The organism is Pseudomonas sp. GNP012 (genome assembly GCF_054343835.1).
The window spans coordinates 4,038,892-4,151,555 of sequence record NZ_JBTGUU010000001.1 but is presented as its reverse complement, the minus strand read 5'-3'; the positions used below and the strand labels follow the sequence as shown (position 1 = coordinate 4,151,555).

Genomic DNA, 112,664 nt, shown 5'->3' with positions numbered 1-112,664 from the left:
ATGGAGATGCAACGATGTCGCAATCACCGAACAAGCTTCGCCTGAGCGCATTGATCGCCTTGGTGGTGGGTTCGATGATCGGCGGCGGGATCTTTTCCCTGCCGCAAAACATGGCAGCCAGAGCCGATGCCGGGGCGATCCTGATCGGTTGGGCGATTACCGCCGTCGGCATGCTGACCCTGGCGTTCGTGTTCCAGACCCTGGCCAATCGCAAGCCGGAACTGGAGTCCGGCGTGTATGCCTATGCCAAGGCCGGGTTCGGCGACTACATGGGCTTCTCGTCCGCCTGGGGGTACTGGATCAGCGCCTGGCTGGGCAACGTCGGCTATTTCGTGCTGCTGTTCAGCACCCTTGGTTATTTCGTTCCGGTCTTTGGCGAAGGCAACACGCCGATCGCCATTGCCTGCGCTTCGGTGCTGCTCTGGACTGTGCATTTTGTGGTGATGCGCGGGATCAAGGAGGCGGCGTTCATCAACCAGGTGACCACCATAGCCAAGATCGTGCCGTTGATCATGTTCATCGTGATTGCCGCCGTGGCGTTCCAGGCGGACATCTTTACCCTCGATATCTGGGGGCGTAACAACCCGGAATTCGGCAGTGTGATGGATCAGGTTCGGCACATGATGCTGGTCACCGTGTTCGTGTTCATCGGTATCGAGGGGGCCAGTGTCTATTCGGCTCGGGCGGAGAAACGTTCCGACGTGGGCCGGGCGACGGTGATCGGGTTCATTGGGGTATTGGCACTGCTGGTGCTGGTGAACGTGCTGTCGCTGGGGATCATGACCCAGCCGGAACTGGCGAAACTGCAGAACCCCTCGTTGGCGGCGGTGCTTGAGCATATCGTCGGCCCCTGGGGGGCACTGCTGATCAGCATCGGCCTGGCGATCTCGTTGTTGGGGGCGTTGCTGTCCTGGGCGCTGCTGTGCGCCGAAATCCTGTTCGCCACGGCGAAAGACAAGACCATGCCGGCATTCCTGACCAGGGAAAACGCCAACCGTGTGCCGGTCAATGCAATGTGGCTGACCAACTCGATGATCCAGTTGTTCCTGCTGATCACGCTGTTTTCCGCCGGCACCTACACCAGTCTGATTTACCTGGCGTCATCGATGATTCTGGTGCCGTACCTGTGGTCGGCGGCCTATGCGGTGTTGTTGTGCGTGCGCGGGGAAACCTACCAGCAGGCAAGCGCCGAGCGCAGCAAGGATTTGCTGGTTGGCGTCATCGCCTTGAGTTACGCGGTGTGGTTGCTGTACGCCGGCGGCCTGAAGTATTTGCTGCTGTCGGCGTTGCTGTATGCGCCGGGTGTGATCCTGTTTGCCAAGGCCCGCCATGAACAGGGCATGCCATTGTTCACGACGCTCGAGAAAGGCATTTTCACTGCGGTCATCGGCGGCGCCGGGCTGGCGGCTTATGGGTTGTATAGCGGGTTGCTGAGTCTGTGAAGCTGTTGCTGGCGTATCAGCCACCCTATGACTGGCCGGCCATGCTGGGATTTTTGTCGGCACGGGCGATTGCAGGACTGGAAACGGTTGCCGACGGCGTCTACTCGCGCAGCATCGATCTGAAGGGGATGCACGGCAGCTTTTCTATCCGGCCTGCCAAGTCTGACGCCCTTGAGCTGACGCTGGACTTTCCCGAGCCGAGCGCCGTGCCCGACATCGTCGCAAGCGTGCGGCGGATGTTCGATCTCGATGCCGACCTCGCCACGATCCATCGGCATTTAACGGGTGATCCGCTGATGGCCCGGTTGATTGCCGAGCGTCCCGGGCTGCGTGTACCGGGGGCGTGGGACGGGCTGGAACTGGCGATCCGCGCGGTGCTGGGGCAGCAGATTACGGTGGCGGCGGCGATCCGCCTGGCGGGGAAACTGGTGGCGCAGTATGGCGTGCCACTGGGTAAGCCGTTAGCGGGTTTGAGTCATGTGTTCCCCTCGGCGCAGGTGTTGGCGCAGGCCGATCTGGCTGCGTTGGGCATGCCGAAAAGCCGAGGCCGGACCTTGTCGGGTGTGGCTCAGGCATTGCTCGATGACCCGCGATTGTTCGAGCCCGGTCGGGAGGGGGGCGTAGCGCGGTTGCTGGCGTTGCACGGGATTGGTGAATGGACGGCGCAATACATTGCGTTGCGCCAGTTGCGGGAGATGGATGGATTTCCCAATGGCGATGTAGGGCTGGTCAATGCGTTGGCGGCACTGGAGGGTGGGCCGGTGACGGCCAGGCAGTTGCTGTTGCGGGCTGAAGGGTGGCGACCTTATCGCGGGTATGCGGCGCAGGTGCTGTGGACTTCATTGAGTCGGGTGGACTGAGCTGATCCGGGTTTTTTGTTGCCTCTTCTGGCGTCATCGCGAGCAAGCTCGCTCCCACAGGTGACCGCGATCACATGTGGGAGCGAGCCTGCTCGCGAAGGCGATCTGACAGTCACCACTGCGCGGGATGTGAACCCAGTTCCGTTGCCGGCAGCGCCCATTGCAACGGCGTCGCCGTGATCTTCAGCGGCACCTGCAACCGATGCGCCGGCCCCCAGGACGTTTGCTCCACCAGCGTCCCCAGATCCTGTTGATCTTCGCCACGCAACGACTCGTCCGGGCCGGGCCCATGCTCGATCAACAACTTCGCCGTGCGCGCCAACGACAATCGCGCCGAGCCACCTGTACCGTCGCTCAACCGTTGCGCCAACAACCTGATCGCACTGGCCGCCATCAAATACCCGGTGGCGTGATCGAGGGCTTGCACGGGGAGCGGTGTCGGCTTGTCGCTACTTTTCCAACGCATGCCCGCTTCGGCAATGCCACTGCTCATCTGTACCAGGCTGTCGAAGCCCCGGCGATTTTGCCAGGGGCCACTCCAGCCATAGGCGTTGAGGCAAACATCAATCAAGTCCGGGTTCAGTGATCGGCGTTGATTCGTGCCCAAGCCAAGTCGCTCCAGCGCATCGGCACGATAGCCGTGGAGCAGAATGTCGGTGTCCTTGAGCAGGGATTCGAATACGTCGCGGCCGGACTTGTCGCTCAGATCAAGACGCGCACAACGTTTTCCCAACGTGACTTCCGGCACCACCCCCGGCTCGTTCCAGGTCGGCGGATCGATGCGCAGGACATCGGCGCCCAGGCCTGCCAGAAAGCGGCTGGCGATGGGGCCTGCCAGGACCCGGGTCAAGTCCAGCACCTTGATGCCGGCCAGTGGGCGAGCCACTGAACCTGTCCACGGTTTGCTGCCCTGGCCGGGGTGGCTGGTGAGTTGAATCAAGGGCTCGGCATTGACCGCCTGGCCTTGAGGATGGACCTGCCATTGATCCCAGGTGCGCATTTCGGCGGCACAACCACCGGCATCGACCACCGCCCGTTCCAGCTCGCTTTTCGCCCATTGCGCCACTTTGCCGGCCATCGCCGGGCGGTCGGCACAGGCACCGAGCACGCGTTCGGCAGCGGCGCGGTGATGGGGGGCGTTGGTGTGCAGGCGAATCCAGCCGTCGCGGGTGGCGTAGTCACCGGCCACCGCGTCCCACAGCGGCGGAACGGTCCAGCCTATGGGGCGAATCGAGGTCGCGAACCAGAAGGACGCCAGACGTCGGTCAACTTCAAGGTTTGGCAGGCGTCCGGTCTGTTGGTGCAGCAGTTCGCTGGCGGCCTGGCCGGCGGCGGCGATGCTCGCGCAAGCCAGTTCGGTGACGGCAAATGCCGAGGGCAGGGCGCCCGTGGCGGTGAACGAGATCGGGGTGTTGGGCAAGCCGAGCGCGGCTTGAATGGACGTGAGCAGACCAGTCATCGAAGGCCCTCCGGAGCGAGAGCCAGATCTTAGTCCAGATTGGCTGACAAGCCAGATGAAACCTGTGGGAGCGGGCTTGCTCGCGAATACGATCCATCATTCAACGATGAAGGTGACTGATACACCGCATTCGCGAGCAAGCCCGCTCCCACAGTTTCCGGTGGCGCTGCTTATACGCGGAACTGATCCATCAACTTCATCTGGTGGGTGGTCAGGGTGTTGAGCTGGCTGCTGATCTGCGCCGACTCGGTGGCCTGGCCGGTCAGGGTTTCGGTGACGGTCCGGATCGCCGAGACATTGCGGTTGACCTCTTCGGCGACGGCGCTTTGCTGCTCGGCGGCGCTGGCGATTTGCAGGTTCATGTCGCTGATCACGGTGACCGCGTCGCTGATTTTGCTCAGGGCCTGGACCGCCTGCTGGATCTGCCCGGCGTTGCTGTGGGCCTGGGTCTGGCTCGAGTGCATGGTGGCGACCACGCCACGGGTACCGGACTGGATGCGTTCGATCACCAGGCGAATTTCCTCCACCGAATCCTGGGTGCGTTTGGCCAGGTTGCGCACTTCATCGGCGACCACCGCAAAGCCGCGACCGCTTTCGCCGGCACGGGCCGCTTCAATCGCCGCGTTGAGGGCTAGCAGGTTGGTTTGCTCGGCGATGCTGCGGATCACTTCCAGCACCGAGCCGATCTGTTCGCTGTTCACCGCCAGGGCTTCGACTTCGGTCACGGCCTTGCTGACTTCGTCGGCCAGTTGATTGATGTCGCGGGTGCTGCGCTCGATGATGGACATGCCGTCGCGGGCCGACTGGTCGGCACCCTTGGCGGCGTTGGCCGCGTTCGAGGCGCTGTTGGCGACATCGTGGGCAGTGGCGCTCATTTCGTTGGACGCGGTGGCGACCTGGTCGATTTCGCGGAACTGCACCTGCATGCCTTCACTGGTCTGGCGGGCGATTTCCGAAGACTGATCGGCCGTGCCACGGGCATCGGTGATGCTTTGCTTGATCTGCGCAATGGTCGGTTGCAGCTTGTCGAGGAAGCGGTTGAACCAGCTCACCAGTTCGCCCAGTTCGTCCTGCTTGCTGTAGTGCAGGCGCTGGGTCAGGTCACCGTCGCCACTGGCAATCGCCTTGAGCATTTGCGCCACGCTGTTGATCGGTCGGGTCACGCCGGACGCGGTGAGCCACATCAGCAGCAGGCCGATCACACCGGCAATCACCGCCACCGACAAGGCCTTGATCGTGCCGCTTTGCTGGGCATCGTCGAGTACCGCTTGCAGCTTCACCGAGTCGGCCAGCAGCACTTGTTTGGGCAAGTCGATCACCACGGCCCAGGCCTTGGCATCGGCAATCGGGCTGACCGGGTACACCGCACGGATCAGGTCGCCTTGCTGGAGAATCTTCGGTGCACCGCTGCCAAGCAGTTGCAGGATGTCCTTGCCGTCGGCACCCAGGGTGTCGCCGATGCTCTTGCCGACTTTACCGGCGTCGACACTGTAGGCGGCCAGCACGCCAGTACCGGAGACGATCAGCATGTGCCCGGCGCTGTTGAACAGTTCACGCTGAGAGTCGACCGCCGCCGCTTGCAGGGCGTCGAGGGCGATGTCGACACCGACTACGCCGATGGACTTGCCGTCCACCAGCAGCGGTACGGAAATGGTGGTCATCAACACTTCCTTGCCGCCGACAGTATCGGCGTAGGGGTCGAGCAGGCAGATGCGCTTGCTGTCCCGAGGGCAGGTGTACCAGACGTTGTACGGCGTGCCGCTGAGGTTCAGGGTGGTTTTGGTCATGTCCTCTTCGACCATGATCGTGTTCAGCGACTCACCCCCGGCACGGCTCCAGTAGGTGGCGAAACGCCCGATCTCGTTGGATTGACGGGCGGCGTCGTTGGCGAATTCGCTGTCCTTGCCGTCCAGGCCGTTGGGTTCGAATGCCAGCCAGATGCCTAGCACTTTGCCGTTGCGTTCGAAGGCGGTTTTCAGGCTCTGGTTCAACTCTTCACGCAAGGCGCCGGGCTCGAGCGAACGCTTGGCGGCCAGGTTGCGCAAGTCCTGGATCTGGTCCGCCAGGGCGGTCACCACCGTCAGGGTTTCACCGAACGTCTTCTGCACCCGCACCGCCTGCTCGGCGGCCTTGGCCTGCAGCAGGTCCTGCACACTGGCGGTGAGCATTCTGCTGCTGGAATCGCTGACCAGATCATCGTTCTGATTGGTCTGGTAGATGTTCATGCCCACTATCAGGGCGACTACCCCCAGCAGGCACAGACCGGACAGCAGGACGATTTTCAGGCGGATGGACAGTGAGTCGAACATAGGGCGAACTCGCGAATGGATGAAGTGTTGGCTGTGAGCCGTTGCGGCTCACTCGCTAAATCCATTTAGCGCCGATCAATGCACATCGGCGTGAAGGCCAGGTTACATGAATGGGCTGCCGACGAACGGTAGTGGTTGAACGTTTGCGCAGAAAAATGTGCCGAAAACGGGGGTAAAAAGAGGAAAAAACGCGGGGTGAATTCAGGAGGGTTGCGGCAGCGATTCCGGCCGTGACCAGATCCACAGGTTGCCCAGCCCCATCCCGGCAATCGCCAGGTAGATCGGCCAGCCGTGTTCGAGCATCACCAACATGAGACTGGCGCATAACAGCATGCTGACGGTGGCGCTGACCTTGGCGCGGCGTGCGATGACTTTGCCGTTGCGCCAGTTATGGAGGATGGGGCCGAACAGCCGGTGGTTTTCCAGCCAGGCACTCAGGCGCGGCGAACTGCGGGTCGCGGCCCAGGCGGCCAGCAGGATGAACTCAGTGGTCGGCAGGCCGGGAATGACGATCGCGATCAGGCCGATGCCCAGGCTGGCATAGGCCAGCAGGCCGAAGAGGAGGCGGGAGAGTTTTGAAGAGGTGGGCATGGGCTCAAGGCAGCATGTGAGGCGAATCGAAATCTTGCAGACTTGCTTCGTCCAATGTGGGAGCGAGCCTGCTCGCGAAAGCTGAGTATCAGTCGACATAAATGTTGAATGTCAGACCGCTTTCGCGAGCAGGCTCGCTCCCACAGGGGGTATCAGGCGACTTCTGGGGCGGTGGCGTAAGCCTGCTCCAGCAACACAGTGAAGCGATTGAACGCATCAATGGCGCCTTTTTCTACTTCGGCTTCTTCCTGGGCGCTGAACTCAAGGCCGTCCAGGGTTTTGACGAAGCGCTTCCAGCCTTCCGCGCGGCCGCCGGCCGGTTCGCCGAGGTGACGGGCACCGAAGGTTTCGCTCAGGCCAAGGCCCACGGCACGCTTGATCAGGAACGCTGCGCCGAGCTTCGAACCTTCGGAGACGAAGATCCAGCCCAGGGCCTCGGCCTTGGTCGGGTTCTTCAGGGCACCGGCGACAGGTGCCGGTACGTCGGTGTCCAGGTCCGCCAGATCCGCCTTGGCCGCATCGGCGCGGCAGCGGGCCGGCAGGTCCGGGACGATGGCGGTCAGTTCGGCATCGTTGTACAGCGACACCAGTTCTGACTGGAACAGGTACTGCGCCACCACGAAGCGGGCGAAGCTGGTCTGGGTTTCAAACGGGGAGTGGGCCTTGACCAGGGCATCGAGCTTGCTGTGCGGCTCGTGGGTGATCTGGTTCAAACGCTGCGAACGCAGGTTGGGGCGTTGTTCGGTGGCCTGGGGAGTCATGGCAATTCCTTGAAAAAGAAGAGGCGCTTGGTAACGAGACGAACAGGAGGGCGCCTGACAGTAAAAAATCCTCGCCGGGCGGCTTGTTGAAAGCGCCCGGCGGGATGAGCGGATCAGATATCCCAGATCAGGTTGACCGCGAAGTTGCGACCCGGCTGGGTCAGGCGGTCGAGGTTGGCCGGTTGGGTCACCGAGGCTTCGCCGACACTGTCGTAACCGCGCACGTCATCCCACAGCCAGTACTTCTTGTCGGTCAGGTTGTAGACGCCGCCGCTGACGGTCACGTCGTCGGTCACCTTGTAGAACGCGCTCAGGTCCAGAATGCCGAAGCCCGGGGTCTTGAACTGGGAGCTGGTGCCGTCCGGGGTCTTGAAGGTGCTGCTGTCGACGCGGTCCTTCTTCTTCACCAGTGTCCAGTTGAGCACACCGCCGTAGGTGTCCTGGTCGTAGCCGAGGCCGAACACGCCGGTCAGCGGGTTGACGCTGTTGAGCGGCTCGCCGCTGTCGTCGTTGCGACCGTAGGCATAGGCCACCGAGCCCTGGGTGTACAGGCCTTGCGGCGCGCCGAAGGCGTCGAGGTTCAGGCGTCCCTTGACCTCGGCACCCTTGATGGTGGCGTGCTTGATGTTGTTACTCTGGAACGTGGTCTCGGTGTAGCCGGGAGTGATGGCGTTCTCGTCGATGAAGTCGCGGTATTTGTTGTAGAACACGGCTACGTCAAACGAACCCTGTTCGAAGTTGCCGCGCAAACCCGTCTCGTAGCTTTTGCTCTTTTCCGGTTCGAGGTCCGGATTAGGCGCGACCCGATAGCCGCCGGCGAGGTTTTCGAAACGGCCATACAATGCCTTGGCGGTCGGGGTGCGGAAGCCTTCGGCGTATTGGCCGTACCAGGTGTAGTTATCGTTGAAGCTGTAGGTGGTGCCGAACTTCGGCGACAGGCGATGCCAGGTCTTGGTCTCGTCGCTCACCGTGCCGTTGCCGCTCTGGTCGGCGGTGGCCAGGAACGCTTCGGTGATGTGCGGCTTGAGCTGGGTGTAGTCGTAGCGTGCACCGGGCAGGAAGGTCCAGTTGCCCCAACCGATCTGATCCTGGGCGAACAGGCTGTAGCTGTTGACGGTCGGGTCCGGGAAGTCACTGGCCGGTGTCAGCGTGTCGGTGGCGCTGGGGGCGCCGATGACCCGGCAGGCGCCGGCCACGGTCAGGCAAGTGCCGGTACCGGTACGCAGGCCGGTGATTTTGTCCTGCTTGATGGTGGTGCCATAGGTGACGAAGTGTTCGGTGTCGGCAATGGCAAACGACTTGTCGACCTGGGCATCGAATACCCATTGGCGATCCTTGTAAGTGGTATCGCGGTTACGCAGTACGGTCCGCGACGGCGCATAGATTTCTTCGGTGCTCTGGTCAGTCTTGGCGATCTGGTAGTTCAGCGTCCACTTGATGTTGTCAGCCAGTGCACTGTCCAGGCCGAAGCTGTGTTCCAGGCCAAAGCGTTCACGGGTGATCGTGTCGTTGCCGGTGCGGGACTTGTAGAAGCCGAAGCCGCGTCCGGCATTGAACGGGCCGCCCACCGCGCTCAATTGATTGGTGTCGCGGTCATCCTTGTAGTGCTCGTAGGTCAGGCCCAGGCGCGCGTCGTCGGCGTAATCCCAGCCCAGTTTTGCCAGCACGCTGGTGGTGCGAGCGTCCTGGGGGTTGGCTTCAGTACGGTTCAGGCCAGTGCCGCCGGTTTCGCCATAGGACTCTGTTTCATGACCGTTGCGTTGACTGAAGTGCAACAGGCCATCGAACTCGCCGCTGCGGCCGGCGACGGTGCCGGACGTCAGCCAGCTTTCATCGGCGGAGCTGTAGCCGGTTTTCAGGCGTGCACCGACATCCTTGCCCGGTTTGATGATGTCGTCCGGGTCCAGCGTGTAGTAGCTCACCGCACCGCCAATGGCGTTGCTGCCATACAGCACCGACGCCGGGCCCCGGAGGATTTCCACGCGCTTGACGATTTCCGGGTCGACATAGTTGCGGTTGGTCTGGGCATACGGGCCGTTGAAAAAACCGTCGGGTACCTGCACCCCGTCGACCTGGGTCAGCACGCGGTCGCCATCGATGCCGCGAATGTTGTAGCCGGTGATGCCGGCGCGCTGGCCTGCGCCGCCTACCGAAACACCGGGTTCGTAGCGCACCAGTTCCTTGATGGTATTGACGTTGTTGCGGTCCAGATCCTCGCGCGTGTAGACAGAGACCGTGCTCGGTACGCTGTTCACATCCTGCTCGTTACGGGTGGCGCTGATGGTGACCTGATCCAGATTGAGGGCACTGCTGCCACTGCGCTTTTCCAGCACGATGCTGTTATTGCCCAGTTTGCGATAGCTCAGGTTGGTCCCCACCAACAGGCGATCCAGGGCTTTCTCCGGCGACAGCGAACCACGGACGCCCGGCGAAGCCACACCTTGCGCCAGCTCCGACGACACGCCGACCTGCCAGCCGGTCACTGCGGTAAAGGCATTGAGTGCCGATACCAGAGACTGTTGGGGAATGGCGAAGGCGTAGTCGCCCATTTTGCGAGTCGACGGCTCGGTGGCGGTGGCGGCCATGAGCGGTGCGGCACCGGCCATCAGGATGGCAGCGGTCAGCAGCGACAGCATGCGCGAAGGTGAGGTGTCTGGGCGGGTGAGGCGAGAGGACATCGATAGCGCTCCGTGTCGCACGAATCTTTATAGGTGCTGATTGGCATGGTTAGATGCGAATCAATTGCATTGGCTATAACGAGACGTACAGGGTTTGGCTATCGAGTAAAAATAATTCTCATTCAGTTCAAGATGACCAGCGCCGGGAATTCCTGGAGCCGTGCCGAGGTGATGTGGGCCAGGGAGCGAACCACATCCAGTGGCTGATCGAGGCGGTAGTTGCCGGTCACGGCGACATCGGCCAACTGTTCGTTGTTGTTGATGATCCAGCCCGGGTAGTAGCGACGAAGCTCCGCCAGCACCTGGTTCAACGGGCAGTTTTCAAACACCAGTCGCCCCTGGACCCACGCCAGGTCGGTGGCGGCATCCAGTTTGGCCGGGCGGTCGAAGCCGTTGGGGCCGATGCGAATGCTTTCCCCGGCGGACAAGCGCACCCGCGCATCGTCACGGGTGGCGCGCAAGTCGACATCCCCGCGCTGCACCCGCACCTGTGCCACGCCGTCGAGGTAGCGCACGGCAAACGCGGTATCGCGAACGCTGGCGGTGACCGGGCCGGCGTCGATTTCCAGTGGCTGGTTGCGGTTGGCCTGCACTTCGAAAAACGCTTCACCCTGATACAGGCGGGCAACGCGTCGTTGGTCGTTGATGGTGCTTGAGAACGCCGAATTGGTATTGAGCAGGACTTTGGAGCCGTCCTCCAGTTGCAGACGCTGGCGCTCGCCGACCACGGTCAGGTGATCGGCCTGCAGGCGCATCGGCAAATTGCTGAAATTGAACAGGCCGAGCAGCAGCACGGCGGCGGTGGCCAACGGTTTCCAGTGCGGACGCAGGCGCGCGAGGACCGTGACTTTCGCGGGACGGGCAGCCAGGTTTTGCGCGCATTGCGCCACGTGCGGGCCGTCCCAGATCGCCTGGGCCTTGGCGAACGCCTGGGCATTCAAAGGATCGGCGTCAAGCCACGCCTGGAATTGGCGGGTCTGCTCCGCGTCGGGACTGCCGAGCACGATCAGCCAGTCCAGGGCCTGGTCCATCGCACTTGCGGGATCCTGCGCCAGAGAAGGCTCAGGGGAGCGGTGGTTGTCCGTCACGGTGTTTCCTCGGCAGTGTCTGTGCACGGCTGTTTTTTTTAGTGAAGCGTTAAAAGTGGACCAAGGGTAGCAAAGCCCGATGGTCAGCGCAGTCGGCCCAGGTAAGCGGGAGGTCCTGTTGGTCAGTTGGCGCCCATGCGATCGGCGACACCGATGCAGATCGACATGATCAATTTGAGTTCTTTCTGCACGGTACTGAGGGATACGTTCAGCTCGTCGGCGATCTCCTGGTAGCTATGCCCGTGCAGGCGGCTGAGGATGAAAATCCGCTGTTGGCGGGCGCTGAGTTCACTGAGGCTCACGTTCAGGCGCTCCAGCAATTGTTCGGCGTGGGCGGCGTCTTCGGCACTGCTGGTGGGGGCGGCGACGCTCTGCACCACCTCCTGCGGTACGTCGTCGACCATGGTGCGCGAATGGATGCGCCGTGCGCGCAAATGGTCCAGCGCCAGGTTGCGTGCCGTCTGGAAGACAAAGGGCTCAAGATGATCGATGGCCCGTTCGCTCAATGCACGGGTCACCCGCAGGTAGGTTTCCTGCAAGAGGTCTTCAGCGGTGCTGTGATTGTTGACCATCCGCTCCAGCGTGCGCAGCAGGGAGGTGCGCTGGGCGAGGAAAACGTGGTTGAAGCGCGACTGACTCACGGGAGAACCTGATCCATTTCGAGCTAATGATAATGCTTATCATTAGCTCGAGTGGTCAAGTACTGATTTGTGAAGCTTTACGCGCGCCCCTGCAAATAGCTCGCGTAATCGGGAATCCGATGGGTATGTGCCTGATCCATCAACGGGCTGCCGAGCAGGTAGTCGGCGCTGCATTCGTTGCACGCCACCGGGATGTTCCACACGGCTGCGACCCGCAGCAATGCCTTGATATCCGGGTCGTGGGGTTGTGGCTCGAACGGGTCCCAGAAGAACACCAGCATGTCGACCCGCTGCTCGGCGATTTGCGCACCGAGCTGTTGATCGCCACCCAGCGGACCACTGATCATGCTCTCCACGGGCAGGTCGAGGCGTTGTTGCAACAACAGCCCCGTGGTGCCGGTTGCAACCAGATCATGCCGGGCCAGCTTGGCTTTCTGCCGTTCGGCCCAGTCCAGCAAGAACGCCTTGCAGTGGTCATGGGCAACCAGGGCGATACGCTTGCGCGCCGCCAGGGTCTTTTGCGTAAAACTGATGCCGATCATGGATTGTTGCTCCAGACATGACACGCACCTTGTAGGAGCGAGCCTGCTCGCGATGGACTGTAGAGCACCGCGGGGCATCAGGTTCCCCGCGTTATCGTTAACGACCATCGCGAGCAGGCTCGCTCCTACAAGACCGGGGGGGGGGGCTGCTTATTCTGCGTTGCACAGCGCCAGGCAGTTATCGAGCATGCGGTTGGAGAAGCCCCATTCGTTGTCGTACCAGGCCAACACCTTGAGCAGCTTGCCGCTGGACTTGGTGTGGTTGGCGTCGAAGATCGACGACAGGGGATTGTGGTTGAAGTCGCTGGAGACCAGCGGCAGGGTGTTGTACCCAAGGATTTTCGAGTGCTGGCTGGCCTCTTTCATCAACGCATTGACCTCATCGGCCGACGCTTCACGCTTGAGCTGCACGGTCAGGTCCACCAGCGACACATTGATCACCGGGACGCGCACCGACATGCCGGTCAATTTGCCCGCCAGTTCCGGCAGCACCAGGCCCACCGCTTCAGCAGCACCGGTCTTGCTCGGGATCATGTTCTGGGTGGCCGAACGGGCGCGGTACGGATCGACGTGATAGACGTCGGTCAGGTGCTGGTCGTTGGTATAGGCGTGGATGGTGGTCATCAGACCGCTTTCGATGCCCAGCTCGCGGTGCAGTACCTGGGCCACCGGGGCCAGGCAGTTGGTGGTGCACGATGCATTGGAGATGATCTGGTGCGATTGGCGCAGAATGTCGTGGTTGACCCCGTAAACGACGGTGGCATCGGCGCCTTTGGCCGGGGCCGAGATAATCACTTTGCGCGCGCCGGCCGTAATATGCGCGGCGGCTTTGGCCCGGTCGGTGAACAGGCCGGTGCATTCGAACACCACATCAATCTTTTCCGCAGCCCAGGGCAGATCGGCCGGGTTGCGGATGGCACTGACCGAAATGCGGTCGCCATTGACCGTCAGGCTCTCCTGGTCGTGCTGGATATCGGCATCGAACGTGCCGTGAACGGTGTCGTACTTGAGCAGATGAGCATTGATCGCGCTGTCGCCCAGATCGTTGATGGCGACGATCTGCAGATCCTGACGGTAGCCCTGGGTATAGAGTGCGCGCAGGACATTACGGCCGATGCGGCCAAAACCATTGATTGCGATTCGAAGAGTCATAGTGCGGCGCTACCGTCGTTTTGTTGTTGGAATTACAAGATTATTCGCAAAAAAATAGAAAACAAGCCTTTTTGATGGCAATATTTTGTTCAATCTACAACGAGTGACCTGAATCAACTGGTCCAACCGATCAAGAAAACCGTCTGTCATCCCATCGACACCGGCCTTTGATCAGCATAGACAATCAGGTCGCCACATCCGTTAGCCTGGAGTTCTACACATGCATCCCCGCGTCCTTGAGGTCACCGAACGGCTTATCGCCCGCAGTCGCGCCACGCGTGAGGCTTACCTTGCATTGATTCGCGGTGCGGCCAGCGACGGGCCGATGCGCGGCAAGCTGCAATGCGCCAACTTCGCCCATGGCGTGGCCGGTTGCGGCAGCGACGACAAGAACAGCCTGCGGATGATGAACGCCGCGAACATTGCGATTGTTTCGTCATATAACGACATGCTCTCGGCGCACCAGCCTTACGAAGTCTTTCCCGAACTGATCAAAAAGGCCCTGCGCGAAATCGGCTCCGTCGGCCAGTTCGCCGGTGGCACACCGGCCATGTGCGATGGCGTGACCCAGGGCGAGCCGGGCATGGAGCTGAGCCTGCCGAGCCGCGAAGTGATCGCGTTGTCTACCGCCGTGGCGCTGTCCCACAACATGTTCGACGGCGCGCTGCTGCTCGGCATCTGCGACAAGATCGTGCCGGGCCTGATGATGGGCGCGCTGCGCTTCGGCCATCTGCCAATGATCTTCGTGCCGGGCGGACCGATGGTCTCGGGCATTTCCAACAAGCAGAAAGCCGACGTGCGCCAGAAATACGCCGAAGGCAAGGCGACCCGCGAGGAGCTGCTGGAATCGGAGATGAAGTCCTACCACAGCCCTGGCACCTGCACCTTCTACGGCACCGCCAACACCAACCAGTTGCTGATGGAAGTCATGGGTCTGCACTTGCCGGGCGCATCCTTCGTCAACCCGAACACGCCGCTGCGTGACGCCCTGACCCGCGAAGCCGCGCATCAGGTCACGCGCCTGACCAAGCAGAACGGCGACTTCATGCCGATTGGCGAAATCGTCGACGAGCGTTCGCTGGTCAACTCGATTGTCGCGCTGCACGCCACGGGCGGCTCGACCAACCACACCCTGCACATGCCGGCCATCGCCATGGCGGCGGGCATTCAACTGACTTGGCAGGACATGGCCGACCTCTCCGAAGTCGTGCCGACCCTGAGCCACGTCTACCCGAACGGCAAAGCCGACATCAACCACTTCCAGGCCGCGGGCGGCATGTCGTTCCTGATCCGCGAACTGCTGGAAGCCGGGCTGCTCCACGAAAACGTCAACACAGTGATGGGCCACGGCCTGAGCCGCTATACCCAGGAGCCGTTCCTCGACAACGGCGAGCTGGTGTGGCGCGAAGGCGTGACCGACAGCCTCGACGAAAGCATCCTGCGGCCGGTGGCCCGCGCGTTCTCGGCCGAAGGTGGCCTGCGGGTGATGGAAGGCAACCTCGGTCGCGGGGTGATGAAAGTCTCCGCCGTCGCCGTGGAAAACCAGATCGTCGAAGCGCCGGCCATGGTGTTCCAGGATCAGCAGGACCTGGCCGATGCGTTCAAGGCCGGCTTGCTGGAGAAGGATTTTGTCGCGGTGATGCGCTTCCAGGGGCCGCGCTCCAACGGCATGCCCGAGCTGCACAAGATGACGCCGTTCCTCGGCGTGTTGCAGGATCGCGGCTTCAAGGTGGCGCTGGTGACTGACGGACGCATGTCCGGCGCGTCGGGGAAAATTCCGGCGGCCATTCACGTCAGCCCCGAAGCTTATGTCGGCGGTGCTTTGGCGCGGGTGCAAGAGGGCGATATCATCCGCGTCGATGGCGTCAAAGGCACCCTGGAGCTTAAGGTGGACGCCGAAGAATTCGCAGCGCGCACGCCGGCCAAGGGCCTGTTGGGCAACAACATCGGCACCGGTCGCGAACTGTTTGGTTTCATGCGCATGGCCTTCAGCTCGGCGGAGCAGGGCGCCAGCGCCTTTACTTCTGCCCTGGAGACGCTTAATTGAAACTGGCTTTGGTCGGTGACATCGGTGGGACCAACGCACGTTTCGCGTTGTGGAAAAACCAGCAGCTGGAATCGGTCCAGGTGCTGGCAACGGCGGATTTCCCCAGCCCGGAAGAGGCGATCAGCCTCTACCTCAACGGTCTGGGGCTGGCGCGGGGTTCGATCGGTTCGGTGTGCCTGTCGGTGGCCGGTCCCGTCAGCGGCGATGAGTTCAAGTTCACCAACAATCACTGGCGTCTGAGCCGCAAGGGTTTCTGCCAGACCTTGCAGGTGGATCAACTTTTGCTGGTCAACGACTTCTCGGCCATGGCCCTGGGCATGACCCGTTTGCAGCCCGGCGAATTCCGCGTGGTCTGCGAAGGCACGCCGGAGCCATTGCGCCCGGCCGTGGTGATCGGCCCGGGCACCGGCCTGGGTGTCGGCACCTTGCTCGATCTGGGCGAGGGCCGGTTTGCTGCGTTGCCAGGTGAGGGCGGTCACGTCGACCTGCCGTTGAGTAGCCCGCGTGAAACCCAACTATGGCAGCACATCTTCAACGAGATCGGCCACGTCAGCGCTGAAACCGCGTTGAGCGGCGGCGGCTTGCCCCGCGTCTACCGTGCGATCTGTGCAGTGGATGGGCACACGCCGGTGCTCGACACGCCGGAAGCCATCACCGCCGCCGGGCTGGCGGGCGACCCGATTGCCGTGGAAGTGCTTGAGCAGTTCTGCTGCTGGCTCGGTCGCGTGGCGGGCAACAACGTGCTGACCACCGGTGGACGCGGTGGCGTGTACATCGTTGGCGGAGTGATTCCACGGTTTGCCGATTTCTTCCTCGAAAGCGGTTTCGCCCGCTGCTTCGCCGACAAGGGTTGCATGAGCGATTACTTCAAGGGGATTCCGGTGTGGCTGGTGACGGCGCCGTATTCGGGCCTCGTCGGTGCCGGTGTAGCGCTGGAGCAATCAACCCCCGCTTGAAATGCGATCAAAATGTGGGAGCGGGCTTGCTCGCGAATGCGGACTGACATTCAACATTGATGTCGACTGATATGCCGCCTTCGCGAGCAAGCCCGCTCCCACATTGTTTCTGTGGTGTTTGCAGTTTCGGTGCTTAAGGCATAATCCGCCCAATTCAAACAACAAGGACGCCGCCCCGTGAGCTCAGTCAACAAGTCGATTTTGTTGGTCGATGACGATCAAGAGATACGCGAGTTGCTGGACACCTACCTGACTCGCGCCGGGTTCCAGGTGCGTGCCACTGCCGATGGCGCCGGTTTTCGCCAGGCGCTGAACGAGGCGCCGGCCGACCTGGTGATCCTTGACGTGATGCTGCCCGACGAAGACGGTTTCAGCCTGTGTCGCTGGATTCGCCAGCATCCGCGCCAGGCGCAGGTGCCGATCATCATGCTCACCGCCAGTTCCGACGAAGCCGACCGTGTCATCGGCCTGGAACTGGGCGCCGACGATTACCTCGGCAAGCCGTTCAGCCCGCGGGAATTGCAGGCACGGATCAAGGCGTTGCTGCGCCGCGCGCAATTCGGTCAGGAACGGAGCGGCGGTGAGGTACTGGCCTTCGATGACTGGCGCCTGGACATGGTCAGCCATCGGTTGTTTCACATCGATGGCGAAGAGGTAATTCTCTCGGGTGCCGACTTCGCGCTGCTGAAACTGTTCCTCGACCATCCGCAGGAAATCCTCGACCGCGACACCATCGGCAACGCGACCCGTGGCCGTGAACTGATGCCGCTGGATCGCATCGTCGACATGGCGGTCAGCCGGTTGCGCCAGCGCCTGCGCGACACGGAAAAGCCGCCACGGTTGATCCGCACCGTGCGCGGCAGCGGCTATCAACTGGCGGCCAATGTGGTTGCCGGCAATGGCCACTGAGATGTTGCGCAAGCTCGCCGCCAGGGTGCCGATGCCGCGTTCGCTGCTCGGGCGGATGTTGCTGTTGACCTTGTTGGCCGTGCTGTTCGCCCAGGCGCTGTCGAGCGTGATCTGGGTGTCGCAACTGCGCGCCACGCAGCTCGAGGGCCTGGTCACCAGCGCCCGCAGCCTGGCCCATTCGATGACGGCCAGTGTCAGTTATTTCCGTTCGTTGCCGGTGGCGTTTCGGCCTCTGGTGCTCGATCAGTTGCGCAGCATGGGCGGCACCCGGTTCGTGGTCACGCTCAACGACAAGCCCCTGGGCATGGAAGTGCTGCCCATCACCCCGCGCAAAGAGGCGGTGCTCAAGGCGGTGGACGAGGTGCTGCGCCAGTCCCTCGGCCAGGACACGGACATCTCGGTGACCTTCGTCAGTCCGGAAGACCTGCGCATCTTCAATGGCGGCCTGAAACTCGATGAGTTGCCACGCTCCTGGGCGCACTACGCGTTGACCCTGGAACCGGTGAACCCGCCGGTGCTGGTCACGCAGATCCAGATGGCGCCGGGCGAATGGCTGTACATTGCCTCGCTGTTGCCCGAGCCCTACACCAGTCTTGAAGAGCAGGGCCTGCCGGCGCAGCAGGTGTGGTTCATCGTCCTGACCAGCGGCTTTCTGCTGTTGTTCATCGGTCTGCTGGTGCACTGGCAGAGTCGTCCGCTCAAGCGCCTGGCGCGGGCCGCGCGCGATCTGTCGCTGGGTGCCGACGTGGAACCGGTGGCCGAGGGCGGTGGCAGTGAAGTGGTCGAGGTCGGGCGCGCCTTCAACACCATGCGCGAGCGCATCAGCCGTTACCTGACCGAGCGCAGCCAGTTGTTCAGCGCGATTTCCCACGACCTGCGCACACCGATCACCCGTTTGCGCCTGCGCGTTGAATTGCTTGAAGACGAAACGCTGCAAGCCAAGTTCGGGCGCGATCTGGACGAGCTCGAATTGCTGGTCAAGGGCGCGCTGCAATGCGTGAAGGACACCGACATCCACGAGAACATCGAGCCGGTGGACCTCAACCATGTGCTCGACTGTCTGGTGGAACCGTACCTGGCGCCCAACGGCAATGGTCGCGTGACCCAGCAGGGGCGGGCGCTGGCAGCGTATCCGGGCAAACCGCTGGCGCTCAAGCGCTGCATCGGCAACCTGATCGACAATGCGTTGAAGTACGGGCAGAACGCGCACCTGCACATCGATGACGATGACCGCGCGTTCATCCTGCATGTCGATGATGAAGGGCCCGGCGTGCCGGAGCAGCGGCTGGAGCAGGTGTTCGAACCGCATTTCCGTCTGGCCGGGCAGCAGCAGGGGTATGGGTTGGGGCTGGGGATTGCCCGCAACATTGCCCATAGCCATGGCGGCGAGGTCAGCTTGCAGAACCTGCGTGAGGGCGGGTTGCGGGTGACACTGCAATTGCCACGCAGCGTTGACTAGTCAGACCGCGTTATCGTTCTTCGCGAGCAAGCCCGCTCCCACATTTGACCGAGTTCATCCAGATGGAATGCGATCAAGTGTGGGAGCGGGCTTGCTCGCGAAGGCGTTAGAAGATTCAACACATCCCTCAAGATAAATGTCACGGTCTGGTGACATAACCCACCCCCTTCGTTACAAGCCCGCCGCCTTCCGTTGTTTATGCTGCCCCACAGTCATAACAACAAAAAAGGTACGCCATGGACACCCTCCAACCCGCCTTCAGCAGTTGGCTGAACGCTCCTGCCCACCAGCAATGGCTCGCCGCCGAAGGCCTGCGCCTGTTGAGCTTTGCCAAGGCTTCCAGGCTCCCTGAAGGCTTCGGCAACCTCGATGAAAAGGGCCGCCTCCCGGCCGATGCGCAAGCCCAGACCATGAATACCGCTCGCATGACCCACAGCTTCGCCATGGCCCATATCCAGGGCTTGCCGGGTTTTGCCGAGCTGGTCGATCACGGCGTCGCAGCACTGCGCGGGCCACTGCGCGATGCGGTTCACGGCGGCTGGTTCGCCACTGCCGAACATCGCGACGGCAACACCGGCAAGAACGCCTACCTGCATGCCTTCGTCGCGCTGGCCGCCAGCTCTGCAGTGGTCGCACAGCGTCCCGGTGCGCAAGCCTTGCTCGATGATGCCATCGACATCATCGACACCTGGTTCTGGAGTGAAGAAGAAGGCGCGATGCGCGAATCCTTCAATCGCGACTGGAGTGAAGAGGAGGCGTACCGGGGCGCCAACAGCAACATGCACGCCACCGAAGCCTTTCTCGCCCTGGCCGATGTCACCGAAGAAAAGCGTTGGCTTTGCCGCGCACAGCGCATCGTCGAGCGGGTGATTCATGGTCACGCCGCCGCTAATGACTACCTGGTGATCGAGCATTTCGACCGCCACTGGCAGCCATTGCGGGACTACAACCGTGACAATCCGGCGGACGGTTTTCGCCCCTACGGCACCACCCCGGGCCACGGTTTCGAGTGGGCACGGCTGTTGCTGCACCTCGAAGCTGCGCGGGTGAGCGCCGGGATGCTCACGCCGGGCTGGCTGGTCACCGACGCGCAAAAACTCTTCGAGCACAACTGTCGTCACGGCTGGAACATCGATGGCGCGCCGGGGATTGTCTACACCCTGGACTGGGGCAACAAAGCGGTGGTCCGCCATCGCCTGCACTGGACCCATTGCGAAGCCAGTGCCGCCGCCAGTGCATTGATCAAACGCACGGGTGACGTGCAGTACGAGCAGTGGTACCGCCTGTTCTGGGAATTCTGTGACAGTCATTTCATCGACCGCTGTGATGGCAGCTGGTATCACGAACTCGATCCGCAAAACCGCCCGAGTGCCGACATCTGGCCCGGCAAGCCTGACCTTTACCATGCCTGGCAAACCGTGCTGATTCCGCGCCTGCCGCTGTCACCGAGCATGGCCACGGCGCTGGCGCAGTTGTCCCAGAGCGGTTCTATGTAACCATGCGGTGACATTCGCGCATCCCTTCGTTACCTGCGAGGGGATATCCCCTGTTTAGAATCTTATGCAGCGCAAGCAACAGACTTGCATGCATAACAACAAGAAAGGTGCTCCTAGATGAATGCGATTTCTCGCCTCGCTACTGTCATTTCTCTCGCTTCCCTGTCTGCGCTCCCCCTCAGTGTCCTGGCCGCCGAATCCAAAGGTTCCGTTGAAGTCGTTCACTGGTGGACCTCCGGTGGTGAAAAAGCAGCGGTCGATGTCCTGAAGGCTCAAGTCGAAAAAGACGGCTTCACCTGGAAGGACGGCGCAGTCGCCGGTGGCGGCGGTTCCACGGCCATGACCGTACTCAAGAGTCGCGCCGTAGCCGGCAACCCGCCAGGCGTGGCGCAGATCAAGGGTCCGGACATCCAGGAGTGGGGCAGCACCGGCCTGCTCAGCACCGATGCGTTGAAAGACGTTTCCAAAGCGGAAAACTGGGACGGCCTGCTGTCGAAGAAAGTCTCCGACACCGTGAAGTACGAAGGTGATTACGTTGCCGTGCCGGTGAACATCCACCGCGTCAACTGGCTGTGGATCAACCCGCAAGTGTTCAAGAAAGCCGGGATCGAAAAAGCCCCGACCACCCTCGAAGAATTCTATGCCGCCGGTGACAAGCTCAAGGCCGCAGGCTTCATCGCGCTAGCCCACGGCGGTCAGCCTTGGCAGGACAGCACCGTGTTTGAAGACGTGGTGCTCTCGGTCATGGGCGTCGACGGCTACAAGAAAGCACTGGTCGACCTGGACCAGAAAACCCTGTCCGGCCCGGAAATGACCCAGTCGTTCGCCGAGCTGAAAAAGATCACCACCTACATGGACCCGAACCGCGCCGGTCGTGACTGGAACATCGCCGCCGCTGAAGTCATCAACGGCAAGGCCGGCATGCAGATGATGGGCGACTGGGCGAAAAGCGAGTGGACGGCAGCCGGGAAAGTCGCGGGCAAGGACTACCTGTGCGTAGCGTTCCCGGGCACTGAAAAAGCCTTCACCTACAACATCGACTCCCTGGCGGTGTTCAAGCTCAAGGCCGATCGCAAGGGCGACATCGCCGCCCAGCAAGACCTGGCCAAAGTGGCGTTGGGCACCGACTTCCAGAAAGTCTTCAGCATGAACAAGGGGTCGATCCCGGTGCGTAACGACATGCTGGGCGAAATGGACAAACTCGGTTTCGACGAGTGCGCCCAGAAGTCGGCGAAGGACTTCATCGCGGACGACAAGACCGGCGGCCTGCAACCGAGCATGGCGCACAACATGGCCACCTCCCTGGCCGTGCAGGGCGCGATCTTCGACGTGGTCACCAACTTCATGAACGACAAGGACGCTGACCCGGCCAAGGCCAGCGCCCAACTGGCTTCGGCTGTCAAAGCTGCCCAGTAATCCCTGACACAGCCTGACCCAATGTGGGAGCGGGCTTGCTCGCGAATGCCGTCTGACATTCAACATTAATGTCGACTGACACATCGCTTTCGCGAGCAAGCCCGCTCCCACAAGGGGCCACCGTGTCGATTCATTTCTCTAAACCTGGATTATCCCGATGAGCTCTGTGGCGGTTTTCAGCAAAGCCTCACCGTTCGATGCGCTGCAACGCTGGCTACCCAAACTGGTACTCGCGCCGAGCATGCTGATCGTGTTGGTTGGCTTCTACGGTTACATCATCTGGACGTTCATTCTGTCCTTCACCAATTCCAGCTTCATGCCGAGCTACAAGTGGGTCGGTCTGCAGCAATACATGCGCCTGATGGACAACGACCGCTGGTGGGTCGCGAGCAAGAACCTCGCGGTGTTCGGCGGTATGTTCATCGGCATCAGCCTGGTGCTGGGCGTGTTCCTCGCCGTGCTGCTGGACCAGCGCATTCGCAAGGAAGGCTTCATCCGCACCGTCTACCTGTACCCGATGGCGCTGTCGATGATCGTCACCGGTACCGCCTGGAAATGGCTGCTCAACCCTGGACTGGGCCTGGACAAGATGCTGCGTGACTGGGGTTGGGAAGGCTTCCGTCTCGACTGGCTGGTGGATCAGGATCGCGTCGTCTACTGCCTGGTGATCGCCGCTGTATGGCAAGCCTCCGGGTTTGTCATGGCGATGTTCCTGGCCGGCCTGCGCGGTGTCGATCAATCGATCATCCGCGCCGCGCAAGTCGATGGTGCTAGCCTGCCGACCATCTACCTGAAGATCGTCCTGCCGAGCCTGCGTCCGGTGTTCTTCAGTGCCTTCATGATCCTGGCGCACATCGCGATCAAGAGCTTCGACCTGGTCGCAGCGATGACCGCGGGCGGCCCGGGCTACTCCTCCGACCTGCCAGCGATGTTCATGTATTCCTTCACCTTCAGCCGTGGCCAGATGGGCATCGGTTCGGCCAGCGCCATGCTGATGCTCGGCGCCGTACTGACCATCCTTGTGCCGTACCTGTACTCCGAGCTGCGAGGCAAACGCCATGACTAATCAACTCGGAAAATCGGGCATCAGTTTCAGCCGTATCGCGATCTACGCCACCCTGCTTTTGGCAGCGGCGGTGTACCTGATCCCGCTGGTGGTGATGCTGCTGACCAGCTTCAAATCCCCGGAAGACATCCGCACCGGCAACCTGCTGAGCTGGCCGACCGTGATCGACGGCATCGGCTGGATCAAGGCCTGGGACGTGGTCGGCGGCTACTTCTGGAACTCGGTGAAAATCACCGTGCCGGCGGTGCTGATCTCGACCTTCATCGGCGCGATGAACGGCTACGTGCTGTCGATGTGGCGCTTCCGTGGCTCGCAGTTGTTCTTTGGCCTGTTGCTGTTCGGCTGCTTCCTGCCGTTCCAGACCGTGCTGCTGCCGGCCTCGTTCACCCTCGGCAAATTCGGCCTGGCCAACACCACCACCGGCCTGGTGCTGGTGCACGTGGTCTACGGCCTGGCGTTCACCACGCTGTTCTTCCGCAACTACTACGTGAGCATTCCGGATGCGCTGGTCAAGGCCGCAAGGCTCGATGGCGCGGGCTTCTTCACGATCTTCCTGAAAATCCTGCTGCCGATGTCGATCCCGATCGTGATGGTCTGCCTGATCTGGCAGTTCACCCAGATCTGGAACGACTTCCTGTTCGGCGTGGTCTTCGCCAGCGGCGATGCCCAGCCAATTACCGTGGCCCTGAACAACCTGGTCAACACCAGCACCGGGGCCAAGGAATACAACGTTGATATGGCCGCCGCGATGATCGCCGGGCTGCCGACACTGCTGGTCTACATATTCGCTGGCAAGTATTTCCTGCGTGGGCTGACGTCCGGCGCGGTCAAGGGGTAGAAAGATGGCAACTCTCGAATTACGCAACGTCAACAAGACCTACGGCCCCGGCTTGCCGGACACCCTGAAAAACATCGAACTGAAAATCGATGACGGTGAGTTCCTGATCCTGGTCGGCCCGTCGGGCTGCGGCAAGTCGACCTTGATGAACTGCATCGCCGGCCTGGAAACCATCAGCGGCGGCGCGATCCTGGTGGACGACGCCGACATCAGCGGCATGAGCCCCAAGGATCGTGACATCGCCATGGTGTTCCAGTCCTACGCGCTGTACCCGACCATGAGCGTGCGCGACAACATCGCCTTCGGCCTGAAGATCCGCAAAATGCCGACCGCGGAAATCGACGAGGAGGTCGCTCGCGTATCCAAGCTGTTGCAGATCGAACACCTCCTCAGCCGCAAGCCCGGCCAGCTCTCCGGTGGTCAGCAACAGCGCGTGGCGATGGGCCGAGCATTGGCGCGGCGGCCGAAGATTTATCTGTTCGACGAGCCGCTGTCCAACCTCGACGCCAAGCTGCGGGTCGAGATGCGCACCGAAATGAAACTGATGCACCAGCGCCTGAAAACCACCACGGTCTACGTGACCCACGACCAGATCGAAGCCATGACCCTGGGCGACAAAGTGGCGGTGATGAAGGACGGGATCATCCAGCAGTTCGGTACGCCGAAGGACATCTACAACAACCCGGCCAACCTCTTTGTGGCGAGCTTCATCGGTTCGCCGCCGATGAACTTCATCCCGCTGCGCCTGCAGCGCAAGGACGGTCGCCTGCTGGCGCTGCTCGACAGCGGCCAGGCCCGTTGCGAGCTGCCGCTGGGCATGCAGGATGCAGGTCTCGAAGATCGCGAAGTGATCCTCGGCATGCGCCCTGAACAGATCATCCTGGCCAACGGTGAAGCGAACGGTTTGCCGACCATTCGTGCCGAAGTCCAGGTCGCCGAACCGACCGGGCCGGACACCCTGGTCTTCGTCAACCTCAATGACACCAAGGTCTGCTGCCGTCTGGCGCCAGATGTGGCGCCTGCGGTGGGCGAGACCCTGACCCTGCAATTCGATCCGGCGAAAGTGCTGCTGTTCGATGCCAAGACAGGGGAGCGCCTGGGGGTGGCCGGCGTGCCGAAAACCGAAGCGCACAGCGCCAACGTCGCCCAATTCAAAGGCCGCTGAAGAACAAACCTGTAGGAGCGAGCCAGCTCGCGATGGACGTCAACGATGACACTGGAAACCTGATACCCCACGGCGTTCTCAGGTTTCTCGCGAGCAAGCTCGCTCCTACAGGGGGGGATTCGCAATGCACGGCCTGTCGCGCATTGCACCGGATGTAACCGCGTTAAAAAAGAAAAGTTAATAACAATAAAACGAGGATGTAGGGATGAAGATGAAGAACAAGGCCCGGTTGATCTGCCAGGTTTCAGCAGCGGCAGCACTGGTTCTGGCCGGCAATGCGATGGCCGATGAGGCGTTCAGCTCCGACTCCAGGTGGATGACGGGCGATTGGGGTGGCGAGCGTACCAGGCTGATCGAGCAAGGCATCGACATCAAGATGGACTACGTCGGTGAAGTCGGCGGCAATCTGCATGGCGGCTTCAACGATGACAAGACCGCGCGCTACGCCGACCAGTTTGGCCTGGGCGCGGCGCTGGACCTGGAAAAACTGTTCGGCTGGGACAATACCCAGGCCAAGATCCAGCTTACCAACCGTAACGGCGAGAACATCTCCAACGACCGTATCGGTGACCCGCGTGCCGGCACCTTGAGCTCCTCCCAGGAAGTCTACGGTCGTGGCCACATGGTGCGTCTGACCCAGTTGTGGATTCAGCATCAGTTCTTCGACAACAAACTGGACGTCAAGGCCGGTTACTTCGGTGAAGGTGAAGACTTCAACACCTTCCCGTGCGAATTCCAGAACCTGGCGTTCTGCGGATCCCAGGTCGGTAACTGGGCCACCAACATCTGGTACAACTGGCCGGTCAGCCAGGCGGCGATCCGCGTGAAGTACCACATCAATGACGAGCTCTACGCCCAGATCGGTGCGTACAACCAGAACCCGACGCAACTGGAACACGGTAACGGCTTCAAACTCAGCGGCAGTGGTACTGAAGGCACCGTGTTGCCGGTCGAACTGGTCTGGTCGCCGAAGGTCAACAACCTGCCGGGCGAATACCGTGTCGGTTACTACAAAAGCACCGCCAATGCCGACGACGTTCTCAAGGACGACAATGGCCAGGACGCAGCGACCACCGGCAACCCTTATCGCGTCCACGATAGCAAGCACGGCTACTGGTTCGTCGCGCAGCAGCAACTCACCAGCCACAATGGCGATGCATCCCGTGGTCTGAACATCGCGGCCAACGCCACTTTCCACGACAAGGACACCAACTTCATCGACAACTACCAGTCGCTGATGTTCGTGTACAAGGGCCCGTTCGACGCACGTCCCAAGGATGACGTGGGCATCGGTTTCGCCCGTATCCATGTCAACGATGACGTGAAGAAAAACGCTGAACTGACCAACGTGGCCAACGGTGTTTCGGAATACGACAATCCGCTGTTCTCGCCCATTCGTGAAACCGAATACAACTACGAGATCAACTACGGCTTCCACGTGACCAACTGGCTGACCGTACGTCCCAACCTGCAATACGTCACTCACCCCGGTGGTGTGGATGAAGTGGACAACGCGCTGGTGGCCGGCCTGAAAATTCAGTCGGTGTTCTAACGCGTCTGCGATAAGCTTCTCTCCATGTGCGCATATTTGCGGACAGCCATGGCTGTCCGCTTTTTTTTGCGGGCCGCGCACCCCGGTGACAGATGATTTTCAGGACCGTGGCACATGCTTGAGCATCCGCTACAACGCTTCTTCAAATCCTTGCGCGAACGTCCGGTGTTCGCGTGGGAGCGCTATCAGATGCGCGACGTGCTGGTGATCGATCATCCGCTGTGTCAGGCGGTGTTCAGTCGCCAGGGCGCGCAGTTGCTGCACTTCCAGCCCAAGGGGCAAAAGCCCTGGCTGTGGTGCGCGGCAAAGTGGCCGCAGGTCGGCGCCATTCGCGGTGGTGTGCCGGTGTGTTGGCCCTGGTATGGCCGGCATCCGAGCGAAAACGCCTGGCCGTCCCATGGCTGGGCGCGGCTGCTCGACTGGAAGCTGCTCGACAGCAACAGTGACGACGAAGGCGTGCGGTTGCACTGGCAGCTGAAGTTGTGCGACTGGCAGGTGGACCTGCACGCGCACCTGGGTGAGCGCATGGACTTGCGCCTGAGCACCGAGCATCAGGACGACATGCCGTGCCAGATGAGCCAGGCTTTGCATGCTTACTGGCGTATTGGCGATGTCAGTGAGATAGCGCTGTCTGGGCTCGAAGGAGCGCAGGGTTATGACCAGTTGAGCCGACAGGTGTGTCAGCAGGAAGGCGAGTTGCGCGTGGACGGCGGATGCCAGCGGGTGTTCCAGCATGACGGCGAATTGCAGCTCAACGACCACGCCTGGCAGCGGGCGTTGTGCATCGACACTGGCGAAACGGCCGACACGGTGGTGTGGCATCCCGGTTCGCGGCCGTTGCTTGGCGTGACCTGGAACGAGATATCCGAATTCGTTTGCGTAGAGGCAGCAAGCGGTGGCACCGACAGCCTGTGCCTGAAGCCTGGGGAGCGGGCGCATCTGAGTTTGCAGGCGCGGGTGGGGGGTTAGATTTGTGCTGTTGCTGCTGGCCTCATCGCTGGCAAGCCAGCTCCCACAGGTTTCATTGGCGTTCGCGAATTTTAGGTTCGGCGCGGACACTGTGGGAGCGGGCTTGCCCGCGAAGAGGCCAGAGCCGGCAATAGAGATCTAGTTGAACTCATCACCCACCGGATACCGACTGGCATTCAGGCTCTCTTTGATCTTGCGCAAATGCGGCTGGAAATCCACGCCCCGGCGCAAGGTCATGCCGGTGGCGAGCACGTCCAGCACGGTCAGCTGGATGATCCGCGACGTCATCGGCATGTAGATGTCGGTGTCTTCCGGCAGCGGAATGTTCAGGCTCAGGGTGCTGGCCTTGGCCAGCGGCGAGTTCTCGGCGGTCAGGCCCAGCACCGAGGCGCCGTTTTCCCGGGCAATCCGCGCCACTTCCACCAGTTCGCGGGTGCGACCGGTGTAGGAAATGATCACGAACAGCTCGCCGGTATGGGCCACCGAGGCAATCATGCGCTGCATCAACACATCCGCGTGGGCCGTGACGGCGAGGTTGAAGCGGAAGAACTTGTGCTGCGCATCCAGTGCCACCGGGGCCGAGGCGCCGAGGCCGAAGAAGTGGATCTGTCGGGCCTGGATCAGCAGGTCGACGGCGCGGCTGATCAGGTTCGGGTCCAGTGCCTGACAGGCGCTGTCCAGCGAGGCGATGGCGCTGCCGAAGATCTTCTGGGTATAGGCCTCCGGATTGTCATCGGCCTCCACCGCGCGGCTGACGTACGCGGCGCCACTGGCCAGGCTTTGGGCCAGTTGCAGCTTGAGTTCGGGGTAGCCGCTGACGCCGAACGAACGGCAGAAACGGTTGACCGTCGGTTCGCTGACCGAGGCGGCCTGGGCGAGGGCGGCGATGCTGAAGCGGGTAGCCTGCTGCGGGTTGAGCAGGATCACCTCGGCGACTTTGCGTTCGGCCTTGTTCAGCTCTTCAAGGCGATTCTGGATCTGCTCCAGTAAATTTCGCACGCGGTCCATATAAGTATCCTTTACAGCTGCGCCAACAAGCGCGCGGCTAATGCAAAAAGGGCCTTTGGTGAGGCCCATAACGGTGGCCTATCCTACTGATGGCTCAGACCGACCACCACTCGGAATCTGTATTTTGCGAAAATGTTGTGGTTATTACTACATTTTCCCTTGAGTGATGCCTTGAAAAAAGGTATTTGTAGCTTAACTTGATAAAAGAACAAACATCATGCTCTCGATTACGGTTGAACCGTGCACCTTTGCCTTGTTCGGCGCCCTTGGCGATCTGGCCTTGCGCAAGCTGTTTCCTGCCCTTTATCAACTCGACGGCGCTGGCCTGTTGCACGAGGACACGCGGATCATCGCGCTGGCCCGTGAGCCGGGCAGCGAGCAGGAACACCTGACGTTCATTGCCTCCGAGCTGCGCCGCTATGTCGGTGCCAAAGAGCTGGACGAAGCCGTGGTCGAGCGTTTTCTGGCGCGCCTGAGCTACCTGCACGTCGACTTCCTCAAGTCCGAAGATTATGTGGCCCTGGCCGAAGTGGCCGGCACCACGCAACGGGTCATTGCCTACTTCGCCACGCCGGCTGCCGTCTACGGCGCGATCTGCGAGAACCTGGCCAAGGTCGGCCTGGTGCAAAACACCCGTGTGGTGCTGGAAAAGCCCATCGGTTCGGACCTGGAATCCTCGCGCAAGGTCAACGACGCCGTGGCGCAGTTCTTCCCGGAGAACCGCACCTACCGCATCGACCACTACCTGGGCAAAGAGACCGTCCAGAACCTGATCGCCCTGCGTTTCGCCAACAGCCTGTTCGAAACCCAGTGGAACCAGAACTACATCTCCCACGTGGAAATCACCGTGGCCGAGAAGGTCGGTATCGAAGGCCGCTGGGGTTACTTCGACAAGGCCGGCCAGCTGCGCGACATGATCCAGAACCACCTGCTGCAACTGCTCTGCCTGATCGCCATGGACCCGCCGGCCGACCTGTCCGCCGACAGCATCCGTGACGAGAAGGTCAAGGTGCTCAAGGCCCTGGCGCCGATCAGCCCGGAAGGCCTGACCACCCAGGTGGTGCGCGGCCAGTACATCGCCGGCTACAGCGAAGGCAAAGCGGTGCCGGGGTACCTGGAAGAACCCAATTCCAACACCCAGAGCGATACTGAAACCTTTGTCGCCCTGCGTGCCGACATCCGCAACTGGCGCTGGGCCGGCGTGCCGTTTTACCTGCGTACCGGCAAGCGCATGCCGCAGAAGCTGTCGCAGATCGTCATCCATTTCAAGGAACCGTCGCACTACATCTTCGCTCCCGAGCAGCGCCTGCAAATCAGCAACAAGCTGATTATCCGCCTGCAACCGGACGAAGGCATTTCCTTGCGTGTGATGACCAAGGACCAAGGCCTGGACAAAGGCATGCAGCTGCGCAGCGGTCCGTTGCAGCTGAATTTTTCCGACACCTGGAGCAGCGCACGGATTCCCGATGCCTACGAGCGGTTGTTGCTGGAAGTGATGCGCGGCAATCAGAACCTGTTTGTCCGTAAAGATGAAATCGAAGCCGCGTGGAAGTGGTGTGACCAGTTGATCGCCGGGTGGAAAAAATCCGGTGATGCGCCCAAGCCGTACGCGGCCGGGTCCTGGGGGCCGATGAGCTCCATTGCTCTGATCACGCGGGACGGGAGGTCGTGGTATGGCGATATCTGATTTGAAACTGCCGCAAGGCGTCAGCGCCCATGGGTTCAAGAGCCCGGTGCTGCTGGCTGAAAGCCTGGCACTGAGTGTGGCGAAAAAGCTGAGCGACGCGATCGACGCCCAGGGCACTGCGACCCTGGTGGTCTCCGGTGGCCGTAGTCCGGTGGCGTTTTTCCAGCACCTGGCCAGGCAGTCGCTGGACTGGTCGAACGTGGTGGTCAGCCTGGCCGACGAGCGCTGGGTGCCGGTGGAGCACGCCGACAGTAACGCGGGCCTGATCAAGCGTTATCTGTTGCAAGGTCCTGCGGCCAAGGCGCAGTTCCTGAGCCTGTACAGCGCCAGCGCCAACCTTGAACAGGCGGCGGAACAGGCCGACCGCTTGTTGTCCGAACTGCCGGCGATCGACGTGCTGATCCTCGGCATGGGTGATGACGGCCACACCGCGTCGCTGTTCCCCAACAGCCCGAATCTTGCCGAGGCATTGCAGGCCGATGGCGTCCGTCGTTGCTGGCCGATGCTGGCGCCGACTGTGCCGCATCAGCGCCTGACCATGAGTCGCGCGCTGCTGGCCTCGGCCAAACACAAGGTTCTATCGATTTCCGGTCAGTCCAAGCTGACAACCCTGAGTACCGCACTGGCCGGCGACGATGTCGCCGCAATGCCGGTGCGCGCATTTCTGCAACCCACGTTAGAGATTTTCTGGTGCCCATGAGCCAAGGAACAGCCGCTATGACAAACCCATCCCCGACCGTTTCCATGGCGGACAAAGTTGCCCTGATCGACAGCCTCTGCGCGAAAGCACGGATCCTGCCGGTGATCACCATCGCCCGCGAGCAGGACGTCCTGCCGCTGGCCGACGCGCTCGCGGCCGGTGGCCTGACAGCCCTGGAAGTGACCCTGCGTTCGCAATTCGGCCTCAAGGCCATCCAGATTCTGCGCGAGCAGCGTCCGGAGCTGGTGACCGGTGCCGGCACCGTACTGGATCGCCAGATGCTGGCGGCGGCGGAAGCGGCAGGCTCGCAGTTCATCGTCACGCCGGGCATCACCCGCGACTTGCTGGAAGCCAGCGTCGCCAGCCCGATTCCACTGTTGCCAGGCATCAGCAATGCCTCGGGCATCATGGAAGGCTACGGTCTGGGTTACCGCCGCTTCAAGCTGTTCCCGGCCGAAGTCAGCGGTGGCGTTGCGGCCATCAAGGCGTTGGGCGGCCCGTTCGGCGAAGTGAAATTCTGCCCGACCGGCGGCGTGGGACCTGCCAACATCAAGAGCTACATGGCGCTGAAAAACGTCATGTGCGTGGGCGGTAGCTGGATGCTTGATCCGGAGTGGATCAGGAACGGCGACTGGTCCCGCATTCAGGAATGCACCGCCGAGGCCCTGGCGCTGCTGGACTGATCGCTTCACCCTACACTTCGTTGTGTGTTCTACGGCTTTACGGTGCGCTTGGTCGGTGCACCGTTTTTTTTTGCCTGAAAAAAATGGCCTGGATCGGCTCATACCCCCTGTGGGAGCGAGCTTGCTCGCGATGACGGTGACGAGTGGCGGGGGGAAGACAGTTGCTCCCACAGGTTCGGCGCTAACCCTTGTAGGAGCGAGCCTGCTCGCGAAAAACCCGAGGGCGACACTGGGCATCAGGTTTCACCCGCTATCGTTCACGACCATCGCGAGCAAGCTCGCTCCCACAATGGTGAGTGTTCAGCGCAGTTCTTTCAGCGCGATGATCAACTGCTGCATATCGTCGGCAGTGCTGGTCAATCCCGGTGTCACGCGGATGCACGGCCCGCAAGCCGCGCCACTGCGCACCACGGTGAACAGGTTGTAGTCGTTGAGCAGCCTTTCGACCATCACCTGTTGATCGGCCTGTTGGGTAAAGCGCATTGAGGTGATACCGCAATACAGCCGTGGATCATCCGGGGTCAACACCTCGATGCCCGGAAGTTCGCGAACTTCGCGCACCCACAGGTTGCGCAAATAATTGAGCCGCGCGCCCTTGGCCGCGGCCCCTCCCATCGCCCAATGTTCTTCGAGCACCAGCGGCAGGGTCAGCAGCGCCGGGATGTTGGGGGTGCTGTACGAGGTTCGGGCACGGATGTCAGTGGGCGGGAAATGCATTTCGCCCATGTCCGGGTCGATGTCGGTCAGGCGTTCGGGGGCGATGTAGATATAACCGAGCGTCAGCGGTGCACCGATCCACTTGTGCAGGTTGTAGCCGGCGAAGGCGATACCCAGTTCGGTCAGGTCAAATTCGAGTTGGCCGAGGGCATGGGCACCGTCGAGGATGACGTCGATGCCATGTTCCTTTGCAGCGGCCGCAATCGCCTGCACCGGCATTACCAGGCCCGTGCGATGGGTGACGTGGGTCAGGGCCATCAACTTCAGCCGTGGGTGCCGTGCGAAGGTTTCGCGGTAGGTGTTCAGCAGACTGTCGAAGGTTGCCGGGTGTGCGTGTTCGATTTCGATCACTTCAACGCCGCGATTACGCGCCAGCCAGCGCATGGCGCCTTTGACCGTGTCGTATTCAAGATCGCAAACCAGTACCTGATCGCCGGGCTGCAGCCGGTTGTAGTTGCGGATCAGCGTCTGCAAACCTTCCGACGCGTTGCGGGTCAGGGCGATGCTGTCGCCGGGGACGCCTGTCAACCTGGCCAGTTGCGCGCGGATCTTCAGGCTGTCGCCCTGTTCGAAGCGCTGGCGTACGTACACCGAATTGCTGCGATTGATCAGCTCGATGTTGCGTTGGTACTCCTCGACGACCGTGCGCGACATGCGACCGAAGTAACCGTTCTCCAGGTTGATCGGGCCGGGTTCGACATCGTAGCGGTCGGCAAAGGTTTGCCAGAAGGCTTTATCACGGGCGCGGCGGGTGTTGTCAGGCATGAGGGTGCTCGGTAGGTGATTCAGTGACGCGGGGCCGGTTTGCCGTGTTTGGCGCGCAGCGGTTCGAGCAAGTCCGACAAACCGTTGTGATCGATTTCCTGCATCAGGGCCAGCAAGCCGCCCAATTCGCCGTGCGGGAAACCCTCCCGGGCGAACCAGTTCAGGTAAGGGCCGGGCAGGTCGGCAATGATTCGACCCTTGTATTTGCCGAAGGGCATTTCACGGGTGATCAGCAGTTCGAGCTTTTCAGGATTCATCGATCGGTCGTCTTGATTCAGTCAGTCTGGAAAATACAGGCATTCTGCATGCAGGCCAATTGACAGATCATGCAAATAAAGCGGATACAGATTTTTTGTTAATGGATAACTGTTTGAAAAATAACGATTAGTTAAGCAATTCCGAGCTGGCATGCAGGGTGCAGTACTCATTGCATCTTTCATCAACCGAAGGAATTGAAAAATGACTGACATGAATAAAGAAGCGATTTCTGTACTCAATGACCTGATTGAAACCAGCAAGGACGGTCAGGCCGGGTTCAAGACTTGCGCTGAAGACATCAAGCACCCTGAACTCAAAACCCTGTTTATCAATCGTTCGACCGATTGTGCTACGGCTGCTGCGGAGTTGCAGTCCGCGGTGCGTTCGATGGGTGGCGATCCGGAAACCTCCACCAGTGTCAGCGGTGACCTGCACCGCCGCTGGGTCGACGTGAAGTCGATGTTCACCGGCAAGGACGAGGAGGCCGTGCTCAATGAAGCCGAGCGCGGTGAAGACCATGCATTGAAGGCTTATCGGGATGCCATGGAGAAGATCAACAAGCACAACCTGGTGGGCATTCGTGACCTGGTTGAGCGCCAGTACCACGGCGCGCAACGCAATCACGATCAGGTCAAGGCCCTGCGTAACCAGGCGCGTGCGCGTTCGTAAGCCTGGCCGAAACCACTGTGGGAGCGAGCTTGCTCGCGATGAGGGCCTGACATTCAACATTGATGTTGACTGATCTGGCGCTATCGCGAGCAAGCTCGCTCCCACATTGTTTTTTAACTGGTCAATCAGCCGATGCTGATCGCCGGCAGTTCCGTCAGCGTCACGCTCTGTTGCTTGCGTGGCGCGAGGATTTCCGCTTCGCCATCCACCACCAGTTCATCACGCTGATTGAACACACGAGTGGCAATGCGTACGCGAAACTTCGGCAGCTTTTCCAGAATTTCCAGGCGCACGGTCAGGGTGTCGCCGATCTTCACCGGTTTCTGAAAGCTCATGGTCTGGCCGATATAGATGGTCCCCGGCCCAGGCAATTCGCATGCGACCGCCGCGCTGATCAACGCACCGCTGAACATGCCGTGGGCGATGCGCTCCTTGAACATGGTGCTGGCGGCGTATTCGGCGTCCAGGTGCACCGGGTTGTGATCGCCGGACATCGCGGCGAACAACTGGATGTCACGCTCTTCGACCGTCTTGCTGAAGCTGGCGGTCTGGCCCACTTCGAGGGCTTCGTAAGGGGTGTTGGTAACCTGGGTCATCTGTCTCAATTCCTGTGACGAATTAAAAAATCCACAAAAAACTATTCGGATCGGTGCGGCCGAGGTGTGCTCAAGGCCTGGGCGATCCAGTTCAGCACATCGGCGACGATTTCATCGCGGTTGCTCTCGTTGAACAGTTCGTGCCGGGCCTGCGGGTAAACGGTCAGTTGCAGGTGCTGGCTACCGGCCGCCCGCAACGCGTCGGCCAGATCCTTCAGACGTTTGCCTTCGCTCACCGGATCACATTCACCGCCAATCACCAGCAGCGGCAGGCCCGGGTCGATCTGGGCGAGATTGGACGCTTTGCTGATTTGCTGCAAGCCACCGAGCAAATCGATCCACAGTTGATTGGTGCAGCGGAAACCGCAGAGCGGGTCGTTGACGTATAGGTCGACCTGCGCCGGATCACGGCTGAGCCAGTCGAACGGCGTGCGTGCCGGTTTGAATTTTTTGTTGAACGAACCGAACGACAGCCATTCGATCAATGCGCTGCGTCCTTTGCCGCCCTGGCGCAGGCGTTCGAAACGGGCGATTTGCCGTGCCGCGCGATAAAGCGTCACGGGCTGGAAGTTCGAACCGCTGAGGATTGCCCCGTGCAGGCTGGCACTGTGGTGCAGCAGATAGGCCTGGGCTATGTAACTGCCCATGCTGTGACCGAGCAGCACAATCGGTGTGCCAGGGTGCTGCTGGCCGATGTGCTGGTTGAGGCACGCCAGGTCGCTGACGACCTTGCACCAGCCATCGTCATCGGCGAAATGCCCCAGGGTCCCGTTTTCGGCAGTTTTGCCATGTCCACGCAGGTCCGGCGCACACACGCCGTAGCCCTGATCACAGAGCTTTTGCGCAAGGGCTCCATAACGGCCGCTGTGTTCGGCCATGCCATGGGCCAGCAGAATCATTGCCTTGAGGCTGCCATCGGGTAGCCACTGGTTGACGAAGAGGCGGCTGTGGTCGCTCGTGGTCAGCCAGAAAGTGTCATGGATCATGGCGGTTCCTTTGCACTGAGTCGTTGCATTGTATAGCGCATCCCGTTGCGTGCGTCTGATCAGCCCACAGCAAGGCTGGAAGATTCACACGATCAATGACGGCTTCGGGCATATTTGCCTGAATCGCCATAGCTGCTAGTGTCCGTGAAGCTCCGCTTTTCGCTTTCTGCCTTTGAGGGATCAGGGAGAAATGACAGAAAAGCGGCCCCGGATAGATTCAGGTAAAGAGGACAAGAACAATGCAACCTGATTTCTGGAATGACAAACGCCCGGCCGGCGTCCCCCTGGATATCGATCTGGGAGCCTACAAGTCGGTGATCGAGGTGTTCGAGCGTTCCTGCAAGAAGTTTGCTGACCGCCCTGCGTTCAGCAACATGGGCGTGACCCTGACCTACGCCGAACTGGAACGCCAGAGCGCTGCCTTCGCCGGCTACCTGCAAGCCCACACCGACCTGGTGCCGGGTGACCGCATCGCGGTGCAGATGCCCAACGTCCTGCATTACCCCATTGCCGTGTTCGGCGCCTTGCGCGCCGGGTTGATCGTGGTCAACACCAACCCGTTGTACACCGCGCGGGAAATGCGTCACCAGTTCAAGGATTCCGGTGCCCGGGCGCTGGTGTACTTGAACATGTTCGGCCAGAAAGTCCAGGAAGTGCTCCCCGATACCGACATCCAGTACCTGATCGAAGCGAAGATGGGCGACCTGATGCCCACCGCCAAGGGTTGGCTGGTCAACACTGTGGTGAGCAAGGTCAAGAAGATGGTTCCGGACTATTCCTTGCCCCAGGCCGTCTCTTTCAAGAGCGCATTGCGCATGGGCCGTGGCCTGGGCATCAGGCCGCTGAAGGTCGGCCTCGACGACATCGCCGTGCTGCAATACACCGGTGGCACCACCGGCCTGGCCAAGGGTGCGATGCTGACCCACGGCAACCTGGTGGCGAACATGCAGCAGGCACGGGCCTGCCTCAGTCAGTCGGCCAGCGACGGTCAGCCGCTGCTGCGTGAAGGCCAGGAGGTGATGATCGCACCGCTGCCGCTGTACCACATCTATGCCTTCACAGCGAACTGCATGTGCATGATGGTGACGGGCAACCACAACGTGCTGATCACCAACCCACGGGACATCGCCGGCTTCATCAAGGAGCTGAAGAACTGGCGGTTCTCGGCGCTGCTGGGGCTCAACACACTGTTCGTTGCGCTGATGGATCACCCGGATTTCAAGACCCTGGACTTCTCCAGCCTCAAGCTCACCAACTCCGGCGGCACTGCGTTGGTCAAGGCCACCGCCGAGCGTTGGGAACAACTGACCGGTTGCCGCATCACCGAAGGTTACGGCCTGACCGAAACCTCGCCGGTGGCTTGTACCAACCCGTATGGCGAGCAGTCCCGGATCGGCACGGTCGGCCTGCCGGTGCCGGGCACCACGCTGAAAGTCATCAACGATGACGGCGTCGAACAACCTTTGGGTGAGCGCGGCGAGTTGTGCATCAAGGGCCCGCAGATCATGAAGGGCTACTGGCAGAAACCTGAAGCCACGGCCGAAGTGCTGGATGCCGACGGCTGGTTCAAGTCCGGTGACATTGCGGTGATCGACCCGGACGGTTTCGTGCGCATCGTTGACCGCAAGAAGGACATGATCATTGTCTCGGGTTTCAACGTGTACCCGAACGAAATCGAAGACGTGGTGATGGCTCACCCGAACGTCGCCAACTGTGCGGTCATCGGTGTGCCTGACGAACGGTCGGGGGAGGCGGTGAAGCTGTTCGTGGTGGCCCGTGAAGCGGGCGTCAGCCTTGAAGAGCTGAAGGCTTACTGCAAGGAAAACTTCACTGCGTATAAAGTACCGAAGCACATCGTGCTACGCGAATCGCTGCCGATGACGCCGGTGGGCAAGATCCTGCGGCGGGAGTTGCGTGATATCGCCTGATCGGTGAATGGCCGCGCTTTGCGCGGATCGCGGGCAAGCCACGCTCCCACAGATTCACTGTTGTGCACACACTTTGTGTACGACGCGAACCTTGTGGGAGCGGGCTTGCCCGCGATGCTTTTCGGCGTACGCTAGAGCCCCGAATTCCGTGGCTTTCAGGGCTTTATAGGTTTTTTGCTCTAAAATGACTGCTTGTAAGTCTTGAGTCACAAATGTGACCATAGAGGCCGCTTTTGGCTCTAGTCGACCCTTGGCAAAGCTGCTACTCTCGGCGCGCTTTGTGACTTCTCGGCCTTCTGTCAGCCAGATTCACCAATGACCAAACACCAATAATAATCGCATCAAATGCGGTGCTGAATTCGCGTTGCTGAGGAGTGGGCTTCCATGATCGAAGACTTTTGGAAGGATAAGTACCCAGCTGGGATTGCTGCTGAGATCAATCCAGACGAGTATCCGAATATTCAGGCAGTGTTGAAGCAATCCTGCCAACGCTTCGCCAACAAGCCGGCATTCAGCAACCTGGGCAAGACACTCACCTACGGTGAATTGTACGAATTGTCCGGTGCGTTTGCCGCTTACCTGCAACAGCATACCGATTTGCAGCCTGGCGATCGAATCGCCGTGCAACTGCCCAACGTGTTGCAGTACCCGGTTGCCGTCTTCGGCGCCATCCGCGCCGGGCTGATCGTGGTCAACACCAACCCGCTGTACACCGCGCGGGAGATGGAACACCAATTCAACGACTCCGGTGCCAAGGCTCTGGTCTGCCTGGCCAACATGGCGCACCTGGCTGAAGCCGTGGTGCCGAAAACCGGCGTCAAGCACGTGATCGTCACCGAAGTCGCCGACCTGCTGCCGCCGCTCAAGCGCCTGCTGATCAACAGCGTCATCAAGTACGTGAAGAAGATGGTGCCGGCCTATCACTTGCCAAAAGCCGTCAAGTTCAACGACGTGCTGAGCAAAGGCCAGGGCCAGCCAGTGGCGGAAGCCAATCCGGCCAGCAGCGATGTCGCGGTGCTGCAATACACCGGCGGCACCACCGGTGTGGCCAAGGGCGCGATGCTGACCCACCGCAACCTGGTGGCGAACATGCTGCAGTGCAAGGCGCTGATGGGGTCCAACCTCAATGAAGGTTGCGAGATCCTGATCACACCGCTGCCGCTGTACCACATCTATGCCTTCACTTTTCACTGCATGGCGATGATGCTGATCGGCAACCACAACATCCTGATCAGTAACCCGCGTGACCTGCCGGCGATGGTCAAGGAACTGTCGAAGTGGAAGTTCAGCGGCTTCGTCGGTTTGAACACACTGTTCGTGGCCTTGTGCAATAACGAAGGCTTCCGCAAGCTGGATTTCTCCGCGCTGAAAGTTACCTTGTCGGGCGGCATGGCCCTGCAACTGGCCGCGGCCGAACGCTGGAAGGCGGTCACCGGTTGCGCCATCTGCGAAGGCTACGGCATGACTGAAACCAGCCCGGTGGCCACGGTCAACCCGATCCAGAACATCCAGATCGGCACCATCGGCATTCCGGTGCCGTCGACCCTGTGCAAAATCATCAACGATGCCGGTGTCGAACAACCGATGGGCGAAATCGGCGAACTGTGCGTTAAGGGGCCGCAGGTCATGAAGGGTTACTGGCAGCGCCAGGAAGCCACCGATGAGATCCTCGACAGCGAAGGCTGGTTGAAGACCGGTGACATCGCGCTGATCCAGCCTGACGGCTACATGCGCATTGTCGATCGCAAGAAAGACATGATCCTGGTGTCCGGTTTCAACGTGTACCCGAACGAGCTCGAAGACGTGCTGGCGACCCTGCCGGGCGTGCTGCAATGCGCGGCCATCGGAGTGCCGGACGAGAAGTCGGGCGAAGCGATCAAGATTTTCATCGTCGCCAAGCCAGGCGTGACCCTGACCAAGGAGCAGGTGATGGAGCACATGCGCGCCAATGTCACCGGCTACAAGGTCCCGCGCTCCGTGGAGTTCCGCGATGCACTGCCGACCACCAACGTCGGCAAGATCCTGCGTCGTGAATTGCGCGATGAAGAGCTGAAGAAGATCAACGCGAAGAAAGCCACCGCGTAATTATCAAAAAGCCCCGCAGATGCGGGGCTTTTTGTTGAGGCCAATCTTGGGGGCAGGGGGCTTTTGTGGCGAGGGGGCTTGCCCCCGTTCGGCGGCGCAGCCGTCGCAAATCAGATCAACTCGGTGTGTCTGACAAATCTCAGTTGCAGGTTTTGGGGTCGCTTCGCAGCCCAACGGGGGCAAGCCCCCTCGCCACAAAGTTCTGTGAATTATTGGCGAAACGGCGCGAAGTTGACGTTGGTGCCCGCCGGGCGCATGTCTTGCAGGAAGGAGTCCTTGTCGGCGCTCAGTTCCAGGCTCAATGCAGCCTTGCGCTTGCCTTCATTGCGCACCACCAGCCCTTCGAGTTTCTCGCGCAGGAACACGGTCGGCACTTTCAGGTGCAACAGCTCGTCGGTGGCCGGCGTGTGCATCAGCAGGTGGATCCACTCGTATTGACCGATTGCCAGGCGCGTCACCGGGAGGTCGAACCACCAGATGTTGCGATTACGGTTCAATTCGGCGAAGTGGCAGTTGTTGACGCCAAGCACAGCACCGCCAAGTTCCTGGTTTCTGCGGGCAATGGCCTGCTTTTTATCGAGTTTCATAACATTCCTACGGGATTGGATCTTCAGCGCCATGGCCTGAACGTGTTGCGCATTCTCGGGGGTTGGCCCGCAAACATAAAGCGCAACCTGCACTCAACGATGAAATGTCGTGATGAAAATAAATGAAACTCCCTGCAAAAGCCTCCGGTCAACCATGTGTAACGACTTTTCCTCCGATTGAAACGTTCACAGGAGAATCACCATGAGCAGCACAACCGATAAAGTCAAAGGCATGGCCAATGAAGCCGCCGGCAACGTCAAGCAAGGGGTGGGCAAGGCCACCGGTAACGACAAAATGCGCGCCGAAGGCGTGATGCAGGAAAAGAAAGGCGAAGCCCAGCAGGCGGTTGGTAAAGCCAAGGATGCACTGAAAAAAGGCATCGACAAGGCGTGATCCAGCCTTTAATAAAGTTAAGAAGCGGCCATCCTCAGATGGCCGTTTTTGTGTCAGCCTGAACTTGAGGGAGGAAAATGTTTCAAAGTCGCGAAACAGGCTGATTTGATGTAGAAAAAGGCCCCTGAGTCGCCACGACTTCAACCCAATTCCGTATGCGGCGAATGGAGACGCGAATGATTTTTCCGGACATGAGAGGCATGCCCCTGCACCGTGTGATGATGCGCACGGTCACCGAGTTCATCGCCGACGAGATGTCGACCTATGCCTCGGCGCTGGCCTATCAAATGCTGTTTTCGCTGTTTCCGTTCATCCTGTTCCTGATTGCCCTGATCGGCTTCCTGCACCTGCCGGACTTCTTCTCCTGGCTGCGCCTGCAATCGGAGCTGGTGCTACCGCCCCAGGCCCTGGAACAGGTCAACCCGGTGATCGACCAGCTTCAGCAGGCCAAGGGTGGTTTGCTCTCGGTGGGTATCGTGATTGCGCTGTATACCGCCTCCGCCGGTGTGCGGTTGATGATGAGCGCGATGAACGCGGCCTACGACGTGGTTGAAGGGCGCCCGCTGTGGAAACGCTTCCCGTTGTCGATCATCTACACCGTCGGCATTGCCGGCATGCTGCTGATCGCCGCCGCGCTGATGGTGCTCGGGCCGCAGGTGATGGGCTGGATCGCTGCGCAAGTCGGCCTTGAGTACTTTATCGTCACGCTCTGGACCATCGCGCGCTGGCCGGTGATCGTGATTCTGCTGATGGTCGCGGTGGCGCTGATCTACTACGTCATGCCCGACGTCAAACAGGAATTCCGCTTCATCACACCGGGCTCGGTGCTGGCGGTGGTAGTGTGGATCATTGCCTCCCTGGGCTTTGGTTTGTACGTCAAGGAGTTCGCCAACTACAACGCCATGTATGGCAGTATCGGTGCGATCATCGTGCTGTTGCTGTACTTCTACATTTCCGCCGCGGTGCTGCTGCTGGGCGCGGAGATGAACGCGGTGATCGAACACATGTCGCGAGAGGGCAAGGACCCTGGGGAAAAAGTGGCTGGCGAGCATGGTCCTGTCCATGAGGAAAAACACCACGTCTCGGGCCTGGGCCGCGATCACTCAATCAAACCGACCATCGATGAAACCTGATCATGATTCGTGAAATTCTGAAAATGGGCGACGAGCGCCTGCTGCGCATTGCCCCGCCAGTACCGGCCGAGATGTTCGACAGCCCCGAGCTGTGGCAACTGATCGATGACATGTTCCAGACCATGGAGAGTGTGGGGGGCGTTGGCCTGGCTGCTCCGCAGATCGGCGTCGACCTGCAACTGGTGATCTTCGGTTTCGAGCACAGCGAGCGGTATCCGGATGCCGAGGCCGTGCCGCAGACGATCCTGATCAACCCCTTGATCACGCCGCTGAGCCCGATCATGGAGGAGGGCTTCGAAGGCTGTTTGTCCGTACCCGGCCTGCGCGGCGCGGTACAGCGTTACCAGCAGATTCGCTACGAAGGCGTCGACCCCAAGGGCGAGCCTATCGTGCGCGTTGCTTCGGGGTTCCACGCGCGGGTGGTGCAACATGAGTGCGACCACCTGATCGGCCGCCTGTACCCGTCGCGCATCACCGACTTCAGCAAGTTTGGCTTCACCGAAGTGATGTTCCCGGACCTGGACCCCAACGCCGACGATTGAGCACACCTCAAACCAATGTGGGAGCGAGCCTGCTCGCGAAAGCGGTTTGACAGTCAGCATTGATGGTGACTGACACACCGCCTTCGCGAGCAGGCTCGCTCCCACATTCTGATCTCGCTTACTTCTCCAACCCCATCGCAATCATCGGCTTGCTGCGCGCATACCGGCTCAACCGTTCAACCATCGCATAAGGCATCGGCGGATCGAACGTAAAGCCGCGTCGCTCATAAAACCCGCGTAAGTCCGGATGACAGAACAACCACACTGGCAGTTCGCAATCCTTCACCGCGGCCGCAATCAACCCGGCGGCTATCCCTTGTTCCCGGCACTGCGGATCGACAAACAACCCGGTCAGCCAATGCCCGCCGGACACCGGGCGCAAACACAGTGCGGCCACAATCCCGTCACGCCGGGCCACCCAGAGCTGCGCGTCGCGCACGGCTTTCATTGATGATTGGTGAGCGCGATAGAACTTGTTCATCAATGGCCATAACGGCTCGTCGAGCAGGGTGTAGTGGGTGTCGGGCATGGTCTCGGACTGTCGGTGTGCAAAGCGGCGATTATAAAAGAACACGCACGCCGGGATAGGTGTATACCTGAACTCACATCCCCACGAGTGGAGTACGCATCATGTCCAAAGGTATGGATTCAAAGAAAGCAGACAAGAAAAAGCCGGCGAAAACCGCTATTGAAAAGCGTGCCGACAAGAAAGCCAAAAAGGTCAATGTGTTCGGGCATTGAGCCTGCGCTGACCGATCGCTCCCGCGCAATGCGGGAGCGATCATATTGCAAATAATCTGCAAGAAATCCGGGCGTCGTTGCACAAAAGAGGATTGGTCCCCGATCCGAGCAATGCCATGCCTCATTATTTCGATGCAGCCCACCGAGAAGAAATCGAAACCCTGCGCCAACGCCTCACCGCCCGCACCGAGTGGCCGACCTGGTTGCTGTTGATTGGCGTGTACAGCGCGTGGTTCACCCTTGTTCTGGCCAGTGATTCATTGGGCCTGTGGTTGAGCACGTTGTTGCTGATTCCCGTGGTGGTGCTGTGGCTGTCGGTGCAGCACGAACTGCTGCACGGTCATCCGACCCGCTGGCCGCTGCTGAACAAAACCCTCGGCTACGCACCGTTTGCCGTCTGGTATCCCTACACCTTGTATCGCGACAGCCATTTGCTGCATCACCGCGATGAAGACCTGACCATCCCCGGTCGCGATCCGGAAAGCCGTTACCTGAATGCCGAGCAGTGGCAGGGCAGTTCGTTGTTCGAACAAGGCCTGCACTGGTTGAACAAAACCGTGCTCGGGCGCTTTCTGCTCGGTGCGCCAATCGCCTTGCTGACGCTGGCCCGGGAAGAACTGCAACGCCTGAAAAGCGGTGAGCGCCAGGCCTGGTTGATGTGGCTCAGCCACGGCGCCTTGACCCTGTTGATGCTGCTGTTCATCGCGCGCTACAGCGTGTTGCCGGTGTGGCATTACCTGTTCTTGATCAGTGTGCCGGCGCTGTCGATCTCCATGATTCGCTCCTACTATGAACATCGACCTCACGCGGCGCCGGAGCAACGTACCGTGCTCAATGAAGCGGCGTGGCCGTGGCGCTGGCTGTTCCTGAACCTCAATTTCCACCTGGTGCACCACGACTTGCCGGGGTTGCCCTGGTACGACTTGCCCCGCGCTTACCGGGCCCGCCGCGAACAATGGCTGGCGCGCAGTGGTGGATTCCTGGTGCAGGGGTATGGGCAGCTGTGGCGTGAATACGGCGTAAAGGCCATCGACAGCCCGAGGCATCCGTTTTACTGATGCATAGATCACCTCCAAACCCTGTGGGAGCGGGCTTGCTCGCGAATGCGTCGTCTCTGCCAACATCAATGTTGAATGACACACCGCATTCGCGAGCAAGCCCGCTCCCACATTGGATTCACGTTGCTCTGGAACACCTCGATGACCCAACACATCGCCGAACTGCTGATGTACACCGCCCCCGAACCCATCCACCAGGCCAACGAACGCTGGCTGGCGCGAATCCTCGAGCGCCTGGGTGAAACCCGCGGCGATGCCGAAGGCCTGTCACTGATGGAAATGTGGTTGTCGCCGCAGTTGCTGCTCACCCAAACCTGCGGCTATCCGTTGATGACAGCCTTGCGCGGCAAGGTCCGGGTGTTGGGGCGCCCTCGTTATGAACTGCCGGACAGCAGCGGCGGCAATCACTGCAGTCTGATCCTGGGACGGGTCGATGATCCGCGACAGACCCTGGCGGATTTTCGCGGCAGTCGAGGCGTGATCAATGGCCATGACTCCAACAGCGGCATGAATCTACTGCGCCACCGGTTGGCGCCGTTGCAGCGTGACGGGCGTTTTTTTGCTGAGGTCGGCATCAGCGGCAGTCATCGCGAAAGCCTGCGCTGGTTACGCGAGGACCTTGCCGATCTGGCGGCCATCGACAGCGTGACATTTGCCTGTCTGGCCCGATACGCCAAGGAGGAAGTGATCGGCTTGCGCGTGATTGATCGCAGTGCGCTGAGTCCGACGTTGCCCTACATCACGGCAGCCACCGTCAGCGATCAGCAGGCGGAAGGGCTATTGCAGGCGATGAATCAGGCGTTGTGCGAATTGCCTGACGTCGCCGAAATCCTCGGGTTGCCGCAGGTGGTGCCGGCTAGCGAAAGCGACTATCAGGTTGTGCTCGATTATCAGCGTGAAGCTGAGGCGCTGGGGTATGGAGATTTGCGATAGGGCGCAAATCTTGGGTCGACAGGTCCATTTTTCGCGGGCAAGCCACGCTCCCACAGGGTTTCGGTGTACCTGTGGGAGCGGGCTTGCCCGCGATGACGGACGCTCAGGCGCAAGAGATTTTTAATTCCATAAATGAATATAAAAATAAGTTTTAAATATTATTAATGAATAAGTCTCCTTGCTAGGATTCGCCTCACCGGACCACCGGACATTCAGCGACCCCTAACCCAGGAGCCCCTATGTCCGGCGCCGATATTCTTCACCGCAAACACGTGGACGGACTGTTCCGTGCCCACTACCACTGGCTCTGCACACGCCTGCGTCAGTCCCTGAACGATGCCGCCGCTGTCGAAGACATTGCCTGCGAAACCTTCCTGCAGCTGCTCCAGGCGCCTGGCCTGACGGCCATCCGTGAACCCCGTGCCTTGCTCACCACCATCGCCCGGCGCCTGCTCTATCAGCGTTGGCGTCGAGGTGACCTGGAGCGCCAGTACCTTCAGCAACTGCAACAGGCCGAGCCGATCCACGCCGAATCGCCGGAGGAACTGGCTCAACGGTCCCAGACCCTGACCCGTGTGGAGCGCAGTCTTCAGCGGCTACCCGGCAAAGTGCGCTCGACCTTCCTGCTGTCGCGGATCGACGGCCTGACCTATCCGCAAATTGCCGCTGCGCTGGGCATCTCCCTGCGTTCGGTCAGCGACTACATGACCCGTTCCCAGGCCCTGTGCGACCGGCACAGCGCCAACCAATCCCTGAACCGCCCACTCCAGAACAAGAGGTCCGCATGAGATCGATCAAAACCCTGCTCGGCAGTTCGCTGCTGGCCCTGAGCCTGTTGTCCCACCCGGCATCGGCCACGGAAAAAGCGGCGCCTATCCACTTTGGCGACATCACTTGGGAAAGTGGCAGCCTCATCACCGAAATCCTGCGCCTGATCGTTGAGAAAGGTTACGGCTACCCGACCGACACGCTGCCGGGCAGCACCGTCAGTCTGGAAGCGGCGCTGGCCAAAAACGATATCCAGGTCATCGGTGAAGAGTGGGCCGGACGCAGCCCGGCCTGGGTCAAGGCTGCCGCCGAGGGCAAGGTCTTCGGCCTTGGCGATACGGTCAAAGGCGCCACCGAAGGTTGGTGGGTGCCGGAGTACGTGATCAAGGGCGATCCCGAGCGCGGCATCAAGCCCTTGGCCCCGGAGCTGAAGTCCGTTGCCGACCTGGCGAAGTACAAGGATGTATTCCGCGACCCCGAAGACCCGAGTCGTGGACGCTTCCTCAACAGCCCCACCGGCTGGACCTCGGAAATCGTCAACAGCCAGAAACTCAAGGCTTATGACCTGACCGCCAGCTACGTCAACTTCCGCACCGGTTCCGGCGCAGCACTGGACGCAGAAGTGGCGTCGTCGATCCGCCGTGGCAAACCGGTGCTGTTCTACTACTGGTCGCCGACACCGCTGTTGGGGCGATTCAAACTGGTGAAGCTCGACGAACCGCCGTTCGACGCCGAAGCCTGGAAAACCCTGGCCGACGCCAACAACCCGAACCCCAAAGGCACGCGCTCGATGCCGGCGAGCCTGGCCATCGGCGTGTCGGCACCGTTCAAGGCGCAATACCCGGACCTGGTGACGTTCTTCGAAAAGGTCGACCTGCCGATAGATCTGTTGAATCAGACCCTGGGCCAGATGAGTGAAAAACGGCAGAACCCCCGCGAAGTCGCCGAAGCGTTCTTGCGTGAGCAGCCGCAGGTGTGGAAGGGCTGGGTGCCGGGGGAGGTGGCTAGCAAAGTGAGTGCGAGCTTGTAGTACTGCCTGAAGTTTCTGCTGTGCCTGAACTGCCGTCTTCGCGAGCAAGCCCGCTCCCACAGGGGGTCTTTGTTGACCACAGGATTTGTGGACACAACAGATCCAATGTGGGAGCGGGCTTGCTCGCGAATGGTCTCAAGTCTTACGCCAATTGAGTGGTCAGTGCCGCTTTCACCGCCGGTCGCTGATCCCCCCAACAAGCTGCTGAACCGTTTTTGTCCTCAATGCTGGCCGACTAGTGGCCTTGCAAGCCCAAGCTTGCTGTCTATGATCAGCTGTAACTGGCTATGTCGACCGTGATGGGGCGGTCGTCTTGCTAACAGAGTGCGCAATCAAAGGCACCGACACTTGATGACAGGGAGCTGTCCGCTAAATGGAATTTGATTCGAATCTGTTAGGGCTGGCCCGCATGCGGGCTATCAAGAGAAGGATGTCTTGATGAGCGTGTCGCTATAAGGACCCTCCGATTGATCATCGTTTATCACCTGACTAGTCCTTCTTTTTGGAGGGATGCGTGTGCCTGTTCCACGGAACGTAGTGGTGGATGTGAAAGACCTGCAACTTTCATTAATCAAAAAATTGCGCGCAAGGTGATACAACAATGTTCAACCTACATCACAAGGCTGACCTGCTGGAAATCGAACGCTTCAGCTGTGCGCTGACCGAGGCCAACGCCAAGCTGGCGGCGGTCAGTCGTTCGATGGCGATGATTGAATTCACCCCGGACGGCATCATCATCGATGCCAACGAAAACTTTTGCAGTGCCATGGGTTACAGCGCCGAAGACGTGCGTGGCAAGCATCACCGGATCTTTTGTGAAGAGCAGTACTACCGCAGCGACGACTACACCAGACTGTGGCGCGACCTGGCGCGGGGCGAGCCGCTGAGCGGGACATTTTTGCGCTTGCACAAAAGCGGCCGTGAAATCTGGCTCGAAGCCAGCTACATGCCGGTGCTGGGCCCCGACCGGCAGGTCAAGAGTGTGATCAAGGTCGCTACCGACATCACCGCCCGGGTCAACAAGGAGCACGAAAACGAAAGCCGACTCGCCGCGATCGGCCGCTCCATGGCCGTGATCGAATTCACGCCTGAAGGCAAGGTCATCAGCGCCAACGACAACTTCCTGAAAACCATGCAGTACTCGCTCAACGAAGTGGTGGGGCAGCATCACAGCCTGTTCTGCCACCGTGCCGAAGCCGAGTCCCAGGGTTACCGCAATTTCTGGGCTTCGCTCAACCGCGGCGAATATCACTCCCATCGTTTCGAGCGCAGGAACAAGCAAGGTCAGACGGTATTCCTCGAAGCGTCCTACAACCCTTTGTTCGACGCCAAGGGGCGTTTGTACAAAGTGGTCAAGTTTGCCAGCGACATCACTGCCCAGATGACCACCCTGCAAACCGCCGCCGAATCGGCCCACAGCACCTCGGTGCAAAACGACGTCTGTGCGCGCAAGGGTTCCGAAGTGGTGCAGCAGACGGTGCAGATCATCCAGGACATTTCCCGCGACCTGAACGAAGCGGCACTGAGTATCGATGCCGTGAGCAAACAGTCAGACATCATCGGCACCATCGTGCAGACCATCCGCGGCATTGCCGATCAGACCAACCTGCTGGCACTCAACGCGGCCATTGAAGCGGCGCGGGCCGGTGAGCACGGGCGCGGGTTTGCGGTAGTGGCCGATGAAGTGCGCAGCCTCGCGGCGCGTACCAGCCAGGCGACGCTGGAGATCGTCGAGGTGGTGCGCAAGAACCACGACTTGTCGCTCAGCGCCGTGTCGAGCATGCAATCGAGCCTGAGCCGAACCGGCCTGGGCGTGGAACTGGCGAACGAGGCAGGCGAGGTGATCCTGGAAATCCAGCAGGGCTCACGGCATGTGGTGGATGCGATCAGTCAGTTCAACTCGACGTTGCAACTGAACTAGTCGCGGTAACTACAACTGTAGGAGCCAGCTTGCTGGCGATGGACTCAAGCGTGCCGCGTTCATCCAGGCCACACGCGTTATCGTTAACGTCCATCGCGAGCAGGCTCGCTCCTACAGGGGACCGCAATTGTAGGAGCCAGCCTGCTGGCGATGGACTCAAGCGCGCCGCGTTTATCCAGGCCACACGCGTTATCGTTAACGACCATCGCGAGCAAGCTCGCTCCTACAGGAGACCGCAATTGTAGGAGCCAGCTTGCTGGCGATGGACTCAAGTGCGCCGCGTTTATCCATCTCGCACGCGTTATCGTTGACGACCATCGCGAGCAAGCTCGCTCCTACAGGAGACCGCAATTGTAGGAGCCAGCCTGCTGGCGATGGACTCAAGCGCGCCGCGTTTATCCAGTTCGCACGCGTTATCGTTGACGACCATCGCGAGCAAGCTCGCTCCTACAGGAGACCGCAATTGTAGGAGCCAGCTTGCTGGCGATGGACTCAAGCGCACCGCGTTTATCCAGGTCACACGCGTAATATCGGCAACCTGCGGCCATTCAAGGCAAGCCGTTGCAGCAATGCTTCAGGAAGCCGGGGTGTTGCGCCAGGCGCTTGAAATACTCATCGACGGCGGGGTAGTCCGGGCGCTCGATCGGGGTCATCAGCCAGCGATTGACGGAGAGGCCGATGACGATGTCGGCCAGGGTAAACCGTAGCCCGGCGACATAGGTCTTGGTGGTCGCGAGTTGATGTTCGAGGATGGCCATCTTCTGGTTCCAGCCACGAATGCCGACCTCGAGGCTATGCGGGTCCTGGAACTCCGGGTCCTTGCGCACCAATGCCATGAACGGGTATCTCCAGGATGGATTGAGCTCGGTGGCTTGCCAATCCATCCACTGCTCCACACGAGCGCGGGCGGCCGGTTCGGCAGGCAGCAGCTCGGCATGATGGTGATGGTGTTTGCCCGCCAGGTAGCGACAGATGGTATTGGACTCCCATAACACTCCGGCTTCATCGATGATCACCGGCACCTGCGCGTTGGGATTGAACCGGAGGAACTCGGGGCTGTGGGTAGAGGCAAAACCGCTGCCCCAGTCCTCGCGTTCGTAGGTGATGCCCAGTTCCTCGCAGGTCCACAGGACTTTTCTGACGTTGATGGACGACGCTTTGCCGAGAATCTTCAGTACATGTTCCATGTTCTGCTCCAGCGAGAATGACGTACAGGCAATTGTAGGTGGTGGCATGTAGGAAGGCGCTGTAGGAGGGCGGCTTCAGATGAGTTGTGCAGGTTACGCTTTCTTGCACCCTTGCCTACAACTACGCCAGAATCCGCCGACTTGTGCGCCTGGTATCCGGACTCTATCGTTCCGTGTCGCTGCAAATTCAGCGATCGGGTCTAGCAGCCTGGATACTTTAGACGCATGACGTCCACCCATCGTGATCTGCCCGCCAGTTCACGTTATGGCGGCTGTGCGTGGGAAGACCTTCGGGTCTACCGGGTTCTAGAGTCCTGGTCTGCTAGCCCGCGCACGGCTGCCACCTTATTTTCGTCTAGCAGCGAATCGTGGCAGCTCCATCACTCTAGGAGCATTGCCATGTTCAAACCCACGCCCAACCCCCCACGCAATCCCAGCCCGATGTTCTCCATCTCACCCGGCATCAATAACGAAACGCTGTTGGCGCACGCCTGCGAGTCACTGGCCTCGGCGAGTGTGATGACCAATGACTTTGCTACGTTTCTGGAAGGCAGCCAGCGCAACACGGCGCTGGCGATCGCACAGATCATCATGCTGGCGGAACTGGCGGTGAATCGCGTGCTGGATAACCTTGATCCGCAGGACTGAACACTGAGCGAAGGTGAGGGGGCTTTTCTGTGGCGAGGGGGCTTGCCCCCGTTGGGTTGCGAAGCGACCCCAAAAACAGACACTGCGGTCATACAGTTAAACCAAGTGAACTGGATTGCGACTGCTCCGCAGCCGAACGGGGGCAAGCCCCCTCGCCACAATGTCTCTTGCCTGACCACATTGGTGCAGGTGCTTATGTGCTCTCCCGCACCTTCAACTCAAACCCCATGTCCTGCACCGGCCTGGCCACGGTGTTGCCGGCCATCAGAGTCAGCATCTGCTCAGCCGCGCGGCGGCCGATGGCCTCGCGGGGGGTGTTGATGCTGCTCAGGCGCGGGACCATGTGTTCGGACATGGGCAGGTCGTTGAAGCCGAGGATCGCTACTTGCTCGGGGATCTTGATCCCGTGTCGCATCGCTTCGAGCAGCGCGCCCTGGGCCAGGTCGTCGTTGCCGAAGAAGATCGCATCGACATCCGGGTGGCTGGCGATCATCTGCAAGAACAATTCGCCGCCCAGGCCGACCGAGGACGGGCGGGGCGTCAGCACTTCCAGCGCCGGGTCGTACAAACCGGCCTTTTGCAGGGCTTTGCGGAAACCTTCGCCGCGTAGCAAGGTGCGCTGGTCCAGTTGCGCGCCGATGTAGGCCAGGCGTTTGCGACCGCGGGACAGCAAGTGTTCGGCCGCCGTTTCGCCGGCCGCCAGTTGCGAGAAACCCACGCAATTGAGCCCGGCGGCGCTGTCCAGCTCCATCATGTACACGCAGGGAATGTTGCTGGCTTCGATCATCCGCCGCGAGCTTTCGGTGCGGTCGAACCCGGTCAGCAGCAAGCCGCGTGGCTGATAGGCCATGTAGTTGCGCAGCAGGTTTTCTTCTTCATCACGTGAGTAGTGGAAGTTGCCGATCAGCACTTCGAAGCCCTTGGGGCGCAAAACCTGATGAATGGCTTCCAGGGTGTCGATGAACAGCAGGTTGGACAGCGACGGCACCAGCACCACGACTGAATGGCTCTGGGCCGAGGCCAGGGCGCGGGCGGCAGGGTTGACGACATAGTTGAGTTCCAGCGCCGCTTTCTGCACTTTTTCCACCAGTTCGGTGGCCACGGTGCTGACGCCACGCAGGGCGCGGGAGGCGGTGATCGGGCTGACGCCGGCCAGTCGGGCAACTTCGTTCAGGGTGGGGCGGCCAGTGGTGCGGGTATTTTTATCGTTCTTGGTTGTGTTCATCGACGGCTTGCCAAACAAAATTCAAGGCACTAAGGTAGCGCTGTCTCGATGCAGCTGCAAATGCGTGAGCGGGGGTTCGCCTGATCCTCGCTTTTTGGTGTTGGGACCTAACCTGCTGCAACCCATAAAATGACAAGAAAGGCGTCGGCAACTTCTGCTTTTGATCTAGTGTCATAACTGGCAAAGGTAGCGCTGTCTGCGCGCTGAGGTGTTACATGAACCATCCCATCACCGCCCTGGTCATCATGGGCGTTGCCGGTTGCGGCAAGACGTGCGTCAGCGAGGCCCTGTGCCAACTGAGCGGCGCTACGGCCATTGAAGGCGACTCTTTCCACCCTGCCGCCAATATCGAAAAGATGAGCGCGGGGATCCCCCTGAACGATGAAGACCGCGCCGGCTGGCTCGACAGCCTGTGCGATGAACTGCGCCGTGTCGACGCCAAGGGCGAGCGCCCGGTGCTGACCTGTTCGGCGCTCAAACACATCTATCGCGAACGTCTGCGCAGCGCCTTGCCGGGCCTGGGCTTCGTGTTCCTTGAGTTGACCCCCGAGGTGGCCGCCGACCGTGTGTCCCATCGACCGGGCCACTTCATGCCGTCGACCCTGATCGACAGCCAGTTCGCCACCCTCGAATCGCCCGTCGGCGAGCCGTTGACCCTGGCGCTGGATGCTTCGACCCATAGCGTCGAGCAACTGGCTGCGCAGGCTCATGCCTGGTGGCAGGCGAACGGCCTGAAACAGGCGGTTTGACTGTGCTTGCAAAGACAGCGCTGTCCTCGCGACTTCTGACTAACCCGCTTTCATAACAACAACAACCAGGAGACACCCCTAATGTTTGGCATGTCCCACGAGACGTTCCTGCTGCTCGATGCAGTGGTCACGGTGATCGGGCTTATCGTCCTGATCACCAAGTTCAAATTGCACCCCTTCCTTGCCCTGATCATCGCCGCAGCCTTCCTCGGGCTGACCTCCGGCATGCCGATCGGCACCATCATCAAGGCGTTCCAGGACGGCTTCGGTGGCGTGCTTGGCTTTGTCGGCATCATCCTCGCGCTGGGCACGATGCTCGGCAAAATGATGGCCGAATCGGGCGGTGCGGATCAGATTGCGCAGACGTTGATCCGCGCCTTCGGCAAGGACAAGGTGCAGTGGGCGATGATGTTCGCGGCGTTCCTGGTCGGTATTCCGCTGTTCTTCGAAATCGGCTTCGTGCTGCTGATCCCGCTGGTGTTCATCGTCGCCCGTCGTACCGGCGTGTCGATCATCAAGATCGGTATCCCGTTGCTGGCGGGTCTGTCCGCGGTACACGGCCTGGTGCCACCGCACCCGGGTCCGCTGCTGGCCATCGGCGTGTTCGGTGCCGACATCGGCAAGACTATTCTGTACGGCCTGATCGTTGCGCTGCCAACCGCCATCATCGCCGGCCCGATCTTTGGTACGTTCATTGCCAAGCACATCCCTGGTCATCCTAATCAGGAGCTGGTGGATCAACTGGCCCGCGAATCGGATTCTGCCGATCTGCCGAGCTTTGGCATCACGCTGGTGACCGTGCTGCTGCCGGTGTTCCTGATGCTGCTCAAGACCTTTGCCGACGTGGTGCTGCCCGATGGCAACATCTTCCGCGCCTTCATGGACCTGATCGGCCACCCGATTTCGGCGCTGCTGCTGGCCTTGCTGCTGTCGCTGTATACCTTCGGCTACAAGCAGGGCATCGGTTCCAGCCAAATGATGAAATGGCTGGATGCCAGCCTCGCGCCGACCGCCGCGATCATCCTGATCATCGGTGCCGGCGGTGGCTTCAAGCAGATGCTGGTGACCAGCGGTGTGGGTGACGTGATCGGCCACATGGCGGTGAACGCACAGATCTCGCCGATCCTGCTGGCCTGGCTGGTGGCGGCGGTGATTCGTATCGCCACCGGTTCGGCGACTGTGGCGACCATCACTGGCGCGGGCATCGTGGTGCCGGTGGTGGGGATGATTCCGGGCGTGAACCGTGAGCTGCTCGTGCTGGCCACCGGTGCCGGTTCCCTGATCCTGTCCCACGTCAACGACGCCGGTTTCTGGCTGGTGAAGCAGTACTTCAACATGACCGTGGCTGAAACCTTCAAGACCTGGACGGCGATGGAAACCATCCTGTCGGTGGTGGGCCTGGGCTTTATCCTGTTGTTGTCGCTGTTCGTTTAAGCGAATCGACAGGCACAAAAAAACCGCAGCGATGCGGTTTTTTTGTGGGTGATCGATTTAAAGGCTGAACATAGAACAAATGTGGGAGCGGGCTTGCTCGCGAAAGGGGAGTGTCAGTCAACCAAGAGGTTGTTTGATACACCGCATTCGCGAGCAAGCCCGCTCCCACAATGTCATGTGTTGTCAGTTGCTTTTCGGGGCCAACCCATCCGCCCGGAACATCCCGCGAATCCCGCGTACGGCCTGGCGAATCCGGTCCTGGTTTTCGATCAGGGCAAAGCGCACGTGATCGTCGCCGTACTCGCCAAACCCGACGCCCGGCGAGACACACACCTTGGCCTCGGCCAGCAGTTTCTTGGCGAACTCCAGCGAACCCAGATGGGCGTAAGCCTCAGGGATTTTGGCCCAGACGTACATCGAGGCTTTTGGGTTTTCCACCATCCAGCCCAGTTCATGCAAGCCCTTGACCAGTACGTTGCGGCGCTGCCGATACTGCTCGGCGATGTCGCGCACGCATTGTTGATCGCCTTCCAGGGCAGCAATCGCCGCCACTTGCAGCGGGGTGAAGGTGCCGTAGTCGTGGTAGCTCTTGATCCGCGCCAGGGCGTTGACCAGTTCCGGGTTGCCGACCATGAAGCCAATGCGCCAGCCGGCCATGTTGTAGCTCTTGGACAGGGTGAAGAACTCCACCGCAATGTCCTTGGCCCCCGGCACCTGCATGATCGACGGAGCTTTCCAGCCGTCGTAGACGATGTCGGCGTAGGCCAGGTCGTGCACCACCAGCACGTCGTACTGCTTGGCGAGGGCGATGACGCGCTCGAAGAAGTCCAGCTCCACGCACTGGGCGGTCGGGTTGGACGGGAAACCGAGGATCATCATCTTCGGTTTCGGGATCGAGCCGCGAATGGCCCGCTCCAGCTCCGCGAAGAAATCCACGCCCGGTACCAGCGGCACCGACCGCACCTGGGCGCCGGCAATCACGGCACCGTAGATGTGAATCGGGTAGCTCGGGTTGGGCACCAGCACGGTGTCGCCCTGATCCAGGGTGGCCAGCATCAAGTGCGCCAGGCCTTCCTTGGAGCCGATGGTGACAATGGCCTCGCTTTCCGGGTCGATGTCGACCTCGTAGCGGTCCTTGTACCAGTTGGAAATCGCCCGGCGCAGGCGCGGAATGCCCTTGGAAGTGGAGTAGCCGTGGGTGTCTTCGCGCTGGGCCACCGTGACGAGTTTTTCGACGATGTGCGGCGGCGTGGCGCCGTCGGGGTTGCCCATGCTCAAGTCGATGATGTCTTCGCCACGACGACGGGCGGCCATCTTCAGCTCGGCGGTGATGTTGAAAACGTAAGGGGGGAGTCGATCGATGCGCGCAAAGCGGCGCGGCGAACCTTGTTCGGCCATTGTTGCCTCGGATAACGTAAGCGCCCGGAACCGTCCGAGCGACGCAGGTCAGCGGTGACCTGTGGCGGAATGTAAGGGCAGCTGTGGCAGACTGTCCAGCCTCAAAGTAAACAAATTTTTCCGAAGGATAGGGTTCGATGGAATTTACCAGCGGCTTCTTGCTGAGCCTTTCGCTGTGCCTGGATATCGGCGTGGCCAACATCGCGATGATCACCCTGGCCATGCAGCGCGGCTATTTCCAGGGCTTTGCCCTGGGCCTGGGGACCTGCGTCGGCGACCTGATCTACGCGGTACTGGCGCTGGCCGGCATGACCGTGTTGCTGCAGTACGAAACCGTGCGCTGGGTGTTGTGGATCGGTGGCTCGGCGCTGCTGGTGTTTTTCGCGGCGAAGATGATCTATTCGGCGATTCACCACGAAGCGGTGCTGGCGCAATCGGCCGAGGTGGGGCACAACTCCCATCGCAAGGAGTTCTTTCGCGGGATCTTCCTGGCCATGTCGTCGCCTAGCGCGATTCTCTGGTTCGCTGCGGTGGGTGGCACGCTGATCGCCCGTTCCGGCGGCGGTGGCGCCCTCAGCTCCGCGCTGTTTCTCGGCGGTTTTCTCTGCGCGGGGATTCTCTGGTGTGTCGGGCTGTGCTTTGCCGCGAGCCACGGCGGCAAGTTGCTCGGCGACAAGTTGCTGCGTTATTCCTACATGGCATCGGCGGCGATCTTCTGCTATTTCGCGGTCTACGTGATCCTATCGGGTTACAACGAGTTCGTTGGCGCCGGTGCGGTCGAGCCGTTGCACGCCCTGTAGCTGGGCGAATCGGGTTTGGCTTCTATACTCCCAGCCGAACCCATTTTTATGCGTCAGGAGTCGAGTCATGGATGAGTTAGCACGCGTCGAACTGACGCAACCGCGCTTCGAACACGGGCACTTCCTGCTGATTGCAGGGCTGGGCGGACAATTCACCCAGCAAACCACCCAGGGTATTCCCGAGCTCTGGGAGAAATTCATCCCGCATATGGGCCAGATTCCGGGCCAGAAAGGCGAAGTCACCTACGGCGTCTGCTGCAATTTCGATGGCAAGGGCGGCTTCGATTACATCGCCGGGGTCGAGATCAGCAGGCTCGACGACTTGCCGGAAACCTACCGCTGGGTGGAAGTTCAGCCGCAGCTTTACGCGGTGTTCGAGCACAAGGGGCCGCTGGACACCTTGCCGCAACTGTTTCAGTACATCTTCGGCACCTGGCAGCCGCAGTCGGGGCATGAGGTGTTGGATGCGCCGGAGCTGGAGCGCTACAGCGAAGACTTCAACCCGAAGCTCAATACCGGCAAGCTGGAGATCTGGATACCGATCAAAGCGTGAGAGGTGTGTCGGGAGGCGGATCAGCCGATTCGTCTCTCGATGTCCCACGGCGGCTGATTTATCATCCCCAGCCTTTCCCATGCTGATCCCGAGCCGCCATGAACACCGTCATCCGCAACGTCACCGCCGCCGATCTGGACCGCTGCTTTGCTATCGAAACCCTTGCCTATGAAGGTGACGAAGCCGCGACCCGCGAGAAAATCGCCACCCGCATCGCCACCTGGCCCGAGGGGTTTATCGTTGCTGAAGTGGACGGCGTCGTCGCCGGTTTCATCAACTCCGGCGCGGCGTTTCAGGTGGAAATGTCGAACGAGGCGTTCAAGGAGCTGATCGGCCACGATCCGGCTGGCCCGCATGTGGTGATCATGTCGGTGGTGGTGCACCCGGATTATCAGGGCCAGGGCCTGGCCAAGCTTTTGATGGGCGAATTCATCGAGCGTATGCGGGCGATGGGCAAGGTCAGCATCAACCTGATGTGCAAGGAGCGGCACATTCCGTTGTATGCAGGGTTCGGCTTTGCCTACGTCAAGCCATCGGCGTCGGACCATGGCGGCATGGCCTGGCATGAGATGGTGCTCGAACTGTAAGCCACACTGAGGTCCCCTGTGGGAGCGGGCTTGCTCGCGAAGGCGGAGTGTCAGTCGACATCATCGTTGGCTGACACTCCGCCTTCGCGAGCAAGCCCGCTCCCACATTTGAATGGGGTTACCTCAAAAGGTCAGGCCCATCCGCCGCTCATAGCCGATCCTGCCCTTGTACGCCTCGCCGCTGTCGACAAAGCCGAACCTTTCGTACAGGGCGATGGCAGCTTCGTTATCGGCATCCACCGACAGCTCCAGCCCGCGGATTTCCGGCCAGGCCAGGCGCGCTGCCTCGGGCAGTGCCTGCAGGCAGGCCTTGCCGTAGCCTTTGCCCTGGGCACGTTGATCGACCTGCAGGGCATGCAGGGTGGCGCTGTGTTCGTCGGCCCAGGCCGGCAACACCGGCGGACGCTTGAGCAGCAGGAAGGCCACGGGAATGTCTTCGGCCAGCAGGGCAAATCCTTTGACCCCCGGACCGGGCCTGGACAACAAGGTGTGCAATGCACCGTGGATATCACCGGAGAACTTTATCTGCTCCGGATGTACTTCAATGGCCTCGATCTGCTGGCGCTGCAGCGCATTCAGGCTTTCGTAAGGCACGAGTCGGGCTGTCACGGGAGTGTCCTTTTTCCAACATGAATAGAACTTCGGATTCTAGCGATTCTGGCCGTTTGGATTATTTTTATTTCTTCTGTCGATTCGCCGGATCGCCAGACGACTAAGGGTGTCTTCCAATAAAAACCACGGAGAACCACCATGAACTCGCAAACCAAGATCCAGAACCTCATCGAGAACTATCGTCAGGCGGTCATGGCCAAGGACATTGAAAAAGTCATGGCCCTGTATGCCGATGACATCGTCTCCTTCGACGCGGTCAAGGCCCTGCAATTCAAGGGCAAGCCGGCGTATCGCGCGCATTGGCAGGCCTGCATGGAAATGTGCCCCGGCCCGCACATCTTCGAATTCCACGAAATCACCATCGAGCCGTCCCAGGAGATTGCGTTCGCTCACTGGCTGGCCCAGTGCGGTGGCACCAACGAGAAGGGCGAAACCCAGTCTTGCTGGATGCGCGTCACCGCTTGCTATCGGCAGGAAGCCGGGCTGTGGCAGATCGTCCACGAACATTGGTCGGCGCCGTTCGACATGACCAGCGGCGCGACGCTGTTCGACCTCAAGCCCTGATCGTCGGGAAGCCGAGCCAGAATGCCAGTCAGCGACCATAGTTGATCGTTCGATAAGGAGAGCGTGATGAAGTACTTATGCCTGGTCTACAGCGATGAGCACCTGCTGCATTCGCTGCCGGAAAGCCCGAAGGACGAAGAGTGCATGGCCTATGCCGAGTCGATCCAGGGCAGTGGCCGGATGGTCGCCGCCGAGGCGCTGGAGTCGGTGCAGACCGCCACCACCGTGCGCATGCGCAACGGCAAGATGTCGATCACCGATGGTCCATTCGCTGAAACCAAGGAGCAGCTGGCCGGTTTTTATCTGATCGATGCCAAGGACCTCAACGAAGCCATCCAGGTCGCCGGGAACATTCCGGCGGCCCGGGTCGGCAGTGTCGAAGTGCGCCCCGTTCGGCAGTTGAATCCTTAAGATGCCAGGGCTGCCGGTTCAGGCGCAGGTCGAGCGGGTCTATCGCGAAGAGTCGCGGCGCATTCTTGCGACCCTGATTCGTTTGCTCGGTGATTTCGACCTCGCCGAAGAGGCTTTGCACGAGGCGTTTTTCGTCGCGGTCGAACGCTGGCAGCGTGACGGCGTGCCGGACAATCCGCGGGCCTGGCTGGTGTCCGCCGGGCGCTTCAAGGCCATCGATGCCTTGCGCCGACGCGCCCGATTTACCGCGTCGCAGCCTTTGCTGATCGCGCAGCTGGAGGAGCTGGAACAGGCAGACTGGAGTGATGAAGACGTGGAAGACGATCGCCTGCGGCTGATCTTCACTTGCTGCCACCCGGCCCTGGCGGCGGACGCGCAAGTTCCACTGACGCTGCGGGAAGTCTGCGACCTGACCACGGAAGAAATCGCCCGGGCCTTTCTCTCGGCCCCGGCCACCATCGCCCAGCGCATCGTGCGCGCCAAAGCGAAGATCCGCGACGCGAAAATCCCTTATCAAGTGCCGACGCTGGCTGAGTTGCCCGAACGCCTGGACAGCGTATTGCGGGTGATCTACCTGGTGTTCAACGAGGGGTACTCGGCGTCCATCGGCGCCGAACTGGTCCGCGAGGAATTGACCCGCGAGGCGATCCGTCTCGGCCGGTTGCTAGTGGAGTTGTTGCCGGAACCGGAAGTGATGGGCTTGCTGGCGTTGATGCTGCTGCACGAGTCGCGGCGCCCGGCCAGGACTTCGGCGAGCGGCGAGTTGATTGTGCTGGACGAGCAGGACCGTTCGCTGTGGGACGCCGGGTTGATCGCTGAAGGCTGCGCGCTGATCGAGCACGCGCTGGGCACGGGGCGATTCGGGCCCTATTGCCTGCAAGCGGCCATCGCGGCAGTGCATGCCGAAGCCTCGACGGCGGGGGAAACCGATTGGCCGCAGATTGTCGGCCTGTATGACGTGCTACTACGGGCGGTGCCGTCGCCGGTGATCGAGTTGAATCGTGCGGCGGCGATTTCCCAACGCGATGGACCACAGGCGGGGCTGATGCTGGTCGACGCCATTCTGGCGCGGGGCGAACTGCTGGATTACCACCTGGCGCATTCGGCGCGGGCGGAGTTTTGTCGGCAACTGGGTCGCAAGCAAGAGGCGCGGGCGGCGTGGGAACGGGCACTGGAGTTGACCCGGCAGGAGCCGGAGCGGCGGTTTATTGAAGACAGGCTCAAGGCGCTGGATTGATGTGATGTTGGCTGGCCTCTTCGCGAGCAGGCTCGCTCCCACAGGGGGCTGCGTTGTTAATCCCTGTGGGAGGCGAGCCTGCTCGCGAAGGCCACACCGCTATTCCAGCATCTTGCCCAGCAACCAGCTCCCCGCCGGCCCCGGTGGATTGAGCCGCGACCACAACGCATCCACCGACACCGTTTTCGGCCAGCCGCGCACCACCAGTTCCTGCAGGGTGCCGGGCCCGAAGCGCTCCACCAGCCAACGGGGCAACGGCGCCCAGCCGAATCCGCCCTGGGCCATTTCCAGCAGCATCAGATAACTCGGTGCCGACCAGACGCGACCCTTCGCCCGACTTTCATAGGGATTGACGATGGTCGCCAGGCGCAGTTCGCGGTGTTGCTGCAGTACGTCCTGATCGACGTAGTCCAGCCTTGCCAGCGGGTGGGCAGGGGACACGAACAGGGCGATTTCCGTGCGCTCGTCCACCGTCGAACTGACCAGGTCCGGCGGGTAACTGTCCTGCATTTCGGCGAAGGCAATCTGCGCCCGGCCGCTTTGCACCAGCGACACCAGGTCATCGCATTCGGCGATCAGGCATTCGAGTTCAAGATCCGGGTAACGCTGTTCAAAGGCACTGAGTGACGCCTCGAAACGGTCCGACTGATAGGTATCGGACAGCGCCACCGTCAGCTTCGCTTCCACCCCTTGGGACAGTTGACGGGCGCTCATCTCCAGGCGACTGCTGGCGGCCAGGATGTCTTCGGCCCGTTGCAGCATGACGCGTCCGGCCGGGGTCAGCCCGGGCTTGCGGCTGCTGCGGTCGAACAGCGTCAGGTTGAGATCGATTTCCAGGCTGGCCACTGCCGCGCTGATGGTCGACTGACTGCGACCCAGCTTGCGCGCCGCGGCGGAAAACGAGCCTTGGGTCGCGGCTTCGACAAACGCCAGCAACACTTCGTGAGAGGCCATGAGCTATCGCCTTGATCGATGGTTATTGGTTATGAAGTATCGGTGTGATGACAGATCATGGCAACCACAGTCACTCAAGGGAGTTCGGCCATGAGCGCCAACAAATCCATTACTGAACGTATTTTCCAGGCCATCGGCTTCGAACTGCTGGCCATCCTGATCTGTACCCCGCTGCTGGCCTGGATCATGAAGAAACCGATGCTGGAAATGGGCATGGTCACTGTCCTCATCGCCGCCCTGGCCCTGGCCTGGAACGTGGTCTTCAACGGGATGTTCGACCGGGTGCTCAAGCGCCTCGCCATCGCCCACAACGCCTGGGTCCGCGTGGTGCATGCGTTGTTGTTCGAAGGCGGTCTGGTCGCGCTTGGCGTGCCGCTGATTGCCTGGTGGCTGAATGTCAGCCTGTGGCAGGCGTTCCTGCTGGATATCGGTGTGTTGCTGTTCTTCCTGCCGTACACCTACGTGTACCACTGGGTGTATGACGTGGTTCGGGAGCGGGTGGTCGTGCGCCAGTCTTGCGCGCAGTAACGAAAAAAAGATCGCAGCCTGCGGCAGCTCCTACACCCAATCGATGTAGGAGCTGCCGCAGGCTGCGATCTTTTGATCTTACAAAAACATCCCCCCCGATGCCTCGATGCGCTGGCCATTGATCCACTGGCTGCCCGGCGCGAGCAGCAGCGCAATCGCGGCGCCGATGTCATCCGGCAAACCGGCGCGACCCAGGGCGGTGTTGTTCGCCACCAGGGTGTTCAACCCGGGGTTGTCGCGCACGGCGCCATCGCCGAAATCGGTTTCAATCGCGCCGGGTGCGAGGATATTCACCGCGATATTGCGCGCACCGAGTTCTTTGGCCTGGTAGCGGGTCAACACTTCCATCGCGCCTTTCATCGCCGCGTAGGCGCTGTGGCCCGGCAGGCTGAAACGGGTCAGGCCACTGGAAATGTTGATGATGCGCCCGCCGTCATTGAGCAATGGCAACAAGTTCTGCGTGAGGAAAAACGGCCCCTTGAGTTGGATGTTCACCAACAGGTCGAACTGTTCGACAGTGGTGTCGACGAAGTTGGCGTGCAGGCCGATCCCGGCGTTGTTCACCAGAAAATCGAAACGCTCGCACTCGAAGTGGCTGTGCAGGACCTTCGCGACTTCGCTGGCGAAGGCGCTGAAGCTTTCACTCCGGGCAACGTCCAGTTGCAGCATGACGGCGCGACCGCCCAGGCTTTCGATCTCGGCCACCAGTGCCTGGGCCTCATCGGCGCGACTGTTGTAGGTGCCGATGATGTCGATGCCTTGGGCGACCAGATGCAGGGCTGCGTTTTTGCCGAGGCCGCGGCTGGCGCCGGTGATCAGTGCGATTTTACGGTTCATGGGACTTCCTCAAGTGCAGTGGGCGGTTGATGTGAGGAAGTTTATTTATCCGCACAGGGGTGATAAACAGAGTGAAACCGGAATCACTGGTCGGATAGGCCGAACAATTAAAGAGCAGGCTGATGAACAAACTGGAACTGTTGCGCACCTTTGTCCGTGTCAGCGAGATGTCGAGTTTCACCCAGGCCGGCGAAAGCCTCGGGCTGCCTCGATCAACGGTGTCCGAGCATGTGCAGGCGCTGGAGGCATTGCTCGGCACCCGGCTGTTGCAACGCACCACGCGCAAGGTTCAGGCGACCCAGGATGGTTTGGTGTTGTATGAGCGCAGCAAGGACCTGCTGTCACATATGGACGAGATCGAGGGCTTGTTTCGCCAGGACGAGGCGTCGCTGGTGGGGCGCATTCGCATCGACCTGCCGAACATTCTCGCCCGTCGCGTGGTCATGCCGCGCCTGCCGGCGTTCATGGCGCAGCACCCGCTGCTTGAGCTGGAAATCAGCAGCACCGACCGTCGGGTCGATCTGCTCGCCGAAGGTTTCGATTGCGTGCTGCGTATCGGCGCCCAACCGGACCAATCGGTGGTGGCGCGACACCTGTGTGACTTCACCATGGTTAATTGCGCCAGCCCAGCGTATCTGCAGCGCTATGGCGTGCCCGAGCGGCTGGATGATCTGGCGCGGCATCGGCTGGTGCACTACGTCGGCGTTTTGGGTTCGCGTTCGGAAGGCTTTGTGTACGTCGACAAGGGGCAGGTGCAGCGACTGCCGATGGCCGGCAGTGTCACGGTCAACAGCACCGATGCCTATGAGGCCGCCTGCCTGGGTGGTTTCGGGCTGATTCAGGCGCCGAGAATGGGCATGCAGCAATACCTGCAAAGCGGTGAACTGGTCGAGGTGTTGTCGCCGTTCAATGCGCCGTCCATGGAGGCGTCGCTGCTCTATGCCCGGCAGCGGCATTTGCCGTTGCGGGTGAGGGTGTTCATGGACTGGCTGGGAGAGGTGATCCGCTCGGCCATTTGATGTTAACCCTTGTGGGAGCGAGCCTGCTCGCGATGGCTGCGTGACAGTCAACATCAATGCTGAATGTCAGACCGCTTTCGCGAGCAGGCTCGCTCCCACAGGTTTTTGCACCAGTTTCCAGGTCTTTGGATCAGACGTGGAAGTAACCCACGCACGAATCGAACGGCAGGCGCTTGAGTTCGATCTTGTTCAGGTCGAGCACTTCACGCAGGGCCTTGGTTTCGCCCGGGAAGTTGCGGTAGGCGACTTCGTCGAGCACCACGATCGCGCCTTTGGGCATGTACGGCAGGAAGGTTTCCAGCGCGACTTTGGTCGACTCGTACAGGTCGGTGTCGAGGATCAGCATGGCCACGACCAGGTCCGGGCGGGTCTTGACCCACTCCGGTACGGTCTTGACGATGTCGCCCTTGACCAGCTCGCAACGCGGGATTCGATTGACCGGGCGCAACAGGTCGTTGGCGTCGATCATGTCCTGGATCAGCGACTGGTCGGTGTCGGCGAACATGGTCTCGTTGACGTCGGCCGGGTCTTCTTTCTTGTCGATGCTCTGGAAGCCTTCAAAGGTGTCGAAGCCCACGATCGAACGGTTGATCGCGTAGGGCTCGAGAATCATCGACAGGTGCATGTAGAGCATCAACGAGTTGCCCTTGTACACGCCGCATTCAATGATCGCGCCCGGTACTTCGGCGACCTTCTTGAACAGTTCCATGCGCGACAGCGCGGCGGTTACGCCAATGCGGTTGGCGAAGACGAACGGAGCGTCGGCCACGTATTCGGCATCGACCCGTTTCAGGACGTTGGTACGGGTTTCGTTGTACTGGGCCTCGGCGGGCGTGATGCGACGCTTGGTCATTGCGGGATTCCTTGGAAATTCGAAAAGTCGTGGACGTGGAAGTAGTCTTTGAAACCGGCGCCGACATCCGGGCAGGCGCTGTCGACGTTAATCGCGCCGCGCTTGTGCCTGATGTCGTCGAGGTGCATCAGGCGAAAGTCCACGCTGAAGCGGGTCTGTTGCGTGTAATTGGGCACGGTGCCGTGCAGGTGCGAGCCTGAAAACACCAGCATCTCGCCCGTGTTGCCGGCGACGCGCAGTTCGGAGGCCGTGTTGATGGCTTCGGTGGGCACCGGGTGTTGGCGCGCCTCTTCCTTGATGTTGTCCTGGGCGCGTTGGCGTTGCACGCCGATCCAGTCGGCCAGGCTCCACTGCGCCGAGGTGTTTTGCACCGGGGCGTCGAAGTAGGCCGGGTTGATCATCATGGTCTGGTCAGGCTGGATCGTGTAGACCGGCATCCAGGTATTGATCTGGCAGTCGACTCCGCCGTACCAGGTATCGCGATGAGGCTTGTAGGCGTAGCTGACGCCGGCGTGCAGGTAGTCGTAGTTGGGCACGACACGAATGCGCGGTACGTCGAATATGAATTCCTCGGGAGCGGCACCGATTTCGTCGGTGAAACTGCGGATCAGCTCCTTGGCCCGCAGGCTGTTGGTGAACTGCCCCTTGAGGCGAGTCACCAGCACCACGAACTCTTGCACCGGCATCAGCGTGTGCAGCGCCTGGTGGTTGGTTTCGCCATCGAAGGCGGCCGTGATGCTTTCCTGGGCGAACGCACACAGCTCTTTGGCGGCGCGCAGCTGAGTGTTCAGGAAGATATCGCCGGCGTAGATGGCTTCTTTGAAGTCAGCTTTGTGTTGAAGCTGATTGATGTACAGATTCACGATTCCACTCCTGAATACATCGAGTCTCTTAAGAGTCGGCCACACGTTAGCAAACTGAAGTGCAATCTGGCGGGTGCCGGATCAATAACAGCGCAAACCCCTGAATTTGCGATGAAATGCGTTTGCCACACAAAGAAATCCCGGCTCAGACACTGGCCGGGATGAGGTTGTGCGCCCTGTAGGAGCTGCCGCAGGCTGCGATCTTTTGATCTTGTTTTTAAAAGCAAAGTCAAAAGATCGCAGCCTTCGGCAGCTCCTACAGCTGTAGGGGCTGCCATAGGCTGCGATTTTTTGATCCTAATAATCCTGCTGCTTGCGAAACGCCCAGCGTCCGGCAATCACGGTAAAGGTCGCGACCAGTGCCACCAGGATCCAGAATCCTTGCGGGTCATCGGCCAACGGAATGCCGCCGACGTTCATGCCGAAGAAACCGGCGATGATGTTGATCGGCAGCGCCAGCACCGTCACCACTGTCAGGGTGAACAGCGTGCGGTTGGTCTGTTCGTTGATGTTGGCGGCGATCTCTTCCTGCAACAGCTTGATCCGCTCACCCAGCGCCGTGAGGTCGTTGATGATCAGCGCAAACTCCTCGGTGGATTTGCGCAGCTCCTTCACGTCTTCCTTTTGCAGCCATTGCGGCGGCCGGTTGAGCAGGCGCAGCAATGAGCCTGGCTCCAGCGCCAGCAGCCGTTGCAAGCGCACCAGCACCCGGCGATTGGCGCCCAGCTCGGCGCGGTTGGTCGACAGGCGCGAGGAGAGCAACTCGTCTTCGATCTGGTCCACGCTCTGGCTGGTCTTGCGCACGATCTGGGTCAGCACTTCACCCTGGTCGCGCAGCAGATGCACCAGCAGCTCCAGCGGGGAGCGAAAGCATTCCCGGGCCTTCACCGACGAGCGCAACTTGTCCACCGAGTGCAGCGGCTGCAGACGGGCGCTGATGATCAGCCGGCTGCGGGCGCACACCCACAAGGTCGAGACATCCGAGGAGACCATGTTGCTGAGGTTGAACACCACGTCGTTGACCACCGCCAGCAACGCGGAGTCGACATGCTCGATGCGGGTCGAGCGCGAGCCTTCGTGCAGCGCTTCGAAAAATTCCTCGGGCAATTGCAGATGGCTTTTCATCCAGCGCTCGCACGCGGCATGGGCCAGGTTCAGGTGCAGCCAGAGAAACTGTTCGTCACTTTCCGGTTGTTGCAGGTACTGCAAGGCTTGGGCGGAGTTGATTTCCCGACCGGCCTCACCGGGGCGAAAACTGAAACCGTAAAGAAGGCCGAACAGATCCGTATCGCGATGACTGTGATCGATGCTGTGGTTCATTAGGACTCGCAAGGGAGGCGCCTGTCGCGTGTTTTACAGGTTCACTTGAGCGGCATCATCGCAAGCCTGGATGACGTTTTTGTGACAGGAAAATAACGCAAACGAATGCTCTACCGGTGGTCGGATTTTTCTAAAGAATCGCTCTGGCACGCCGATCACGCTTGGGTTAAGTTGCGCGCCGCAGGCCTCGGCCGAGACCGCAGACAGGGATGTCCGGACACCTTTCACGCCTTTTTTGGGCGTGCCTCATTCCTGTCATGAGTACCCATCGATGCTTTTGCAAAAGTCCTTGAGAGCACAAATTCTCGCCCTGCTGAGTGGCAGCCTGCTGGCGATGCTGTTGATCGCCCTGGCGTGCTTTCATTTCCTGTCCAGTGGCGTGCAGAGCTACGCCAATCTGATCGAGGGCCCGCTGCACACCTCGCAATTGATCGATGAAGCCAACCTGCAATTCAAGGTGCAGGTGCAAGAGTGGAAAAACGTCCTGTTGCGCGGCAAGCAACCGGCGGACCTGAGCAAGTACTGGGGGCAATTCGAAGAGCGTCAGCGCGATGTGCAAAACATCCTCGGCGAACTGGCCGCGCAGAAGGGCATCGAGCCGTCACTCAAGAGCCGCATCGAGCGCTTGCGTGACGAACATCGCCAGTTGGGCGCGGCGTATCAGAAGGGGCGGGACGCGTTCGTGGCCGCCGGTGGTGATCCGACGGTGGGCGATACCGCGGTCAAAGGCGTAGATCGTGCGACCAGCGATCAGATGAGCGCACTGGTCAGCGAGTTGCGCAAGCAAGGCGCCGAACAGTCGACCTTGATCAGCGCCGCCGCCGATCGCACGGTGCTGCTGGGGCTTGTCGTGATGCTGGTTTCGGGGTTGTTGATCGGCCTGCTGAGCCTCTGGCTGGTCAACCGCAACCTGGTCGAACCGATCCGCAAACTGATCGAATACGTGGCGCAACTCAGCCAGGGTCGTCTTGCCGAGCGCGTGGCCAGCACCCGTCAGGACGAGTTGGGCAAACTGGCGATCGCCGCCAACACCCTGCGCGATTTCCTCGCCGAAACTTTCAGCCGTTTGCAGCGCAGCGCGTCGGACCTGGACAGCGCCAGCGGTGAGTTGAACTCGATCGCCACCGTGATGGCCGGCGGCACCAACGAGCAGTTCAACCGCACCGATCAGGTGGCCACGGCGATGAACGAAATGTCCGCCACGGCGCAGGAAGTGGCGCGTCATGCCGCGCAAGCGGCGCGGGCCGCCGACGATGCCGACCAGTCCGCCCAGCAGGGCGAAAAAGTCATGCAGGGCACCATCCACACCATCACCCAAATGCGTGGCGAAATCGCCAACACCGCCACGGTCATCCGCCAACTGGAAACCGACAGCGGGCGCATCGGCAAGGTCCTGGAAGTGATTCGCGGCATCGCCGAACAGACCAACCTGCTGGCGCTCAACGCGGCCATCGAGGCGGCCCGCGCCGGTGAGGCCGGGCGCGGTTTTGCCGTGGTGGCCGATGAAGTCCGCAGCCTGGCCCAGCGCACGGCTGCGTCGATCATCGAGATCAACCAGATCATTCAAACCGTGCAGACCGGTGCTATCGAAGCAGCCCAGGCGATTGAAAGCGGTCAGTCGCGCAGCGAAGAAAGCGTGCAGCAGGTGACCGAGGCCGGCGCCATGCTCGAACGCATCACCCTGGCCGTGGAAGCCATCCGCGACATGAACCGGCAGATCGCCACCGCAGCCGAAGAACAGACCTCGGTGGCCGAAGACATCTCGCGCAACCTCACCGAGATCACCAGCATCGCCAGCACTAACCTTGACAACGTGCAGCGCACCGAAGCGGCGAGCAACAACTTGCACGGTTTGTCGGGTCAGTTGAACGAGGTGACGGCGCGCCTGAGCGCTTAAACGCAAAAAGCCGCACGATCGTCAGAGCGTGCGGCTTTTGTGTGTTGTGATTACTTGTCTTGCTTGTTTTCCAGGACCTTGCCGTTAGAGGCATCGATGTCCACATCCCACTCGACGTTCTTGGCGTCGCGCAACTCGATCTCATACTCGTAACCGTTGAAATGGTTATCCAGCTCGGTTTTGGTGATCGTGGCGCCTGGGTGCAGATCCAGAGCGATCTTGTTCAGATCTTCCAGGGGCTTGATCTTGCCGTCCTTGACCAGTTGCGGGATCTGATCCACGCGCACGTCGGCCTGGGCCAGACCGGCAGTGAGGGTCAGGGTTGCAGCGGTAAACAAAGCAGTCAGAGTCTTCATGGGCTTCTTTCCTTGGGTGATCTGTTCAAGTGAGATCAGGTTAGCTTTTGTAACTTAAGCCACCCTTAAAACCTCCATCATGTCCTGCATCAATCCCTGTGGGAGCGTGGCTTGCCCGCGATAGCGGAGTGTCAGTCAGCGTTGATGTTGAAGCTGATGGCCTCTTCGCGGGCAAGCCACGCTCCCACAGGGTTTTGCGTGATTGCGGATCAGTAGCCGTTGTTCTGTAGTACCTGCGCCACGCTGGCCACCGCCGGACGTTTATAGAACTTCAACAACTCACTGGCGCGGTTGGTGAAAATGCCGTCGACGCCGGCGTCCATGACTTTCTGGTAGTCCACCGCATCGTCGATGGTGTAGACGTGCACCAGCAGGCCCTGATCGTGGGTGTACTGGTTCATCCAGGGTTGCACCAGGTCCGAGTAACTCTGGTCGCCACCCTGGGCCAGGGCTGCGGACGGGCCGGTGCCGATTGCGCCCTGGGCCTTGGCGTAGTCGACCCAGCGCTGGAATTCGGCTTTGTCCTTCGGTTGTTGTGCGGCGTAGTAAGCGGCCTTGTCCTTGGCGCCGGACTCGGCAAAGGTCACCCTGGACTTGGGCTCGATGCTGCCTTCACCGACCCACAACAGCAGGATCTTCGGCACCTTCGGCATTTCCTTTTGCAGCAGTTCGAGACTGCTCTTCTCGAAGGTCTGCAGAACCACCTTGCCGTTGCCCTGGCCAACCGCCAGCGTGCTGTTGGCCGGTTTCGATTCGCTGGGGTTCAGCCAGCCACGGGCCTGGAGTTTTTCCTTGAGGTCGTGTTCGATGCCGGGAAACTGCTTGGGTTCCTTGGTCTCGATGTACAGCCCGGGCTTGTGCAGGGCGTTGCCCTCGGCGATGTCGATGATTTCATCAAGGGGCAGAATCTTCAGGCCGGCGAAGGCAGGACGCGCGCGATCCGGGTAGGCGGCATTGAACCAACTGCCCGCATCCAGGGTTTTCAGCTCGGCCATGGTGAATGCATTGGCCGGGCTGTCCTTGCGCTCGGGGAATTTGCTGGCGACGTCGGTCGTGCGTTGCAGGTTGTTGTCGTGCAGGGCGAACAGCACGCCGTCCTTGCTGCGCTGCAGATCCAGTTCCAGGTAATCGGCGCCCAGGTCGCGGGCCGTCTTGTAGGCCGCAGCGGTGGATTCCGGCGCATCGAAAGACGCGCCACGGTGGGCGATCACCGCCGGGTGCGGAATGCCCAAACGGGTCGCCAGTTCCGTGGGACCGGGTTCGCTGGCGGCCTGTGCCTGGCCGAGGCCCAGCAGCAGGCTCAACAACAGGGCGTTTTTAGTAAAGGTTGCGGGCATGGTCGAGATCCTTTCGCAATGAGTGAGCGCTCCCTTTTAGCAACTCATCTTTGCAGGCGCTATCACGAGACCGACATAAATCTGCCTGAAGCTGATTTTCGTCAGCACTTTTGTGCGCCCGTTTGCAGTACGCTGGACCTTGCAATTTCCCCGGCAGAGGGAAACGCAGGCCCTGTGTGTAAACCAACGATCACCATTGCGGGGTTTACCATGCGCATCACTTCCCAACTGATCTGCCAGGCGGCCGACCAACTCAAAGGCTTCGTCGGCCTCAACCGCAAGACCGGCCACTACCTCGTGCGCTTCAGCGAAGACTCGTTCGGCATGGACGTGGCGGATGACGGCATCATCCCGACCAGCGAATTCGTCTGGGGGGCTGGGCCCGGGCAGGCGATGACGCTCAAGCGCGAATTGATCCAGTTGTTGCTGGACCAGAACATCGATGACCGGATCAACATCACCGAGCCATTGCGGGTGTACATGAACCGGGGGGAAGTGCCGGAGATATCGGCGGTTCGCAGTCTGGTTCGGGGTTGAGTTTTTTGGGGTGACTGTTCTGGCCTCTTCGCGGGCAAGCCCGCTCCCACAGGTTTTTGCGTTGGGAACAATCTTGTGTACACCCGCGTCCCCTGTGGGAGCGGGCTTGCTCGCGAAGACGGCCTCAAAAACACCGCATCATTTACAGACTGAAGCCGTAGGCCCGCTCAACCCGACACACCCTTGTATGACACCGCGCATACCAGGTCGAACGCCCACGCTCGCGAATCGCCGTATGCTCTGGATGCTGCTTCCACGCCAGAATCGCCGCCTCGCTGGCCCAGTACGACACCGTAATTCCAAGCCCATCCTCACCCCGCGCCGACTCCACACCAAGAAACCCCGGCTGTTCACGGGCCAGTTCCAGCATCCTTGCGGCCGCTTCGGCATAACCCTGATCGTCCTCGGTGCGCAGCGAAGTGAAGATCACCGCGTAGTAAGGTGCCGTTGGCGTATTGGCGATCACGACGAGCGTCCCGCACAGGCTTGGACAAAGGCGCCAACCAGCGGCGGCAAGACGCCCCCGAGTGCCGCCCGCTCGGGCTGAAACAAGGTCGCGACAAAGAACGGATGGCCGCTGAGTTCGACCGCGCGCAGTCCCTGTTGCGAATCGTGGCCGACGGCGTGCAGCTCGCGCTTGAGCAGCTCTCCTTCGAACTGCGGATTCACCCCATAGCGACAGCGATAGCCTTCACGAATCTCGGCGCCTTCGTACGCCTGTGCGATCAATGAGCCTTCAGCCAGATGTATGGAATCGACGGCCTCGACCAGCGCACACGACAGTGGCGTCAGCAGCGCCCGTGCTGCATCGGGCGCCGTCTCGCCGTGTTCGGCATCCGACCAGCCCAGCACATTGCGCGCATATTCCAGCACCGCGTGTTGAAAACCGCCGCAGGTGCCGAGGAAAGGTCGCCGTTGTTCGCGGGCAAAACGGATCGCCAGCAATGCACCGTCCATGTTGCGATACGGGCTGGCCGGCACACACCAAAAACCATCGAATGGGTGCAGCGGTGTCTCGCTGTGGATTTCATCGGTGGCCAACCATTGCCATTGCACGTTCAGGCTGCTGTGTTCAGCGGCCATTTCAAGGGCTACGGGAATGGCCTGGTGGGCGGTGACTTGCGGGTCGTAGTCGCCGATCAGGGCGATTCGAATCGGACGGTTTTCCATGAGTGGCCTCTGCACTTGTTGATTCCTGAGGCCCACTATAGATTGGCGTTCACGCACTCAATATTGGCGTTTTCCCAAGTGATCAATGCAGCGACGCACTATCGACTGGACTACCCGGACCTGGCCCTGATCCTCGCATTGGTGCGCGGCGGCTCTCTGGCCCGCGCCGCACAGCTGTTGAAGGTGGACGTCTCGACGGTGTTTCGAGCGGTGCGCCGGCTGGAGGCTGCGTTGGGTCAGCAATTGTTCGAAAAAAGCCGCGCCGGTTACCTGCCCACCACCCTGGCGCAGTCACTGGCTGAGCAGGCCGAGCGCGCTGAACAGGCGCTGGAGGCGGCGCGCATCGGTGTGGAGCAGGGCGGTGAAGTGATCAGCGGCATCGTGCGCCTGACCTGTACCGATTCGGTCCTGCAAGGTTTGCTGTTGCCGGCGCTGGCGCAGTTCATGCCGAACTATCCGGCCCTGACGCTCGAACTCAGCACGTCCAATGATTTTGCCAACCTCAGCCGCCGGGATGCCGATATCGCCCTGCGCCTGACCCGCACGCCACCGGAGCACCTGGTGGGACGGCGACTGGCGGACATTGCCTACCGCGTGTGTGCCAGCGAGCGATACCTGCAATCGGTCAACACCACAGACCTGGCCTCATTGACCTGGATCGCCCCGGATGACTTCCTGCCGGATCACCCGACCGTGACCTGGCGTCGCCAGGCCTTGCCGGGCGTAACGCCGGGTTACCGTTGCAACAGCATGCTGTCGGTTACCGAGCTGGTCAGGGCGGGGCTGGGTGTCGCGGCGTTGCCGGACTTCTTGATCGGCGAGGGATTGCGGCCGCTGGGCGAGCCATTGCACGGATACGACACCGCGCTGTGGCTGCTGACCCGTCCCGACTGCCGCGCCTTGCGCTCGGTGGTCACCTTGTTCGATGAGCTGGGGCGGGCGCTGAAACTGCCGTGAAACCGTTCAGGCCTGTGGTTCATCCTTGCGCACGAAGTGTTGATGCATTTCCGACGTCAGGTTTTCGATGCGCTCGGTGAGGGCCTTGGTCATCTCCGTGAGGCGGGTGTTCTGCTCGAGCAGCTCCAGCAGTTGCGCGGAGTTTTTCGCGGCTTCTGCCTGCCGCTCACTGTTGGCGGTCGCCAGCGCTTCGCGGTGCTGCGCATCGGCATCGGATTGGGCCTTGTCCCGCGCGGCCTGGCGCGTCTGGGCCAATAGGATCAGTGGCGCGGCATAGGCCGATTGCAGGCTGAACGCCAGGTTGAGCAGGATGAACGGGTACGCATCGAAGTGGGTGACACCGAACAGGTTGAGGCACACCCAGATCACCACGATCAGCGTTTGGGCGCCGAGAAAGGTCGGGGTACCGAAGAACCGCGCAAAGGCTTCGGCGCGCAGGGCAAACTTGTCATTGCCAAAGGTCGGCGCCAGATGGGCGTGATGGCGATGGAAACGCAGGTGATCGACGGGGGCGGCGGTGGCGTTGTCTGTTGGCGTGGTGTTCATGGTGCTCTCTGCCTGGCGCTGGGACTGAGGCTCACTATAGCCCCGGCGTCATTCGAGCAGCGTAATCGCCAAGCTATCGCATCATGCGTTCGACGTTTCCAGGCTGGTGTTGTTTGTGCTGACACTGACCTTGTTGCGTCCGGTGTTTTTCGCGGTGTACAGGGCTTTGTCCGCGTCATCGAGCCAGGCCGTTGCATCGGTAAACGACGGTTGGTAGGCCGCCAGACCGATACTCAGGCTGACCCGCAGTCCGGGCACTTCCCCATGCCGATAGTCTTGCAACACGCTGCGCAAACGCTCCATCACGTCCACCGCCTGATTCAGCGGCATGTTGGGCAGAATCACGCAAAACTCATCACCGCCATAGCGACCGGCCAGGTCGCTTTCGCGCAGGTTGCATTTGAGCTCGAAGCTCAACTGGCGCAGCACCGAGTCACCGATGAGATGACCGTAGGTGTCATTGATGGCCTTGAAATGGTCGATGTCGATCAGTGCGATGACGGCCTGCTCATGACGCTTGCTGCACTCGCGAAACTTCAGTTGCAGCAAGTCCTTCCAGGCACCGTGGTTGAGCAATCCGGTCAAGCTGTCGGTGCGGCTCAGGGCGCTCAGGGTGCGTTTATGTTCTGAAAGCTTGATCGCCAACCGGTAGCAGACCATGCCCAACGCCAAGGGGTAGAGCGACAGCATCGGCAAGCACGCCCACACCTGCAATTGCGTGGTCGACAGGGTGAATGCCGCACCGAACAGCGACCAGGCAATCAGTACGCCCGCCGCTTGGCTCAGGCTGCCCAACAGAAACATCCGCTGGCCACCGGCGGCGACATTATTCATCGCCATCATCGCCAGAATGGTCACGGTGCAAAGCGGATTGAACTGGAACGTCGCGACCCAAAAACCACCGCACAACGAATCGTAAAGCAGATTGCGGCGTTCGGCCTTGTAGGGAAAGGCCGAGCGGCTCGACAGTTGATAAGCGAGATGCGGCCAGACAAAACCATTGAGCGCCAACAAAACCCAGACCCACACCGGCAAGTGCAACGGATACAGGGCAGCGGCCACACTGAAACTGCCGATGCCCAAGCCAATGGTTCGAGGCATGTAGATGCGTCTGGCAAATGACAAACCCTTGCCGTGTTGTTTATCCATAATTTCCTGCGCCAGATTCATTCTGAAACACTTTACCGCATGGGGTTCAGTATTACCGTTCATCGGTAAAAGCTGCGCACATTGTCATTTATTCCAGCCGGAATAATCAGTGTCCTTCGAAGCCATTTAATGTCGGCAAGTGCTGAAAACGGCTGGATTAGAGCTGGTAATAGCCCAGGAACATGTCCAGCGCGGAATCTGCCACCGTGTTTTGCTCCTCGGCTGACAAGCCGGGTTGGCCCATGGAAATCTGTGGCCAGAATGCAAAAGACTTGAGCAGGCCATGAATCTGTTGCGCGGCGAACTCGGGAGCCACGGCTTTCAATCGGCCATCCGCCTGAGCGGCACGAATCCACACCGTCAGCCCCTCTTCGCGTTCGCCCATTCGCGCCACCATATCCTGCGCCCGCTCCGGGGAATGAATGGTCGCCGCGATCGCCACCCGGGCCAGATCGAGAAAATTGTCATCGCCCAACATTTGCAGCTTGGCCATCAGCAACACGCGCAATTGGTCGCGCAACGGCAGGTCGGGGCGGTAGGCCATTTCCTGTTCGGCCGTCACCCGGATCCATAACTGATTGAGGATCTCGGCGAACAACTCTTCCTTGCTGGGAAAGTGGTTGTACACCGTGCGCTTCGACACACCGGCAGTGGCCGCAATCTTGTCCATGCTGGTGATCTCGAAACCGTTGTTACGGAACTCGATGATCGCGGCTTGAATGATCGCTTGGCGTTTTCGGTCGGTGAGGCGCTGTGGAGCTGTCATAAGTACGCTTCGGCAGGAAGAAAAGGGAAACTACACTCAGCAGTTTACTTGTCATCGACTTTGATGCAACCTAGAAACTACACTGTGCAGTGTAATGTTTTGTTAATCCTGCCCGGTAAAAAATAGAAAGTCCGGCTGATGCGTGCGTGCCTTGGCCATTTATCGTCCCAAAACGGAGAATCGCGTCAAACGCGGTTTTTCTGGAGTCATTCAGTCATGGCCAATTCAAACTCCCCGGCGGACAACGCCTCCACACCTGAAGCGTCCCGACAGGCTCAAGGCCAATACCAGAACTTCACACCGGTTCAACGTTTAAGCGTTGGCAAAACCATGGGCATCCTGTGGAGCGCGCTGTTCCACAAACCGCAAAACACCCGCCCGAGCGCGCCCGTCCCGGTGCAGGCCCTGACGCAAGCCGCGCTGATCGCAGCGCCCAACCACAGCGTCTATCGCCTGGGCCACTCCACGGTGCTGCTCAAGCTGCGCGACAAATTCTGGATCACTGACCCGGTCTTCGCCGAGCGCGCCTCGCCCGTGCAATGGGCCGGCCCCAAGCGCTTCCACCAGCCACCGATCAGCCTGGAGGCATTGCCGCCGATCGAAGCGGTGATCCTGTCCCACGACCACTACGATCACCTGGATCATGCGGCTGTGTTGAAACTTGCGGACAAGACCAAACATTTCCTGGCCCCGCTGGGCGTAGGCGACACCCTGATCAAGTGGGGCATCGACCCCAGCAAAGTCCGCCAACTGGATTGGTGGCAAGGCACGGAAGTCGATGGCATCCGGTTCATCGCCACCCCATCGCAACACTTCTCCGGCCGTGGCCTGTTCGACAGCAACAGCACCCTCTGGGCCTCGTGGGTGATGATCGACGGTGACACACGCATTTTCTTCAGCGGCGACAGCGGCTATTTCGACGGCTTCAAACGCATCGGCGAACAGTACGGCCCATTCGACCTGACCCTGATGGAAACCGGCGCCTACAACGTCGACTGGCCGCACGTGCACATGCAACCCGAACAAACCCTGCAAGCCCACCTCGACCTCAAGGGCCGCTGGCTACTGCCGATCCACAACGGCACCTTCGACCTGTCGATGCACGCCTGGTACGAACCCTTCGACCGCATCCTGGCCCTGGCCTGGGAACGCAACGTCTCGATCACCACACCGCAGATGGGCGAGGCATTCAACCTGATGCATCCGCAGCGTGGTGGTGCGTGGTGGCTGGCGGTGGAAGGGGAGAGTGAGCAAGTGGTGGTGCAGAACGCCCTGTAGGAGCGAGCCTGCTCGCGATGGACGTTAACGATAACGCGCAAATCCTGGATAAACGCGGTGTCCTTGAGTCCATCGCGAGCAGGCTCGCTCCTACAGGGGGCCATTTATCGTCAATCGATGAATTGGCTCACTCCACCATCGCAAAATCCGCCCGCCCGACCGGATTCGGCGTCGACCCTTTCACATTCATTCCTCGACCCGGCGCAAACCCGGGGAAGAACACCAACCCTTCCGATTCGAACCGATAGGCCAGCGCCAGGCGCGTGACATCCAGTACTTCCTGGCGTGCCTCGAAGCGTTGAATGGCCTCCACCGAGACTCGGGACTCGCGCGACAGCTCTTCCACACTCCAGCCCAGCATCGCTCGGGCCTGGGCGCAGTGGGCCGGGGTGAATTGGAAGAGGGCGATACGTTCCAGGGTGATTTTCATCGCTTGAGAGGCCATGGTGTTCTCCGGGCTCGAGAGTGTTGGTCAAAATATACTGTGTTTTTGTACAGTTGTTTTGAGCCCGGATCAAACGCAATTTTTGATTATTCTTTTCAGGCAGACGAACGGCACTGCACTTATTTGTCCGCCAACCCCGGCGCCTCCCGCACGATAAAGTGATCCAGATTCTCGATGTTGGCGCTGAACACCCCGAACGTCTGCTCGGGGTTTTTCTTGCTCGGCACCTGCTTCAGCTCCGGCGTCACGCCATAAAAGAAGCAGTACAACGCCCGCCCGCTCTCGATGGCGTGCTTGATCTCCTCGAGGAACGCCTTGCGCTTGCGGTAGCTGTCGATGAGTTTTTTGCTCAGGTAGACATTGACCGAGTAAGGCCTCTTTTCGAACCAGACCTTCTTCTCGAAATCGATGCGAAAACTCTGGGTGTAGTCCTTGATCTCCTTGACCTTGCCCCAGTAAATCAGCCCCTTGTTGTCCTGCAGGTATTCGATCTTCTTGAAAAACGAGCCATAAGGCGCGGTGTGCTCGCCGATCTTCAGCGGCACGCGCTTGAGCAAATCCTTGTCGTCGAAGTTCGATACGAAACACTCCACCGGGTGGGCGAAGACGCTGGTCTTGTCCGGGGCCGACTCTTTGCCCGGTTGCTCGACGTTATGGGGCACCGAAGGTGTTGGCGACTCATCCCGCCCCTCGTCCGTCACAACCTTCGGGCTGGACGGCTTGCGCACATACTCACGCCGAGTCAGTAACAATTCCGACGGGAAGTTTTCCTCGCGGCTGTCATCCGTTTCCGCCTCATCCACACCCGACGCCGGCGTCTTCAAGCTGACATAAGGGCAGCCCTCGACATGCCGCGTACTCGGCAAGTTCTTGAAGTGCGGGGTGCGCACGTAATTCACATTCTTCGCGTTGAACGTGCCCAGCTCATTGGCCGCATCGAACGCCAGGCGACAGGCATCGTTGGGGCACTGGAAGTGTTCCCTGGCGGAGTCGAAATCCATCGTCTCGTCGAAATTCAGATCCCGAACGTCGTAGATCGACAACTTGTCGTTGAGGCTGAGGCAGTAGGCGAGGTCGAATTTCATGTCGGCTTCCAGGTCCTTTAGGTGAACAGCTTCCAGTGATGGCGCATTCGAAGCAATAGCTACACTGAGATCACTTCGATATCGCCGAGTCTGTCCATTAACGAGGGCGATTCATGAGCCATCCAGATGCTTCGCCCCCTCTCCCGGAACCGGGCCGCATAGCCCGCCGGGACGAACAGACCGGTTGGCGCCGCTGGTTACCGGGGCTGGGCGTGCTGCGCGAATACCAATGGGCGTGGTTGCGTTACGACATCGTGGCCGGCCTGGTGCTGACCACGATGCTGGTGCCCGTCGGTATCGCCTACGCGGTGGCATCGGGCGTGCCCGGCATTTATGGCCTCTACGCGACCATCGTTCCGCTGCTGTTCTATGCCCTGTTCGGCCCCAGCCGGATTCTGGTGATGGGGCCGGACTCCTCCCTGGTGGCCGTCATCCTGGCCGTCATCATTCCACTCTCCGGCGGCGACCCGCAGCGTGCCGTTGCCCTGGCGGGGATGATGGCGATCGTCTCGGGAGCGGTGTGCATCCTGGCCGGTATGGCGCGCCTGGGGTTTATCACCGAGCTGCTGTCCAAACCGATCCGCTACGGCTACATGAACGGCATCGCACTGACCGTATTGATCAGCCAGTTGCCCAAGCTGTTCGGTTTTTCCATTGAGTCCGACGGCCCATTGAGAAACATAGGGGCCATCGCCTCGGCGCTGATGGAGGGAAAGGTCAACTGGGCCGCCTTCACGGTAGGCGGGCTCACCCTGGCAGTGATCCTGCTGCTCAAAAGATGGCCGCGACTGCCGGGCATCCTGATCGCCGTGGTCGGCGCGACGGTCGCCGTGGGAGTCCTCGACCTGGCGACACGCGCCGGTGTGTCGGTCCTCGGTTCGCTCCCCCAAGGCTTGCCCGGATTCGCCATCCCCTGGATCACCACCGCCGACATCGTCCCGGTGATGATCGGCGGGTGCGCCGTCGCACTGGTCTCGTTCGCCGACACCAGCGTGCTCTCCCGTGTCTATGCGGCGCGGACCCGAACCTACGTCAACCCGAACCAGGAAATGATGGGCCTCGGCATCGCCAACCTCGCGGCCGGACTTTTCCAGGGCTTCCCGATCAGCAGCAGCTCGTCACGCACGCCCGTGGCCGAAGCCGCCGGCGCCAAAACCCAAATGACCGGTGTCGTCGGCGCACTCGCGGTTGCCTTGCTGCTGGTGGTGGCACCGGACCTGCTGCAACACCTACCGTCCAGCGCCCTGGCGGCCGTCGTGATCGCCTCGGCCATCGGCCTGATTGAAATCACCGACCTGCGCCGGATCTATCGCATCCAGCGCTGGGAATGCTGGCTATCGATTGTCTGCACCGTCGGCGTGGCCGTGTTCGGCGCGATTGAGGGCATCGGCCTGGCCATCGTGATCGCGATCATCGAATTCCTCTGGGACGCCTGGCGCCCGTACTCCGCCGTATTGGGCCGCGCCGACGGGGTCAAGGGCTACCACGACATCAAACGCTACCCCGACGCACACCTGACCCCCGGCCTGGTCCTGTTTCGCTGGGATGCCCCCTTGTTCTTCGCCAACGCCGAACTGTTCAGCGACCGCGTGCTGGACGCCGTCGCGGCATCGCCCACGCCGGTGCGCTGGCTGGTGGTCGCGGCAGAACCGGTCACCAGCGTCGACGTGACCTCCGCCGACATGCTCGCCGAACTGGATGACACGTTGCATGCGGCGGGGATCGAGTTGTGCTTTGCCGAGATGAAGGATCCGGTGAAGGACAAGCTGAAGCGGTTTGGGTTGTTTGCAAGATTGGGGGAGACGGCGTTTTTTCCTACGATTGGGACGGCGGTGGATAGTTATGTGGCGAATTATCTGGAGGGGGATAAAGGAGGGGAGGTGGGGCGTTGAGTGGTCTCACATCGATTCAGCAGACAAACATCTTACTGTGGCGAGGGAGCTTGCTCCCGCTGGGCTGCGAAGCGGCCCCAAACTCAGCAAACGCGGTCAATCAGACAGAGTACGTAATTCGCTGGGCGACACCGCGGCGTCGAAGACGGGGCGAGGACTCCCTCGCCACAGAATCCAGTTTCCCGACTATTCGGGAATCAACCGTCCAACCCTTTCATAAAGCAACGCTGTGAATTCATCCCGATCACTCGAATGGTGACAACGTCGATGACAGTTCGGGCACAGCGCTACAGCATTGCTCGGACGGTCCGAACCTTCTTGGGCCAAATGCTTAACGTGATGAACCTCAAGAAACGGATTGCCCAACTTTTCAAATGGAGCAGGCTCGCCACAACCTTCGCATTTACCTCTAGCCTGTTGGCGAACCCACGCTCTCACTTCCGGATCACGAACATACGACTTTCCGCTGGACTGAGTTTGCTCTGGTTTCTCAATCCCCTTCGGTTCGACTTTGATCGGTTGTCGCTCAAGCTTTGCAGCTCGCTGCTCCAGCGTCGCCTCGTCCGCTGTCGGGGCGAAGTCTTCGGGAGTCAGAGGGCCTGGAGCATTGAGTGCTTCACGAATGCTCTTCGTAACATTAGCGCCGACATTCTTGGCAGGCTTGTATCCCTTGATAGGTTCTCGACCCAGCTCGACCATAACCGTAGAAATGTTCTGCATCCGAAACTCAACAGAACCTTTGGTCCGACCCGCCAAAGCACCCTCGCGCAGGACGCGATTTTCATGAGCCTTGTTGATCGCCTGTCCGTTCTGTTCGCGAGACAGCATTCTGAGATAGGCATCCACCGCAGCCTGGATCTCTGCCTCACTCCAATCGCCGTTGCTCTTTTCCGTATCCATACAATCGCCGAGGGTTAAATACCCTCGGACGATACTGAGTGGCCACTACGACTGTCTACGAAAATTCCTACGCATAGAAGAGAGGATTCTTGTAGGTGGTCCTACAAGCAGGGCATCTAACCCATCGATTGCTTCGACAATTGAAACACCTGCACAACCTTCCGCCACCAAGGTTTAACGACCGGCGTCCGCCGTTGCGTGTGATCGGGCAACAGGAAAGGCATGTCCCGCAGCCGAATCCACCCTTCATCCTGCCAGTGCAGCAGGCTCAGCGACATCTCCGGCCAATCCAACAAGCTCAGCATCGGACGATCCGAATTGTCCGACTGCCCCGCATCACGTAAGGCCGGCACCACTTGATGGGTGATCCACTCACGCAGCAAGCGATTTCCTGGTGCGTAGTGATAAACCAACAGCGCATAAACACCGGACTCACTGAGCATCAGCTGTTTTTCCGGTTGCCGGTAATACTCAATCCACAACGGGCGGTGTTGGTCTTTGTCCAGTTTGTTGACCATGCGCTCACTCAGATGGAAACCCATCAAGCGGCCGATATCGCGGGCACAGAACCACGGTTGATTTTCCAGGAGGAGAGCATGGAGAGGGAGATTGTGGCGGGTGAATACTGTTACAGAAAAGAGATCAGACATGGCCGATCTCCATGGTTCGGAGAGTGACGAGAAGGTTGTGTTCAGGCATATCCAGTACCTCTACGTTTGGACTTTGGCGGGCTTGACCCCCAACGTAGAGTGGACATAAGAAGCTCCAACGAGCAAAAGCCTCACACAGCCGTACGATAAATCACCAAGGGTGACTGCTCGTCTGTGTAATTGGCTTGCTTTCTACGTTGGGCGTTTCTTAGGCACCTGCAGTAGAGCTTAGGGCCGCATGGAATGGCCCTCAATACAGACGGTGCTGGAATACATGTAGGAGGTTTAACTACTACTGAGATTGCGATTAAGAGTTTTCCTACCCCACAAAAAAGCCCCGATCAGATCGGGGCTTTCAGATGTTCGATTTGTCGATTCAAGTCGTCAAATCGCGGCTAGCGTGGGAATTAATCCCAGCTAAGCGCACCACCGGTTTGGTATTCAATAACCCGAGTCTCAAAGAAATTCTTCTCTTTCTTCAAGTCCATGATCTCGCTCATCCAAGGGAACGGGTTAGTCGTCCCTGGATACTCTTCCTTCAAACCAATCTGCGACAGGCGACGGTTAGCGATGAACTTCAGGTAGTCCTCCATCATCGCCGCATTCATGCCCAACACGCCGCGAGGCATGGTGTCACGCGCGTATTCGATCTCCAGCTGAGTGCCCTGCAGAATCATCTGCGAAGCTTCTTCCTTCATCTCGGCATCCCACAAATGCGGGTTTTCGATTTTGATCTGGTTGATCACGTCGATGCCGAAGTTCAGGTGCATGGATTCGTCGCGCAGGATGTACTGGAACTGCTCGGCGACGCCGGTCATTTTGTTGCGGCGGCCCATGGAGAGGATCTGGGTGAAGCCGCAGTAGAAGAAGATGCCTTCCAGGACGCAGTAGTAGGCGATCAGGTTGCGCAGCAGTTCTTTGTCGGTTTCGACGGTGCCGGTTTCGAATTTCGGATCGGAGATCGAGCGGGTGTATTTCAGGCCCCAGGTGGCTTTTTTCGCGACCGATGGGATCTCGTGGTACATGTTGAAGATTTCGCCTTCATCCATGGCCAGCGATTCGATGCAGTACTGGTAGGCGTGGGTGTGGATCGCCTCTTCGAAGGCCTGGCGCAGGATGTACTGGCGACATTCCGGGTTGGTGATCAGGCGGTACACGGCCAGGACCAGGTTGTTGGCCACCAGGGAGTCGGCGGTGGAGAAGAAGCCGAGGTTGCGCATCACGATGCGGCGCTCGTCGTCGGTCAGGCCTTCCGGGTTTTTCCAGAGGGCGATGTCGGCGGTCATGTTGACTTCTTGCGGCATCCAGTGGTTTGCGCAGCCGTCCAGGTACTTCTGCCAGGCCCAGTCGTACTTGAAGGGTACGAGTTGGTTGAGGTCGGCGCGGCAGTTGATCATGCGCTTTTCGTCAACGGCGACACGGGCGGAGGCGCCTTCGAGTTCGGCGAGGCCTTCGGCGACGTCGAGGGAATCCAGGGCAGCTTTGGCGCGGGCAACGGCGGCGGAGTCAGCGGCGGTCACGGCACGGGCTTCCAGGGCGGCGGCACCGCCGGCGCTGTCGAGACGGTCCATGTTGGCTTCGGTGGCGTGGCCAGCGTTGGCGCTCTTGACTGCTACTTCCGTGTCTTCTTTGTCGAATTCGTCCCAGCTCAGCATGACGTGTCGTCTCCTGCGTGAGGGCCAGAGTGCCCGTGTGAAAATGGATAGGTTGGTTTTCACACGGCCTTACTGGCCGCGTTGGATCTAAAGGAATCGTTTTTTGCAGCAGCTATACGCAGGCATCAAACAGAATTTTGTACGGGGTTCCGAGAGCCACTGATGGGCGCAGCAAGCGGCGAGCGCCTGTGCGGGGCTTCAGACTGGCTTTTCATCCCTGTAAGGGGATATTGCAGGCCCGTTTAAGGCCGCATTATAGGGAAGTTTTGCGTGCTGTGGTGCGGCGAAATGGCTCACGGATCGGTCGACGGGGGCCGTATTTCGGTCGGAGCGAGGGTTTACAGGGCTTTGAACGGTTTTGGTGGGGGAAGATTTTTTTTCTTAATTTTTTGCCCTGGGAATTTTCTGTTCAAAAAATAACCAAAAAAGGCTTTTTTCACTACATCTTGTGTTTCTGTGGGGTTTTCTCAGGCTCCAGACACAACTAAGCCCGACCGAAGTCGGGCTGTGAAGTCACGCGGGTGGATCAGCTCAGGCGGCCTGCACCGACGTGATCGGCACCATCGGCGGCGAGGCGGGCGGCACCGGTGTGGTCAGCGCCGTCGGAAGCCAGCTTGCCGGCCCCCACGTGGTCGGCACCATCGGCGGCGAGGCGGGCGGCGCCAGTGTGGTCAGAGCCATCGGAAGCCAGTTTGCCGGCACCTACATGGTCGGCGCCATCGGCGGCAAAAGAGGCTGAACCGGTGTGGTCGTAACCGTCGGAAGCGACAGCCGCTTCAGTGGTGTAGGCGGCCGAGCCGGTGCGGTCGTACCCATCGGCGGCGAAGGTGTTGGCAGCCAGGACGGAGAGGGTCAGGGCGAGGATCAGTTGGGTTTTCATGGTCAGTGCTCCGGATTCGTGGGCGTTGTTTGTCTTGGGTTGAATTGGATACTACGTCGATTAATTCGATTAAAAAGCGCAAATAAATGCTTATAACAATCGATTTAATCGATTATTAAGGTTCGGCGCTTTATCTGCCTGATCGTGGCGGGTGGGTCGAACCTTATTGGGGGGAGGTGTGAAGCAGGGATCAGCCGTTAGAGCAACCGTTGCCCATCGCGCTGTAACGCAGGATATGTCGTTGACCGTTGGAATCTTCGTATTCCATTTTCATGGGGACAACTTCACAAACATTCGGTGCTTCGCTCATCGAGATTACTTTGGCGATGTCCAGATTCATCGAGTAAGTGTATTCCTCAATAGGCGGTTGTTGCTGTGCGACATCAGTCGGGACCTCGCTTGCCATGGCGGTTACGCACACGCTGCCGAGAGCCAGAACCCATAAAGCTTTCATTTAAGTTTTACCTTTCTAGGGTCGAGTGGGGGCACGCAATCCTTTTGAGATTGCGTGTGGAGCTTCAGTACCTGGGTGTTTGATTAACTGCCTTCGTGGGGGCTGTAACTTGGTTAATCAGGTTGCCTTGTTGGCGTGGCAGATTTTAGGGGGGCTGGATACGTTCATATAGACGTGGTTTTGATAAACACCTTTGACAGATCCTGTAACAATCCCTGAATAGCCTGTTCTTTTGTAGGAGCGAGCCTGCTCGCGATGAGCCAGGGAGCGCCGCGGGGTGTCAGATTGGGCGCGTTATCGTTGACGACCATCGCGAGCGAGCTCGCTCCTACAGGTACCGCTTTTGTAGGGGCGAGCCTGCTCGCGATGAGCCAGGGAGCACCGCGGGGTGTCAGATTGGGCGCGTTATCGTTGACGACCATCGCGAGCAGGCTCGCTCCCACAGGTATCGCTTTTGTAGGAGCGAGCTTGCTCGCGATGAGCCAGAGAGCTCCGCGGGGTGTCAGATTGGGCGCGTTATCGTTGACGACCATCGCGAGCGAGCTCGCTCCCACAGGTGCCGCGGTGGTATTGGGTTTGACGGGTATTCACGACATTTTGTGTGGGCTTGTTACTACCATCGTCGAATGGTTCTATAGGCCCGGCCCGGCTACAACAGGGTCATACAAAAACAACTATTCCACCGAGGTAAGAAAGATGAGTGCGGCTTCCCTGTATCCCGTTCGTCCCGAGGTTCTGGCCAACACCCTGACCGACGAGGCGACCTACAAGGCCATGTACCAGCAGTCGGTCGTCAACCCGGACGGCTTCTGGCGCGAGCAAGCCAAGCGCCTCGACTGGATCAAGCCTTTCACCACGGTGAAGCAGACCTCCTTCGACGACCACCATGTCGACATCAAGTGGTTCGCCGACGGCACCCTGAACGTTTCCTACAACTGCCTCGACCGTCATCTGGCCGAGCGCGGCGACCAGGTCGCGATCATCTGGGAAGGCGATGACCCTGCCGAAAGCCGCAACATCACCTACCGCGAGTTGCACGAACAAGTCTGCAAGTTCGCCAACGCCCTGCGCGGCCAGGACGTGCACCGCGGCGACGTGGTGACGATCTACATGCCGATGATCCCCGAAGCCGTGGTCGCCATGCTGGCCTGCACCCGGATCGGCGCGATTCACTCGGTGGTGTTCGGCGGGTTCTCGCCGGAAGCCCTGGCCGGTCGCATCATCGACTGCAAATCCAAAGTGGTGATCACCGCCGACGAAGGCATTCGTGCCGGCAAGAAGATCCCGCTCAAGGCCAACGTCGACGACGCCCTGACCAACCCGGAAACCAGCAGCATCCAGAAAGTCATCGTGTGCAAGCGCACCGGTGGCCAGATCAAGTGGAACCAGCACCGCGACATCTGGTTCGAGGACCTGATGAAAGTGGCCGGCACCGTGTGCGCGCCCAAAGAAATGGGCGCCGAAGAAGCGCTGTTCATCCTTTACACCTCCGGCTCCACCGGCAAGCCGAAGGGCGTGCAGCACACCACCGGCGGCTACCTGCTGTACGCCGCCATGACCCACGAGCGCGTGTTCGACTACCGCCCGGGCGAGATCTACTGGTGCACCGCCGACGTCGGCTGGGTCACCGGCCACAGCTACATCGTCTACGGCCCGCTGGCCAACGGCGCGACCACCCTGCTGTTCGAAGGCGTGCCGAACTACCCGGACATCACCCGGGTGGCGAAGATCGTCGACAAGCACAAGGTCAACATCCTCTACACGGCGCCGACCGCGATCCGCGCCATGATGGCCTCGGGCACAGCCGCTGTTGAAGGCGCCGATGGCAGCAGCCTGCGCCTGTTGGGTTCGGTGGGCGAGCCGATCAACCCGGAAGCCTGGGACTGGTACTACAAGAACGTCGGCAAGTCCCGTTGCCCGATCGTCGACACCTGGTGGCAGACCGAAACCGGCGGCAACATGATGAGCCCGCTGCCGGGCGCCCATGCACTCAAGCCGGGTTCGGCGGCGCGTCCGTTCTTCGGCGTGGTGCCGGCCCTGGTGGATAACCTGGGCAACATCATCGAAGGCGAGGCCGAGGGCAACCTGGTGATTCTCGATTCGTGGCCGGGCCAGGCGCGTACGCTGTTTGGCGATCACGACCGCTTCGTCGACACCTACTTCAAGACCTTCCGTGGCATGTACTTCACCGGTGACGGCGCCCGTCGCGATGCCGATGGCTACTACTGGATCACCGGGCGCGTGGACGACGTGCTCAACGTCTCCGGCCACCGCATGGGCACCGCCGAGATCGAAAGCGCGATGGTCGCGCACCCGAAAGTCGCCGAAGCGGCGGTGGTCGGTGTGCCGCACGACATCAAGGGACAGGGCATTTATGTCTATGTCACCCTGAAAAACGGTGAAGAGCCGAACGAGCAACTGCGCCTGGAGCTGAAGAACTGGGTGCGCAAGGAGATCGGGCCGATTGCCTCGCCGGATGTGATCCAATGGGCACCGGGGCTGCCGAAGACTCGTTCGGGCAAGATCATGCGGCGGATTCTGCGCAAGATTGCTACGGCTGAATATGATGGGTTGGGGGATATTTCCACCCTGGCGGATCCGAGTGTGGTGCAGCATTTGATTGATACGCACAAGACCATGAATGTCGCGTAAGCGGCGGTTCTGAGTTATCGAAGCCCCGTCAGGTGTTGAGCCTGGTGGGGCTTTTTTGTGTCTGAAGTTTTTGTGTCGAATTTGCTGGCCTCTTCGCGAGCAAGCCCGCTCCCACATTAAATCTGTGCGGACACAAATTCTGTGTCCACTCGAGATCAAATGTGGGAGCGGGCTTGCTCGCGAAGGCGGTTTGTCAGGCAATACAGCAACATCAGCCAATAATTATCGGGTTTCTCTGTCGGCATTTTCCTACTGTTACCCGAGATCTTTCAGGTTACTGAATGTGTAACCGCGTCGCGCCAATGCGGGGCATTGGGAAACGCCCAGACCCAAAGCAGAGGCTAAAAACCACCGCTGAAAAATAAGACCCCACGCTGCGCTTGCCGGATTAGAAGGGTTTGCCAATAATAGGCCCGCAATTTGCAACATAGATCGGTTCCATGTCTTTTGCTCTTGCATGATTTCGCAGGGCTGTCAACGCGCTAAAACGACTTTCTCGGTGCTTCTGTAATTAGTTGTCGCATTGAAGAAATATCGGCCTCGGGCCTGTCGTTAGAATGCCGATCACTCGCTCGTCGTTGCCCGTGTTGAATTTAAACGCCGGCTTCCCAGGACGCAGCACTGCTTTCCGGTTCCACTCATTCGCATATTGGGCTGTTGCTCACTCTGCCGTTTTTGCCCTTTACCGATGGAGTCCCAAGATGAAGAAACTCGTGCTGCTTGGCGCCCTGGCACTGTCCGTGCTGTCGCTGCCATCCTTCGCCGATGAAAAGCCTCTGAAAATTGGTATCGAAGCGGCTTACCCTCCGTTCGCTTCCAAAGCACCGGACGGCAGCATCGTTGGTTTCGACTACGACATCGGCAACGCCTTGTGCGAAGAGATGAAGGTCAAGTGCGTGTGGGTCGAGCAAGAGTTCGACGGCCTGATCCCGGCACTGAAAGTGCGCAAGATCGACGCGATCCTGTCGTCCATGTCGATCACTGAAGATCGCAAGAAGTCCGTGGACTTCACCAACAAGTACTACAACACCCCGGCTCGCCTGGTCATGAAGGCCGGCACCCAGGTCAGCGAAGGCCTGACCGAGCTCAAGGGCAAGAACATCGGCGTACAGCGTGGTTCGATCCATGAGCGTTTCGCCCGTGAAGTCCTGGCCCCGCTGGGTGCCGAGATCAAGCCATACGGCTCGCAAAACGAAATTTACCTCGATGTGGCCGCCGGCCGCCTCGACGGCACCGTGGCAGACGCTACGCTTCTGGATGACGGTTTCCTGAAAACCGACGCCGGTAAAGGTTTCGCCTTCGTCGGCCCTGCATTCACCGACGTCAAATACTTCGGCGACGGTGTAGGCATCGCGGTGCGCAAGGGCGACAAGGCTGAGCTGGACAAGCTCAACGCCGCCATCGCCGCCATTCGCGAGAACGGCAAGTACAAGCAAATCCAGGACAAGTACTTCGCCTTCGATATCTACGGCAAGTAATACGCCCCGGCGACAAGTCCGAAATGGCGCAAGCAGCAGGATCTCTGAGGTTTGCGCCATTTTTTCATCCCAACTTTCGAGGACCTGAATCATGTTGAAAGGCTACGGGGCTGTCATCCTCGATGGCGCTTGGCTGACGCTTCAGCTCGCCTTGTCGTCCATGGCCATGGCCATCGTTCTGGGCCTGATCGGCGTGGCACTGCGTCTGTCGCCGGTGCGCTGGCTGGCCTGGCTGGGCGACCTGTATTCCACGGTGATCCGCGGTATTCCCGACCTGGTGCTGATCCTGCTGATTTTCTACGGCGGCCAGGACTTGCTCAACCGCGTCGCACCGTTGCTCGGCTTTGACGAGTACATCGACCTGAACCCGTTGGCTGCCGGTATCGGTACCTTGGGTTTCATCTTCGGTGCGTACCTGTCGGAAACCTTCCGGGGTGCGTTCATGGCGATCCCCAAGGGTCAGGCCGAAGCCGGCATGGCGTACGGCATGAGCAGTTTCCAGGTGTTCTTCCGGGTGTTGGTGCCACAGATGATTCGCCTGGCGATTCCGGGTTTCACCAACAACTGGCTGGTATTGACCAAGGCGACCGCGCTGATTTCGGTGGTCGGCCTGCAGGACATGATGTTCAAGGCCAAGCAGGCGGCCGATGCCACCCGCGAGCCTTTCACCTTCTTCCTCGCAGTGGCGGCGATGTACCTGGTGATCACCAGTGTGTCGTTGCTGGCATTGCGTCACCTTGAGAAGCGCTACTCGGTAGGCGTAAGGGCGGCTGATCTATGATCTTCGACTACAACGTCATTTGGGAGGCCTTGCCGCTGTACTTCGGCGGCCTGGTGACCACCCTCAAACTGCTCGCGCTGTCGCTGTTCTTCGGCTTGCTGTGCGCATTGCCGCTGGGCCTGATGCGCGTCTCGAAGAACCCGGTGGTCAACATGTCCGCCTGGCTCTATACCTACGTGATCCGCGGCACACCGATGCTGGTGCAGCTGTTTTTGATCTACTACGGTCTGGCGCAGTTCGAAGCGGTGCGTGAGAGCTTCCTCTGGCCGTGGCTGTCCAGCGCAACCTTCTGTGCGTGCCTGGCATTCGCGATCAACACCAGCGCCTACACCGCCGAGATCATCGCCGGCAGCCTGCGGGCCACGCCGAACGGCGAGATCGAAGCGGCCAAGGCCATGGGCATGTCGCGCTTCAAGATGTACAAGCGCATCCTGCTGCCGTCGGCCCTGCGCCGGGCGCTGCCGCAGTACAGCAACGAAGTGATCATGATGCTGCAGACCACCAGTCTGGCGTCCATCGTGACCCTGATCGACATCACCGGTGCCGCGCGCACGGTCAACGCCCAGTTCTACCTGCCGTTCGAGGCCTACATCACCGCCGGCGTGTTCTACCTGTGCCTGACCTTCATCCTGGTGAAGCTGTTCAAGATGGCCGAGCGCCGCTGGCTGGGCTACCTGGCCCCGCGGAAGCACTGATATGGAACGCATCGATCATGCTTTGCCGTGGAGCCACCTGGGCAGCGAACGCCGGATTTCGGTGTTCCGCTTCGGTAGTGGCGAGCGCAAGGCGTATATCCAGGCCAGCCTGCACGCCGATGAGCTGCCGGGCATGCGCACGGCGTTCGAGCTGAAAAAGCGTCTGGCCGAACTCGAAGTCCAGGGCTTGCTCAATGGTGTGGTCGAACTGGTGCCGGTGGCTAATCCACTGGGGCTGGGTCAACTGCTTCAGGGCAATCATCAAGGGCGTTTCGAGGCGGGCAGTGGCAAGAACTTCAACCGCGATTTCGTCGAGTTGAGCGCACCTGTGGCGGCTGCACTGGCAGAAAGCCTGGGTGACGATCCGCACGCCAACACTCGCCTGATCCGTCAGGCGATGGTCGATCATCTGGCCGCTTTGCCAGAGGCGAGCAGCCAGTTGCAAGGCATGCAGCGGGTTCTGCTCAGCCACGCCTGCACCGCCGATGTGGTACTGGATCTGCATTGTGACGCCGAAGCGGCGCTGCACATGTACGCCTTGCCGCAGCACTGGCCGCAGTGGCGTTCGCTGGCTGCGCACCTGAATGTGCGGGTTGGTTTGCTGGCGGAAGATTCCGGCGGCAGTTCGTTCGACGAAGCCTGTTCGTTGCCGTGGTTGCGCCTGTCGCGTCTGTTCCCGGAGGCGCAAATTCCGCTGGCCTGCCTGGCGACTACCATTGAATTAGGGGGGCAGGCCGATACCGGTCGCGCCGAGGCTTGCGCCCATGCCGAAGGCATTCTGGCCTTCCTTGCCGAGCAAGGATTGATCAGTGGCGAATGGCCGAAGCCTGCGCAAGACCCTTGCGAAGGCATGCCATTCGAAGGCACTGAATTGTTGTTGGCACCACACCCCGGTGTGGTGAGTTTCCTGCGTAAGCCCGGTGAGTGGGTTGAAGCGGGTGACGAGATTTTTGAAGTGATCGATCCGTTGGCGGATCGGGTCAGCACGGTGTGTGCTGGTACGTCCGGGGTGCTGTTTGCCATTGAACGGCTGCGTTATGCCCAACCCGGTTTCTGGCTGGCCAAGGTGGCGGGGCGCGAAGCGCTGCGTCACGGGCGCTTGCTCAACGACTGACTGACTGTTTTTGTGAGAACCGATCGCATGTACAAACTTGAAGTCCAAGACCTGCATAAACGCTACGGCAGTCACGAAGTGCTCAAGGGCGTGTCCCTGAAAGCGGCAGCCGGCGATGTGATCAGCATCATCGGCTCCAGTGGCTCCGGCAAAAGTACCTTCCTGCGCTGCATCAACCTGCTGGAGCAGCCGCACGCGGGCAAGATCCTGCTCAACAACGAAGAGTTGAAGCTGGTAGCGAACAAGGACGGCGCGTTGAAAGCCGCCGACCCGAAACAGCTGCAACGCATGCGTTCGCGCCTGTCGATGGTGTTCCAGCATTTCAACCTGTGGTCGCACATGACCGCGCTGGAAAACATCATGGAAGCGCCGGTGCATGTGCTCGGCGTGTCCAAGGCCGAAGCCCGCGAAAAAGCCGAACACTACCTGAACAAGGTCGGCGTGGCCCATCGCAAAGACGCTTACCCGGGCCACATGTCCGGCGGCGAGCAGCAGCGCGTGGCGATTGCCCGTGCACTGGCGATGGAACCTGAGGTGATGCTGTTCGACGAACCGACCTCGGCCCTTGACCCGGAGTTGGTTGGCGACGTGTTGAAGGTCATGCAGGCCCTGGCCCAGGAAGGCCGGACCATGGTGGTGGTGACCCACGAAATGGGCTTCGCCCGTGAAGTGTCGAACCAGCTGGTGTTTCTGCACAAAGGTGTGGTCGAAGAAAGCGGCAACCCGCGCGAAGTGCTGGTGAACCCGCAATCGGAGCGTCTGCAGCAATTCCTCTCGGGCAGCCTGAAGTAATCAGGGCTGCCGTTGTGCACCGGGATAGTGCATGCTTCGCAACCTAAAGGCCAGCCCCGATCCCTTGTGGGAGCGGGCTTGCTCGCGAATGCGGTGGGTCAGTTTGCTTCTATGCCACAGACACACCGCCTTCGCGAGCAAGCCCGCTCCCACATTTGATCCGGGGCGGTTTCGAGATTTGCGTTCATTTACGGGCTAGCATTGGCCCATGCCTTCATCACTGTTCTTCGTTTCGGATTGCCCGCCATGACTGCCCATCGAATTGGTTTCCTGATTTGGCCCAGCACTAAAGCACTGACGCTTGCGCTGGCTGAGGAGGCCTTGCGTGTTGCCCAGCGTGTGCATCCGGACGTGGTTTACGAACTGTCGTTCCTGCAGGCCGAAGCCATTACAGAGGCCGCGGCCGACAGCGCCTGGCAATTGCCGGGTGAGGCATGGACCGGCAAGCTGGAAAACTTCCAGAAACTGTTCCTGCTCGCTGATGAGCCACCGACCGCACTGGCGCCGGCACTCAGCAGTGCGCTCAAACAGCTGGTGCGCTCCGGTTGCGTGATCGGCGGTCTGTCGGCCGGTGTTTACCCGTTGGCGCAACTCGGTTTGCTCGATGGCTATCGCGCGGCCGTGCATTGGCGCTGGCAGGATGATTTCGCCGAGCGCTTTCCGAAGGTCATCGCCACCAGTCACTTGTTCGACTGGGATCGCGATCGCCTGACCGCGTGCGGCGGCATGTCGGTGCTCGACTTGCTGCTGGCCGTGTTGGCTCGCGACCATGGTGCGGAGCTGGCGGGTGCCGTATCCGAAGAACTGGTGGTCGAGCGCATCCGCGAGGGCGGCGAGCGCCAGCGTATCCCGTTGCAGAACCGTCTCGGCTCCAGCCATCCGAAGCTCACGCAAGCCGTGTTGCTGATGGAGGCCAACATCGAAGAGCCGCTGACCACCGACGAAATCGCCCAGCATGTGTGCGTGTCCCGTCGGCAGCTGGAGCGGATCTTCAAGCAATACCTCAACCGTGTGCCGAGCCAGTACTACCTGGAACTGCGCCTGAACAAGGCCCGGCAGATGTTGATGCAAACCAGCAAGTCGATCATCCAGATCGGCCTGTCCTGTGGCTTCTCCTCGGGGCCGCATTTCTCCAGCGCCTATCGCAACTTCTTCGGTGCCACGCCGCGGGAAGATCGCAACCAGCGGCGCAGCAGCAGCCCGTTCGAATTGTCATCGGTGCCACCGGAACGCGGGTAGCCAGTACTCAGTCTTCAATGTCGGTGTCGGGCGCCCCATCCACCGGCACCGGCATGTCGGCTATCTCGTCGATACCCAGATCATTCTCGGTTGCGCGAAAGTACGCAGCGATGCGGTGCAAGCTTTGCGCATTGAACGGGTTGCCGCTGAAGTCAAAGCTTTCTCCGACACCCGGGTCCACCTCCATGAGTTCGGGCGGCATCTCGGTAATGGCGTTGAAGCTCAGGTCGACGTCGGTCCAGGTCGTGATGCTCAGCACTCCCTTGGGGATTTCAGTGATGCCCGTGTGGCTCAAGTCCAGTGAGGATATTTCTGTCATGTGGCTAAGGTCAGGGCTTGGACCGAGTGGATTGTCCCGCAGGCTCAAGTAGTCAAGGTGCTCCATGCCCGCCAGGGCCTCTACGGTTTCCGGAGTCAGCGTAATGCCACACTCCGACAAGCTCAGCACCGACAACCTGCCCATTCTGAAGATGGCTTCGGGAAGGTTGCCCAGGTGGTATCCCCGTATGGTCAGGGTGTCCAGGTTGGCAAAACTGTCCAGGAACCGGCCAAGTCCAGGTGCAATGCCATGAGTGGTCGTCAGGTACATTTCGGGCACATGACTGAAGTCGGCTGACAGCGTCGGCAGGTCACCCAGGATTGGCAGGTGTGAGATGAATCCGTACTCACCCACGGCAATGTTTTCGATGGGGATCTGGCGCCAGCAGCGTTCCAGGTTTTGCTTGAATTCGTCTCTTTTGACGTGCTCGGCAAACATCTCGTCGGCCGTCAGCGGGGCGCCAGTATCGGAATGGGTGTCGGGCACATCGGCCGTCCACCGGCTCAGCTCGATACCGAGTCGGGTGAGTTCGAGCTCGCGACGGGTCAGGTCAGCTCGACCCTCTGCGAGGGTGCCGGGTAAGCGATAGACGAAGTCGCTGGCCTCTTCGTTGTCCAGACTTGGGTAGAGGGCTTTGACGCGATCGATATCGACCTGTTCGGCATGGACTCCAAAGTCCTTTTCGGTTCGCTGATAGTGACGCTTGATGTGTTCCCGGGTGGTCGGGGACAGAGGGTTGTTGCCAAAATCAAATCCCTCGCTGATGTCGCCGGGCAGATCGAAGAGGGCGGTGGGCAATTCGGTGATCTGGTTGTCATTCAAAATGGCGGTTCGAATGCTCGGGTGATTCACCAGACCCTCGGGAATGCGGGTAATTGCGGTACCGGAAAGATCGACGTAGGTCAGCTTCGGCATGTTTTCCAGGGAAGGGCACACACCGAGCGGGTTTTTATACAGGTCGAGCGCAGTCAATTGGTTCAGGGCAGACAGGGTGGCGCGACTCTGCTCTGTGAGGGTCACGGCGCAGTCGCTGAGGATGAGTGCGTCGAGTTGGGGCCATTGGGCAATGGCGTCCGGCAACTGCCCCAGTTCGAAGTTGCGTAGCGCCAGGCGGTTGAGGTTGGAAAACCCCTTCAAAAAATCATTCACACCACGGGTGGCACGATGACCTTCAAGCGTCACGCTGCGCACCTGAGGGAAATCGACGTTCAACTTTGGCAGCTCGCCAACAACCGGCTGGGAAAATTCAAAGGAAACCGGTACGCCGTGGGTGCTGTCGTAGGTGGCCTGACGCCGCCAGCAGTCGAGCAATCTGGCTATCATTTGTCGGCGTGCATACCGTTGACTGGCGAGCTGCTCGACGCTCAAGCGGATTTGCGTGCCCGGAACATACAACGGGATTTCGTCGCACCAGGTGCTCAATTGCTCAAACAATTGCGCGTGTTGATAAAACAGGCGCTGGAGTTCTGCGCGCGGTCCGCCGGGATTGGCTTGCAATCGTGCGGCAAAGGCTTGCAGTTCCTCTGGGTTCAGATGGGGAAACAGCCGATAGATGTGGCTTTGTAATGAAGGGGTATTGGCCGGCATCCGGTGATAACCATCGCCCCCGCCCAGCAAACGCATGACCGCCGGATCGTAGGCAGGCTTGAGATTCGGCCGTTGCGCCAGCAGCGCACGCAATGCTTCACGAGTGAGAGCGTGGGTGTGAATCAGCTGCTTGAGCCTTGCGCCCTCACCGATGTTGATGTTCAGGGCGATTCGTTCGCTGTCGGGCAGTGCCTGTAAGAGGCTGGAATAGAGGGAGTCGGTGCCACTGAGCTGTTCACCGGCGTCGTCGTAGGCCTGATAAGCCCCTTCATCGGTCAATACCAGCACCTTGCGCACGAGCGCATCCGGCTGGCCAATGCTGTCGATCAGCGGCCCATTGTGGGTGTATTGGCGGATTTCCAGGCGCAGTTGTCCCGACCAGCCAGGCAAGCGTTCCAGGGTGTGCAACGCCAGGCGATCGGTGTCGAGATGGTTGCGCGTCGAGTACAGGTCGAGCCCTTCATAAGCGCGAGTGACGCGCACCTGCAGGCCGGCCTCCTGTGCCAGTTCCGTGAGGCGTTTGGACAATGTTCCACGCTCCAGTTGCTCGCGTTCGGCGGCACTGGCGCTGTCGAGCAGTGCTTCGGCGAGGCTGGTTGGCAAACCGGGTTCGCTGTCGATAATACGCTGGACCAAGGGGCGCGCACCTTGTTCGATTTTGCGGTAGCGCTGGCTGAAGAGGGTTTCCCGTTTGTCGGCAGAAAGCGTTGTCAGGTAGCGGCGCACTGAGCGTGCGTCGGTGTTGCCTAGGTGTTGCAACAGGGTGTTGATCAGGTCGCCATCGTCCAGTTGCGCTAGGTTGATCTGCACCACGACCTGGTTGCCCACGCCGCGCTCCCAGAGGGTTTCTCCTGTTGCATCGACCAGTCGCAGCCCCTTGTCCGCTGGCCAGTTACCGTAGTCGCAGAGCAGTTCCAGTTGAATCAGCGGGTCAGCCTTCAGGTAATCGTCCGCACGATTGCTGCCGATTTGATCAATGAAGATCTGCAGGTCCTGATCAATCTTGAAGCGTTTGAGGGTGTCGGCCAGCAGCGGCGGTACCTGTTCGGCGTCGACATGCATCTTGCGCAAGGCGTTTTCGTGACAGCCGCTGATGCTGAGGATGCGCTCGCGCTCGCGCTCGGAAAAACGCTGTATGTCTGGGCCGAGGCGCCGCAGCAGGGTGGCCTGGTCCCAGGTCAGTGGCTGCTCGAGTTCGGTGTGCCAGGCCCCTTTTCCGTTGTGCCTCAGGGTGGGTTGGTAAGCTTCGGGACGCGTGGGGTGCTGGATGCGATGACGCCCGGTCAGCGGATCTTCGGTCACGGAGTAACGGCGGTTGTCCAGTGTCAGCAGGGTTTTGCCTTGATGGGCGTGCAGTCCCATCGAGTCGGGTTGCGCGTCGTTGGGGATCGCGACGGTTTGTTCGTAAGGCGTCAGGTCGGGCTTCCAATAGCGGGTTTCGCCATTGGGGCGTTTCACGGCGTTGAAGCGGTCGATGAATTGCACGACTTCCCGGGGCAGGACCGCGCGAAATTCGCTGACGGCGATCGTGCCACCTGCCGCGAAAGTGCCCAACTGCACTGCAGATTCAACCACCCCCATGAAATGCTCGAAGGCTTCGTTGGTCAGACCTTCTGCCCAGTCGACAACACCTTCGAAGGTGTCATCCAGCAGCTGATAGGCCGTGTAAGCCAGCATCAGCTCGCCAAGGAACGGGACGAACGGCAACGCGATGAAGGCTGCGATGTTCAGCAGCGCCGAGGCGATTTCCGTGAAGGAGTCCCATAACGCCCATCGGGCCTTGCGGTCGACCGTGGCCGTCGACACTGCGATCACGCGCGCGTCATTGAGGATCTTGTCGAGTTTGCGTTGATAGAGATGAACCCACAGGTCGCCTCTGATCGGCGTTACTGCCATTTGCAGGTCGGGACGCTGGTTGGGGTTTTCTCTCCAGGTCGGCCGTGGATCGCCGGGTGGGACCGGTTGCCAGGTGATAGGGTCGAGGCGGTTGTTCAGCTCGGCGAAGAAGTAACCGCGGTCTTCATGATTGATAAAACGACTGAAAAACTGTTGATAGTCGGGCGCCCGCAGGCGCTGGCTCAGTTCCTCGGCGAATGCCGCCGATGAGGGGTATTGCTTGATGGGATGTTCCGGGTCGTCAGGAATGTAGGCCACTACCCGGACCGTTTCGCGGGCGCGCTCCAGTTCCGGGGCGAACAGCACGATGCCGGTCAGGCGGGCATTCATGATCGTCAGTTCTTGGCATCGCCAGGATTGGTCGTGGCCATCGGAGAGCAGGCGAAGGAGCGGCTGATGAACGTCGCTGGCCAGCAGGTTTTGCATCTGCGCCATCTGCAGGGCGGCGGTCAGGGCGTTTTTTTGGCTTTCGCGAATTTTCGGTTGCAGGATCGCCGCAGCCACCGGGTTGCTGATGCCAAGGTTGTCTTCCAGGTATCTTTTATAGCGCTCGCCAATGTCGAGTTCGCGGCACAGTTGGGTGAACGCCGTGATGGGCATCTTCGCCAGAATCTGTGGCAGGGTGCTGAATTGCCCGGTGGGAGAGGGCGCAGTGATGTAAGTCGAGGCGGGCTCAAAGGCGTCGACTTCGGTTTCGGTGCTTTCGAAGTTGTGCAGCGCGGCGTCCAGCAACGACACGGTCCAGGTGCGCGCGGCTCCGGACTTCAGGCGCAGCCAGGGTATGTGCGCGGGAATGTAAAGACGCAGAAAGGTTTTACTGACGTCCGCTTCCAGGCCGAAACGTGTCTTGAGTGCGCCCTTGAGCATGGGTTCGGCGAAGTCAGCGGGGTTCAGCAGATTCGCCAGGGCCTGATCGACCCGGTTCTGGCTTGTCGTCTGCAGAGTAATGAGTCGGCCGAGTTCGGCGTGCTGATATTTAGATGCATCCCTGATGGAGGTGGGCAACACCGGCTTGATGTTGCGCAGCGCTTCACGCCGTTTTGGCGTGGTTTGGCGAAGCCAGGGCGCAATGACGTTCATCAGATGCTGATAATGCGCGTCGGACCTGAAAGTCTCAGGGATGTCGGGATTTTCGGTATTCATGGGGATAGGTCCACCATCGCGGTTGATAGACCGTCAGGAAAACCCGTAATCGAAGACGACGCGCGGTACATATCTACCGCATTCCTTGAATCGGCATGGGTTACGACACAGCGACCTGCCGCAAACGCCCGCCGCCAGTTAAACTGCGCCTTTGCGACCCTATATGTCGCATTGCCGTAAACCCGGGAAAATCCGGGGTTTGCGCTATAAGAAGTTGTCGCTTGGCGGCAAGGCCGGGCTGAAAACTGTCCTTACAATCCTCACCAAGCTCGCCAGTTTCAGGCGAGTGTTTTCTCTTCAGGAGACTCCGATGTCCGTTGAGCACGCTGCGGTACAACGCGCCGATTTCGATCAGGTAATGGTTCCCAACTATGCGCCTGCCGCATTCATTCCTGTGCGTGGCGCCGGTTCCCGCGTCTGGGACCAGTCCGGTCGCGAGCTGATCGACTTCGCCGGCGGGATTGCCGTTAACGTATTGGGCCACGCGCATCCGGCGCTGGTCGGTGCCTTGACCGAACAGGCGAACAAGCTGTGGCACGTGTCCAACGTGTTCACCAATGAGCCGGCCCTGCGCCTGGCGCACAAGCTGGTCGACGCCACCTTTGCCGACCGTGCCTTCTTCTGCAACTCCGGCGCCGAAGCCAACGAGGCCGCCTTCAAGCTGGCCCGTCGTGTCGGTTTCGACCGTTTCGGCAGCGAGAAGTACGAGATCATCGCCGCGCTCAACAGCTTCCACGGCCGTACCCTGTTCACCGTGAACGTCGGTGGCCAGTCAAAGTACTCCGATGGCTTCGGTCCGAAGATCACCGGCATCACCCACGTGCCGTACAACGATCTGGCCGCGCTGAAAGCCGCCATTTCCGACAAGACATGCGCTGTGGTGCTGGAGCCGATCCAGGGCGAAAGCGGTGTCATCCCGGCTGAACTCGAATACCTGCAAGGTGCCCGTGAACTGTGCACCGCGCACAACGCATTGCTGATCTTCGACGAAGTGCAAACCGGCATGGGCCGCACCGGCCACCTGTTCGCCTATCAGCATTACGGCGTGACTCCGGACATCCTGACCAGCGCCAAGAGCCTGGGCGGTGGTTTCCCGATCGCTGCCATGCTGACCACTGAAGAGCTGGCCAAGCACCTGGTCGTCGGCACCCACGGCACCACCTACGGCGGCAACCCGCTGGCGTGTGCGGTCGCGGAAGCAGTGATCGACGTGATCAACACCCCTGAAGTGCTGGCCGGCGTCAAGGCCAAGCACGACAAGTTCAAGGCGCGCCTTGAGCAGATCGGCGAAAAATACGGCCTGTTCACCAAGGTCCGTGGCATGGGTCTGTTGATTGGTTGCGTGTTGAGCGATGCGTGGAAAGGCAAGGCCAAGGACATCTTCAACGCCGCTGAAAAAGAAGGCCTGATGGTGCTGCAAGCCGGCCCGGACGTGGTGCGTTTCGCGCCAAGCCTGGTGGTGGAAGACGCCGATATCGATGCCGGCCTGGACCGCTTCGAACGTGCCGCGGCAAAACTGACGCAAGCCTGATAGACCCTTTGACGCCTGAGTTTTCGGGCGTCGAACCCAATTTTGATGCCGGGCACGATCAAATGTGGGAGCGGGCTTGCTCGCGAAAGCGGTGTATCAGTCAACATTTTTACTGTCTGACCCACCGCTTTCGCGAGCAAGCCCGCTCCCACACTGATCTCTGTGTAGGCCCGGGATTTTTCTTCTGTAAGTTCTGAGATTAAGGAGTGACACCATGCTGGTGATGCGCCCCGCGCAAATGGCTGATCTGGGCGAGGTACAGCGTCTGGCTGCGGACAGTCCGATTGGTGTCACTTCCTTGCCGGATGACGTTGAGCGCCTGAGCGACAAGATCGCGGCAAGCGAAGCCTCGTTCGCCGCCGAAGTGAGCTTCAACGGTGAGGAAAGCTATTTCTTCGTCCTCGAAGACAGTGCCACCGGCAAGCTGGTCGGTTGCTCGGCCATCGTGGCGTCGGCCGGTTACTCCGAGCCGTTCTACAGCTTTCGCAACGAAACCTTCGTCCACGCTTCACGCGAGCTGAAGATTCACAACAAGATCCACGTGCTCTCCCAGTGCCACGACCTGACCGGCAACAGCTTGCTGACCAGTTTCTACGTGCAGCGCGATCTGGTGGGTTCGCCGTGGTCGGAACTCAACTCCCGTGGCCGCTTGCTGTTCGTGGCCAGCCATCCGGAGCGTTTTGCCGATTCCGTGGTGACCGAGATCGTCGGTTACAGCGATGAAAACGGCGACTCGCCATTCTGGGATGCCATCGGGCGCAACTTTTTCGACCTCAACTACGCTGAAGCCGAGCGTCTGTGCGGCCTCAAGAGCCGTACGTTCCTCGCCGAACTGATGCCGCACTACCCGATCTACGTGCCCCTGCTGCCGGACTCCGCTCAAGAAGCGATGGGCCAGGTGCACCCGCGGGCGCAGATCACCTTCGACATCCTGATGCGCGAAGGCTTCGAGACCGATCACTACATCGACATTTTCGACGGCGGCCCGACCCTGCATGCCCGCGTCTCGGGGATCCGTTCGATCGCCCAGAGCCGCGTGGTGCCGGTGAAGATCGGCGAGCCGGTCAAAGGTGTCGGTCGCCAGTACCTGGTGGCCAACGCCCAGTTGCAGGACTACCGCGCAGTCATGCTCGAGCTTGACTACGCACCGGGTAAACCGGTGACCCTGGACCTGGAAGCGGCCGAAGCCCTGGGCGTCGGCGAAGGTGCCAGCGTGCGCCTGGTGGCGGTTTAACGCCTGCTGCTATGCCTATAAAGAGTGAATGCTTAGTAAAGCAGCGAGTTTCACGGGTGGCGCAAGCCGCCCGTTTGAGGAGATAGCATGATCGTTCGTCCCGTACGCAGCAGCGATTTACCCGCTCTGATCGACCTGGCCCGCAGCACCGGCACCGGCCTGACCACCTTGCCGGCCAACGAAGAACGTCTGGCCCATCGGGTCGGCTGGGCCGAGAAGACCTTTCGCGGCGAAGCCGGGCGGGGCGACGCGGACTACCTGTTCGTGCTCGAAGACGACGACGGTCGCGTGGTGGGCATTTCCGCCATTGCCGGCGCCGTCGGCCTGCGTGAGCCCTGGTACAACTTTCGGGTCGGTCTGACGGTCAGCGCTTCCCAAGAGCTGAACATCTATCGCGAAATCCCGACGCTGTTCCTGGCCAACGACCTGACCGGCAACTCCGAGCTGTGCTCGCTGTTCCTGCATGCCGATTACCGCAGCGGTCTCAATGGCCGCATGCTGTCCAAGGCGCGGATGCTGTTCATCGCCGAATTCCCGCAACTGTTCGGCAACAAGATCATCGCCGAAATGCGTGGTGTATCCGACGAAGCCGGGCGTTCGCCGTTCTGGGAAAGCCTGGGGCGCCACTTCTTCAAGATGGAATTCAGCCAGGCCGATTACCTGACCGGCGTGGGCAACAAGGCGTTCATCGCCGAACTGATGCCGAAATTCCCGTTGTACACCTGCTTCCTGTCGCCGGATGCGCGCAACGTGATCGGTCAGGTTCACCCGGACACCGAACCGGCGCTGGCCATGCTCAAGAGCGAAGGTTTCAGCTACCAGGGCTACGTCGACATTTTCGACGCAGGCCCGGCCATCGAATGCGAAACCGGCAAGATCCGTGCGGTACGCGACAGCCAGGCGCTGGTGCTGGCCGTCGGCACGCCGGGTGACGACGCCACGCCATTCATCATCCACAACCGCAAGCGCGAAGACTGCCGCATCACTGCTGCGCCGGCACGTCTGGCCGCCGGCACCCTGGTGGTCGATCAGCAGACCGCCAAACGTCTTCAACTCAACGCTGGTGATCAAGTGCGCGCCGTAGCGTTGTCCGCAGTTCGGGAGTCGAAATAATGAAGTCGCTTTACATCGCAGGTGAATGGCTGGCAGGTCAGGGCGAAGCCTTCGAGTCGCTGAACCCGGTGACCCAGCAGGTGCTGTGGTCCGGCGTCGGTGCCACCGCCGCTCAGGTCGAATCGGCTGTGCAAGCTGCGCGTCAGGCGTTTCCGGGCTGGGCGCGGCGTACCCTGGAAGAGCGTATCTCGGTGCTGGAAGCCTTTGCTGCCGCGCTGAAGAATCATGCGGACGAACTGGCCCGCACCATCGGCGAGGAAACCGGCAAGCCACTGTGGGAAGCGGCGACCGAAGTCACCAGCATGGTCAACAAGATCGCCATCTCGGTGCAGAGCTACCGCGAGCGTACCGGCGAGAAGAGCGGCCCGCTGGGCGACGCCACCGCTGTGCTGCGCCACAAGCCTCACGGTGTCGTCGCGGTATTTGGCCCTTACAACTTCCCGGGTCACTTGCCGAACGGCCACATCGTGCCGGCACTGCTGGCGGGTAACAGCGTGCTGTTCAAGCCCAGCGAGCTGACACCGAAAGTGGCCGAACTGACGGTCAAGTGCTGGATCGAAGCCGGTCTGCCGGCGGGCGTGTTGAACCTGCTGCAAGGCGCTCGCGAAACCGGTATCGCCCTGGCGGCGAACCCGGGTATCGACGGTCTGTTCTTCACCGGTTCCAGCCGTACCGGCAACCACCTGCACCAGCAATTCGCCGGTCGTCCGGACAAGATCCTCGCGCTGGAAATGGGCGGTAACAACCCGCTGGTGGTCGATCAGGTCGCCGACCTCGATGCCGCGGTGTACACCATCATTCAGTCGGCGTTCATCTCCGCCGGCCAGCGTTGCACCTGTGCCCGCCGCTTGCTGGTGCCGCAAGGCGCCTGGGGCGACTCGCTGCTGGCGCGCCTGGTGGCCGTCAGCGCGACAATTGAGGTCGGTGCCTTTGATCAACAGCCGGCACCGTTCATGGGCTCGGTGGTTTCCCTCGGCGCAGCAAAAGCGCTGATGGATGCCCAGCAACACCTGCTGGCCAATGGCGCCGTGGCATTGCTGGAAATGACCCAGCCTCAGGCTCAATCGGCCTTGCTGACCCCTGGCATCCTGGATGTGACCGCTGTCGCCGATCGTCCTGACGAAGAGCTGTTCGGCCCGTTGCTGCAAGTGATCCGCTACGCTGATTTTGAAGCAGCGATCGCTGAAGCCAACGACACCGCGTACGGCTTGGCCGCCGGTCTGCTGTCGGACTCCGAAGCGCGTTACCAGCAATTCTGGCTGGAAAGCCGTGCCGGTATCGTCAACTGGAACAAGCAACTGACCGGTGCCGCGAGCAGCGCACCATTCGGCGGCGTCGGCGCCTCGGGCAACCATCGCGCCAGCGCTTACTATGCGGCAGATTACTGCGCGTACCCGGTGGCCTCGCTGGAAACGCCGAACCTGGTGTTGCCTGCGGCCCTGACGCCGGGCGTGAAAATGGCGTAGCGCCCATTCGCGAGCAGGCTCGCTCCCACAGGGAAATGCATTCCAGTGTGGGAGCGAGCCTGCTCGCGAAGGCCGCGCCTCGGTCTCAAATCTAGTTACTGAAGCCTATAACAACAGATTCTCGTGGAGCCTCGCTGATGAAATCCTATGAAGTCAATTTTGACGGTCTAGTGGGGCCGACCCATAACTACGGCGGCCTGTCCTACGGCAACGTCGCGTCCCAGAGCAACAGCCAGCAGTCTTCCAACCCCAAGGAAGCGGCGCTGCAAGGCCTGGCGAAGATGAAAGCGCTGATGGAAATGGGCTTCCAGCAAGGCGTGCTGGCACCGCAGGAGCGCCCGGATGTGGCCGCGCTACGTCGCCTGGGCTTTGGCGGCACCGACGCTCAAGTGATCGAGCGCGCTGCCAAAGACGCGATGCCGCTGCTGGTGGCCAGTTGCTCGGCCTCGAGCATGTGGGTGGCCAACGCCGCCACCGTCAGCCCGAGCGCCGACACCGCTGACGGCCGTGTGCATTTCACCGCTGCCAACCTCAACTGCAAATATCACCGCAGTATCGAACACCCGACCACCAGCCGCGTGCTGGGTGCGATGTTCGCTGACCAGAAACACTTCGCCCACCATGCCGCCTTGCCGGCCGTGGCGCAGTTCGGTGACGAAGGTGCGGCCAACCACACGCGTTTCTGCCGTGAATACGGCGAAGCCGGTGTCGAGTTCTTCGTGTTCGGCCGCAGCGCGTTCGATACCCGCTACCCGGCTCCGCAGAAGTACCCGGCGCGCCAGACCCTCGAAGCGTCCCAGGCCGTTGCCCGTTTGCACGGCTTGAGCGATGACGGCGTGGTCTACGCCCAGCAGAACCCATCGGTGATCGATCAGGGCGTGTTCCACAACGACGTGATCGCCGTGGGTAATGGCGAAGTGCTGTTCTATCACGAGGACGCGTTCCTCGAGACCGAGAAGATGCTCGCTGAATTGCAGAGCAAACTCGCCAAGGCCGGTGGGAAATTTCAGTCGATCTGCGTACCGCGTTCCGCAGTAAGCGTGGAAGACGCGGTACGTTCCTACCTGTTCAATAGCCAGCTGCTGTCGCGTCCTGACGGCTCCATGCTGTTGATCGTGCCGGAAGAATGCCGTGGCAACGAGCGTGTCTGGCAATACTTGCAGGGTTTGACCAGCTCCGGCGGCCTGATCCGCGAAGTGAAAGTCTTCGATCTCAAGCAAAGCATGCAGAACGGCGGTGGCCCGGCTTGCCTGCGGTTGCGCGTCGCACTCAACGAAACCGAACTGGCGGCCGTCAACCCAGGGGTTATCATGACGGCACCGTTGTACGGCACACTGACCGAATGGGTCGAGAAGCACTACCGCGACCGCATGACCGAAAACGATCTGGCGGACCCGCAATTGCTGCTTGAGTGCCGGACGGCACTGGATGAACTGACGCAAATCCTTAAACTGGGCGCGGTTTATCCATTCCAGATCAATTGATCGACGACGCGCTGCCCCGGATGGCAGCGCGTCGCTTCATCTCAAACGAGAGCGTAAACACATGAGCGATACCCTGCAGCTGATCCTTGAAGACACCGACGGCACGCAACTGGAGACGTCCTGCACCCGCGTCGCGGTCCTGTGGCAAGGCAAAGAGCTGTGGATCCAGCAGGACGGCCGTGGCCAGTTGCTGATCGGCGTGGACGTCGAAGAAGGCGATGCCGAATACGCCAACCTGCTGCTGCGCCCATTGGCGACTAATCTGGTAAGTCTGCAACTGGAGATGGAACCTGCCGACCTCACCGACGAGGACCATGTTCACGGCCCGGACTGCAACCACGATCACTAAGGAAACCGCTCTATGCTCGCCCTCGGCAAACTGCTTGAACTGACCCTCGCCGGCCGCGAACCGGCGGAGAAGACTCAACTGACTGTCGAAGGCGTGCGCATGCGCTGGTTGAGCGAAGGTGCGCTGGAAGTCCGGCCACCGCAAGCGCGTGACAATGGACTGGACCTGCTGCTGTCGGCGGGGATCCACGGCAACGAAACAGCGCCGATCGAGTTGCTCGATCGCCTGTTGCACGACATTGCCCGCGGCGACCTGAAGCCGCGCGCACGTATTCTGTTCCTGTTCGGCAACCCCGAAGCGATTCGCAAAGGCGAGCGCTTCGTCGAGCAGGACGTCAATCGGCTGTTCAACGGCCGTCACGAACAAAGCAGCGGCTCCGAAGCCCTGCGCGCCTGTGAGCTGGAGCGTTTGGCGGCCAGCTTCTTCAGCCTGCCGGACCGTCAGCGCTTGCACTACGACCTGCACACGGCGATTCGTGGCTCGAAAATCGAGCAGTTCGCCCTATACCCATGGAAAGAAGACCGCCAGCATTCGCGCCAGGAACTGGCGCGCCTGCGTGCCGCCGGCATGGAAGCGGTGTTGCTGCAGAACAAACCGTCCATCGTGTTCAGCGCCTACACCTACGACAAACTCGGTGCCGAGGCCTTCACCCTGGAATTGGGCAAGGCGCGGCCGTTCGGGCAGAACGCCGGGGTCAACGTGTCGCTGCTGGAGGCGCGCCTCAAGCAGATCATCGAAGGCACCGAACCGGAACTGACTGAAGCGGCACTGGACGGTTTGCAGCTTTACAGCGTGGCACGGGAAATCATCAAGCACAGCGACAGCTTTCGCCTGAACCTGCCGGCGGACGTCGAGAATTTCTCGGAGCTGGAAGTGGGTTACCTGCTGGCGGAAGACATCGCCAACACCCGCTGGATCATCGAGGAGGAGGGCGCCCGGATCATCTTCCCGAACCCCAAGGTGAAGAATGGTTTGCGTGCCGGCATCCTGGTCGTGCCGACTACCGACGAAAACCTGGCCTGATCTGATAACTCCCGTAGGAGCGAGCTTGCTCGCGATGGACTTGAGAGCGCCGCGGGGTATCAGATACCCAGCGTTATCGTTGAAGACCATCGCGAGCAAGCTCGCTCCTACAGGGGATTGCGGTGTTAGACAGCTACAGCACGTGGCTCGCTACGGCGCAGGCTACGGATCTTGTGCAACGTATCCGCACAGGTCTTCGCCGCTTCCTGGCCTTTATGCACGAAATGCTCGAAGAAGAACTTCTGGTGCTCTTCGCCGGCATGGAAGTGGTGCGGGGTCAGGGATACCGAGAACACCGGCACTTCGGTTTCCAGTTGAACCTGCATCAGGCCGCTGACCACCGACTGGGCGACGAACTCGTGTCGGTAGATCCCGCCGTCCACCACCAGGGCTGCCGCGACGATGCCGGCATAACGACCGGTCTTGGCCAGCAACTTGGCGTGCAGGGGCATTTCGAAGGCGCCGCCGACTTCGAAGAAGTCGATGTCGGATTCCTGATAACCCTGGGCAATCATTTCGGCGAGGAAACCTTTACGGCTCTGATCGACGATTTCCTTGTGCCAGCAGGCCTGGATGAACGCAACGCGCTCGCCGTGATGGTGTTTGCTTTTGCTGTCAATTGCGGTGGGTTGCATGTTCTGACTCCTGTTTGTGTGAAAAACAGGGCGTTATGAATCGAAGGGGATCTGAGGGTACGCACGCTCGCACGAATGCCGGCGGAAGGCCCTCTGGTGTCAATCCCGTTCTCTCTTCATCCGGACTATGACCGTCGGCCCCGGGATCACACCGGGTCTGCTGACCTTGCTGTCAGGCACCGCCGAAGCCGTGCTGCCATCAAGCGCTCGCGGGCTATGCGCATTGCGCGCAATTACCGCCGGTGGGGAGTTGCACCCCGCCCTGAGAACGTTTTTTTGCCGCCGGAATGTTTGGCGGCGCAGCGTTTTTATCACATATTTGCGATATGCGCATGGCCCCTTTTGGATGATTGTCATCGACTTTTCCGTTGTTTTAATCGGCCTTTTCCTACGCAAGGGTTGATTAATCGTCGCCATGCCCGCAGTAATTCTTTCCTGAAAGGGATTTCCCCTGCTTACCGAGGCCAGATTCATGAGCGTTATCGATCTTCGCAGCGACACCGTCACCCAACCTTGCGCCGGCATGCTGGACGCGATGGCCAAAGCCGCCACCGGCGACGACGTGTATGGCGAAGATCCGACGGTCAATCGTCTGGAGGCCGAACTGGCCAAGCGCCTGGGGTTTGCCGCGGCGCTGTTCGTGCCCACCGGGACCATGAGCAATCTGTTGGGGTTGATGGCCCATTGCGAGCGCGGTGACGAGTACATCGTCGGCCAGCAGGCCCACACTTATAAGTACGAAGGTGGCGGCGCAGCGGTGCTCGGCTCGATCCAGCCGCAGCCGCTGGAGGTGCAGGCCGATGGTTCGCTGGACCTGGCACAGGTCGCGGCGGCGATCAAACCGGACGACTTCCACTTCGCCCGCACCCGCTTGCTGGCGCTGGAAAACACCATGCAAGGCAAGGTCCTGCCGCTGGAATACCTGGCCCGGGCACGCAGTTTTACCCGCGAGCAGGGTTTGCAGCTGCACCTGGACGGCGCACGTTTGTACAACGCGGCAGTGAAGCTGGGTGTGGATGCCCGGGAAATCACCCGGTATTTCGATTCGGTCTCGGTGTGCCTGTCCAAAGGGCTGGGCGCACCGGTCGGTTCGGTGCTGTGCGGCTCGGTCGAGCTGATCGGCAAGGCTCGGCGCCTGCGCAAGATGGTCGGTGGCGGCATGCGTCAGGCCGGTATTCTGGCTGCGGCCGGCCTGTATGCGCTGGATCACAACGTTCAGCGCCTGGCCGATGACCATGCCAACGCGCAGTTGCTGGCCGAAGGCCTTCGTGCGGCGGGCTTCGAGGTCGAGCCGGTGCAGACCAATATGGTATATGTGCAAATGGGCGACCAGGCCGAAGCGCTCAAGGCCTTTGCCGCCGAGCGCGGGATCAGGCTCAGTGCGGCCGCGCGTCTGCGCATGGTCACGCACATGGACGTCAGCCGTGGGCAAATCGGGCAAGTCGTCGCGACATTCGTCGACTTTTCGCGCAAGTGATAGCGTTAGCGCTCCAATTGACCGTTTCTATCGTATAAACACGCTGTACCCCGCGCGCAGGGCCGATATAATGCGGCCCTTTGCCGTCGCTTCGTCTGTTGACGTTTCGAACAGGCCTTTGGCCGCAGCCTCCGTGGAAGAACCTAATGAAAAGCGCAGAAATCCGTGAAGCCTTCCTTCGCTTCTTCGAAGAGCAAGGCCACACCCGTGTAGCCTCCAGCTCTTTGATTCCGGGCAACGACCCAACCCTGCTGTTCACCAACGCGGGGATGAACCAGTTCAAGGACTGCTTCCTGGGCCAGGAAAAACGCGCGTACACCCGCGCGGTCAGCAGCCAGAAATGCGTGCGCGCCGGCGGCAAGCACAACGACCTGGAAAACGTCGGTTATACCGCTCGTCACCACACCTTCTTCGAAATGCTGGGTAACTTCAGCTTTGGCGATTATTTCAAGCGTGATGCCATCAGCTACGCCTGGAACTTCCTGACTTCCGACAAGTGGCTGAACCTGCCGAAGGAAAAGCTCTGGGTCACCGTCTACGCCAGCGATGACGAGGCCTACGACATCTGGACCAAGGAAATCGGCGTTCCTGCCGAGCGCATGGTGCGCATCGGCGACAACAAGGGCGCGCCGTACGCTTCCGACAACTTCTGGACCATGGGCGATACCGGCCCGTGCGGTCCTTGCACCGAGATTTTCTACGATCACGGCGCCGACATCTGGGGCGGCCCTCCGGGCTCGCCGGAAGAAGACGGCGACCGTTACATCGAGATCTGGAACAACGTGTTCATGCAGTTCAACCGCACCGCCGATGGCGTGTTGCACCCGCTGCCAGCGCCGTCGGTGGACACCGGCATGGGCCTGGAGCGGATCAGTGCCGTGCTGCAGCACGTTCACTCGAACTATGAAATCGACCTGTTCCAGAGCCTGCTGAGCGCTTCGGCCAAGGCCATCGGCTGCACCAACGACGCCCAGGCATCGCTGAAAGTCGTGGCTGACCACATCCGTTCCTGCGGTTTCCTGATCGCCGACGGCGTGCTGCCGTCCAACGAAGGCCGCGGCTACGTGCTGCGCCGGATCATCCGTCGCGCCTGCCGTCACGGTAACAAGCTGGGCGCCAAGGGCAGCTTCTTCTACCAGATCGTCGCGGCCCTGGTCGCCGAGATGGGCGAGGCCTTCCCTGAGCTGAAGTCCCAGCAGGCGCACATCGAGCGCGTGCTGAAGGCCGAAGAAGAGCAATTCGCCAAGACCCTGGAGCAGGGCCTGAAGATCCTCGAGCAGGATCTGGCTGAACTCAAAGGCGACGTGGTGCCGGGCGACGTGGTGTTCAAGCTCTACGACACCTACGGTTTCCCGATGGACCTGACCGGCGACATCGCTCGCGAGCGCAGCCTGACCATCGACGAAGAAGGTTTCGAGCGTGAAATGGAAGCCCAGCGCGTCCGTGCCCGTTCCGCCAGTTCCTTCGGCATGGACTACAACAGCCTGGTCAAGGTCGATGTGGACACCGAGTTCACCGGTTACACCGCTCACAGCGGTTCTGCCAAAATCGTTGCTCTCTATAAAGACGGGCAATCGGTTGACGTACTGAGCGAAGGCGAAGAGGGTGTGATCGTCCTCGATCAGACACCGTTCTATGCGGAGTCCGGTGGCCAGATCGGTGATTGCGGTTTCCTGCAGGCCGGTGCTGCGCGTTTCGACGTGCGCGACACCACCAAGACCGGTGGTGCGTTCCTGCACCACGGCGTGCTGGACTCGGGCAGCCTGATCGTAGGTACTCCGGTGGAGACTCATGTCGACGCCGAAGTGCGTCACGCGACTTCGCTGAACCACTCGGCGACTCACTTGCTGCACGCCGCATTGCGCCAGGTACTGGGCGACCACGTCCAGCAGAAAGGTTCGTTGGTCGACAGTCAGCGCCTGCGCTTTGACTTCAGCCACTTTGAAGCGATCAAGCCTGAGCAACTGAAAGCGCTGGAAGAGATCGTCAACGCCGAGATTCGCAAGAATTCCGAGGTTGAAACCGAAGAAACCGATATCGAAACCGCCAAGCAGAAAGGCGCCATGGCGCTGTTCGGCGAGAAGTACGGCGATAGCGTGCGCGTACTGAGCATGGGCGATTTCTCCGTCGAGCTGTGCGGCGGTATCCACGCCAACCGTACCGGCGACATCGGCCTGCTGAAAATCATCAGCGAAGGCGGTGTGGCATCGGGTGTGCGTCGTATTGAAGCCGTCACAGGTGCTGCGGCACTGGCCTACTTGAACGCGGCGGAAGAACAACTCAAGGAAGCGGCGAGCCTGGTCAAGGGCAGCCGCGATAACCTGATCGACAAGCTGTCGGCTGTGCTGGAGCGCAACCGTCTGCTGGAGAAGCAACTCGAGCAGTTGCAAGCCAAGGCAGCCAGTGCCGCGGGCGACGATCTGTCGGCCCAGGCGCAGGACGTCAAGGGTGTGAAAGTGCTGGCCGTGCGTCTGGACGGTCAGGATGGCAAGGCGCTGCTGGCGCTGGTCGATCAACTGAAAAACAAACTCGGCCGCGCAGTGATCCTGCTCGGCAGTGTCCATGAGGAAAAGGTCGTTCTGGTTGCAGGCGTAACCAAAGACCTGACTGGCCAACTCAAAGCCGGTGATTTGATGAAGCAAGCCGCTGCGGCAGTGGGCGGGAAGGGCGGTGGTCGTCCAGACATGGCGCAAGGCGGCGGTACCGACGCTGGCGCACTGGATGCAGCACTGGCGCTGACCGTTCCGTTTGTAGAGCAGGGTCTATAAGGCAGTGTTTGCGGCTCGCAGTCTAGTGGCGGGCCGCAACGCTGTTTGAGTGATTATTTGGGCGCCCTTCATGGGCAGAGGCGGCTTTGAAATGGCTTTGATCGTACAGAAATTTGGAGGCACCTCGGTCGGCACTGTCGAGAGAATCGAGCAGGTCGCCGACAAGGTTAAGAAATTCCGCGATGCCGGCGATGACCTGGTAGTTGTGCTGTCTGCAATGAGCGGCGAAACCAACCGTCTGATCGATCTGGCCAAGCAAATCAGTGGCGACGGCCAACCGGTTCCGCGCGAGCTGGACGTGATCGTCTCCACCGGTGAGCAGGTGACGATTGCCCTGTTGGCCATGGCGCTGATCAAGCGCGGCGTGCCGGCGGTGTCGTACACCGGCAACCAGGTGCGGATTCTGACGGATAGCGCGCACAATAAAGCGCGTATCTTGCAGATTGATGACCAGAAGATTCGCGGTGACCTGAAGGCAGGTCGTGTGGTGGTTGTCGCCGGTTTCCAGGGCGTCGACGAGCACGGCAACATCACCACCCTCGGTCGTGGCGGTTCCGACACCACCGGCGTGGCGCTGGCGGCGGCCCTGAAGGCTGACGAATGCCAGATCTACACCGACGTCGACGGCGTCTACACCACCGACCCGCGTGTAGTGTCCGTGGCCCAGCGCCTGGACAAGATCACCTTCGAAGAGATGCTGGAAATGGCCAGCCTCGGTTCCAAGGTGTTGCAGATCCGCGCGGTCGAGTTCGCCGGCAAGTACAACGTTCCGCTGCGCGTACTGCACAGCTTCAAGGAGGGTCCGGGCACCCTCATTACTATTGATGAAGAGGAAACCATGGAACAGCCGATCATTTCCGGTATCGCTTTCAACCGCGATGAAGCCAAGCTGACCATCCGTGGCGTGCCAGACATCCCGGGCGTTGCCTTCAAGATTCTCGGCCCGATCAGTGCCGCGAACATCGAAGTCGACATGATCGTGCAGAACGTCGCGCACGATAACACCACCGACTTCACCTTCACCGTGCACCGTAACGACTACCAGGCGGCGCAAGCCGTGCTGGAAAAAACCGCTGGCGAGCTGGGTGCCCGTGAAGTCGTGGGCGACACCAAGATCGCCAAGGTCTCGATCGTCGGCGTCGGCATGCGCTCTCACGCAGGCGTGGCCAGCCGCATGTTCGAATCCCTGGCCAAGGAAAGCATCAACATCCAGATGATCTCGACCTCGGAAATCAAAGTCTCCGTAGTGATCGAAGAGAAGTACCTGGAACTGGCTGTGCGCGCTCTGCACACGGCTTTCGAACTGGACGCACCGGCCCGCCAGGGCGAGTGATGCGTTTGCCAAAAGGCGCGGTCTGACCGCGCCTTTTGTTTTTTTGAATGGCGTGACCCCCGAGCCTGTTCTTTTGCTCGCGCTAGTCAATACTCAGGCATGTAGGGCTGCGACCGCTCCGGTTGTGGGTCGAGTGCCTTTTTTTTGCAGACTGTTGTCCCTGAAATGAAATGCGTGAGGAGAAAGGTATGCTGATTCTGACTCGTCGGTGTGCAGAAAGCCTGATTATCGGTGATG

The 112,664-nt window shown here is 60.4% G+C and carries 102 protein-coding genes, 2 pseudogenes and 1 riboswitch (1 of these 105 running past the window's edge); of the genes and pseudogenes, 62 read left to right on the top strand and 42 right to left on the bottom strand.

Translation table 11 applies throughout. From position 1 onward, the window contains the following. The first annotated feature begins 14 nt into the window (after positions 1-14). Together arcD and ACXX83_RS18740 are read left to right on the top strand one after the other, a co-directional pair. Positions 15-1,442, top strand: coding sequence for an arginine-ornithine antiporter (gene arcD / locus ACXX83_RS18745; protein WP_217836204.1), 1,428 nt, complete (start codon positions 15-17; stop codon positions 1,440-1,442). Further along, positions 1,439-2,302 carry a DNA-3-methyladenine glycosylase family protein gene (locus ACXX83_RS18740; protein ID WP_458549312.1) on the top strand — a complete coding sequence of 288 codons (864 nt, stop codon included), beginning with the start codon at positions 1,439-1,441 and terminating at the stop codon, positions 2,300-2,302. Before arcD ends, ACXX83_RS18740 begins: the two co-directional genes overlap by 4 nt. Before the next feature lie 112 nt (positions 2,303-2,414). Here ACXX83_RS18740 and ACXX83_RS18735 read toward each other — a convergent pair whose 3' ends face one another. The 10 genes and pseudogenes from ACXX83_RS18735 to gap form a co-directional block, all read right to left on the bottom strand. Continuing rightward, positions 2,415-3,761, bottom strand: a complete 1,347-nt coding sequence (locus tag ACXX83_RS18735) for a CoA transferase (RefSeq protein WP_458549311.1) — start codon at positions 3,759-3,761, stop codon at positions 2,415-2,417. A 170-nt stretch (positions 3,762-3,931) separates the two neighbouring features. Next, positions 3,932-4,687, bottom strand: coding sequence for a methyl-accepting chemotaxis protein (locus ACXX83_RS18730; protein WP_376739137.1), 756 nt, complete (start codon positions 4,685-4,687; stop codon positions 3,932-3,934). 102 nt (positions 4,688-4,789) lie between these two features. Continuing rightward, a pseudogene (locus ACXX83_RS18725) lies at positions 4,790-5,929 on the bottom strand (methyl-accepting chemotaxis protein); the annotation flags it as partial. A 342-nt stretch (positions 5,930-6,271) separates the two neighbouring features. After that, positions 6,272-6,661, bottom strand: a complete 390-nt coding sequence (locus tag ACXX83_RS18720; RefSeq protein ID WP_126047245.1) for a YbaN family protein — start codon at positions 6,659-6,661, stop codon at positions 6,272-6,274. Between the two features lie 152 nt (positions 6,662-6,813). Further along, positions 6,814-7,422 (bottom strand): biliverdin-producing heme oxygenase, encoded by a 609-nt coding sequence (locus tag ACXX83_RS18715; RefSeq protein WP_458549309.1) that lies wholly within the window; start codon positions 7,420-7,422, stop codon positions 6,814-6,816. A 113-nt stretch (positions 7,423-7,535) separates the two neighbouring features. Further along, positions 7,536-10,100: a TonB-dependent receptor gene (locus ACXX83_RS18710; protein WP_458549308.1), complete on the bottom strand. Its 2,565-nt coding sequence runs from the start codon at positions 10,098-10,100 to the stop codon at positions 7,536-7,538. A 122-nt stretch (positions 10,101-10,222) separates the two neighbouring features. Continuing rightward, positions 10,223-11,188, bottom strand: coding sequence for a FecR family protein (locus tag ACXX83_RS18705; protein ID WP_458549307.1), 966 nt, complete (start codon positions 11,186-11,188; stop codon positions 10,223-10,225). 122 nt (positions 11,189-11,310) lie between these two features. After that, positions 11,311-11,829, bottom strand: coding sequence for an RNA polymerase sigma factor (locus ACXX83_RS18700; protein ID WP_015096578.1), 519 nt, complete (start codon positions 11,827-11,829; stop codon positions 11,311-11,313). Between the two features lie 77 nt (positions 11,830-11,906). Then, the gene (locus ACXX83_RS18695; RefSeq protein WP_458549305.1) at positions 11,907-12,371 is read right to left on the bottom strand and encodes a methylglyoxal synthase; all 465 of its coding nucleotides are present in this window, start codon (positions 12,369-12,371) and stop codon (positions 11,907-11,909) included. A gap of 150 nt (positions 12,372-12,521) precedes the next feature. Further along, positions 12,522-13,523, bottom strand: coding sequence for a type I glyceraldehyde-3-phosphate dehydrogenase (gene gap / locus ACXX83_RS18690; protein ID WP_126047235.1), 1,002 nt, complete (start codon positions 13,521-13,523; stop codon positions 12,522-12,524). Between the two features lie 220 nt (positions 13,524-13,743). On the opposite strand from gap, the gene edd reads away from it, so the two are divergent. The 11 genes from edd (at position 13,744) to ACXX83_RS18635 (ending at position 27,396) form a co-directional block, all read left to right on the top strand. Further along, on the top strand, positions 13,744-15,570 hold the full coding sequence (gene edd, locus ACXX83_RS18685) for a phosphogluconate dehydratase (protein WP_458549303.1): 1,827 nt from the start codon (positions 13,744-13,746) through the stop codon (positions 15,568-15,570). Further along, entirely contained in the window at positions 15,567-16,526 is a 960-nt protein-coding gene (locus ACXX83_RS18680) for a glucokinase (protein WP_126047231.1), read from the top strand. Before edd ends, ACXX83_RS18680 begins: the two co-directional genes overlap by 4 nt. Before the next feature lie 177 nt (positions 16,527-16,703). Next, the gene (locus tag ACXX83_RS18675) at positions 16,704-17,435 is read left to right on the top strand and encodes a response regulator (RefSeq protein WP_015096574.1); all 732 of its coding nucleotides are present in this window, start codon (positions 16,704-16,706) and stop codon (positions 17,433-17,435) included. A gap of 31 nt (positions 17,436-17,466) precedes the next feature. Beyond that, positions 17,467-18,894: an ATP-binding protein gene (locus ACXX83_RS18670; RefSeq protein ID WP_015096573.1), complete on the top strand. Its 1,428-nt coding sequence runs from the start codon at positions 17,467-17,469 to the stop codon at positions 18,892-18,894. A gap of 236 nt (positions 18,895-19,130) precedes the next feature. Next, the gene (locus ACXX83_RS18665; protein ID WP_458549301.1) at positions 19,131-20,390 is read left to right on the top strand and encodes a D-mannose isomerase; all 1,260 of its coding nucleotides are present in this window, start codon (positions 19,131-19,133) and stop codon (positions 20,388-20,390) included. Positions 20,391-20,507: 117 nt separating this feature from the next. Next, complete coding sequence (locus ACXX83_RS18660) at positions 20,508-21,806, top strand: ABC transporter substrate-binding protein (protein ID WP_458549299.1); 1,299 nt, start codon at positions 20,508-20,510, stop codon at positions 21,804-21,806. Between the two features lie 157 nt (positions 21,807-21,963). Beyond that, a complete protein-coding gene (locus ACXX83_RS18655) occupies positions 21,964-22,872 on the top strand; it encodes a carbohydrate ABC transporter permease (RefSeq protein WP_007974433.1) in 909 nt (302 codons plus the stop codon). Beyond that, positions 22,865-23,710: a carbohydrate ABC transporter permease gene (locus ACXX83_RS18650; RefSeq protein WP_007974434.1), complete on the top strand. Its 846-nt coding sequence runs from the start codon at positions 22,865-22,867 to the stop codon at positions 23,708-23,710. The genes ACXX83_RS18655 and ACXX83_RS18650 overlap by 8 nt, the downstream gene beginning before the upstream one ends. A 4-nt stretch (positions 23,711-23,714) precedes the next feature. After that, complete coding sequence (locus tag ACXX83_RS18645; RefSeq protein ID WP_458549296.1) at positions 23,715-24,875, top strand: ABC transporter ATP-binding protein; 1,161 nt, start codon at positions 23,715-23,717, stop codon at positions 24,873-24,875. A 205-nt stretch (positions 24,876-25,080) separates the two neighbouring features. Beyond that, on the top strand, positions 25,081-26,427 hold the full coding sequence (locus ACXX83_RS18640) for a carbohydrate porin (RefSeq protein ID WP_015096569.1): 1,347 nt from the start codon (positions 25,081-25,083) through the stop codon (positions 26,425-26,427). A gap of 114 nt (positions 26,428-26,541) precedes the next feature. Further along, a complete protein-coding gene (locus tag ACXX83_RS18635; protein WP_218478018.1) occupies positions 26,542-27,396 on the top strand; it encodes a D-hexose-6-phosphate mutarotase in 855 nt (284 codons plus the stop codon). Between the two features lie 138 nt (positions 27,397-27,534). Here ACXX83_RS18635 and ACXX83_RS18630 read toward each other — a convergent pair whose 3' ends face one another. Then, complete coding sequence (locus tag ACXX83_RS18630) at positions 27,535-28,395, bottom strand: MurR/RpiR family transcriptional regulator (protein WP_170948639.1); 861 nt, start codon at positions 28,393-28,395, stop codon at positions 27,535-27,537. Between the two features lie 226 nt (positions 28,396-28,621). On the opposite strand from ACXX83_RS18630, the gene zwf reads away from it, so the two are divergent. The 3 genes from zwf to ACXX83_RS18615 are packed head-to-tail and all read left to right on the top strand — an operon-like array spanning position 28,622 to position 31,474. Continuing rightward, the gene (zwf, locus tag ACXX83_RS18625) at positions 28,622-30,091 is read left to right on the top strand and encodes a glucose-6-phosphate dehydrogenase (RefSeq protein WP_015096567.1); all 1,470 of its coding nucleotides are present in this window, start codon (positions 28,622-28,624) and stop codon (positions 30,089-30,091) included. Further along, positions 30,078-30,791: a 6-phosphogluconolactonase gene (gene pgl / locus ACXX83_RS18620; protein ID WP_015096566.1), complete on the top strand. Its 714-nt coding sequence runs from the start codon at positions 30,078-30,080 to the stop codon at positions 30,789-30,791. The genes zwf and pgl overlap by 14 nt, the downstream gene beginning before the upstream one ends. A 17-nt stretch (positions 30,792-30,808) precedes the next feature. Beyond that, complete coding sequence (locus ACXX83_RS18615) at positions 30,809-31,474, top strand: bifunctional 4-hydroxy-2-oxoglutarate aldolase/2-dehydro-3-deoxy-phosphogluconate aldolase (protein WP_217836192.1); 666 nt, start codon at positions 30,809-30,811, stop codon at positions 31,472-31,474. Positions 31,475-31,774: 300 nt separating this feature from the next. Here ACXX83_RS18615 and ACXX83_RS18610 read toward each other — a convergent pair whose 3' ends face one another. Both ACXX83_RS18610 and ACXX83_RS18605 read right to left on the bottom strand, forming a co-directional pair. Continuing rightward, on the bottom strand, positions 31,775-32,956 hold the full coding sequence (locus tag ACXX83_RS18610; RefSeq protein WP_458549294.1) for an aminotransferase class V-fold PLP-dependent enzyme: 1,182 nt from the start codon (positions 32,954-32,956) through the stop codon (positions 31,775-31,777). Positions 32,957-32,976: 20 nt separating this feature from the next. Next, complete coding sequence (locus tag ACXX83_RS18605) at positions 32,977-33,213, bottom strand: DUF3820 family protein (RefSeq protein ID WP_003227425.1); 237 nt, start codon at positions 33,211-33,213, stop codon at positions 32,977-32,979. 202 nt (positions 33,214-33,415) lie between these two features. On the opposite strand from ACXX83_RS18605, the gene ACXX83_RS18600 reads away from it, so the two are divergent. Next, the gene (locus ACXX83_RS18600; RefSeq protein ID WP_015096563.1) at positions 33,416-33,883 is read left to right on the top strand and encodes a ferritin-like domain-containing protein; all 468 of its coding nucleotides are present in this window, start codon (positions 33,416-33,418) and stop codon (positions 33,881-33,883) included. A gap of 125 nt (positions 33,884-34,008) precedes the next feature. Here ACXX83_RS18600 and ACXX83_RS18595 read toward each other — a convergent pair whose 3' ends face one another. Then, positions 34,009-34,479, bottom strand: a complete 471-nt coding sequence (locus ACXX83_RS18595) for a MaoC family dehydratase (RefSeq protein ID WP_095967928.1) — start codon at positions 34,477-34,479, stop codon at positions 34,009-34,011. Positions 34,480-34,520: 41 nt separating this feature from the next. Next, complete coding sequence (locus ACXX83_RS18590) at positions 34,521-35,465, bottom strand: alpha/beta hydrolase (RefSeq protein ID WP_458549293.1); 945 nt, start codon at positions 35,463-35,465, stop codon at positions 34,521-34,523. A gap of 239 nt (positions 35,466-35,704) precedes the next feature. On the opposite strand from ACXX83_RS18590, the gene fadD2 reads away from it, so the two are divergent. Further along, a complete protein-coding gene (fadD2, locus tag ACXX83_RS18585) occupies positions 35,705-37,393 on the top strand; it encodes a long-chain-fatty-acid--CoA ligase FadD2 (protein ID WP_458549291.1) in 1,689 nt (562 codons plus the stop codon). 384 nt (positions 37,394-37,777) lie between these two features. Beyond that, positions 37,778-39,478: a long-chain-fatty-acid--CoA ligase FadD1 gene (gene fadD1, locus ACXX83_RS18580; RefSeq protein ID WP_102675616.1), complete on the top strand. Its 1,701-nt coding sequence runs from the start codon at positions 37,778-37,780 to the stop codon at positions 39,476-39,478. 209 nt (positions 39,479-39,687) lie between these two features. On the opposite strand, the gene ACXX83_RS18575 is transcribed toward fadD1, so the two are convergent. Continuing rightward, positions 39,688-40,065, bottom strand: a complete 378-nt coding sequence (locus tag ACXX83_RS18575) for a hypothetical protein (protein ID WP_008054262.1) — start codon at positions 40,063-40,065, stop codon at positions 39,688-39,690. A 202-nt stretch (positions 40,066-40,267) separates the two neighbouring features. Between ACXX83_RS18575 and ACXX83_RS18570 the strand changes: the two genes are divergently transcribed. The 3 genes from ACXX83_RS18570 to def all read left to right on the top strand — a co-directional run bounded on the left by ACXX83_RS18570 (position 40,268) and on the right by def (position 42,134). After that, a complete protein-coding gene (locus tag ACXX83_RS18570; RefSeq protein ID WP_015096558.1) occupies positions 40,268-40,459 on the top strand; it encodes a CsbD family protein in 192 nt (63 codons plus the stop codon). Between the two features lie 176 nt (positions 40,460-40,635). Further along, the gene (locus ACXX83_RS18565; protein WP_015096557.1) at positions 40,636-41,592 is read left to right on the top strand and encodes a YihY/virulence factor BrkB family protein; all 957 of its coding nucleotides are present in this window, start codon (positions 40,636-40,638) and stop codon (positions 41,590-41,592) included. A gap of 2 nt (positions 41,593-41,594) precedes the next feature. Further along, positions 41,595-42,134, top strand: coding sequence for a peptide deformylase (def, locus tag ACXX83_RS18560; RefSeq protein WP_015096556.1), 540 nt, complete (start codon positions 41,595-41,597; stop codon positions 42,132-42,134). A 118-nt stretch (positions 42,135-42,252) separates the two neighbouring features. On the opposite strand, the gene ACXX83_RS18555 is transcribed toward def, so the two are convergent. Next, positions 42,253-42,663, bottom strand: coding sequence for a GNAT family N-acetyltransferase (locus ACXX83_RS18555; protein WP_458549289.1), 411 nt, complete (start codon positions 42,661-42,663; stop codon positions 42,253-42,255). Between the two features lie 328 nt (positions 42,664-42,991). Between ACXX83_RS18555 and ACXX83_RS18550 the strand changes: the two genes are divergently transcribed. From ACXX83_RS18550 to ACXX83_RS18525, 6 genes and pseudogenes are all read left to right on the top strand, one after another. After that, positions 42,992-43,933 carry a fatty acid desaturase gene (locus ACXX83_RS18550; protein WP_458549287.1) on the top strand — a complete coding sequence of 314 codons (942 nt, stop codon included), beginning with the start codon at positions 42,992-42,994 and terminating at the stop codon, positions 43,931-43,933. 141 nt (positions 43,934-44,074) lie between these two features. Then, positions 44,075-44,866 (top strand): phosphate/phosphite/phosphonate ABC transporter substrate-binding protein, encoded by a 792-nt coding sequence (locus tag ACXX83_RS18545; protein WP_458549285.1) that lies wholly within the window; start codon positions 44,075-44,077, stop codon positions 44,864-44,866. 239 nt (positions 44,867-45,105) lie between these two features. Beyond that, positions 45,106-45,654, top strand: a complete 549-nt coding sequence (locus ACXX83_RS18540; protein ID WP_217836185.1) for a sigma-70 family RNA polymerase sigma factor — start codon at positions 45,106-45,108, stop codon at positions 45,652-45,654. Beyond that, the gene (locus ACXX83_RS18535; protein WP_015096550.1) at positions 45,651-46,664 is read left to right on the top strand and encodes an ABC transporter substrate-binding protein; all 1,014 of its coding nucleotides are present in this window, start codon (positions 45,651-45,653) and stop codon (positions 46,662-46,664) included. Before ACXX83_RS18540 ends, ACXX83_RS18535 begins: the two co-directional genes overlap by 4 nt. A 601-nt stretch (positions 46,665-47,265) precedes the next feature. Beyond that, positions 47,266-48,039: pseudogene (locus tag ACXX83_RS18530) on the top strand (PAS domain-containing protein); the annotation flags it as partial. A 6-nt stretch (positions 48,040-48,045) separates the two neighbouring features. Continuing rightward, positions 48,046-48,585 carry a methyl-accepting chemotaxis protein gene (locus ACXX83_RS18525; RefSeq protein ID WP_227698141.1) on the top strand — a complete coding sequence of 180 codons (540 nt, stop codon included), beginning with the start codon at positions 48,046-48,048 and terminating at the stop codon, positions 48,583-48,585. Between the two features lie 548 nt (positions 48,586-49,133). Here ACXX83_RS18525 and ACXX83_RS18520 read toward each other — a convergent pair. Next, on the bottom strand, positions 49,134-49,772 hold the full coding sequence (locus tag ACXX83_RS18520; RefSeq protein WP_458549282.1) for a glutathione S-transferase family protein: 639 nt from the start codon (positions 49,770-49,772) through the stop codon (positions 49,134-49,136). A 399-nt stretch (positions 49,773-50,171) separates the two neighbouring features. On the opposite strand from ACXX83_RS18520, the gene ACXX83_RS18515 reads away from it, so the two are divergent. Then, the gene (locus ACXX83_RS18515) at positions 50,172-50,420 is read left to right on the top strand and encodes a DUF6124 family protein (protein WP_007974480.1); all 249 of its coding nucleotides are present in this window, start codon (positions 50,172-50,174) and stop codon (positions 50,418-50,420) included. A gap of 193 nt (positions 50,421-50,613) precedes the next feature. Here the strand turns inward: ACXX83_RS18515 and gntR are convergent, their stop codons facing one another. Next, on the bottom strand, positions 50,614-51,645 hold the full coding sequence (gene gntR / locus ACXX83_RS18510; protein ID WP_015096546.1) for an HTH-type transcriptional regulator GntR: 1,032 nt from the start codon (positions 51,643-51,645) through the stop codon (positions 50,614-50,616). A 215-nt stretch (positions 51,646-51,860) separates the two neighbouring features. Between gntR and ACXX83_RS18505 the strand changes: the two genes are divergently transcribed. Both ACXX83_RS18505 and ACXX83_RS18500 read left to right on the top strand, forming a co-directional pair. Continuing rightward, entirely contained in the window at positions 51,861-52,394 is a 534-nt protein-coding gene (locus ACXX83_RS18505) for a gluconokinase (protein WP_015096545.1), read from the top strand. Positions 52,395-52,475: 81 nt separating this feature from the next. Then, positions 52,476-53,828 carry a GntP family permease gene (locus tag ACXX83_RS18500; protein WP_015096544.1) on the top strand — a complete coding sequence of 451 codons (1,353 nt, stop codon included), beginning with the start codon at positions 52,476-52,478 and terminating at the stop codon, positions 53,826-53,828. 183 nt (positions 53,829-54,011) lie between these two features. Here the strand turns inward: ACXX83_RS18500 and alaC are convergent, their stop codons facing one another. Beyond that, positions 54,012-55,226 carry an alanine transaminase gene (gene alaC / locus ACXX83_RS18495; RefSeq protein WP_458549279.1) on the bottom strand — a complete coding sequence of 405 codons (1,215 nt, stop codon included), beginning with the start codon at positions 55,224-55,226 and terminating at the stop codon, positions 54,012-54,014. 137 nt (positions 55,227-55,363) lie between these two features. On the opposite strand from alaC, the gene ACXX83_RS18490 reads away from it, so the two are divergent. The 3 genes from ACXX83_RS18490 to ACXX83_RS18480 all read left to right on the top strand — a co-directional run bounded on the left by ACXX83_RS18490 (position 55,364) and on the right by ACXX83_RS18480 (position 57,166). Continuing rightward, positions 55,364-56,026, top strand: a complete 663-nt coding sequence (locus tag ACXX83_RS18490; RefSeq protein WP_458549278.1) for a LysE family translocator — start codon at positions 55,364-55,366, stop codon at positions 56,024-56,026. Between the two features lie 67 nt (positions 56,027-56,093). After that, a complete protein-coding gene (locus ACXX83_RS18485; protein ID WP_458549276.1) occupies positions 56,094-56,579 on the top strand; it encodes a GyrI-like domain-containing protein in 486 nt (161 codons plus the stop codon). A 98-nt stretch (positions 56,580-56,677) separates the two neighbouring features. Beyond that, the gene (locus tag ACXX83_RS18480; protein ID WP_458549274.1) at positions 56,678-57,166 is read left to right on the top strand and encodes a GNAT family N-acetyltransferase; all 489 of its coding nucleotides are present in this window, start codon (positions 56,678-56,680) and stop codon (positions 57,164-57,166) included. A gap of 123 nt (positions 57,167-57,289) precedes the next feature. Here ACXX83_RS18480 and ACXX83_RS18475 read toward each other — a convergent pair whose 3' ends face one another. Further along, positions 57,290-57,775: a GNAT family N-acetyltransferase gene (locus ACXX83_RS18475; RefSeq protein WP_458549272.1), complete on the bottom strand. Its 486-nt coding sequence runs from the start codon at positions 57,773-57,775 to the stop codon at positions 57,290-57,292. A 141-nt stretch (positions 57,776-57,916) separates the two neighbouring features. On the opposite strand from ACXX83_RS18475, the gene ACXX83_RS18470 reads away from it, so the two are divergent. From ACXX83_RS18470 to ACXX83_RS18460, 3 genes are all read left to right on the top strand, one after another. Further along, entirely contained in the window at positions 57,917-58,342 is a 426-nt protein-coding gene (locus ACXX83_RS18470) for a YybH family protein (protein WP_458549270.1), read from the top strand. A gap of 66 nt (positions 58,343-58,408) precedes the next feature. Beyond that, positions 58,409-58,753, top strand: a complete 345-nt coding sequence (locus ACXX83_RS18465) for a YciI family protein (RefSeq protein WP_015096538.1) — start codon at positions 58,409-58,411, stop codon at positions 58,751-58,753. Between the two features lies 1 nt (position 58,754). Further along, positions 58,755-59,990, top strand: coding sequence for an RNA polymerase sigma factor (locus ACXX83_RS18460; RefSeq protein WP_458549268.1), 1,236 nt, complete (start codon positions 58,755-58,757; stop codon positions 59,988-59,990). 99 nt (positions 59,991-60,089) lie between these two features. On the opposite strand, the gene ACXX83_RS18455 is transcribed toward ACXX83_RS18460, so the two are convergent. Continuing rightward, positions 60,090-60,944, bottom strand: coding sequence for a LysR family transcriptional regulator (locus ACXX83_RS18455; RefSeq protein ID WP_458549267.1), 855 nt, complete (start codon positions 60,942-60,944; stop codon positions 60,090-60,092). A 90-nt stretch (positions 60,945-61,034) separates the two neighbouring features. On the opposite strand from ACXX83_RS18455, the gene ACXX83_RS18450 reads away from it, so the two are divergent. Further along, positions 61,035-61,472: a multidrug/biocide efflux PACE transporter gene (locus ACXX83_RS18450; protein ID WP_015096535.1), complete on the top strand. Its 438-nt coding sequence runs from the start codon at positions 61,035-61,037 to the stop codon at positions 61,470-61,472. Positions 61,473-61,550: 78 nt separating this feature from the next. On the opposite strand, the gene ACXX83_RS18445 is transcribed toward ACXX83_RS18450, so the two are convergent. Then, positions 61,551-62,309: an SDR family NAD(P)-dependent oxidoreductase gene (locus ACXX83_RS18445; RefSeq protein WP_458549265.1), complete on the bottom strand. Its 759-nt coding sequence runs from the start codon at positions 62,307-62,309 to the stop codon at positions 61,551-61,553. Between the two features lie 122 nt (positions 62,310-62,431). Between ACXX83_RS18445 and ACXX83_RS18440 the strand changes: the two genes are divergently transcribed. Further along, on the top strand, positions 62,432-63,328 hold the full coding sequence (locus tag ACXX83_RS18440) for a LysR family transcriptional regulator (protein WP_458549264.1): 897 nt from the start codon (positions 62,432-62,434) through the stop codon (positions 63,326-63,328). Positions 63,329-63,458: 130 nt separating this feature from the next. Here the strand turns inward: ACXX83_RS18440 and ACXX83_RS18435 are convergent, their stop codons facing one another. The 3 genes from ACXX83_RS18435 to ACXX83_RS18425 form a co-directional block, all read right to left on the bottom strand. Then, positions 63,459-64,181 carry a TylF/MycF/NovP-related O-methyltransferase gene (locus tag ACXX83_RS18435; RefSeq protein ID WP_056725897.1) on the bottom strand — a complete coding sequence of 241 codons (723 nt, stop codon included), beginning with the start codon at positions 64,179-64,181 and terminating at the stop codon, positions 63,459-63,461. Continuing rightward, positions 64,178-65,044: a hypothetical protein gene (locus ACXX83_RS18430; protein ID WP_015096531.1), complete on the bottom strand. Its 867-nt coding sequence runs from the start codon at positions 65,042-65,044 to the stop codon at positions 64,178-64,180. The genes ACXX83_RS18435 and ACXX83_RS18430 overlap by 4 nt, the downstream gene beginning before the upstream one ends. A gap of 297 nt (positions 65,045-65,341) precedes the next feature. After that, positions 65,342-66,364: a transporter gene (locus tag ACXX83_RS18425; RefSeq protein ID WP_015096530.1), complete on the bottom strand. Its 1,023-nt coding sequence runs from the start codon at positions 66,362-66,364 to the stop codon at positions 65,342-65,344. A 271-nt stretch (positions 66,365-66,635) separates the two neighbouring features. Between ACXX83_RS18425 and ACXX83_RS18420 the strand changes: the two genes are divergently transcribed. Beyond that, positions 66,636-68,261 carry a methyl-accepting chemotaxis protein gene (locus ACXX83_RS18420; protein ID WP_458549262.1) on the top strand — a complete coding sequence of 542 codons (1,626 nt, stop codon included), beginning with the start codon at positions 66,636-66,638 and terminating at the stop codon, positions 68,259-68,261. A gap of 50 nt (positions 68,262-68,311) precedes the next feature. On the opposite strand, the gene ACXX83_RS18415 is transcribed toward ACXX83_RS18420, so the two are convergent. Next, positions 68,312-68,617 carry a PepSY domain-containing protein gene (locus ACXX83_RS18415; RefSeq protein WP_015096528.1) on the bottom strand — a complete coding sequence of 102 codons (306 nt, stop codon included), beginning with the start codon at positions 68,615-68,617 and terminating at the stop codon, positions 68,312-68,314. Between the two features lie 209 nt (positions 68,618-68,826). Continuing rightward, a complete protein-coding gene (locus tag ACXX83_RS18410; protein WP_458549261.1) occupies positions 68,827-69,954 on the bottom strand; it encodes a glycerophosphodiester phosphodiesterase in 1,128 nt (375 codons plus the stop codon). Between the two features lie 210 nt (positions 69,955-70,164). Here ACXX83_RS18410 and ACXX83_RS18405 point away from each other — a divergent pair, with 210 nt between their 5' ends. After that, positions 70,165-70,491 (top strand): DUF2025 family protein, encoded by a 327-nt coding sequence (locus ACXX83_RS18405; protein WP_015096526.1) that lies wholly within the window; start codon positions 70,165-70,167, stop codon positions 70,489-70,491. A gap of 142 nt (positions 70,492-70,633) precedes the next feature. On the opposite strand, the gene ACXX83_RS18400 is transcribed toward ACXX83_RS18405, so the two are convergent. Further along, positions 70,634-70,957: an antibiotic biosynthesis monooxygenase family protein gene (locus ACXX83_RS18400; protein WP_015096525.1), complete on the bottom strand. Its 324-nt coding sequence runs from the start codon at positions 70,955-70,957 to the stop codon at positions 70,634-70,636. Further along, the gene (locus tag ACXX83_RS18395) at positions 70,954-71,661 is read right to left on the bottom strand and encodes a CTP synthase C-terminal region-related (seleno)protein (RefSeq protein ID WP_458549260.1); all 708 of its coding nucleotides are present in this window, start codon (positions 71,659-71,661) and stop codon (positions 70,954-70,956) included. The genes ACXX83_RS18400 and ACXX83_RS18395 overlap by 4 nt, the downstream gene beginning before the upstream one ends. Positions 71,662-71,676: 15 nt before the next feature. Between ACXX83_RS18395 and ACXX83_RS18390 the strand changes: the two genes are divergently transcribed. Continuing rightward, positions 71,677-72,618, top strand: coding sequence for a LysR family transcriptional regulator (locus ACXX83_RS18390; RefSeq protein ID WP_458549259.1), 942 nt, complete (start codon positions 71,677-71,679; stop codon positions 72,616-72,618). Between the two features lie 6 nt (positions 72,619-72,624). Here the strand turns inward: ACXX83_RS18390 and ACXX83_RS18385 are convergent, their stop codons facing one another. From ACXX83_RS18385 to ACXX83_RS18375, 3 genes are all read right to left on the bottom strand, one after another. Beyond that, positions 72,625-73,164, bottom strand: a complete 540-nt coding sequence (locus tag ACXX83_RS18385; protein WP_126047164.1) for a DUF1003 domain-containing protein — start codon at positions 73,162-73,164, stop codon at positions 72,625-72,627. 81 nt (positions 73,165-73,245) lie between these two features. After that, complete coding sequence (locus ACXX83_RS18380; RefSeq protein WP_458549258.1) at positions 73,246-74,313, bottom strand: diguanylate cyclase; 1,068 nt, start codon at positions 74,311-74,313, stop codon at positions 73,246-73,248. 157 nt (positions 74,314-74,470) lie between these two features. Then, positions 74,471-75,079: a TetR/AcrR family transcriptional regulator gene (locus ACXX83_RS18375; protein ID WP_458549257.1), complete on the bottom strand. Its 609-nt coding sequence runs from the start codon at positions 75,077-75,079 to the stop codon at positions 74,471-74,473. 216 nt (positions 75,080-75,295) lie between these two features. On the opposite strand from ACXX83_RS18375, the gene ACXX83_RS18370 reads away from it, so the two are divergent. Next, positions 75,296-76,357 (top strand): MBL fold metallo-hydrolase, encoded by a 1,062-nt coding sequence (locus tag ACXX83_RS18370; protein ID WP_458549256.1) that lies wholly within the window; start codon positions 75,296-75,298, stop codon positions 76,355-76,357. A gap of 127 nt (positions 76,358-76,484) precedes the next feature. Here the strand turns inward: ACXX83_RS18370 and ACXX83_RS18365 are convergent, their stop codons facing one another. Continuing rightward, positions 76,485-76,802, bottom strand: coding sequence for a helix-turn-helix domain-containing protein (locus ACXX83_RS18365; RefSeq protein WP_007978167.1), 318 nt, complete (start codon positions 76,800-76,802; stop codon positions 76,485-76,487). A 119-nt stretch (positions 76,803-76,921) separates the two neighbouring features. After that, a complete protein-coding gene (locus tag ACXX83_RS18360; RefSeq protein WP_458549255.1) occupies positions 76,922-77,887 on the bottom strand; it encodes a hypothetical protein in 966 nt (321 codons plus the stop codon). 113 nt (positions 77,888-78,000) lie between these two features. Here ACXX83_RS18360 and ACXX83_RS18355 point away from each other — a divergent pair, with 113 nt between their 5' ends. Next, on the top strand, positions 78,001-79,779 hold the full coding sequence (locus ACXX83_RS18355) for a SulP family inorganic anion transporter (protein ID WP_458549253.1): 1,779 nt from the start codon (positions 78,001-78,003) through the stop codon (positions 79,777-79,779). 186 nt (positions 79,780-79,965) lie between these two features. On the opposite strand, the gene ACXX83_RS18350 is transcribed toward ACXX83_RS18355, so the two are convergent. The 5 genes from ACXX83_RS18350 to ACXX83_RS18330 all read right to left on the bottom strand — a co-directional run bounded on the left by ACXX83_RS18350 (position 79,966) and on the right by ACXX83_RS18330 (position 84,318). Then, complete coding sequence (locus ACXX83_RS18350; RefSeq protein WP_458549251.1) at positions 79,966-80,679, bottom strand: HNH endonuclease; 714 nt, start codon at positions 80,677-80,679, stop codon at positions 79,966-79,968. Between the two features lie 116 nt (positions 80,680-80,795). Continuing rightward, positions 80,796-81,329, bottom strand: coding sequence for a BRO-N domain-containing protein (locus tag ACXX83_RS18345; protein WP_458549250.1), 534 nt, complete (start codon positions 81,327-81,329; stop codon positions 80,796-80,798). A gap of 407 nt (positions 81,330-81,736) precedes the next feature. Beyond that, complete coding sequence (locus ACXX83_RS18340) at positions 81,737-82,984, bottom strand: ribonucleotide-diphosphate reductase subunit beta (RefSeq protein ID WP_007978181.1); 1,248 nt, start codon at positions 82,982-82,984, stop codon at positions 81,737-81,739. A 526-nt stretch (positions 82,985-83,510) separates the two neighbouring features. Then, the gene (locus ACXX83_RS18335; RefSeq protein ID WP_218500647.1) at positions 83,511-83,864 is read right to left on the bottom strand and encodes a hypothetical protein; all 354 of its coding nucleotides are present in this window, start codon (positions 83,862-83,864) and stop codon (positions 83,511-83,513) included. Positions 83,865-84,054: 190 nt separating this feature from the next. Then, positions 84,055-84,318 carry a DUF2790 domain-containing protein gene (locus tag ACXX83_RS18330; protein WP_458549249.1) on the bottom strand — a complete coding sequence of 88 codons (264 nt, stop codon included), beginning with the start codon at positions 84,316-84,318 and terminating at the stop codon, positions 84,055-84,057. A 696-nt stretch (positions 84,319-85,014) separates the two neighbouring features. Here ACXX83_RS18330 and acs point away from each other — a divergent pair. From acs to argR, 7 genes are all read left to right on the top strand, one after another. Continuing rightward, positions 85,015-86,970 carry an acetate--CoA ligase gene (acs, locus tag ACXX83_RS18325; protein WP_258682235.1) on the top strand — a complete coding sequence of 652 codons (1,956 nt, stop codon included), beginning with the start codon at positions 85,015-85,017 and terminating at the stop codon, positions 86,968-86,970. Between the two features lie 701 nt (positions 86,971-87,671). Beyond that, positions 87,672-88,448: an L-arginine-binding protein AotJ gene (locus tag ACXX83_RS18320; RefSeq protein ID WP_008049550.1), complete on the top strand. Its 777-nt coding sequence runs from the start codon at positions 87,672-87,674 to the stop codon at positions 88,446-88,448. Between the two features lie 91 nt (positions 88,449-88,539). Further along, on the top strand, positions 88,540-89,229 hold the full coding sequence (locus ACXX83_RS18315; RefSeq protein WP_015096506.1) for an ABC transporter permease: 690 nt from the start codon (positions 88,540-88,542) through the stop codon (positions 89,227-89,229). Continuing rightward, positions 89,226-89,924, top strand: coding sequence for an ABC transporter permease (locus ACXX83_RS18310; protein WP_015096505.1), 699 nt, complete (start codon positions 89,226-89,228; stop codon positions 89,922-89,924). Before ACXX83_RS18315 ends, ACXX83_RS18310 begins: the two co-directional genes overlap by 4 nt. Before the next feature lies 1 nt (position 89,925). Then, positions 89,926-91,038, top strand: a complete 1,113-nt coding sequence (locus tag ACXX83_RS18305) for a M14 family metallopeptidase (RefSeq protein WP_458549247.1) — start codon at positions 89,926-89,928, stop codon at positions 91,036-91,038. Positions 91,039-91,065: 27 nt separating this feature from the next. Beyond that, entirely contained in the window at positions 91,066-91,830 is a 765-nt protein-coding gene (locus tag ACXX83_RS18300; RefSeq protein ID WP_007971015.1) for an ABC transporter ATP-binding protein, read from the top strand. 246 nt (positions 91,831-92,076) lie between these two features. Then, complete coding sequence (argR, locus tag ACXX83_RS18295) at positions 92,077-93,069, top strand: transcriptional regulator ArgR (RefSeq protein WP_015096503.1); 993 nt, start codon at positions 92,077-92,079, stop codon at positions 93,067-93,069. Positions 93,070-93,076: 7 nt separating this feature from the next. Here the strand turns inward: argR and ACXX83_RS18290 are convergent, their stop codons facing one another. After that, a complete protein-coding gene (locus ACXX83_RS18290; protein ID WP_458549246.1) occupies positions 93,077-98,014 on the bottom strand; it encodes a dermonecrotic toxin domain-containing protein in 4,938 nt (1,645 codons plus the stop codon). A gap of 310 nt (positions 98,015-98,324) precedes the next feature. Here ACXX83_RS18290 and ACXX83_RS18285 point away from each other — a divergent pair, with 310 nt between their 5' ends. The 7 genes from ACXX83_RS18285 to astE all read left to right on the top strand — a co-directional run bounded on the left by ACXX83_RS18285 (position 98,325) and on the right by astE (position 106,214). After that, positions 98,325-99,545: an aspartate aminotransferase family protein gene (locus ACXX83_RS18285; RefSeq protein ID WP_015096501.1), complete on the top strand. Its 1,221-nt coding sequence runs from the start codon at positions 98,325-98,327 to the stop codon at positions 99,543-99,545. Between the two features lie 214 nt (positions 99,546-99,759). Continuing rightward, positions 99,760-100,779 carry an arginine/ornithine succinyltransferase subunit alpha gene (gene aruF / locus ACXX83_RS18280; RefSeq protein ID WP_007971023.1) on the top strand — a complete coding sequence of 340 codons (1,020 nt, stop codon included), beginning with the start codon at positions 99,760-99,762 and terminating at the stop codon, positions 100,777-100,779. Between the two features lie 87 nt (positions 100,780-100,866). Then, positions 100,867-101,892: an arginine N-succinyltransferase gene (gene astA / locus ACXX83_RS18275; protein WP_458549243.1), complete on the top strand. Its 1,026-nt coding sequence runs from the start codon at positions 100,867-100,869 to the stop codon at positions 101,890-101,892. Further along, on the top strand, positions 101,889-103,358 hold the full coding sequence (gene astD / locus ACXX83_RS18270) for a succinylglutamate-semialdehyde dehydrogenase (RefSeq protein WP_177325121.1): 1,470 nt from the start codon (positions 101,889-101,891) through the stop codon (positions 103,356-103,358). Before astA ends, astD begins: the two co-directional genes overlap by 4 nt. A gap of 137 nt (positions 103,359-103,495) precedes the next feature. Continuing rightward, positions 103,496-104,842, top strand: a complete 1,347-nt coding sequence (gene astB / locus ACXX83_RS18265) for an N-succinylarginine dihydrolase (protein WP_015096499.1) — start codon at positions 103,496-103,498, stop codon at positions 104,840-104,842. Between the two features lie 61 nt (positions 104,843-104,903). Next, positions 104,904-105,191, top strand: a complete 288-nt coding sequence (locus ACXX83_RS18260) for a topoisomerase II (RefSeq protein ID WP_103397753.1) — start codon at positions 104,904-104,906, stop codon at positions 105,189-105,191. A gap of 12 nt (positions 105,192-105,203) precedes the next feature. Then, a complete protein-coding gene (gene astE / locus ACXX83_RS18255) occupies positions 105,204-106,214 on the top strand; it encodes a succinylglutamate desuccinylase (protein ID WP_217836151.1) in 1,011 nt (336 codons plus the stop codon). Between the two features lie 125 nt (positions 106,215-106,339). Here the strand turns inward: astE and ACXX83_RS18250 are convergent, their stop codons facing one another. Then, complete coding sequence (locus ACXX83_RS18250; RefSeq protein ID WP_015096496.1) at positions 106,340-106,849, bottom strand: 6,7-dimethyl-8-ribityllumazine synthase; 510 nt, start codon at positions 106,847-106,849, stop codon at positions 106,340-106,342. Positions 106,850-106,952: 103 nt separating this feature from the next. After that, a riboswitch (FMN riboswitch) is annotated at positions 106,953-107,123 on the bottom strand. A 198-nt stretch (positions 107,124-107,321) separates the two neighbouring features. On the opposite strand from ACXX83_RS18250, the gene ltaE reads away from it, so the two are divergent. The 4 genes from ltaE to csrA form a co-directional block, all read left to right on the top strand. Next, positions 107,322-108,326, top strand: coding sequence for a low-specificity L-threonine aldolase (gene ltaE, locus ACXX83_RS18245; RefSeq protein ID WP_458549241.1), 1,005 nt, complete (start codon positions 107,322-107,324; stop codon positions 108,324-108,326). A 146-nt stretch (positions 108,327-108,472) separates the two neighbouring features. After that, on the top strand, positions 108,473-111,094 hold the full coding sequence (gene alaS / locus ACXX83_RS18240) for an alanine--tRNA ligase (protein ID WP_095963655.1): 2,622 nt from the start codon (positions 108,473-108,475) through the stop codon (positions 111,092-111,094). Positions 111,095-111,185: 91 nt separating this feature from the next. Further along, a complete protein-coding gene (locus ACXX83_RS18235; RefSeq protein WP_007971040.1) occupies positions 111,186-112,427 on the top strand; it encodes an aspartate kinase in 1,242 nt (413 codons plus the stop codon). Between the two features lie 188 nt (positions 112,428-112,615). Further along, positions 112,616-112,664: the beginning of a carbon storage regulator CsrA gene (gene csrA / locus ACXX83_RS18230; RefSeq protein ID WP_002554426.1), read on the top strand. Its footprint extends 140 nt past the window's final position; the window shows 49 of its 189 coding nt (coding positions 1-49); its start codon is at positions 112,616-112,618; its stop codon lies beyond the right edge, outside the window.

What these genes read in the sequence shown, in the direction of transcription:
- ACXX83_RS18445 (WP_458549265.1), bottom strand. Translation starts at nt 62,309, where the DNA reads ATGAACCGTAAAATCGCACTGATCACCGGCGCCAGCCGCGGCCTCGGC.
- ACXX83_RS18735 (WP_458549311.1), bottom strand. Translation starts at nt 3,761, where the DNA reads ATGACTGGTCTGCTCACGTCCATTCAAGCCGCGCTCGGCTTGCCCAAC.
- ACXX83_RS18260 (WP_103397753.1), top strand. Translation starts at nt 104,904, where the DNA reads ATGAGCGATACCCTGCAGCTGATCCTTGAAGACACCGACGGCACGCAA.
- ACXX83_RS18505 (WP_015096545.1), top strand. Translation starts at nt 51,861, where the DNA reads ATGAACCATCCCATCACCGCCCTGGTCATCATGGGCGTTGCCGGTTGC.
- ACXX83_RS18730 (WP_376739137.1), bottom strand. Translation starts at nt 4,687, where the DNA reads ATGCAGGTGCAGTTCCGCGAAATCGACCAGGTCGCCACCGCGTCCAAC.
- gap (WP_126047235.1), bottom strand. Translation starts at nt 13,523, where the DNA reads ATGACTCTTCGAATCGCAATCAATGGTTTTGGCCGCATCGGCCGTAAT.
- fadD2 (WP_458549291.1), top strand. Translation starts at nt 35,705, where the DNA reads ATGCAACCTGATTTCTGGAATGACAAACGCCCGGCCGGCGTCCCCCTG.
- alaC (WP_458549279.1), bottom strand. Translation starts at nt 55,226, where the DNA reads ATGGCCGAACAAGGTTCGCCGCGCCGCTTTGCGCGCATCGATCGACTC.
- argR (WP_015096503.1), top strand. Translation starts at nt 92,077, where the DNA reads ATGACTGCCCATCGAATTGGTTTCCTGATTTGGCCCAGCACTAAAGCA.
- acs (WP_258682235.1), top strand. Translation starts at nt 85,015, where the DNA reads ATGAGTGCGGCTTCCCTGTATCCCGTTCGTCCCGAGGTTCTGGCCAAC.
- ACXX83_RS18425 (WP_015096530.1), bottom strand. Translation starts at nt 66,364, where the DNA reads ATGAACCACAGCATCGATCACAGTCATCGCGATACGGATCTGTTCGGC.
- ACXX83_RS18420 (WP_458549262.1), top strand. Translation starts at nt 66,636, where the DNA reads ATGCTTTTGCAAAAGTCCTTGAGAGCACAAATTCTCGCCCTGCTGAGT.
- ACXX83_RS18290 (WP_458549246.1), bottom strand. Translation starts at nt 98,014, where the DNA reads ATGAATACCGAAAATCCCGACATCCCTGAGACTTTCAGGTCCGACGCG.
- ACXX83_RS18330 (WP_458549249.1), bottom strand. Translation starts at nt 84,318, where the DNA reads ATGAAAGCTTTATGGGTTCTGGCTCTCGGCAGCGTGTGCGTAACCGCC.
- ltaE (WP_458549241.1), top strand. Translation starts at nt 107,322, where the DNA reads ATGAGCGTTATCGATCTTCGCAGCGACACCGTCACCCAACCTTGCGCC.
- ACXX83_RS18575 (WP_008054262.1), bottom strand. Translation starts at nt 40,065, where the DNA reads ATGAAACTCGATAAAAAGCAGGCCATTGCCCGCAGAAACCAGGAACTT.
- ACXX83_RS18610 (WP_458549294.1), bottom strand. Translation starts at nt 32,956, where the DNA reads ATGCCTGACAACACCCGCCGCGCCCGTGATAAAGCCTTCTGGCAAACC.
- ACXX83_RS18410 (WP_458549261.1), bottom strand. Translation starts at nt 69,954, where the DNA reads ATGCCCGCAACCTTTACTAAAAACGCCCTGTTGTTGAGCCTGCTGCTG.
- ACXX83_RS18235 (WP_007971040.1), top strand. Translation starts at nt 111,186, where the DNA reads ATGGCTTTGATCGTACAGAAATTTGGAGGCACCTCGGTCGGCACTGTC.
- ACXX83_RS18395 (WP_458549260.1), bottom strand. Translation starts at nt 71,661, where the DNA reads ATGGAAAACCGTCCGATTCGAATCGCCCTGATCGGCGACTACGACCCG.
- ACXX83_RS18645 (WP_458549296.1), top strand. Translation starts at nt 23,715, where the DNA reads ATGGCAACTCTCGAATTACGCAACGTCAACAAGACCTACGGCCCCGGC.
- edd (WP_458549303.1), top strand. Translation starts at nt 13,744, where the DNA reads ATGCATCCCCGCGTCCTTGAGGTCACCGAACGGCTTATCGCCCGCAGT.
- ACXX83_RS18515 (WP_007974480.1), top strand. Translation starts at nt 50,172, where the DNA reads ATGTTCAAACCCACGCCCAACCCCCCACGCAATCCCAGCCCGATGTTC.
- ACXX83_RS18480 (WP_458549274.1), top strand. Translation starts at nt 56,678, where the DNA reads ATGAACACCGTCATCCGCAACGTCACCGCCGCCGATCTGGACCGCTGC.
- ACXX83_RS18565 (WP_015096557.1), top strand. Translation starts at nt 40,636, where the DNA reads ATGATTTTTCCGGACATGAGAGGCATGCCCCTGCACCGTGTGATGATG.
- ACXX83_RS18660 (WP_458549299.1), top strand. Translation starts at nt 20,508, where the DNA reads ATGAATGCGATTTCTCGCCTCGCTACTGTCATTTCTCTCGCTTCCCTG.
- ACXX83_RS18470 (WP_458549270.1), top strand. Translation starts at nt 57,917, where the DNA reads ATGAACTCGCAAACCAAGATCCAGAACCTCATCGAGAACTATCGTCAG.
- aruF (WP_007971023.1), top strand. Translation starts at nt 99,760, where the DNA reads ATGCTGGTGATGCGCCCCGCGCAAATGGCTGATCTGGGCGAGGTACAG.
- ACXX83_RS18500 (WP_015096544.1), top strand. Translation starts at nt 52,476, where the DNA reads ATGTTTGGCATGTCCCACGAGACGTTCCTGCTGCTCGATGCAGTGGTC.
- ACXX83_RS18635 (WP_218478018.1), top strand. Translation starts at nt 26,542, where the DNA reads ATGCTTGAGCATCCGCTACAACGCTTCTTCAAATCCTTGCGCGAACGT.
- ACXX83_RS18315 (WP_015096506.1), top strand. Translation starts at nt 88,540, where the DNA reads ATGTTGAAAGGCTACGGGGCTGTCATCCTCGATGGCGCTTGGCTGACG.
- ACXX83_RS18535 (WP_015096550.1), top strand. Translation starts at nt 45,651, where the DNA reads ATGAGATCGATCAAAACCCTGCTCGGCAGTTCGCTGCTGGCCCTGAGC.
- zwf (WP_015096567.1), top strand. Translation starts at nt 28,622, where the DNA reads ATGCTCTCGATTACGGTTGAACCGTGCACCTTTGCCTTGTTCGGCGCC.
- ACXX83_RS18555 (WP_458549289.1), bottom strand. Translation starts at nt 42,663, where the DNA reads ATGCCCGACACCCACTACACCCTGCTCGACGAGCCGTTATGGCCATTG.
- ACXX83_RS18370 (WP_458549256.1), top strand. Translation starts at nt 75,296, where the DNA reads ATGGCCAATTCAAACTCCCCGGCGGACAACGCCTCCACACCTGAAGCG.
- ACXX83_RS18590 (WP_458549293.1), bottom strand. Translation starts at nt 35,465, where the DNA reads ATGATCCATGACACTTTCTGGCTGACCACGAGCGACCACAGCCGCCTC.
- astA (WP_458549243.1), top strand. Translation starts at nt 100,867, where the DNA reads ATGATCGTTCGTCCCGTACGCAGCAGCGATTTACCCGCTCTGATCGAC.
- ACXX83_RS18520 (WP_458549282.1), bottom strand. Translation starts at nt 49,772, where the DNA reads ATGGAACATGTACTGAAGATTCTCGGCAAAGCGTCGTCCATCAACGTC.
- ACXX83_RS18540 (WP_217836185.1), top strand. Translation starts at nt 45,106, where the DNA reads ATGTCCGGCGCCGATATTCTTCACCGCAAACACGTGGACGGACTGTTC.
- ACXX83_RS18300 (WP_007971015.1), top strand. Translation starts at nt 91,066, where the DNA reads ATGTACAAACTTGAAGTCCAAGACCTGCATAAACGCTACGGCAGTCAC.
- ACXX83_RS18435 (WP_056725897.1), bottom strand. Translation starts at nt 64,181, where the DNA reads ATGACCAAGCGTCGCATCACGCCCGCCGAGGCCCAGTACAACGAAACC.
- ACXX83_RS18600 (WP_015096563.1), top strand. Translation starts at nt 33,416, where the DNA reads ATGACTGACATGAATAAAGAAGCGATTTCTGTACTCAATGACCTGATT.
- ACXX83_RS18650 (WP_007974434.1), top strand. Translation starts at nt 22,865, where the DNA reads ATGACTAATCAACTCGGAAAATCGGGCATCAGTTTCAGCCGTATCGCG.
- ACXX83_RS18450 (WP_015096535.1), top strand. Translation starts at nt 61,035, where the DNA reads ATGAGCGCCAACAAATCCATTACTGAACGTATTTTCCAGGCCATCGGC.
- astE (WP_217836151.1), top strand. Translation starts at nt 105,204, where the DNA reads ATGCTCGCCCTCGGCAAACTGCTTGAACTGACCCTCGCCGGCCGCGAA.
- ACXX83_RS18385 (WP_126047164.1), bottom strand. Translation starts at nt 73,164, where the DNA reads ATGAACACCACGCCAACAGACAACGCCACCGCCGCCCCCGTCGATCAC.
- arcD (WP_217836204.1), top strand. Translation starts at nt 15, where the DNA reads ATGTCGCAATCACCGAACAAGCTTCGCCTGAGCGCATTGATCGCCTTG.
- ACXX83_RS18670 (WP_015096573.1), top strand. Translation starts at nt 17,467, where the DNA reads ATGCCGCGTTCGCTGCTCGGGCGGATGTTGCTGTTGACCTTGTTGGCC.
- def (WP_015096556.1), top strand. Translation starts at nt 41,595, where the DNA reads ATGATTCGTGAAATTCTGAAAATGGGCGACGAGCGCCTGCTGCGCATT.
- ACXX83_RS18490 (WP_458549278.1), top strand. Translation starts at nt 55,364, where the DNA reads ATGGAATTTACCAGCGGCTTCTTGCTGAGCCTTTCGCTGTGCCTGGAT.
- ACXX83_RS18655 (WP_007974433.1), top strand. Translation starts at nt 21,964, where the DNA reads ATGAGCTCTGTGGCGGTTTTCAGCAAAGCCTCACCGTTCGATGCGCTG.
- ACXX83_RS18355 (WP_458549253.1), top strand. Translation starts at nt 78,001, where the DNA reads ATGAGCCATCCAGATGCTTCGCCCCCTCTCCCGGAACCGGGCCGCATA.
- ACXX83_RS18465 (WP_015096538.1), top strand. Translation starts at nt 58,409, where the DNA reads ATGAAGTACTTATGCCTGGTCTACAGCGATGAGCACCTGCTGCATTCG.
- ACXX83_RS18405 (WP_015096526.1), top strand. Translation starts at nt 70,165, where the DNA reads ATGCGCATCACTTCCCAACTGATCTGCCAGGCGGCCGACCAACTCAAA.
- ACXX83_RS18715 (WP_458549309.1), bottom strand. Translation starts at nt 7,422, where the DNA reads ATGACTCCCCAGGCCACCGAACAACGCCCCAACCTGCGTTCGCAGCGT.
- ACXX83_RS18320 (WP_008049550.1), top strand. Translation starts at nt 87,672, where the DNA reads ATGAAGAAACTCGTGCTGCTTGGCGCCCTGGCACTGTCCGTGCTGTCG.
- pgl (WP_015096566.1), top strand. Translation starts at nt 30,078, where the DNA reads ATGGCGATATCTGATTTGAAACTGCCGCAAGGCGTCAGCGCCCATGGG.
- ACXX83_RS18340 (WP_007978181.1), bottom strand. Translation starts at nt 82,984, where the DNA reads ATGCTGAGCTGGGACGAATTCGACAAAGAAGACACGGAAGTAGCAGTC.
- ACXX83_RS18485 (WP_458549276.1), top strand. Translation starts at nt 56,094, where the DNA reads ATGGATGAGTTAGCACGCGTCGAACTGACGCAACCGCGCTTCGAACAC.
- alaS (WP_095963655.1), top strand. Translation starts at nt 108,473, where the DNA reads ATGAAAAGCGCAGAAATCCGTGAAGCCTTCCTTCGCTTCTTCGAAGAG.
- astB (WP_015096499.1), top strand. Translation starts at nt 103,496, where the DNA reads ATGAAATCCTATGAAGTCAATTTTGACGGTCTAGTGGGGCCGACCCAT.
- ACXX83_RS18375 (WP_458549257.1), bottom strand. Translation starts at nt 75,079, where the DNA reads ATGACAGCTCCACAGCGCCTCACCGACCGAAAACGCCAAGCGATCATT.
- ACXX83_RS18310 (WP_015096505.1), top strand. Translation starts at nt 89,226, where the DNA reads ATGATCTTCGACTACAACGTCATTTGGGAGGCCTTGCCGCTGTACTTC.
- fadD1 (WP_102675616.1), top strand. Translation starts at nt 37,778, where the DNA reads ATGATCGAAGACTTTTGGAAGGATAAGTACCCAGCTGGGATTGCTGCT.
- ACXX83_RS18525 (WP_227698141.1), top strand. Translation starts at nt 48,046, where the DNA reads ATGACCACCCTGCAAACCGCCGCCGAATCGGCCCACAGCACCTCGGTG.
- ACXX83_RS18550 (WP_458549287.1), top strand. Translation starts at nt 42,992, where the DNA reads ATGCCTCATTATTTCGATGCAGCCCACCGAGAAGAAATCGAAACCCTG.
- ACXX83_RS18605 (WP_003227425.1), bottom strand. Translation starts at nt 33,213, where the DNA reads ATGAATCCTGAAAAGCTCGAACTGCTGATCACCCGTGAAATGCCCTTC.
- ACXX83_RS18345 (WP_458549250.1), bottom strand. Translation starts at nt 81,329, where the DNA reads ATGTCTGATCTCTTTTCTGTAACAGTATTCACCCGCCACAATCTCCCT.
- ACXX83_RS18595 (WP_095967928.1), bottom strand. Translation starts at nt 34,479, where the DNA reads ATGACCCAGGTTACCAACACCCCTTACGAAGCCCTCGAAGTGGGCCAG.
- ACXX83_RS18285 (WP_015096501.1), top strand. Translation starts at nt 98,325, where the DNA reads ATGTCCGTTGAGCACGCTGCGGTACAACGCGCCGATTTCGATCAGGTA.
- ACXX83_RS18570 (WP_015096558.1), top strand. Translation starts at nt 40,268, where the DNA reads ATGAGCAGCACAACCGATAAAGTCAAAGGCATGGCCAATGAAGCCGCC.
- ACXX83_RS18360 (WP_458549255.1), bottom strand. Translation starts at nt 77,887, where the DNA reads ATGAAATTCGACCTCGCCTACTGCCTCAGCCTCAACGACAAGTTGTCG.
- ACXX83_RS18380 (WP_458549258.1), bottom strand. Translation starts at nt 74,313, where the DNA reads ATGGATAAACAACACGGCAAGGGTTTGTCATTTGCCAGACGCATCTAC.
- ACXX83_RS18415 (WP_015096528.1), bottom strand. Translation starts at nt 68,617, where the DNA reads ATGAAGACTCTGACTGCTTTGTTTACCGCTGCAACCCTGACCCTCACT.
- ACXX83_RS18710 (WP_458549308.1), bottom strand. Translation starts at nt 10,100, where the DNA reads ATGTCCTCTCGCCTCACCCGCCCAGACACCTCACCTTCGCGCATGCTG.
- ACXX83_RS18720 (WP_126047245.1), bottom strand. Translation starts at nt 6,661, where the DNA reads ATGCCCACCTCTTCAAAACTCTCCCGCCTCCTCTTCGGCCTGCTGGCC.
- ACXX83_RS18665 (WP_458549301.1), top strand. Translation starts at nt 19,131, where the DNA reads ATGGACACCCTCCAACCCGCCTTCAGCAGTTGGCTGAACGCTCCTGCC.
- ACXX83_RS18545 (WP_458549285.1), top strand. Translation starts at nt 44,075, where the DNA reads ATGACCCAACACATCGCCGAACTGCTGATGTACACCGCCCCCGAACCC.
- ACXX83_RS18350 (WP_458549251.1), bottom strand. Translation starts at nt 80,679, where the DNA reads ATGGATACGGAAAAGAGCAACGGCGATTGGAGTGAGGCAGAGATCCAG.
- ACXX83_RS18640 (WP_015096569.1), top strand. Translation starts at nt 25,081, where the DNA reads ATGAAGATGAAGAACAAGGCCCGGTTGATCTGCCAGGTTTCAGCAGCG.
- ACXX83_RS18615 (WP_217836192.1), top strand. Translation starts at nt 30,809, where the DNA reads ATGACAAACCCATCCCCGACCGTTTCCATGGCGGACAAAGTTGCCCTG.
- ACXX83_RS18365 (WP_007978167.1), bottom strand. Translation starts at nt 76,802, where the DNA reads ATGGCCTCTCAAGCGATGAAAATCACCCTGGAACGTATCGCCCTCTTC.
- ACXX83_RS18250 (WP_015096496.1), bottom strand. Translation starts at nt 106,849, where the DNA reads ATGCAACCCACCGCAATTGACAGCAAAAGCAAACACCATCACGGCGAG.
- ACXX83_RS18305 (WP_458549247.1), top strand. Translation starts at nt 89,926, where the DNA reads ATGGAACGCATCGATCATGCTTTGCCGTGGAGCCACCTGGGCAGCGAA.
- gntR (WP_015096546.1), bottom strand. Translation starts at nt 51,645, where the DNA reads ATGAACACAACCAAGAACGATAAAAATACCCGCACCACTGGCCGCCCC.
- ACXX83_RS18695 (WP_458549305.1), bottom strand. Translation starts at nt 12,371, where the DNA reads ATGATCGGCATCAGTTTTACGCAAAAGACCCTGGCGGCGCGCAAGCGT.
- ACXX83_RS18335 (WP_218500647.1), bottom strand. Translation starts at nt 83,864, where the DNA reads ATGAAAACCCAACTGATCCTCGCCCTGACCCTCTCCGTCCTGGCTGCC.
- ACXX83_RS18440 (WP_458549264.1), top strand. Translation starts at nt 62,432, where the DNA reads ATGAACAAACTGGAACTGTTGCGCACCTTTGTCCGTGTCAGCGAGATG.
- ACXX83_RS18455 (WP_458549267.1), bottom strand. Translation starts at nt 60,944, where the DNA reads ATGGCCTCTCACGAAGTGTTGCTGGCGTTTGTCGAAGCCGCGACCCAA.
- ACXX83_RS18460 (WP_458549268.1), top strand. Translation starts at nt 58,755, where the DNA reads ATGCCAGGGCTGCCGGTTCAGGCGCAGGTCGAGCGGGTCTATCGCGAA.